General features: G+C 70.8%; 107 protein-coding genes and 1 tRNA gene (2 of these 108 only partly in view). 73 read left to right on the top strand and 35 right to left on the bottom strand.

What is annotated here, in order from left to right; translation table 11 throughout:
- The 4 genes in view from fbaA to HNR67_RS04630 are tightly spaced (at most 21 nt apart) and all read left to right on the top strand, a layout consistent with a single transcriptional unit that may run on beyond the window.
- Positions 1-251, top strand: partial view of a class II fructose-bisphosphate aldolase gene (fbaA, locus tag HNR67_RS04645; protein ID WP_185000882.1) — the 3' portion only. The gene continues 784 nt to the left of window position 1, outside the view; 251 of the gene's 1,035 nt are visible here — the last part of the coding sequence; its start codon lies beyond the left edge, outside the window; it ends in the stop codon at positions 249-251.
- Between the two features lie 5 nt (positions 252-256).
- On the top strand, positions 257-676 hold the full coding sequence (locus HNR67_RS04640; protein ID WP_185000881.1) for a DUF3151 domain-containing protein: 420 nt from the start codon (positions 257-259) through the stop codon (positions 674-676).
- 21 nt (positions 677-697) lie between these two features.
- The gene (locus HNR67_RS04635; protein ID WP_185000880.1) at positions 698-1,294 is read left to right on the top strand and encodes an SRPBCC family protein; all 597 of its coding nucleotides are present in this window, start codon (positions 698-700) and stop codon (positions 1,292-1,294) included.
- A gap of 4 nt (positions 1,295-1,298) precedes the next feature.
- Entirely contained in the window at positions 1,299-2,372 is a 1,074-nt protein-coding gene (locus HNR67_RS04630; RefSeq protein ID WP_312986425.1) for an FUSC family protein, read from the top strand.
- A gap of 14 nt (positions 2,373-2,386) precedes the next feature.
- Here HNR67_RS04630 and HNR67_RS04625 read toward each other — a convergent pair whose 3' ends face one another.
- From HNR67_RS04625 to HNR67_RS04615, 3 genes are all read right to left on the bottom strand, one after another.
- Complete coding sequence (locus tag HNR67_RS04625; RefSeq protein WP_185000879.1) at positions 2,387-2,638, bottom strand: hypothetical protein; 252 nt, start codon at positions 2,636-2,638, stop codon at positions 2,387-2,389.
- A gap of 99 nt (positions 2,639-2,737) precedes the next feature.
- Complete coding sequence (locus HNR67_RS04620) at positions 2,738-3,376, bottom strand: HNH endonuclease family protein (RefSeq protein ID WP_185000878.1); 639 nt, start codon at positions 3,374-3,376, stop codon at positions 2,738-2,740.
- Between the two features lie 115 nt (positions 3,377-3,491).
- A complete protein-coding gene (locus HNR67_RS04615; RefSeq protein WP_312986423.1) occupies positions 3,492-4,058 on the bottom strand; it encodes a hypothetical protein in 567 nt (188 codons plus the stop codon).
- A gap of 183 nt (positions 4,059-4,241) precedes the next feature.
- Here HNR67_RS04615 and HNR67_RS04610 point away from each other — a divergent pair, with 183 nt between their 5' ends.
- From HNR67_RS04610 to HNR67_RS04590, 6 genes are all read left to right on the top strand, one after another.
- The gene (locus HNR67_RS04610) at positions 4,242-5,531 is read left to right on the top strand and encodes an adenylosuccinate synthase (protein WP_185000876.1); all 1,290 of its coding nucleotides are present in this window, start codon (positions 4,242-4,244) and stop codon (positions 5,529-5,531) included.
- 76 nt (positions 5,532-5,607) lie between these two features.
- A complete protein-coding gene (locus tag HNR67_RS46605; RefSeq protein WP_407645171.1) occupies positions 5,608-5,688 on the top strand; it encodes a putative leader peptide in 81 nt (26 codons plus the stop codon).
- A gap of 86 nt (positions 5,689-5,774) precedes the next feature.
- The gene (locus HNR67_RS04605) at positions 5,775-6,554 is read left to right on the top strand and encodes an ABC transporter permease (protein ID WP_185000875.1); all 780 of its coding nucleotides are present in this window, start codon (positions 5,775-5,777) and stop codon (positions 6,552-6,554) included.
- The gene (locus HNR67_RS04600; protein ID WP_185000874.1) at positions 6,524-7,225 is read left to right on the top strand and encodes an ABC transporter ATP-binding protein; all 702 of its coding nucleotides are present in this window, start codon (positions 6,524-6,526) and stop codon (positions 7,223-7,225) included. Before HNR67_RS04605 ends, HNR67_RS04600 begins: the two co-directional genes overlap by 31 nt.
- A complete protein-coding gene (locus HNR67_RS04595) occupies positions 7,209-8,210 on the top strand; it encodes an ABC transporter substrate-binding protein (protein WP_185000873.1) in 1,002 nt (333 codons plus the stop codon). The genes HNR67_RS04600 and HNR67_RS04595 overlap by 17 nt, the downstream gene beginning before the upstream one ends.
- Before the next feature lie 10 nt (positions 8,211-8,220).
- Complete coding sequence (locus HNR67_RS04590) at positions 8,221-9,324, top strand: LLM class flavin-dependent oxidoreductase (protein WP_185000872.1); 1,104 nt, start codon at positions 8,221-8,223, stop codon at positions 9,322-9,324.
- 73 nt (positions 9,325-9,397) lie between these two features.
- Here HNR67_RS04590 and HNR67_RS04585 read toward each other — a convergent pair whose 3' ends face one another.
- The gene (locus HNR67_RS04585) at positions 9,398-10,537 is read right to left on the bottom strand and encodes a glycerophosphodiester phosphodiesterase (RefSeq protein WP_185000871.1); all 1,140 of its coding nucleotides are present in this window, start codon (positions 10,535-10,537) and stop codon (positions 9,398-9,400) included.
- A gap of 164 nt (positions 10,538-10,701) precedes the next feature.
- Here HNR67_RS04585 and HNR67_RS04580 point away from each other — a divergent pair, with 164 nt between their 5' ends.
- Together HNR67_RS04580 and HNR67_RS04575 are read left to right on the top strand one after the other, a co-directional pair.
- Positions 10,702-12,681, top strand: coding sequence for a TRAP transporter permease (locus HNR67_RS04580; RefSeq protein ID WP_312986421.1), 1,980 nt, complete (start codon positions 10,702-10,704; stop codon positions 12,679-12,681).
- 11 nt (positions 12,682-12,692) lie between these two features.
- Positions 12,693-13,682: a TAXI family TRAP transporter solute-binding subunit gene (locus HNR67_RS04575; RefSeq protein WP_185000870.1), complete on the top strand. Its 990-nt coding sequence runs from the start codon at positions 12,693-12,695 to the stop codon at positions 13,680-13,682.
- Here HNR67_RS04575 and HNR67_RS04570 read toward each other — a convergent pair.
- Both HNR67_RS04570 and HNR67_RS04565 read right to left on the bottom strand, forming a co-directional pair.
- A complete protein-coding gene (locus HNR67_RS04570) occupies positions 13,679-14,518 on the bottom strand; it encodes a MaoC family dehydratase (protein WP_185010131.1) in 840 nt (279 codons plus the stop codon). The genes HNR67_RS04575 and HNR67_RS04570 overlap by 4 nt on opposite strands.
- Before the next feature lie 10 nt (positions 14,519-14,528).
- Positions 14,529-15,875 carry a 3-oxoacyl-ACP reductase gene (locus HNR67_RS04565; RefSeq protein WP_185000869.1) on the bottom strand — a complete coding sequence of 449 codons (1,347 nt, stop codon included), beginning with the start codon at positions 15,873-15,875 and terminating at the stop codon, positions 14,529-14,531.
- Positions 15,876-15,962: 87 nt separating this feature from the next.
- Between HNR67_RS04565 and HNR67_RS04560 the strand changes: the two genes are divergently transcribed.
- A complete protein-coding gene (locus tag HNR67_RS04560) occupies positions 15,963-17,243 on the top strand; it encodes an acetyl-CoA C-acetyltransferase (protein WP_185000868.1) in 1,281 nt (426 codons plus the stop codon).
- Here HNR67_RS04560 and HNR67_RS04555 read toward each other — a convergent pair.
- Both HNR67_RS04555 and HNR67_RS04550 read right to left on the bottom strand, forming a co-directional pair.
- A complete protein-coding gene (locus tag HNR67_RS04555) occupies positions 17,240-17,854 on the bottom strand; it encodes an SIMPL domain-containing protein (protein ID WP_185000867.1) in 615 nt (204 codons plus the stop codon). The two genes, HNR67_RS04560 and HNR67_RS04555, sit on opposite strands and share 4 nt — an antisense overlap.
- An 85-nt stretch (positions 17,855-17,939) precedes the next feature.
- Positions 17,940-19,718: an APC family permease gene (locus HNR67_RS04550; RefSeq protein WP_312986420.1), complete on the bottom strand. Its 1,779-nt coding sequence runs from the start codon at positions 19,716-19,718 to the stop codon at positions 17,940-17,942.
- Positions 19,719-19,869: 151 nt separating this feature from the next.
- On the opposite strand from HNR67_RS04550, the gene HNR67_RS04545 reads away from it, so the two are divergent.
- Positions 19,870-21,063 carry an ATP-binding protein gene (locus HNR67_RS04545; protein ID WP_185000865.1) on the top strand — a complete coding sequence of 398 codons (1,194 nt, stop codon included), beginning with the start codon at positions 19,870-19,872 and terminating at the stop codon, positions 21,061-21,063.
- A gap of 156 nt (positions 21,064-21,219) precedes the next feature.
- Positions 21,220-21,366, top strand: a complete 147-nt coding sequence (locus HNR67_RS04540; RefSeq protein ID WP_185000864.1) for a hypothetical protein — start codon at positions 21,220-21,222, stop codon at positions 21,364-21,366.
- A 266-nt stretch (positions 21,367-21,632) separates the two neighbouring features.
- Here the strand turns inward: HNR67_RS04540 and HNR67_RS04535 are convergent, their stop codons facing one another.
- Positions 21,633-22,379, bottom strand: a complete 747-nt coding sequence (locus HNR67_RS04535; RefSeq protein ID WP_221489770.1) for a class I SAM-dependent methyltransferase — start codon at positions 22,377-22,379, stop codon at positions 21,633-21,635.
- Between the two features lie 99 nt (positions 22,380-22,478).
- Here HNR67_RS04535 and HNR67_RS04530 point away from each other — a divergent pair, with 99 nt between their 5' ends.
- The 3 genes from HNR67_RS04530 (at position 22,479) to HNR67_RS04520 (ending at position 24,410) form a co-directional block, all read left to right on the top strand.
- Positions 22,479-23,051: a hypothetical protein gene (locus HNR67_RS04530; RefSeq protein ID WP_185000863.1), complete on the top strand. Its 573-nt coding sequence runs from the start codon at positions 22,479-22,481 to the stop codon at positions 23,049-23,051.
- Between the two features lie 163 nt (positions 23,052-23,214).
- Positions 23,215-23,595, top strand: coding sequence for a hypothetical protein (locus HNR67_RS04525; RefSeq protein WP_185000862.1), 381 nt, complete (start codon positions 23,215-23,217; stop codon positions 23,593-23,595).
- A gap of 206 nt (positions 23,596-23,801) precedes the next feature.
- Positions 23,802-24,410: a hypothetical protein gene (locus HNR67_RS04520; RefSeq protein WP_185000861.1), complete on the top strand. Its 609-nt coding sequence runs from the start codon at positions 23,802-23,804 to the stop codon at positions 24,408-24,410.
- Positions 24,411-24,838: 428 nt separating this feature from the next.
- Here the strand turns inward: HNR67_RS04520 and HNR67_RS04515 are convergent, their stop codons facing one another.
- Both HNR67_RS04515 and HNR67_RS04510 read right to left on the bottom strand, forming a co-directional pair.
- Positions 24,839-25,234: an NUDIX hydrolase gene (locus HNR67_RS04515; RefSeq protein WP_185000860.1), complete on the bottom strand. Its 396-nt coding sequence runs from the start codon at positions 25,232-25,234 to the stop codon at positions 24,839-24,841.
- A 9-nt stretch (positions 25,235-25,243) separates the two neighbouring features.
- Complete coding sequence (locus HNR67_RS04510; RefSeq protein ID WP_185000859.1) at positions 25,244-25,717, bottom strand: hypothetical protein; 474 nt, start codon at positions 25,715-25,717, stop codon at positions 25,244-25,246.
- On the opposite strand from HNR67_RS04510, the gene HNR67_RS04505 reads away from it, so the two are divergent.
- The 4 genes from HNR67_RS04505 to HNR67_RS04490 all read left to right on the top strand — a co-directional run bounded on the left by HNR67_RS04505 (position 25,716) and on the right by HNR67_RS04490 (position 32,030).
- Positions 25,716-27,644, top strand: a complete 1,929-nt coding sequence (locus tag HNR67_RS04505; RefSeq protein ID WP_185000858.1) for an NHL domain-containing thioredoxin family protein — start codon at positions 25,716-25,718, stop codon at positions 27,642-27,644. The two genes, HNR67_RS04510 and HNR67_RS04505, sit on opposite strands and share 2 nt — an antisense overlap.
- A gap of 107 nt (positions 27,645-27,751) precedes the next feature.
- Positions 27,752-28,072, top strand: a complete 321-nt coding sequence (locus HNR67_RS04500) for a GroES family chaperonin (RefSeq protein ID WP_185000857.1) — start codon at positions 27,752-27,754, stop codon at positions 28,070-28,072.
- Between the two features lie 71 nt (positions 28,073-28,143).
- Positions 28,144-31,173 (top strand): VanW family protein, encoded by a 3,030-nt coding sequence (locus HNR67_RS46110; protein WP_312986417.1) that lies wholly within the window; start codon positions 28,144-28,146, stop codon positions 31,171-31,173.
- A 50-nt stretch (positions 31,174-31,223) separates the two neighbouring features.
- On the top strand, positions 31,224-32,030 hold the full coding sequence (locus HNR67_RS04490) for a DUF1206 domain-containing protein (RefSeq protein WP_185000856.1): 807 nt from the start codon (positions 31,224-31,226) through the stop codon (positions 32,028-32,030).
- A 67-nt stretch (positions 32,031-32,097) separates the two neighbouring features.
- On the opposite strand, the gene HNR67_RS04485 is transcribed toward HNR67_RS04490, so the two are convergent.
- A complete protein-coding gene (locus HNR67_RS04485; protein ID WP_185000855.1) occupies positions 32,098-33,933 on the bottom strand; it encodes an acyl-CoA dehydrogenase in 1,836 nt (611 codons plus the stop codon).
- Positions 33,934-34,080: 147 nt separating this feature from the next.
- A complete protein-coding gene (locus HNR67_RS04480; RefSeq protein ID WP_185000854.1) occupies positions 34,081-34,713 on the bottom strand; it encodes a LysE family translocator in 633 nt (210 codons plus the stop codon).
- A 206-nt stretch (positions 34,714-34,919) separates the two neighbouring features.
- On the opposite strand from HNR67_RS04480, the gene HNR67_RS04475 reads away from it, so the two are divergent.
- The 3 genes from HNR67_RS04475 to HNR67_RS44090 all read left to right on the top strand — a co-directional run bounded on the left by HNR67_RS04475 (position 34,920) and on the right by HNR67_RS44090 (position 37,179).
- Entirely contained in the window at positions 34,920-36,443 is a 1,524-nt protein-coding gene (locus tag HNR67_RS04475) for a sodium:solute symporter family protein (protein WP_185000853.1), read from the top strand.
- A gap of 125 nt (positions 36,444-36,568) precedes the next feature.
- Positions 36,569-36,766, top strand: a complete 198-nt coding sequence (locus tag HNR67_RS04470; protein WP_185000852.1) for a DUF433 domain-containing protein — start codon at positions 36,569-36,571, stop codon at positions 36,764-36,766.
- Positions 36,767-36,978: 212 nt separating this feature from the next.
- On the top strand, positions 36,979-37,179 hold the full coding sequence (locus HNR67_RS44090) for a DUF433 domain-containing protein (RefSeq protein ID WP_185000851.1): 201 nt from the start codon (positions 36,979-36,981) through the stop codon (positions 37,177-37,179).
- 68 nt (positions 37,180-37,247) lie between these two features.
- Here HNR67_RS44090 and HNR67_RS04460 read toward each other — a convergent pair.
- A tRNA-Gly gene (locus HNR67_RS04460) sits at positions 37,248-37,318 on the bottom strand.
- Between the two features lie 73 nt (positions 37,319-37,391).
- On the opposite strand from HNR67_RS04460, the gene dcd reads away from it, so the two are divergent.
- Positions 37,392-37,973, top strand: coding sequence for a dCTP deaminase (gene dcd, locus HNR67_RS04455; protein ID WP_185000850.1), 582 nt, complete (start codon positions 37,392-37,394; stop codon positions 37,971-37,973).
- Between the two features lie 75 nt (positions 37,974-38,048).
- Positions 38,049-43,868 carry a DUF7507 domain-containing protein gene (locus HNR67_RS04450; protein ID WP_185000849.1) on the top strand — a complete coding sequence of 1,940 codons (5,820 nt, stop codon included), beginning with the start codon at positions 38,049-38,051 and terminating at the stop codon, positions 43,866-43,868.
- Position 43,869: 1 nt separating this feature from the next.
- Here HNR67_RS04450 and HNR67_RS04445 read toward each other — a convergent pair whose 3' ends face one another.
- On the bottom strand, positions 43,870-44,865 hold the full coding sequence (locus tag HNR67_RS04445) for a cation diffusion facilitator family transporter (protein WP_185000848.1): 996 nt from the start codon (positions 44,863-44,865) through the stop codon (positions 43,870-43,872).
- A 148-nt stretch (positions 44,866-45,013) separates the two neighbouring features.
- Between HNR67_RS04445 and HNR67_RS04440 the strand changes: the two genes are divergently transcribed.
- Positions 45,014-46,099 (top strand): SdrD B-like domain-containing protein, encoded by a 1,086-nt coding sequence (locus HNR67_RS04440; protein ID WP_185000847.1) that lies wholly within the window; start codon positions 45,014-45,016, stop codon positions 46,097-46,099.
- A 1-nt stretch (position 46,100) separates the two neighbouring features.
- On the opposite strand, the gene HNR67_RS04435 is transcribed toward HNR67_RS04440, so the two are convergent.
- The 7 genes from HNR67_RS04435 to HNR67_RS04405 form a co-directional block, all read right to left on the bottom strand.
- Complete coding sequence (locus tag HNR67_RS04435) at positions 46,101-46,646, bottom strand: Uma2 family endonuclease (protein WP_246492456.1); 546 nt, start codon at positions 46,644-46,646, stop codon at positions 46,101-46,103.
- Between the two features lie 86 nt (positions 46,647-46,732).
- On the bottom strand, positions 46,733-48,958 hold the full coding sequence (locus HNR67_RS04430; RefSeq protein ID WP_185000845.1) for a (Fe-S)-binding protein: 2,226 nt from the start codon (positions 48,956-48,958) through the stop codon (positions 46,733-46,735).
- Between the two features lie 113 nt (positions 48,959-49,071).
- On the bottom strand, positions 49,072-49,806 hold the full coding sequence (locus HNR67_RS04425) for an ESX secretion-associated protein EspG (protein WP_246492863.1): 735 nt from the start codon (positions 49,804-49,806) through the stop codon (positions 49,072-49,074).
- Between the two features lie 102 nt (positions 49,807-49,908).
- Complete coding sequence (locus tag HNR67_RS04420) at positions 49,909-51,894, bottom strand: chymotrypsin family serine protease (RefSeq protein WP_185000843.1); 1,986 nt, start codon at positions 51,892-51,894, stop codon at positions 49,909-49,911.
- Between the two features lie 183 nt (positions 51,895-52,077).
- Entirely contained in the window at positions 52,078-54,177 is a 2,100-nt protein-coding gene (locus HNR67_RS04415) for a S1 family peptidase (RefSeq protein WP_185000842.1), read from the bottom strand.
- A 121-nt stretch (positions 54,178-54,298) separates the two neighbouring features.
- Positions 54,299-56,470, bottom strand: coding sequence for a putative bifunctional diguanylate cyclase/phosphodiesterase (locus HNR67_RS04410; RefSeq protein ID WP_185000841.1), 2,172 nt, complete (start codon positions 56,468-56,470; stop codon positions 54,299-54,301).
- Positions 56,471-56,477: 7 nt separating this feature from the next.
- Positions 56,478-57,293 (bottom strand): SAM-dependent methyltransferase, encoded by an 816-nt coding sequence (locus HNR67_RS04405; protein ID WP_312986413.1) that lies wholly within the window; start codon positions 57,291-57,293, stop codon positions 56,478-56,480.
- Positions 57,294-57,455: 162 nt separating this feature from the next.
- Here HNR67_RS04405 and HNR67_RS04400 point away from each other — a divergent pair, with 162 nt between their 5' ends.
- The 7 genes from HNR67_RS04400 to metG all read left to right on the top strand — a co-directional run bounded on the left by HNR67_RS04400 (position 57,456) and on the right by metG (position 66,112).
- Entirely contained in the window at positions 57,456-58,772 is a 1,317-nt protein-coding gene (locus tag HNR67_RS04400) for a cytochrome P450 (RefSeq protein WP_185000839.1), read from the top strand.
- A gap of 35 nt (positions 58,773-58,807) precedes the next feature.
- The gene (locus tag HNR67_RS04395; protein WP_312986410.1) at positions 58,808-59,857 is read left to right on the top strand and encodes an alpha/beta hydrolase; all 1,050 of its coding nucleotides are present in this window, start codon (positions 58,808-58,810) and stop codon (positions 59,855-59,857) included.
- A gap of 370 nt (positions 59,858-60,227) precedes the next feature.
- A complete protein-coding gene (dnaK, locus tag HNR67_RS04390) occupies positions 60,228-62,081 on the top strand; it encodes a molecular chaperone DnaK (protein WP_185000837.1) in 1,854 nt (617 codons plus the stop codon).
- Positions 62,082-62,107: 26 nt separating this feature from the next.
- Positions 62,108-62,743 carry a nucleotide exchange factor GrpE gene (gene grpE / locus HNR67_RS04385; protein WP_185000836.1) on the top strand — a complete coding sequence of 212 codons (636 nt, stop codon included), beginning with the start codon at positions 62,108-62,110 and terminating at the stop codon, positions 62,741-62,743.
- A 32-nt stretch (positions 62,744-62,775) separates the two neighbouring features.
- Positions 62,776-63,963: a molecular chaperone DnaJ gene (gene dnaJ, locus HNR67_RS04380; protein ID WP_185000835.1), complete on the top strand. Its 1,188-nt coding sequence runs from the start codon at positions 62,776-62,778 to the stop codon at positions 63,961-63,963.
- Entirely contained in the window at positions 63,960-64,412 is a 453-nt protein-coding gene (locus HNR67_RS04375) for a heat shock protein transcriptional repressor HspR (protein WP_185000834.1), read from the top strand. The genes dnaJ and HNR67_RS04375 overlap by 4 nt, the downstream gene beginning before the upstream one ends.
- A gap of 182 nt (positions 64,413-64,594) precedes the next feature.
- The gene (metG, locus tag HNR67_RS04370) at positions 64,595-66,112 is read left to right on the top strand and encodes a methionine--tRNA ligase (RefSeq protein WP_185000833.1); all 1,518 of its coding nucleotides are present in this window, start codon (positions 64,595-64,597) and stop codon (positions 66,110-66,112) included.
- Between the two features lie 60 nt (positions 66,113-66,172).
- Here metG and HNR67_RS04365 read toward each other — a convergent pair whose 3' ends face one another.
- Positions 66,173-67,276 carry an FAD-binding oxidoreductase gene (locus HNR67_RS04365; RefSeq protein WP_185010125.1) on the bottom strand — a complete coding sequence of 368 codons (1,104 nt, stop codon included), beginning with the start codon at positions 67,274-67,276 and terminating at the stop codon, positions 66,173-66,175.
- Between the two features lie 575 nt (positions 67,277-67,851).
- Here HNR67_RS04365 and HNR67_RS04360 point away from each other — a divergent pair.
- From HNR67_RS04360 to HNR67_RS04345, 4 genes are all read left to right on the top strand, one after another.
- Positions 67,852-68,547 carry a pyridoxamine 5'-phosphate oxidase family protein gene (locus HNR67_RS04360; RefSeq protein ID WP_221489769.1) on the top strand — a complete coding sequence of 232 codons (696 nt, stop codon included), beginning with the start codon at positions 67,852-67,854 and terminating at the stop codon, positions 68,545-68,547.
- A gap of 56 nt (positions 68,548-68,603) precedes the next feature.
- Positions 68,604-69,050: a MarR family winged helix-turn-helix transcriptional regulator gene (locus HNR67_RS04355; protein WP_312986408.1), complete on the top strand. Its 447-nt coding sequence runs from the start codon at positions 68,604-68,606 to the stop codon at positions 69,048-69,050.
- Between the two features lie 110 nt (positions 69,051-69,160).
- Complete coding sequence (locus HNR67_RS04350) at positions 69,161-69,631, top strand: MarR family winged helix-turn-helix transcriptional regulator (RefSeq protein WP_185000832.1); 471 nt, start codon at positions 69,161-69,163, stop codon at positions 69,629-69,631.
- 38 nt (positions 69,632-69,669) lie between these two features.
- A complete protein-coding gene (locus HNR67_RS04345) occupies positions 69,670-71,268 on the top strand; it encodes an MDR family MFS transporter (RefSeq protein WP_185010119.1) in 1,599 nt (532 codons plus the stop codon).
- A gap of 60 nt (positions 71,269-71,328) precedes the next feature.
- Here HNR67_RS04345 and HNR67_RS04340 read toward each other — a convergent pair whose 3' ends face one another.
- The gene (locus HNR67_RS04340; protein WP_185000831.1) at positions 71,329-71,925 is read right to left on the bottom strand and encodes a histidine phosphatase family protein; all 597 of its coding nucleotides are present in this window, start codon (positions 71,923-71,925) and stop codon (positions 71,329-71,331) included.
- A 115-nt stretch (positions 71,926-72,040) separates the two neighbouring features.
- Between HNR67_RS04340 and clpB the strand changes: the two genes are divergently transcribed.
- A complete protein-coding gene (clpB, locus tag HNR67_RS04335; RefSeq protein WP_185000830.1) occupies positions 72,041-74,623 on the top strand; it encodes an ATP-dependent chaperone ClpB in 2,583 nt (860 codons plus the stop codon).
- A gap of 133 nt (positions 74,624-74,756) precedes the next feature.
- Positions 74,757-75,458, top strand: a complete 702-nt coding sequence (locus HNR67_RS04330; RefSeq protein WP_185000829.1) for a type III secretion system chaperone family protein — start codon at positions 74,757-74,759, stop codon at positions 75,456-75,458.
- 1 nt (position 75,459) lies between these two features.
- On the opposite strand, the gene HNR67_RS04325 is transcribed toward HNR67_RS04330, so the two are convergent.
- The 4 genes from HNR67_RS04325 to HNR67_RS04310 form a co-directional block, all read right to left on the bottom strand.
- On the bottom strand, positions 75,460-75,999 hold the full coding sequence (locus HNR67_RS04325) for a hypothetical protein (protein ID WP_185000828.1): 540 nt from the start codon (positions 75,997-75,999) through the stop codon (positions 75,460-75,462).
- Positions 75,996-76,436 carry a hypothetical protein gene (locus HNR67_RS04320; RefSeq protein ID WP_185000827.1) on the bottom strand — a complete coding sequence of 147 codons (441 nt, stop codon included), beginning with the start codon at positions 76,434-76,436 and terminating at the stop codon, positions 75,996-75,998. Before HNR67_RS04320 ends, HNR67_RS04325 begins: the two co-directional genes overlap by 4 nt.
- Positions 76,437-76,561: 125 nt before the next feature.
- The gene (locus HNR67_RS04315) at positions 76,562-77,083 is read right to left on the bottom strand and encodes a hypothetical protein (protein ID WP_185000826.1); all 522 of its coding nucleotides are present in this window, start codon (positions 77,081-77,083) and stop codon (positions 76,562-76,564) included.
- Positions 77,084-77,200: 117 nt separating this feature from the next.
- The gene (locus tag HNR67_RS04310) at positions 77,201-77,734 is read right to left on the bottom strand and encodes a hypothetical protein (RefSeq protein WP_185000825.1); all 534 of its coding nucleotides are present in this window, start codon (positions 77,732-77,734) and stop codon (positions 77,201-77,203) included.
- Between the two features lie 105 nt (positions 77,735-77,839).
- Here HNR67_RS04310 and HNR67_RS04305 point away from each other — a divergent pair, with 105 nt between their 5' ends.
- From HNR67_RS04305 to HNR67_RS04260, 10 genes are all read left to right on the top strand, one after another.
- On the top strand, positions 77,840-78,619 hold the full coding sequence (locus HNR67_RS04305; RefSeq protein ID WP_185000824.1) for an SDR family NAD(P)-dependent oxidoreductase: 780 nt from the start codon (positions 77,840-77,842) through the stop codon (positions 78,617-78,619).
- 6 nt (positions 78,620-78,625) lie between these two features.
- Entirely contained in the window at positions 78,626-79,291 is a 666-nt protein-coding gene (locus tag HNR67_RS04300; protein WP_185000823.1) for a hypothetical protein, read from the top strand.
- Positions 79,288-79,851 (top strand): orotate phosphoribosyltransferase, encoded by a 564-nt coding sequence (pyrE, locus tag HNR67_RS04295; RefSeq protein ID WP_312986404.1) that lies wholly within the window; start codon positions 79,288-79,290, stop codon positions 79,849-79,851. Before HNR67_RS04300 ends, pyrE begins: the two co-directional genes overlap by 4 nt.
- A gap of 5 nt (positions 79,852-79,856) precedes the next feature.
- Positions 79,857-80,507, top strand: a complete 651-nt coding sequence (locus HNR67_RS04290) for a TrmH family RNA methyltransferase (RefSeq protein WP_185000822.1) — start codon at positions 79,857-79,859, stop codon at positions 80,505-80,507.
- A 63-nt stretch (positions 80,508-80,570) separates the two neighbouring features.
- Positions 80,571-81,725: a glycoside hydrolase family 76 protein gene (locus HNR67_RS04285; protein ID WP_185000821.1), complete on the top strand. Its 1,155-nt coding sequence runs from the start codon at positions 80,571-80,573 to the stop codon at positions 81,723-81,725.
- Between the two features lie 11 nt (positions 81,726-81,736).
- Positions 81,737-82,984: a phosphoribosylamine--glycine ligase gene (gene purD, locus HNR67_RS04280; protein WP_185000820.1), complete on the top strand. Its 1,248-nt coding sequence runs from the start codon at positions 81,737-81,739 to the stop codon at positions 82,982-82,984.
- A gap of 18 nt (positions 82,985-83,002) precedes the next feature.
- Positions 83,003-83,305 (top strand): hypothetical protein, encoded by a 303-nt coding sequence (locus HNR67_RS04275; RefSeq protein ID WP_185000819.1) that lies wholly within the window; start codon positions 83,003-83,005, stop codon positions 83,303-83,305.
- On the top strand, positions 83,302-84,414 hold the full coding sequence (locus tag HNR67_RS04270; protein ID WP_185000818.1) for a WXG100 family type VII secretion target: 1,113 nt from the start codon (positions 83,302-83,304) through the stop codon (positions 84,412-84,414). Before HNR67_RS04275 ends, HNR67_RS04270 begins: the two co-directional genes overlap by 4 nt.
- Before the next feature lie 20 nt (positions 84,415-84,434).
- Positions 84,435-85,610 carry a pyridoxal phosphate-dependent aminotransferase gene (locus tag HNR67_RS04265; RefSeq protein WP_185000817.1) on the top strand — a complete coding sequence of 392 codons (1,176 nt, stop codon included), beginning with the start codon at positions 84,435-84,437 and terminating at the stop codon, positions 85,608-85,610.
- Positions 85,611-85,711: 101 nt separating this feature from the next.
- Positions 85,712-86,134 (top strand): hypothetical protein, encoded by a 423-nt coding sequence (locus HNR67_RS04260; RefSeq protein WP_185000816.1) that lies wholly within the window; start codon positions 85,712-85,714, stop codon positions 86,132-86,134.
- On the opposite strand, the gene HNR67_RS04255 is transcribed toward HNR67_RS04260, so the two are convergent.
- Positions 86,135-86,653 (bottom strand): MarR family winged helix-turn-helix transcriptional regulator, encoded by a 519-nt coding sequence (locus tag HNR67_RS04255; RefSeq protein ID WP_221489768.1) that lies wholly within the window; start codon positions 86,651-86,653, stop codon positions 86,135-86,137. It abuts the gene before it with no gap.
- A gap of 92 nt (positions 86,654-86,745) precedes the next feature.
- Here HNR67_RS04255 and HNR67_RS04250 point away from each other — a divergent pair, with 92 nt between their 5' ends.
- Complete coding sequence (locus HNR67_RS04250) at positions 86,746-86,901, top strand: hypothetical protein (protein ID WP_185011800.1); 156 nt, start codon at positions 86,746-86,748, stop codon at positions 86,899-86,901.
- Here the strand turns inward: HNR67_RS04250 and HNR67_RS04245 are convergent.
- Both HNR67_RS04245 and HNR67_RS04240 read right to left on the bottom strand, forming a co-directional pair.
- Positions 86,873-87,484, bottom strand: coding sequence for an HAD family hydrolase (locus HNR67_RS04245; protein WP_185000815.1), 612 nt, complete (start codon positions 87,482-87,484; stop codon positions 86,873-86,875). The two genes, HNR67_RS04250 and HNR67_RS04245, sit on opposite strands and share 29 nt — an antisense overlap.
- A gap of 13 nt (positions 87,485-87,497) precedes the next feature.
- Positions 87,498-88,544, bottom strand: coding sequence for a threonine aldolase family protein (locus tag HNR67_RS04240; RefSeq protein WP_312986401.1), 1,047 nt, complete (start codon positions 88,542-88,544; stop codon positions 87,498-87,500).
- A 162-nt stretch (positions 88,545-88,706) separates the two neighbouring features.
- Between HNR67_RS04240 and HNR67_RS04235 the strand changes: the two genes are divergently transcribed.
- From HNR67_RS04235 to HNR67_RS04190, 10 genes are all read left to right on the top strand, one after another.
- Positions 88,707-89,225, top strand: coding sequence for a SigE family RNA polymerase sigma factor (locus HNR67_RS04235; RefSeq protein ID WP_185000813.1), 519 nt, complete (start codon positions 88,707-88,709; stop codon positions 89,223-89,225).
- Positions 89,226-89,257: 32 nt separating this feature from the next.
- A complete protein-coding gene (locus HNR67_RS04230; protein ID WP_185000812.1) occupies positions 89,258-90,016 on the top strand; it encodes a hypothetical protein in 759 nt (252 codons plus the stop codon).
- A gap of 26 nt (positions 90,017-90,042) precedes the next feature.
- Entirely contained in the window at positions 90,043-90,660 is a 618-nt protein-coding gene (locus HNR67_RS04225; protein ID WP_185000811.1) for a TetR/AcrR family transcriptional regulator, read from the top strand.
- A 66-nt stretch (positions 90,661-90,726) separates the two neighbouring features.
- Positions 90,727-91,269: a SigE family RNA polymerase sigma factor gene (locus tag HNR67_RS04220; RefSeq protein ID WP_185000810.1), complete on the top strand. Its 543-nt coding sequence runs from the start codon at positions 90,727-90,729 to the stop codon at positions 91,267-91,269.
- Positions 91,269-92,111: a hypothetical protein gene (locus HNR67_RS04215; protein WP_185000809.1), complete on the top strand. Its 843-nt coding sequence runs from the start codon at positions 91,269-91,271 to the stop codon at positions 92,109-92,111. The genes HNR67_RS04220 and HNR67_RS04215 overlap by 1 nt, the downstream gene beginning before the upstream one ends.
- A gap of 136 nt (positions 92,112-92,247) precedes the next feature.
- Positions 92,248-93,681 (top strand): adenylosuccinate lyase, encoded by a 1,434-nt coding sequence (gene purB, locus HNR67_RS04210; protein ID WP_185000808.1) that lies wholly within the window; start codon positions 92,248-92,250, stop codon positions 93,679-93,681.
- 139 nt (positions 93,682-93,820) lie between these two features.
- Complete coding sequence (locus HNR67_RS43400) at positions 93,821-94,402, top strand: TetR/AcrR family transcriptional regulator (RefSeq protein ID WP_221489766.1); 582 nt, start codon at positions 93,821-93,823, stop codon at positions 94,400-94,402.
- 160 nt (positions 94,403-94,562) lie between these two features.
- Positions 94,563-95,456 (top strand): phosphoribosylaminoimidazolesuccinocarboxamide synthase, encoded by an 894-nt coding sequence (locus tag HNR67_RS04200; RefSeq protein ID WP_185000807.1) that lies wholly within the window; start codon positions 94,563-94,565, stop codon positions 95,454-95,456.
- A 67-nt stretch (positions 95,457-95,523) separates the two neighbouring features.
- Entirely contained in the window at positions 95,524-96,279 is a 756-nt protein-coding gene (locus tag HNR67_RS04195; RefSeq protein WP_185000806.1) for a DUF2334 domain-containing protein, read from the top strand.
- 102 nt (positions 96,280-96,381) lie between these two features.
- Positions 96,382-97,506, top strand: a complete 1,125-nt coding sequence (locus HNR67_RS04190; RefSeq protein WP_185000805.1) for a trypsin-like serine peptidase — start codon at positions 96,382-96,384, stop codon at positions 97,504-97,506.
- 63 nt (positions 97,507-97,569) lie between these two features.
- Here HNR67_RS04190 and HNR67_RS04185 read toward each other — a convergent pair whose 3' ends face one another.
- Positions 97,570-98,565: an NAD-dependent epimerase/dehydratase family protein gene (locus tag HNR67_RS04185; RefSeq protein WP_185000804.1), complete on the bottom strand. Its 996-nt coding sequence runs from the start codon at positions 98,563-98,565 to the stop codon at positions 97,570-97,572.
- 155 nt (positions 98,566-98,720) lie between these two features.
- Between HNR67_RS04185 and purS the strand changes: the two genes are divergently transcribed.
- From purS to purL, 3 genes are read left to right on the top strand one after another with little or no spacing between them, the layout of a single operon-like run.
- Positions 98,721-98,960, top strand: coding sequence for a phosphoribosylformylglycinamidine synthase subunit PurS (gene purS / locus HNR67_RS04180; RefSeq protein ID WP_185000803.1), 240 nt, complete (start codon positions 98,721-98,723; stop codon positions 98,958-98,960).
- Entirely contained in the window at positions 98,957-99,634 is a 678-nt protein-coding gene (purQ, locus tag HNR67_RS04175; protein ID WP_185000802.1) for a phosphoribosylformylglycinamidine synthase subunit PurQ, read from the top strand. Before purS ends, purQ begins: the two co-directional genes overlap by 4 nt.
- On the top strand, positions 99,631-101,922 hold the full coding sequence (gene purL, locus HNR67_RS04170) for a phosphoribosylformylglycinamidine synthase subunit PurL (protein ID WP_185000801.1): 2,292 nt from the start codon (positions 99,631-99,633) through the stop codon (positions 101,920-101,922). The genes purQ and purL overlap by 4 nt, the downstream gene beginning before the upstream one ends.
- Positions 101,923-101,974: 52 nt before the next feature.
- Here the strand turns inward: purL and HNR67_RS04165 are convergent, their stop codons facing one another.
- Both HNR67_RS04165 and HNR67_RS04160 read right to left on the bottom strand, forming a co-directional pair.
- The gene (locus HNR67_RS04165) at positions 101,975-102,172 is read right to left on the bottom strand and encodes a hypothetical protein (protein ID WP_185000800.1); all 198 of its coding nucleotides are present in this window, start codon (positions 102,170-102,172) and stop codon (positions 101,975-101,977) included.
- An 84-nt stretch (positions 102,173-102,256) separates the two neighbouring features.
- Positions 102,257-103,180, bottom strand: coding sequence for a pentapeptide repeat-containing protein (locus HNR67_RS04160; RefSeq protein WP_185000799.1), 924 nt, complete (start codon positions 103,178-103,180; stop codon positions 102,257-102,259).
- 92 nt (positions 103,181-103,272) lie between these two features.
- Between HNR67_RS04160 and HNR67_RS04155 the strand changes: the two genes are divergently transcribed.
- From HNR67_RS04155 to HNR67_RS04125, 7 genes are all read left to right on the top strand, one after another.
- Positions 103,273-104,079 carry an SAM-dependent methyltransferase gene (locus HNR67_RS04155; RefSeq protein ID WP_185000798.1) on the top strand — a complete coding sequence of 269 codons (807 nt, stop codon included), beginning with the start codon at positions 103,273-103,275 and terminating at the stop codon, positions 104,077-104,079.
- A 14-nt stretch (positions 104,080-104,093) separates the two neighbouring features.
- Positions 104,094-104,903, top strand: coding sequence for an SAM-dependent methyltransferase (locus HNR67_RS04150; RefSeq protein ID WP_185000797.1), 810 nt, complete (start codon positions 104,094-104,096; stop codon positions 104,901-104,903).
- 492 nt (positions 104,904-105,395) lie between these two features.
- Positions 105,396-107,513, top strand: coding sequence for a putative bifunctional diguanylate cyclase/phosphodiesterase (locus HNR67_RS04145; protein ID WP_312986397.1), 2,118 nt, complete (start codon positions 105,396-105,398; stop codon positions 107,511-107,513).
- A 92-nt stretch (positions 107,514-107,605) separates the two neighbouring features.
- Positions 107,606-108,031, top strand: coding sequence for a hypothetical protein (locus HNR67_RS04140; protein WP_185000795.1), 426 nt, complete (start codon positions 107,606-107,608; stop codon positions 108,029-108,031).
- Positions 108,028-108,594, top strand: coding sequence for a DUF3558 family protein (locus HNR67_RS04135; protein WP_185000794.1), 567 nt, complete (start codon positions 108,028-108,030; stop codon positions 108,592-108,594). Before HNR67_RS04140 ends, HNR67_RS04135 begins: the two co-directional genes overlap by 4 nt.
- Before the next feature lie 12 nt (positions 108,595-108,606).
- Entirely contained in the window at positions 108,607-110,046 is a 1,440-nt protein-coding gene (locus HNR67_RS04130; RefSeq protein WP_185000793.1) for a PPE domain-containing protein, read from the top strand.
- A 5-nt stretch (positions 110,047-110,051) separates the two neighbouring features.
- Positions 110,052-110,825, top strand: a complete 774-nt coding sequence (locus HNR67_RS04125) for an ESX secretion-associated protein EspG (protein WP_185000792.1) — start codon at positions 110,052-110,054, stop codon at positions 110,823-110,825.
- Between the two features lies 1 nt (position 110,826).
- Here the strand turns inward: HNR67_RS04125 and HNR67_RS04120 are convergent, their stop codons facing one another.
- Positions 110,827-111,702, bottom strand: coding sequence for a LysR family transcriptional regulator (locus HNR67_RS04120; RefSeq protein ID WP_221489764.1), 876 nt, complete (start codon positions 111,700-111,702; stop codon positions 110,827-110,829).
- 209 nt (positions 111,703-111,911) lie between these two features.
- On the opposite strand from HNR67_RS04120, the gene HNR67_RS04115 reads away from it, so the two are divergent.
- Positions 111,912-114,438: the 5' portion of a helix-turn-helix transcriptional regulator gene (locus tag HNR67_RS04115; protein ID WP_312986394.1), read on the top strand. The gene runs 134 nt beyond the window's last position; only the first 2,527 of its 2,661 coding nucleotides appear in the window; the start codon lies at positions 111,912-111,914; its stop codon lies beyond the right edge, outside the window.

The following is a 114,438-nucleotide window of genomic DNA, read 5'->3' as shown; positions in this document are numbered from 1 at the left end:
TCCACCAGGCGGTGACCTTCGGTGTGATCAAGATGAACATCGACACCGACACCCAGTACGCCTTCACCCGGCCGATCGCGGCGCACATGTTCAGCAACTACGACGGGGTGCTCAAGATCGACGGCGAGGTCGGCAACAAGAAGGTCTACGACCCGCGCAGCTACCTCAAGGCAGCTGAGCAGGGCATGGCCGCGCGCATCGCGCACGCCTGCGAGAACCTGAAGTCCGCCGGCCGCATGATCGCGGGCTGACCGCCATGACCCAGTTCGGCAACCTCTTCGGCGGCCCGCCCGACACCCTGCTGCCGGAGCGGCCCGGTCCGCAGTCGGCATTGGACTCGGGCAAGGACCCCTCCGAGGTGGCGCGGGAGTTCCCGGACTTCAGCGCTGCCTGGGCCGCACTGGCCGAGCGGGCGCTGGCCGCCGGTGACCCGGTCACCGGCTACGCCTACGCCCGCACCGGCTACCACCGCGGTCTCGACCAGCTCCGCCGTGCGGGCTGGAAGGGCCACGGCCCGGTGCCGTGGTCGCACGCGCCCAACCAGGGCTTCCTGCGGGCGCTGGCCGCACTGGCCAGGTCCGCGGGCGAGATCGGCGAGACCGAGGAGCACGAGCGGTGCGCCACCTTCCTCGCCGACTCCGACCCGGCCGCGCCCGCCGCGACCGGCCTCGCCTGAACTGAACTGACGGAGCGACCCGTGCCCGGCAACGACTACGCATTCCACACCCGCTGGTCGGTGCCGGGCCGGGTGGCCGAGGTCGCCGACGTGCTCTTCGACCCGGAGGACCTGGTCCGCTGGTGGCCGTCGGTGTACATGGACGTCCGCCGCGCCGCCGAGGGCGACGAGCGCGGCATCGGCTCCGCCTTCGACCTCTACACCAAGGGCTGGCTGCCCTACACGCTGCGCTGGCGGATGCGGGTGGTCAGCCACGACCAGGCGACCACCTCCACCTTCACCGCCGAGGGCGACCTCGACGGTGAGGGCGTGTGGCGGCTGCGCCAGCAGGGCGACCGGGTCGAGGTCGACTTCGACTGGCGGGTCCGCGCGGACAAACCGCTGTTACGGCTGGGCTCGCCGGTGTTCAAGCCGGTGTTCTCGGCCAACCACAACTGGGCCATGGCCAAGGGCCTGCGCAGCCTGGAACTCGAACTGGCCCGCCGGGCCGCGGCCAGCGCGGCCGAACGGGAGGCGGTGCCGCCCCCGCCGGGCCGCTCGGCGAGCACCCCGCTGCTGGCCGGACTCGCCGCCGCCGCGCTCCTGGCGTTCGCGGTCCTGCGCAGGAGGCAGACTTAGCCGCGTGCACCGGGTACGCGAGGAGCTGAGCCGTCGACTGCTGCGGTTGCGGCGCACCGCGTTGCCGATCCTGCACAGCGCGATCAGCGCCGGGATCGCCTGGCTGATCGCGGCGGATCTCATCGGGCACGCCCGCCCGTTCTTCGCCCCGATCGCCGCGGTGATCTGCCTCGGCGTCTCCCTCGGCCAGCGGCTGCGGCGGGTGGCCGAGCTGGTGGCCGGGGTGAGTATCGGCATCGGCGTCGGCGACCTGCTGATCCTGCAGATCGGGTCCGGCACCTGGCAGATCATGCTGGTGGTGGCGCTGGCGCTGATCACGGCGGTGCTGCTGGACAGCGGCACGGTCATCGCCATGCAGGCCGGATCCTCGGCGGTGCTGGTCGCCACGTTGCTGCCACCGGGTGATTCCGGCGGTCTGGACCGGATGGTCGACGCGCTGATCGGCGGCCTGGTCGCGCTCGCCGTGGCCGCCCTGCTGCCTGCCAACCCGCTGACCGTGGCGCATCGCCAGGGCAAGGTGCTGCTCGGTGAGCTGGCCGCCGCGTTGCGCGCGGTGGCCGAGGCGGTGACCGGGCGGGATCCGGGCCAGGCGGCCGCGGCGCTGAGCCGGGCGCGCAAGACCACCAAGGCGTTCGAGGACTTCCGCACCGCGCTGGACACCGGCGCGGAGATCGCCCGGATCGCGCCGATCCGCTGGCGCCGCCGGGCCGACCTGGAGAACTACCTGGCCGCCGCGGTCCCGCTGGACCACGCCATGCGCAACACCAGGGTGCTCATCCGGCGCGCGCTGGCCGCGTTGCGGGACGGTGAGCCCGCGCCTGCCGAGCTGCCAGTGGTGCTGACCAAGCTCGCCGACGCGGTCGACCTGCTGCGGGCCGAGCTGGCCGCCGGTGACGAGCCCCTCGCGGCCCGCCAGCTGGCCCTGGAGGCGGCGAAACAGGCCAGCGTGGCCCTCATCGGCGAAGGCGGGTTCTCGGTGCGTGTGGTGGTCGCTCAGCTGCGTTCGCTGGCGGTCGACCTGCTCCAGGCCACCGGGGTCAGCCGGGACGACGCGATCGCGGCGCTGCCGCCACTCTGAGATCAGCCGCCGCTCTAACCGATCGGGCGATTCAACACCGCGGCCAGCGTGCGGTGCAGCGGCTCGTGGTCCTTGGCGTCGTGCAGGTGGGTGCTGCCGCCGGTGAGCCGGTACCACTCCTCGGCACCCTCGTAGGTGACCAGCGTCGTCACCTCGCCGGCCGGATCGCAGCGGGTCAGCAGCTCGAGATCACCGGTGATCACGCCGACGTCGTCGGTCATCACACCACCGGGTCCGGCCTTGAACAGGGTTCGCAGTTCCTCCACGACACACCCTCCCTGGGGTCGCTCCTCGCGGCAACGTAGCGCCAAGTACGGCACTCGGCCATCCGCGAGGAGCGGGGTACCCAGGGCAGCACGGGTGAATCAGCAGCCGTTGAGCATGCCGCTGAGCGCGCCCTTCTCCGCCGAGGTCACGGTCAGCCCCCAGGCGTGCTTGGCGCCGGTCCACATCCGGGCGTAGGTGCAGTGATACGAGCCCAGCGGCGGCTTCCACAGGTCGGGGGTCTTGTCGCCCTTGGCCTGGTTGACGTTGTCGGTGACCGCGATGAGCTGGGAGTTGGTCAGGTCGTTGGCGAACCGCTGGCGCTTGGCCGTGTCCCAGTTCGCCGCGCCGGCGCGCCAGGCCGCGGCCAGCGGCACGATGTGGTCGATGTCCACATCACTGGCCGCGGTCCAGGTCGCGCCGTCGTACGGGCTGTACCAGGAGCCCGAGGTGGCCGCGCAGCTCGCGTTGACCTGCACGTTGCGGCCGTCCCGCTTGAGCACGGTCTCCCGGGTGTTGCAGGCGCCCGAGATGGTGATCCAGTGCGGGAACTTCTCCCGCGAGTAGCCGGTCATCGAACCGGCAGGGGCCACGGTCAGGCCGTTGAGCCAGGTCCGGGCGGTGCTCGCGCTGGGGATGTTCGGCGGTTCCGCGCCGGCAGGGGCGGACAGACCGAGCGAGATCGCCGCGGTGATCAGCAGGGTGGTGAGCAGGGCCCTGATGGGGCGTGCGCCGTTCACTCCAACCTCCAGGTGGTGGGGGTGATCACGTCTACGACATGACCGTCACCCACTGGAGTGACTTACGCAACACGAAAAGGTGACAGCGGGATGGCTCCCCGCTGTCGGCCCGATGTCAGCCCGCGCGCACCAGCCGCAGGTCAGCGGTATGGCGGTACCAGGTCCACTTCTCCATCAGGCGGGCATGGGGGACGCCATCCCTGAGCACCGTGGCCGGCTCGCAGGCCAGCTGCAGTGCGCGACCGGGCTGCACGATCGTGCGTCGCCCGAACAGGCCCCGCCGACGCACCCGCACCAGCAGCCCCTCGCCACCCGCCGGATCAGGGCGCACCGTCAGCCGGGTGGCCGTGCCCTTGAGCACGTGCACGTCGTCGCAGTAGGCCGAGCCCTTCACCGGACTGATCTCGCCGTGCCCGAGCAGCACCCCGCCCACGTCGTCGCGCAGCAGCGGCACGCCAACCGGACCATCGCCCACAGCGACCCGCCAGGCCGCGTCCAACTCGGTCGGCAGACCCCACAATCGGGCGATCCGGCTACTCGGATCGGTCGGCAGGTAGCCCAGCGTGACCTCGCCGAGCCGGTCCTGACGCAGCACCCGCAGCACCACCGCGGCGAGATCCGCGTCACTCCCGTGCACCAGCAGCCGAGCACCGTCCAGCTCGGCCAAAAGGGGATCTACCACGTCTTTTGCCGGTAAAGCCGGTCCCGAACGCAGTGAGATACCCTCACGTTCGGTCAACGTTTGCAACTCTGCGTCGACGTCGTCGTTTCCGCAGGACAGGGCTAGTACACGCACGTTCCGCTCCTGGTTTAACCTCAACCACCGGCATCAGCCTGTCAGAAGCCGGACCTCGGGGAGTTTCCAATGCCTGCCATCGTCCTGATCGGCGCCCAGTGGGGCGATGAAGGCAAGGGCAAGGCCACCGACCTGCTCGGTGAGCGCGTCCAGTGGGTTGTCCGATACCAGGGCGGCAACAACGCGGGTCACACCGTGGTGCTGCCCGACGGCCAGGACTTCGCCCTGCACCTCATCCCCTCGGGCATCCTCACCCCCGGTGTCACCAACGTCATCGGCAACGGTGTCGTGGTCGACCCCGGTGTGCTGCTGGAGGAGCTGTCCGGGCTGGAGGACCGCAAGGTCGACACCTCCGGCCTGTTGATCTCCGCGGACGCGCACCTGATCATGCCGTACCACGTGGCCATCGACCGGGTTACCGAGCGCTACCTGGGCAAGGCCAAGATCGGCACCACCGGCCGCGGCATCGGCCCCGCCTACCAGGACAAGCTGGCCCGCGTCGGCGTCCGGGTGCAGGACCTGCTCGATGAGAAGATCCTGCGGCAGAAGGTCGAAGCCGCGCTGGACTTCAAGAACCAGGTGCTGGTCAAGGTCTACAACCGCCGCGGCCTGGACGCGAACCAGGTGGTGGACAGCGTGCTGGAGCACGGCGCCAAGTTCGCCCACCGCATCGCCGACACCCGCCTGCTGCTCAACCAGGCCCTGGAACGCGGCGAGACGGTGCTGCTGGAGGGCTCGCAGGGCACCCTGCTCGACGTCGACCACGGCACCTACCCGTTCGTGACCTCCTCGAACCCGACCTCCGGCGGCGCCGCGGTCGGTTCGGGCATCGGCCCCACCCGGATCACCACGGTGATCGGCATCCTCAAGGCCTACACCACCCGGGTCGGCTCGGGTCCGTTCCCGACCGAGCTGCACGACGAGATGGGCGAGCGGCTGCGCAAGACCGGCGGCGAGTTCGGTGTGACCACCGGCCGCTCCCGCCGCACCGGCTGGTTCGACGCGGTGATCGCCCGCTACGCCGCCAGGGTCAACGGCATCACCGACTACTTCCTCACCAAGCTGGACGTGCTCTCCGGGCACGACACCATCCCGGTCTGCGTGGCCTACGAGGTCGACGGCCAGCGGGTGGAGGAGATGCCGATGACCCAGACCGACGTGCACCACGCCAAGCCGGTCTACGAGGAGCTGCCCGGCTGGTTCGAGGACATCAGCCACTGCCGCAGCTTCGAGGAGCTGCCTGCCAACGCACGGTCCTATGTGGAGCGTCTGGAGGAACTCTCCGGCGCCCGCATGTCGGCCATCGGCGTCGGCCCCGGCCGCGACCAGACCATCGTGCGGCACGAGATGACCCCCTGAGCAAACGATCCCGGACACTGGGAGCCTGACCGCCCGCCGTTGACATGATCACGGCTGGGCGGTCAGGCTCTTTTTCATGACCCAGCGCACGGAGCTTGTTGCGCGGCTGCACGTCGACCTGCGACGGCACGCCAGCGCCCTCTGTTGTCCGCGCTGAGCTTTTCCCTTCTGCTCTGACTTCGTGACGGCCTTCGCCGTCCGCTTTCGCCTGCCCTTGTTCTCCCCGCGTCCGGGAGCCCCTTCATGTCTGTGTCCACTGTGGACAAAAAACGGCCACGCCGTTGGCTGAGCCCGGTGGCGATCGTCCTGCTCTGGCAGCTGGCCAGCACCACCGGCCTGCTGCCACCGGACAAACTCGCCGCCCCGCTGACCGTGCTGAGTTCCGCGGTCGAACTCGTGCTCAGCGGCGAGCTGCTGACCGCGTTCGCGGTGTCCCTGCAACGGGTTGTGCTCGGCTTCGCCATCGGATTGTTCGCCGGACTGGGCCTCGGCCTGCTCGCCGGGGTGTCCCGGTGGGGGGACGCGCTGGTGGACCCACCGGTGCAGATGCTGCGCACGCTGCCCTTCCTCGGGTTGATCCCGTTGCTGATCCTGTGGTTCGGCATCGGCGAGGCACCCAAGATCGCGCTGGTCGCGCTCGGCGTGACCTTCCCGATCTACCTGAACACGCACGCCGGGATCCGCGGTGTGGACCGGCGGCTGATCGAGGCCACCACGGTGCTCGGCTACACCGGCTGGGAGCGGATCCAGCACGTGGTGCTGCCCTCGGCGCTGCCGCAGACCATGGTCGGGCTGCGCCAGGGGCTCAGCGTGGCCTGGCTGTCGCTGGTGATCGGCGAGCAGGTCAACGCCGAGGCCGGCCTCGGCTACCTGATCAACAACGCCAGGGAGTTCCTGCGCACCGACGTGATCGTGGTCGGGCTGCTGGTCTACGCGTTGCTCGGCCTTGGCACCGACGCGCTGGTGCGGGCACTGGAGAGGAGGGCACTGGCATGGCGGCACAGCGTGACCACGGTGCACTGACCGTTCGCGGGCTGCGGAAGGTCTTCGGCGAACGGGTGGTGCTGGACGATCTCGACCTGGACATCGCGCCGGGGGAGTTCGTGGGACTGTTGGGGCGCAGCGGTTCCGGCAAGTCCACCCTGCTGCGGGTGCTGGCCGGGCTGGACACCGGCTACACCGGCGAGGCTGGCGTGCCGGGCACGGTGTCGGTGGCCTTCCAGGAACCGAGGTTGCTGCCCTGGCGCAAGGTCGGGCAGAACGTCTCGCTCGGGCTGCGCCGTCCGGACGCGACCACGGTGGCCGCCAAGGCACTGGCCGAGGTCGGGCTCACCGGGCACGCCGACGCCTGGCCGCTGACCCTCTCCGGCGGTGAGGCGCAACGGGTCTCGCTGGCACGCGCGCTGGTCCGGGAGCCGGACCTGCTGCTGCTGGACGAGCCCTTCGGCGCGCTGGACGCGCTGACCCGGCTGGCCATGCACCGCCTGGTGCGGGAGTTGTGGCTGGCGCACCGGCCCTCGGTGCTGCTGGTCACCCACGACATCGACGAGGCACTGCGTCTTGCCGACCGGATCCTGGTGCTCGCCGACGGACGCATCATCGCCGAGCACCGGACCGAGGGCGCCGACCTCGCACACCTGCGCGAGCTGGTGCTCGCCGACCTGGGAGTGATCGATCATGAACTGGCGCGATGACTGGCTGACCCTGTTGCGGGACAAGCGAACCCGGCTGGCCGGGGTGATCGTCTCGGCCCTGCTGCTCTCGGGGTGCGCGCCGGGTGCGGCGGAGTCCGGCGAGCTGGTGCTCAAGGTCGGCGACCAGAAGGGCAACTCGCAGTCGCTGCTGAGCGCGGCCGGGCTGCTCAAGGACCTGCCGTACAAGATCGAGTGGTCCACCTTCACCAGCGGTCCGCCACTGCTGGAGGCGGCCTCGGCCGCGGCCATCGACCTCGGCGGGGTCGGCAACACACCGCCGATCTTCGCCGCGGCGGCCAACGCGAAGATCACCGTGGTGGCCGCGGCCCAGGGCGATGCCAGCAGTGATGCCATCCTGGTGCCGGAGGGCTCGCCGCTGACCGACGCGGGTTCGTTGCGCGGCAAGCAGATCGCGGTGGCCAAGGGCAGTTCCGCGCACGGTTCGCTGCTGCTGGTGCTGCAACGCGCCGGACTCCAGCTCAGCGATGTGAAGCCGGTGTTCCTGGCCCCGGCCGAGGCATACGCGGCCTTCACCCAGAAGCGGGTGGACGCCTGGGCGGTCTGGGATCCCTACACCTCGCAGGCGTTGCTGGAGGCCAAGGCGCGGGTGCTGGTGGACGGCGCGGGCGTGGCCAACGGCTACAGCTTCCAGGTGGCCAGCCGGGCCGCGCTCACCGACAGCCGCAAGACCGGCGCGATCAAGGACTACCTGTCCCGGTTGGCCAAGGCACAGCGCTGGTCGGACGCGCACCGGCCGGAACGGGCCAAGACCTGGGCCGAGGAGACCGGGCTGTCGCTGCCGGTGGCCACCGCCGCGGTGGACCGAGGGGTCGACCTGTACGTGCCGCTGGACGCCGGGGTGATCAAGTCCGAGCAGGAGCTGGCGGATGCCTTCACCGCGGCGAAGGTGTTGCCCGGCAAGGTGAACTTCGCCGAGTTCGTGGACACCCGGTTCGACGCCGACACCCAGACCGCGCTGAAGTGAGAGGACCGGCATGAGCGTCGCACTGCACTGGTTCCTGCCCACCGCGGGCGATGGCCGCACCGTGCTGGACCGCTTCCACAACTCCACCGACGGCGGCGCGCCGGCGCACCGGCCGCCCGACATCGACTACCTTGCCCAGATCGCGCACGCCGCGGAGAAGCTCGGCTTCACCGGCGTGCTCACCCCGACCGGCACATGGTGTGAGGACGCCTGGCTGACCACGGCCGCGCTGATCAGGGAGACCCGCAGGCTCAAGTTCCTGGTCGCCTTCCGGCCAGGCGTGCTCTCCCCGACCCTGGCCGCGCAGATGGCCGCGACCTACCAGCGCATCTCCGGCGGTCGGTTGCTGCTCAACGTGGTCACCGGCGGGGACACCGTGGAGCAGCGCCGTTTCGGCGACTGGCAGGACCACGACCAGCGTTACGCCCGCACGGATGAGTTCCTGGCGCTGGTGCGCGCGATCTGGGACGGCAAGCCGGTGGATCACGAGGGTTCCTTCTACCGCACCGAGGGCGCCACCCTGCTGGCCCCGCCGGACCCGCTGCCGACGGTGTACTTCGGCGGGTCCTCCGAGGCCGCGCTGCCGGTGGCGGCCAAGCGCGCGGACGTCTACCTGACCTGGGGCGAGCCCCCGGCTGCGGTGGCCGAGAAGATCGGCCGGGTGCGCGAACTGGCTGCGGCGCAAGGCCGGGAGCTGCGGTTCGGCATCCGGTTGCACACCATCACCAGGGACTCGGCCAAGGACGCCTGGGCCGAGGCCCAGCGGCTGCTCGACGCACTCGACCCGGCGGCGGTGGCCAAGTCGCAGCAGGCGCTGGCCGCCAGTCAGTCGGTCGGGCAGCAGCGGATGGTGGCCCTGCACAACGGAAACCGGGACGGCCTGGAGGTCGCGCCCAACCTGTGGGCCGGGATCGGCCTGGTCCGCGGTGGCGCGGGCACCGCGCTGGTGGGCAGCCACCGCGAGGTCGCCGACCGGATCGAGGAGTACCACGCGCTGGGCGTGTCCGAGTTCATCCTGTCCGGCTACCCGCATCTGGAGGAGGCCTACTGGTTCGGCGAAGGGGTCCGCCCCGAACTCGCCGCCCGTGGCCTGCTCGGTCAAGAGTGGGACTGAGCCGGGGGTGAGGAAAAAGCAGCGGCGCCGCTCGGCCTGGTGAACCGAGCGGCGCCGCTGTTGCCTTGTCAGCTCAGCGCTTGAACGTGCTGCGCGCCTCGATCGCGGTGTCCGGGTTGTCGGCGAACACGCCGTCCACCCCGGCCTTGAAGTACGCCTCGTACTCGGCGAAGGCGTTGCCGTGCACCGAGGGCGCCCCTGGCAGCCGCATGTTCGGCGGCAGGAAGTTGTTCTCGCTGCGGAAGGTGTACGGGTGCACCTTCAGGCCGACCTTGTGCGCCTCCGGCACCAGCTGGGTCGGCGAGGTCAGGTTCCCGTCCGCGCCACGCGGGATCACCATTTCCTTGTACGGCCCGATGCCAGCGGCGTACCCGGAGATCTCCTTGAGCCCCTTGGGGGTCACCAGGTCGGCGTAGGTGCGCTTGTCGCCGGAGACCACGAAGTCATACGGCGCGCCCGCGGAGTCCAGCAGCTGGATCAGCGGCACCCGCAGCTCGCGGCTGAGCGCCTTGAGGTTGCCCACCTCGAAGGACTGCACGAACACCTTGGCGGAGCGGTGGTTGAGCCCGTTCTTGTTCAGCGTGCGCACCAGCGCCGGCTCCAGCGGGAGCTTGATGGTGCGGAAGTAGGTGGGGTGCTTGGTCTCCGGGTACACCCCGATGTCCCGCCGCAGCTCCAGCGACAGCCGGGCGCGCAGGTCCAGCACCTCCTGGAAGGTGGGCACCTGGAACCGGCCGTCGTAGATCACGTTGTTCGGCCGGAACTGCGGGATGCGCTCCTTGGCCCGCAGCGTCTTCAGCTCGGCCAGGGTGAAGTCCTCGGTGAACCAACCGGTCAGGCTGGTGCCGTCGATCACCTTGGTCGCCTTGCGCCCGGCGAACTCCGGGTGCGCGGCCACGTCGGTGGTGCCGCTGATCTCGTTCTCGTGCCGGGCCACCAGCACGCCGTCCTTGGTCGAGACCAGGTCCGGCTCGATGTAGTCAGCGCCCATCCGAGCGGCCAGCTCGTAGGAGGCCAGGGTGTGCTCCGGACGGTAGCCCGAAGCCCCGCGGTGGCCCACCACCAGCAACTTCTCCGGCTTCTTGCCGAATGACAGGTCGATGTTCACCTCCAGGGCGGTGGCAGGGGCGGCTGCCAGGGTGCTGCTGCCCAGCACGGCGAGCGCCATGGCGGCGACGCTGACGAGCCGAAGTGCCCGTAACGGATGAGACATCGTGCTGACCTCCTCGTTCAGTAAGGGCCACCTTCACCCGGGATGGCGTCGTGCGGGCCACCGTAGGGCCAACCCCGGTGAACCGCGTGGTGAACGCCAGGTATTTCAGCCCATGGCAACTTGTGTCTTCAATTGTGACCTCCGGCACAGGTAGCGTCCCTGGCGTGACCGCGGTCGAGGAGCTGGTGGCCGAAGGGGACGAGGAACGTCCGGCCCGGCGGCTGAGCAGGCGATGGGACCTCGGGATCGCGGTGGTGACCTTCGCCATCGCGCTGCTGGTGCTGCGCCAGGTGTTCTTCCCGTTCAGCGCGGGCAGCCAGTACTACCTGATCGTCTTCCTCGGGCTGACCCTGCCGCTGGTCTTCCTGGTCTACCGCCCTGCGCTGAAAAGACGAACCGGCGCCGACGACCCGCATCCGGTCGACTGGCTGCTGGCCGCGTTGTCCCTGGCCACCGGGCTCTATCCGGTGGTCACCGGCTTCAACGGCTTCCTGGACCGGCAGGGCTCACTGTCCACGATGGACGTCATCGCGGGCGCGGTGCTGCTGGTGCTGATCCTGGAGGCCACCCGGCGCACCACCGGCCTGGTGCTGCCCGCGGTCTGCCTGCTCTTCCTCGCGCACGCCTACTACGGCGGGTTCCTGCCGCCTGGCTGGCTGATCGCGCACTCCGGCATCGACTTCGACCAGATCGTCAACGCCCTCTACAACGACGCCAGCGGCTTCTACGGCACCCCGCTGGACGTGGCCGCCACCTACATCGTGCTGTTCACCATCTACGGCGCGATGCTGGACGTCTCCGGCGCGGGCAAGTTCTTCGTCGACATCAGCTTCGCCAGCTTCAAGAACTCGCCGACCGCGCCCGGCCGCACCACCGCGCTCTCCGGCTTCCTGCTCGGCACCGTCTCCGGCTCGGGCACCGCGACCACGGTCAGCCTGGGCGCGGTCACCTGGCCGATCCTGCGCAAGGCCGGTTACCCCAAGGAGAACGCGGGCGGACTGCTGGCCGCCTCCGGCATCGGCGCGATCCTGTCCCCGCCCACGCTGGGCGCGGCCGCGTTCATCATCGCCGAGTACCTGCGGGTGCCCTACCTGGACGTGTTGCTGTGGGCCTGTCTGCCCACGGTGCTCTACTACCTGGGCATCGTGCTCGCGGTGGAGGCCGACGCCCGCCGCTTCGGCGCCAAGGCGGTCGAGGTGGACACGCCAAGCCCCTGGCGGCTGCTGCTCACCGGCGGCTACCACTTCGCCTCGCTGGGCATCATCGTGCTGTTCCTGGCCCTGGGTATCCCGGCCTTCTCCGCGGTGGTCTACGCCACCGGACTGGCCGCGCTGTTCGCGCTCGCCCAGCGCGTTCTGTCCAAACAGGACGGTTGGTCGCGGAGCTGGGCGCTGGACATGTTCACCGCGCTGTCCACCGGGGTGCGCAGCGCGCTGCCGGTGATCGCGGTCTGCGCGGCGGCCGGGGTGATCACCTCCACCATCACCAAGACCGGCCTCGGCCAGGAACTCTCCTCCGGACTGGTCTCCGCGGCCCGGTTCCTCACCGGCAACCCCACCCTGGTGCTGCTGCTGACCGTGCTGTTCGCCGCGATCGCGGTCAGCATCCTCGGCCTGGCGGTGCCGGTGACCGCGTCCTTCATCATCGCCTGGGTGGTGCTCGGCCCGGCCCTGGCCGAACTCGGCGTCTCCGATCCGGCGCGGGCGATGTTCCTGTTCTACTACGCGGTGCTCTCCGAGGTGACCCCGCCGACCGCGCTGGCCTCGGTGGCCGCGGCCGCGATCACCGGCGGCTCGGTGATGCGCACCATGTGGCAGACCTGGAAGTACACCCTGCCCGCCTTCCTGGTGCCGATCGCCTTCGTGCTGACCGAACACGGCACCGCCTTGCTGTTGCAGCGGTCCTGGGTCGAGGTGCTGTGGGTGTTCGGGGTGTCCGTGCTCGGTGTGGCCGCCCTGGCGATCAGCACCGGCGGCTGGCTGTTCGGCCCGGCGCGCTGGCCGGAACGCACGCTGTGCGTGCTGGCCGCGCTGCTCCTGCTCTACCTGCAGCCGTGGACGATCACCGCGGGTCTCGTGGTGTTCGCGGCGGCGGTGGTGCTGCATGTCGTGACGCGCAAACGCGAACCCGTGGGGACAACATGAGGGAAGCACCGATGCGATTGACCAGAGTTCTCGCCGCCGTCGCCGCGCTGAGCCTGCTCGCCGCGGGCTGTGGCGGCAAACAGCGGGACACCTCGGCCACCAACGCCAATGCCGCGCCGTGCGAGGCGAGCGAAGGCCGGGTCACCCTGGCCACCGGCAACGCGGGCGGCGTGTACTACGTGCTCGGCGGCGGCCTGGCCCAGGTGATCAGCGGCAACAGCAAGCTCAAGGCCACCGCCGCGGAGACCGGGGCCTCGGTGCAGAACATCCAGCAACTCGTCGCCGGTGACTACGACATCGCCTTCTCCCTCGCCGACACCGCGGCGGACGCGGTGGCCGGTCGGGACTCCTTCAACGGCAAGCCGCAGAAGGTGCAGGCGCTGACCCGGATCCACCTCAACTACGTGCACGTGCTGGTGCGCGCGGACGCCGGCATCAACTCGATCACCGACATGCGCGGCAAGCGGATCTCCACCGGTTCACCGCGCTCGGGCACCGAGGTGATCGCGAACCGGCTGCTGCAGGCGGCCGGACTGAACCCGGACAGCGATGTGCAGGCCCAGCGGCTGGACCTGACCAAGACCGTGGACGGTATGAAGGACGGCACCATCGACGGCCTGGTCTGGGTCGGCGGCCTGCCCACCGCGCAGATCACCGATCTGACCACCACGTTGAAGGACCGGGCGAAGTTCGTCGACGTGACCGGGCTGCTTGGCAAGCTCAAGCAGATCAACCCGGTCTACGACCAGGCGAAGATCCCGGCGGCCACCTACCGCACCCCGGCCGAGGTGCCCACCGTGGTGATCCCGAACGTGCTGCTGGTGCGCGAGGACTTCCCGGCAGGCAACGCCTGCGCGATCACCAAGCTGATCTATGACAAGAAGGACGACCTGGCCAAGGTGCACCCGGCGGCCAAGGACATCGACGTGCACAAGGCGACCGTGATCGACCCGATCCCGATGCACCCCGGCGCGTCGAAGGCCCTGGAGTCCTTGCGTTAACTGATGGTTCCGGCCAGATGCGGGCGGCCGTCCCCGGCCGCCCGCAGGTCGAACTCCCAGCCGTCGCCGATCCGCTCGGTGCGGAAGGCGACCTTGCCCGGCAACAGGATCGGCAGCTTGAAGCTCACCTCGGCGGTGTAGGCATCGGGCAGCCGTCCCTCGAACGCGGCCAGGCAGCGGGCCTTGCTCCACATGCCGTGCGCGATGTGCCGGGGGAAGCCGAACAGCTTGGCGCTCAACGGGTACAGGTGGATCGGGTTGCTGTCACCGGAGACCTTGGCGTAGCGCCGACCGATGTCCTTGGGCACCCGCCACAGCGCGGCGGCCTCGGGCAGCTCCGGCGTTTCCGGCCGGGATTCCTTGGCACCACTGGACTTCTCCCGCCGCAGGTAGGTGCTGACCTCGCGCCAGAGGACCTCTTCACCCACCGCGGCCTCGCTGACCACCTCGAACTGGCGGCCCCGGTCGTGGTCACCCAGGTTCTGCGCCCACACCCGCAGGTCCAGCGGTTCCCCGGCCCGCACCGGACGCAGCTGGTGGATCCGGTTGCCGATGTGCACCAGCCCGACCAGCGGGAACGGGAAGCCGGGCGCGGTCATCAGCTTGATCGCCATCGGGAAGGTGAGGATGTGCGGATAGGTCACCGGCAGCGTGTCGGTGACCCCGAACCCGCACACCCGGCTGTACTGGGCCAGCTGCGTCCGGTCCACCTCGACCGCGCGGCGCAGGTAGCCGGTGCCCGGCAACTCCTTGCCAGAGCGGGTGAATCCGGTCAGCACGGCCTTGGGGTAGAGCAGCCCGAGACCGGGCGCGCCGTCGAGTTCCTGAACCTCCACTGTGGACATATCAGGCTCCGAGCAGGCTCTGGCCGCAGACCCGCACCACGTTCCCGGTCACCCCGCCCGCACCCGGACTGGCGAACCACGCGATGGTCTCGGCGACGTCGATCGGCAGTCCGCCCTGCGCCAGGCTGTTCATCCGGCGACCGGCTTCCCTGGTGAACAACGGGATCGCGGAGGTAAGCCGGGTCTCGATGAACCCTGGCGCGACCGCGTTGACCGTGATGCCCCGCTCGCGCAGCGCGGGGGCCAGCGCCTGCACCACGCCGATCACGCCCGCCTTGGAGGTGGAGTAGTTGGTCTGGCCGAAGTTGCCCGCGACCCCGCTGATCGAGGACAGCCCGATCAGCCGTCCGCCGTCGTGGATCACGTTGTCCCGCAACAGGACCTCGTTGATCCGCTCCTGCGCGGAGAGGTTGACGTCGATCGCGGAGTCCCAGCGCGCGTCGTCCATCCGGCCCAGCGTCTTGTCCCTGGTGATGCCCGCGTTGTGCACCACGACGTCCACCCCGCCGTGCCGCTCGCTCAGGTGCGCGGCCAGGATCGCGGGCGCCTCGGCGCTGGTGATGTCGAGCTGCACGGTGGTGCCGCCGACCCGGTTGGCCACCTTGGACAGGTCCTCGCCCGCGGCCGGGATGTCCAGGCAGACCACGTGCGCGCCGTCCCTGGCCAGCACCTCGGCGATGGCCTCGCCGATCCCGCGCGCGGCCCCGGTGACCAGTGCGACCTTGCCCGCGAGGGGCCTGTCCCAGTCGGCGGGTTCGACCACCGGCGCGGTCCCGATCCGGACCACCTGCCCGGAGACGTAGGCGGAGCGGGCGGAGAGGAAGAACCGCAGCGTGGCGGCCAGGTTGGCCTCGGCGCCGGGTGCCACGTAGACCAGCTGGGCGGTCCCGCCGCGCTGGACCTCCTTGCCGACCGCGCGGGTGAAGCCCTCCAGCGCGCGCTGCGCCACCGACTGCCGCGGCGAGTCGAGAAGCTCGGGGGGAGTGCCCAGCACGATCACCCGGCCGTTGCCGCCGAGTTGGCGGATCACCGGGTGGAAGAAGCGGTACAGCTCGTGCAGGTCCTCGCTGCGCTCGATGCCGGTGGCGTCGAAGACCAGCGCGCCGTAGCGGTGTTCAGGGTCGGCCTCGGCCGCGCTGGTCAGCACGGTGGCCTCGACCGCCTTGAGCAGGTCCAGCACCGCCTCGCCGAGCCGTCCCTTGGGCGCCGAGCCGAACAGCACCGGCCCGTCCACCACCGGCTGCCCCGGCTGATGGCGGCGCAGCCTGGCGGGATTGGGCAGGCCGAGCCGTTTGACCAGCGTGCGGCCCACCGCGGAGCGCGCCAGCTTCTGGTACCGATCGGTCATGTGACACTCCCTACTCGCCAGTAAGACTACTCGTCAGTAGGTTATCCTCGCTAGGCTAGCAGCCAGAGATCCCGGCGAGGAGGCGCGATGTCCGCGAGCACGCGACGAGTGGCGGTCCTGGGTGGCAACCGGATCCCCTTCGCCCGTTCCAACGGCCCCTACGCCAGGGCATCCAACCAGGACATGCTCACCGCCGCGCTGGACGGCCTGGTCAGCCGGTTCGGCCTGCAGGGCGAACGGCTGGGCGAGGTGGTCGCGGGCGCGGTGCTCAAGCACAGCCGGGACTTCAACCTGACCAGGGAGACCGTGCTGGGCAGCAGGCTCGCCCCGGAAACCCCCGCCTACGACGTGCAACAGGCCTGCGGCACCGGCCTGGAGGCGGCCATCCTGGTGGCCAACAAGATCGCGCTCGGCCAGATCGAGGTCGGCGTGGCCGGTGGCGTGGACACCACCAGCGACGCCCCGATCGGCGTCAACGAGGACTTCCGCCAGGTGCTGCTCGACCTCAACCGGGCCAAGAGCCTCGGCAAGCGGCTGCGCCTGCTGACCAGGCTGCGGCCGACGCACATCGTCCCGGACATCCCGCGCAACGGCGAACCCCGCACCGGCCTGTCCATGGGCGACCACGCGGCGATCACCGCCGCGGAGTGGGAGATCAGCCGTGAGGCGCAGGACGAGCTGACCGTGGCCAGCCACCAGAACCTGGCCCGCGCCTACGACACCGGCTTCTTCGACGACCTGGTCACGCCGTACCTGGGCCTGGAACGCGACCAGAACCTGCGCGCCGACTCCAGCCTGGAGAAGCTGGCCAAGCTCAAGCCGGTCTTCGGCAAGGGCGAGGGCGCCACCATGACCGCGGCCAACTCCACCCCGCTCTCCGACGGCGCCAGCGCGGTGCTGCTGGCCAGCGAGGAGTGGGCGACCGCGCACCGGCTGACCCCGCTGGCCTACCTCACCCAGTGCGAGACCGCCGCGGTCGATTTCGTGCACGGCGGCGAGGGCCTGCTGATGGCCCCGGCCTACGCGGTCCCCCGGATGCTCGCCCGAGCAGGCCTCACCCTGCAGGACTTCGACTACTACGAGATCCACGAGGCATTCGCCTCCCAGGTCCTGGCCACCCTCAAAGCCTGGACCGACCCCGCCTTCTGCAAGGAGAAACTCGGCCTGGACGCCCCGCTCGGCGAGATCGACCGCGCCAAGCTCAACGTCAACGGCAGCTCACTGGCCGCGGGCCACCCCTTCGCCGCCACCGGCGGCCGGATCGTGGCCACCCTGGCCAAACTGCTGGCCCGCAGGGGATCCGGCCGGGGCCTGATCTCCATCTGCGCAGCAGGCGGCCAGGGCGTCACCGCGATCCTGGAGCGCTAGTCCAGCAGCGACCAGGTGGTGGTGCAGCGCGCGCCGACCGTGATCGCCTGCGGTTCCAGGTTCAGCGCCTGCACCGCCGGGCTCACCTCCGCGGCCATCGCGTAACCGCCTGCCCTGGCCATCGGCGCGTAGTGGGCGTCCTCGCCGTCGCTGATCCGCAGCAGCGGTCCGAGCCGCACTCCGAGCGCGCTGGCATAGCCCTCCGCGCGCCGCCGGGCGTCGGCGACCGCGAGCACCTGGGCTTCCCGCGCGGCCTCGGCCTGCTCGCTCAACTCCCAGTCCGGGCCGTTCAGCGCGGCCGGTTCGGCCGCGACCAGTGCCGCGACCACCCGCTCCAGCGTGGCCCGATCGGCCACCCGCAGCTGGTAGTGCTGTTCCGCGTTGGCGCCGATCTGGCGGTCGCCCTGCCAGTTCGGCTGCACGGACAGCCGCCGCGAGCGAACCTCGACGCCGTCCTGTTCCAGCAGTGGTTCGACCCCGGCCACCCGCTGCCCGAGCAGCGTGACCGCCTCGGTCCGATCGCCCGCGCTCGCGGTGAAACTCACCCACAGCTGGGCGCGGTCCGCGGTTCGCTCGACTTCTCCGGTCCCCTTCGTCACAACTTCAGCCACGCCACCCACCCAACTCGCCCTGGGCTCGCCCCGCAATGATTCCGGCGTATACATATATCTAGCTTGAACCCTAGAAAGTGCTAGATCAGGGCAGCCGGTAGTGCATCCGGCACACCGCGGCCTGGCTGCGGCCGCGCACCGCCCGCGCGATGCCGCCGCCCTGACCGTTGAGCAGCAACCGGATCCACCCGCTGCGCGGCCGCAGTTCGCCGATCAGCACCACCACCTGCTTCTCCGGCATGCCGCGCACGTAGGCCGCGATGGTGGCGCCGAGTCCGCCGCGGGTCCGCTCCAGCAGCACCAGCGGCACGTCCGGATGCCACGCGGTCCACACCGCGCCCAGCTCGCGCTGGCACTCCGCCGGTTGCCCGCCACCTGCCACGTGCACCGCGATCACCTTGTGCCCCAAGGATAACGCGGTGCTCAGGCAGTGCGAGGTGAGCACCGACAGCCCGGCCACCGGCACCACCACCAGCGCCGCCTCCGGCCGGGGCAGCTCGGGCAGCGAACCCAGGCCGAGCTGCCGCCCGAGCACCGCGTAGGCCCGGTGCACCCGGCGCAGCCCGAACACCAGCAGCGGCAGCACCAGCACCACCAGCCAGGCGCCTTCGGTGAACTTCACGATCGTCACCACCACCGCGGCCACCGTGCTCAGCACCGCGCCAACCAGGTTGAGCCACAGCCGCCTGCCGCGTTCGCCGCGGGTCAGCCAGTGCCGCACCATCCCGGTCTGGCACAGCGCGAACCCGACGAAGACACCGATGGTGAACATCGGCACCAGCACGTCGAGCTGTCCGCCGGAACCGATGATCAGCGCCGCGGCCAGCGCGGCCAGCACCAGCACGCCGATCCGGTGCACCAGGCGGTCCGCGCGCAGCCCGAAGGCGTGCGGCAGGTAGTGATCGGCGGCCAGCCGGGCAGCGAGCACCGGCAGGCCGCCGAAGGAGGTGTTGGCCGAGAGCGCGAGCAGCACCACCGTGGTGAACTGCACCACCAGGTAGATCGCGCCGTCCCCGACCGCGCCCTGCACCAGCAGCGACAGCACCGTGCGGCCCTCGACCGGGCGCAGGTCGAACAGCTCGACCAGGGCGGCCAGGCCCAGCAGCATCACCCCGAGCAGCAGGCCGAGCAGGGTCTGCGCGCGGGCGGCGCGTTGCGGGCGCGGGGCGCGGAAGGACGGGGTGGCGTTGGCGATCGCCTCGATCCCGGTCAGCGAGGCGCAGCCGTTGGCGAAGGCGGACAGCACCAGCAGCACGCCGACGGCCGCGGTGGTCTGGGTGGGCGCGGGATCGGGCAACGGGTTCAGCGGTGCGCCGCGCAGCAGCCCGATGCCGATCACCACCAGCACCGCGAGCACGAACAACGCGGTCGGCGCGGCGAAGGCGCGGGCGCTGGTGGCCACCCCGCGCAGGTTCACCAGGGTGACCAGCACCAGCACGGCAAGGCACAGCTCGGTGGTCCAGGGCAGCAGGGCGGGCACGGCCGAGGTCAGCGCGGCCACCCCGGCCGCGGTGGCCACCGCCGCGTTGAGCACGTAGTCCACGATCAGTGCGGCCGCCGCGACCAGTCCGGCCCGTTCACCCAGGTTGCGCCGGGCCACCGTGTACGCGCCGCCGCCGTCCGGGTAGGCGTGCACCACCTGCCGGTACGCGGCCACCAGCACCACCAGCAGCAGCACGATCGCGATGGTCACCGGCAGGGTCCAGCCGATGCCGGCCGCCCCGGCCGCGGCCAGCGCCAGCACGATGGCCTGCGGGCCGTAGGAGACCGAGGCGAGCGCGTCCAGGCCGAGGGCGGCCACGCCGGTGGTGGCGGTCAGCCGGTGCCGGTTCTCACCGGCCTCGGTCCGAGTCAGGGTCAGCACACGCCGCACTGTGCGGTCCTGGCACGACCGCGCCCGGCCTCCTTGACGCGATCCTGAGCCCGCCCACAGCGATCTTGACGCCGCCGACACGCGGGCCGGTCTTTCTGCCGCAGTATCGGAGTGGACCTAGAAACGCCGATACGGTCCGATCGTGGACCCGGTGCGCAATCCCTTCGCCCCAGGGGCAGGCCAGCGGCCGCCCGAGCTTGCCGGCCGGGACCGGGAGGTCGCCGCGTTCGAGGTGGTGCTGGAGCGCATCGCCAGGGGCCGCCCGGAACGCAGCCTGGTGCTCACCGGACTGCGCGGGGTTGGCAAGACCGTGCTGCTCGGCGAACTGCGCTCGATGGCCATCCGGCGGGGCTGGGGTGCGGGCAAGATCGAGGCCCGCCCGGACTCCGGGCTGCGCAGGCCGCTCTCGGCCGCCCTGCACCGGGCCGTGCGCGAGCTGGCCGTCCGGCACCGCGCGCCGGACCGGGTGGAGCAGGTGCTGGGCGTGCTCAAGGCGTTCGCGCTGCGGTCCACCCCGGAGGGCGCCAAGCTGCGGGACCGCTGGCAGCCCGGCATCGACGTGCCGGCGGCCAGCGGCCGGGCCGACTCCGGCGATATCGAGATCGACCTGGTGGAGCTGTTCACCGACGTGGCCGAGCTGGCCGCGGACGTGGGCACCGGGGTCGCGCTGCTCATCGACGAGATGCAGGACGTGCCGCCGGAGGACGTCTCGGCGCTGTGCGCGGCCTGCCACGAGCTGTCCCAGTCCGGCGCGCCGCTGGTGGTGGTCGGCGCCGGGCTGCCGCACCTGCCCGCGGTGCTCTCGGCCGGCAAGTCCTACTCCGAGCGGTTGTTCCGCTACGTCAAGATCGACCGGCTGGACCGGGCCGAGCACGACCGCGCGGTGACCGCGCCGATCGAACGTGAGGAAGCGGCCATCGCCCCGGCGGCGCTGGCGGCGTTGTTCGAGGCCAGCGGCGGCTACCCGTACTTCGTGCAGGCATACGCCAAGGCCGCCTGGGACGCCGCGCCAGGGGATCCGATCACCGCCGAGGACGTCGCGGTGGCCGAGCCGGAGGCCGCGGGCGAGCTGGCGGTGGGCTTCTTCGGCTCCCGCTACGAGCGGGCCACCCCGGCCGAACGGGAGTACCTGCACGGGATGGCGGTGCTCAGCGAGGGCCGGGACGAGCCGGTCGGCACCGCCGACCTGGCGCGACACCTGGGCCGCAAGCCCTCCTCGCTGTCCCCGGCGCGGGACGCCCTCATCAAGAAAGGCCTGGTCTACTCGGCCGAACGCGGCCGGATCGCCTTCACCGTGCCGCATTTCGGCCGGTTCCTGCTGACCGCTGGTGACTAGGTGAACACCGGACGAATCGCCGGTTACTTCCCGGTCGGTGCCGATGAATCATCGGCCTGTGGCCCGTCTCACCGGATAATCGGGTGCAATCGGGGTTTGGGTGGTGCATACTTGAGGCACAGACAACGAGATGCTTACTAAGGGGATGCAACTCAGATGAACCTCGTCGCGAAGATCCGGTCCCGCCGTGCACAGGCCCGCACCCGGCGAGCCGTGAACCGCGCGATCGACGCCGCCGCCACTCCGGCCATGCGGCACGAACTGATGGCCATTGCCGCCGCCCAGGTGACCTCCCTCCGCTGAGCCCGGTCCGGCGCGGACGCCCTACCTCGATTGGGCGAGCCCTCCCGTCGCCGTGACCCCACGGGGGAAGACGCACGGCCCCGACTTGCCTCCCGCCGGTCGGGGTCGTGCTGTTTCACCTGCACAATCACGCATCGCTGAAGTGACCCACGTCACTTACCCAATCGGGTGTAACGCCTTTGGGGGGCGTAGCGATGTTCTAGATGACCCCGCGGTGCTGTCGGACCCCCGACCTGGCAGCACCGCGGGGTTTCCCATATCTCGGGTCAGTGCAGAACCAGCAGGTCAAGCCGGTCGATGATCGGACCGCTGGCGCCGGCCGCCACTGCCGCCCGTAGCCGGTCCAGGCCCGCGGCATATTCCTCGGCGCGCAGCCCCCGCAGCAAAGTGTCACCGTTCTGCTGAATCCGGCCGAGCACTGTCCCCAGATCGGGTGCACTTGTCTGGGCGACCGACTCCAGGCTGACCTGCTCGAACCCGGCCACCCCGAGGTCCGCGCGGACCTCCGTCACGGTCGGGAAGCCCGCCAGCGCCCTGATGCCCTCCGGGAAGTACCGGAGCACGTTCAACTCCAGCGGCCGCTCCCGGAAGATCCCCCGGATCAGCACCGGCGCGCCCGGCCGCAGCACCCGGCGCAGCTCGTGCCCGGCGGCCACCCGGTCCGGCACGTGGTGGATCACCGTGGAGAGCCAGGCCCCGTCCAGCGAGCCGTCCTCGGCCGGGATGTGCGCCGCGTCTCCCGGCCGCACCGTCACCAGCGGGTGCGCCGGGATGTGCGCGCGCATGGCCTCGGCGGGTTCGATCGCGAGCACCCGCACGCCGAACCAGTCGGCCAGCGCGGTGGTGAACAGCCCGGTGCCCGCGCCCAGGTCGAGCACGCACGCGCCCGCGGCCGGGGCGAGGTGCCGCTCGATGGCCGCCCGCCAGTGCGTCAGCCCGGCCCTCGGGATCTCCCTGGCCTGCCGGTACGCGGCCGCGGTCGCGGTGTCGTAGGTGTTGAGTTCGCCGGTCACAGATCCTCCCCGGGATTTTCTCGTCAACAGGCAACCAACTAGTGCGCTAACAACGTGTAGGAGTCACCAGTCACGGCAAGACAGTCGGGGAGACTCGCCATGCAGACCAGGACCGCCCTCGCCACCCTCGCCCTCGCCGCGGGCGCGGCATTGCTCGCCGCACCGGCCGCCATGGCCCAGCCTGGCACCAACGCCTACACCGTGGACTTCGAAGGCGGGAAGACCGCCTTCGGCGCAGGCAGCACCTTCCATCTGCCGGCCAGGGTGATGATCGGCACCGACTGCGCGCCGGACAAGGCGAGCAAGGTCAAGATCAGTGGGATGGGCGAGATCCAGCTCAACGGCGGCAGCGCCGGGGTGGCGATGGGCGAGTTCACCATCCCCAAGGGGGTCAAGGGCGGCAAGCACACCATGACCTTCAGCTGCGGCCCGGTCGCCTACCGCGGCGAGTTCACCATCCAGGCCCCGCCGCCCGCGACCTCCCGTCCCCGGCCCAGCGCCAGTACCAGCGCGGCGGTGCCGACCAAGCCGAAGGGCGCCCCGGAGACCGGTGGCGGCGCCACCGCGGACTCCGGCCTCGGCGGGGTGCTCGCCGGTGGCGGCGCACTGCTGGCCGGTGCCGCACTCGGCGGCTGGGCGCTGCGCCGTCGCCGGGGTGGCGCGCAGAGCTGAAAGCGCTTGTATCGCAATACCTTCAGACGTCCGGCGGGGCCGCCGGTTGCCCGGAAAATCCAGCGAGTCTCGCCGGGTTTCGCCGACAACCGACGGCCCCGCCCGCACGTCCAGTGAAGCGAACACGGCGCGGGGGCGCTGTGTCACCACTGGGAGGAAAAGCATGAGGAGCAAGACCGCTTTCGCCGCGCTCGCCATCGCCATGGGGACCGCGGTGCTCGCCGCGCCACTGGCCAGCGCGGGCACGGTGCAGGTCATCGAGATCAACGCGGATCAGACGGTGAGCTACAGCGGTATCCCCGGCGACCGGCAGGGGGTGCTGGCAGGCAACGACATCGCCATCGTGGTGGACGACCGTCTCTGCCCCCGGCTCGAGTCGCCGTGGGTGGAGTCCGCGTTGTTCCCGGCCACCCCGCTGGCCAAGCCGGCAGAGGTGCTCTACGCCACCGTCCCGATGGCCGAGACCGAGCCCGGCCAGTACCAGGTGACCGTGGGCTGCACCCCCACGCACCGGGTGCAGGTGAACGTGCGGGTGCTCGAATGAACTAGCTGACCGTCCACAGGGGAGTCCGGTTTCCGGGCTCCCCTTCTTCTTGTCCGCCAACAGTGTTCGACGTCTGAGAGCACCTCGGGGTTGCCTCGGAAATTCGGCAATATTGGCCGATTTTCCCGGCAACCGGCACCGCCGCCCGGACGTGTAGGAGACGAACACGGCGCAGCAGCGCGGTGCTGAGAACTGGGGAGAACACCATGAACGCCAAGACCGCGATCGCCGCCGTCACCTTCGCCGCGGGCGCGCTCGTGCTGACCGCGCCGCTGGCTTCCGCCGGTCAGTTCCAGACCATCGACATCAGCCCGAGCCTGTCCGTCACCTACCTGGAGACCGGCGGCCGCAACGGGGTCCAGGCGGAGAAGGAGCTGACCATCCGGGTGGACCCCAAGACCTGCCCGAAGGTCGAGAAGCCGGTCGTCGAGTCGCCGCTGTTCGGGACCGACGAGCTGATCGAGCACGACGGCAGGCTGTCCACCCGGGTGTTGCTTGGCAAGGCCAAGCCGGGCGAGCACCAGCTGACCATCGTGTGCCACAAGGGATACCGCGCGCACGTGAAGTTCCAGGTGCTCGCGCCCAAGCCGCCGGTCACCTCCGTCAAGCCCACCACCAGCCCGGCAAAGCCCAAGCCCACCACCACGACCAGCACCGCGGCCGTCCCGGTCAAGCCCAAGGGCGCCCCGGAGACCGGCGGCGGCGCCACCGCCGAGGACAACACCGTGGGCTACCTCGTCGGCGGCTCGGTGCTCGCCGCGGGCCTCGGCCTCGGCGGCTTCGCCCTGAGCCGCCGCCGCGCCGGCCAGAACTGAGCAGCCACGCCATGAGCGCGAGCGGGGAAGGCCGTCCGGCCGTGGGGGTACGGGCGAGCTTCCCGTTGGCGGAAAAGGAAAAAGAACCGCGGCCGCGCGCCGGTGTGGAGTAGCCGGCGCGCGACCGCGGCGACCTGTCCGCCCATGGACAGGCCACCCGAGACCCGAACAGCGCTGCCCCTGCGCCGCGGGGTCCCCAGGGACGGTCCACACCGGTTCCGCACTCGCCGGGAACCACCCGGTCCGGCACCGCCCGAACCGACTGACCCCGTCCCACCGAGCACCCCGGCACCGCCCGGACCCCGCCCCACCAGCGCCACCCAGCACCAGCGGATCAAGAGCCCGACCGGCCCATCCGTCCCTGTTCGTCCCTTGCTTCAGACTCGAAGACGAGCAAATCCCAGCCCCGGTTCAACGTGTGACCGGCGTCACAATCTCCGTGGGTCTGCGAACCAGTGCGCCACCGACCGCCGATACCCCTCGGGCATGACCAGCCCCGCCACCTGATCCGCCGCGAAGAAGCCGACTTCCCGGTGCTCGGCGGACAGTGTCGGCGCCACGTCGTCGGCCGGATGACAGCCGTAGGTCACCACGAACACCTCCCGCCCGACCTGCTCGATCAGGTACAGCCAGGAGTCCAGGATCGGCCCGACGGTCACCGCGCACCCGGTCTCCTCCCATATCTCCCTGGCCAGGCACAACTCCGGCGTCTCCCCGGCCTCGATCCGCCCCCCTGGCAATTCCCACTCCCCCCGGTCGTTGCGCAACAACAACACCCGCCCCGCCCGGACCAACACACCCTTGATCGACACCGGATAGCCCACCGCGTCCCCCTAGTCCGGCGGCGCGAGCCGGACCACCCGGTCCAGCCGAACGTCATAACCGATCATCGGCAGCTCCCGATGCCCCTCGAAGGTCATCACCACCGACTTGCCCAACGCCCGCCCGATGTCGCGATAGAACCCGCACAACACATCCAACGGCCCCTGCCCCTGCAACTCCTCCAGGTGCACGTCGAAGTCCACGGTTTCCGCCCGGTAGAACCGGAAGATCGCCACCATCGCCGGCGCAGGCAAGACGTGCAACTCCGCGTCCAGCACCGTCCCACCGGCGAAGATCTCCGCCGCGGCGGGCAGTTCGGCCTCGCCCACCTCCGGCACGTACCGGTGCTGCCAGCCGCGCGCCCGCACCAGGTCGAACACCGTCTGCCAGTCCGCCACGGTCGTTCCGGTGACCTCGACGTCCGGCAGTATCCCGTTGTCGGGGTCGAACAGGTCCGCGACCTCGTCCCAGCGCAACTCGCTCATGCGGTCATGCTGCCGTCTCACCTGGTGGGCCGGGGAACACCGCTGGTCAGTCGCTGTGTTGACTACGGATGTGACCACTGCGAAACGTCGTGCCCGTGTCCGTGCCCCCGAGCTGACCGGACGTGGCTGGCTGAACACCGGCGGCAAGGACATCCGGCTCGCGGACTTGCGCGGGAAGATCACCCTGCTCGACTTCTGGACCTTCTGCTGCATCAACTGCCTGCACGTACTGGACGAGCTGCGGCCGCTGGAGGCGGAGTTCGCCGATGTGCTGGTCACCGTCGGGGTGCACTCGCCGAAGTTCGCGCATGAGGCGGATCCGGTGGCGCTGGCCGCGGCGGTGGAGCGGTACGAGGTGCACCACCCGGTGCTGGACGATCCGGAACTGGTGACCTGGCAGGCATACGCGGTCAAGGCGTGGCCGACGCTGGTGCTGGTGGATCCCGAGGGTTACGTGGTGCACGTGGCCGCGGGGGAGGGGCATGTCGAGGCGTTGCGGCGGGTGCTGACCGAGCTGGTCGCCGAGCACACCGCCAAGGGCACGTTGCACCGTGGGGACGGGTTGTACGTGCCGCCGGAGGCCGCGGCGACCGAACTCCGGTTCCCCGCCAAGGCGATCGTCACGCCGGGGCAGACCCTGCTGGTGGCGGATTCGGCCCGGCATTCGCTGGCCGAGCTGGCCGCGGGTGGGGAGACCCTGTTGCGGCGCATTGGTTCCGGGGTCCGTGGGCGGGCTGATGGGGCGGCCGGGGTGGCCAGTTTCTCTGAGCCTGCCGGGCTTTCGCTGTTGCCGGCAGAGGTCGCGGAGCGGGTCGGGTACGACGTCGTGGTGGCGGACACGGTGAACCACCTGTTGCGCGGGGTGCGGCTCAGTGATGGGTTCGTGTCCACTGTGGCCGGTACCGGTGAGCAGTGGCGGGACGGCGAGACCGATGGCGTGGCAACGGAAATCGACCTCACCAGTCCGTGGGACGTGGCCTGGTGGGAGCCTGCTGGCGGAGTGGTGATCGCGTTGGCGGGGAACCACACGATCGGGTTGTTCGATCCGGTGGCGGACACGGTGTCGCGGTTCGCGGGGACCACGGTGGAGGGGTTGCGGGACGGGGACGCGGCGGAGGCGTTCTTCGCGCAGACCTCGGGACTGGCGGTCGATCCGGCCCGGGAACGGTTGTGGCTGGCCGATTCCGAGACCTCGGCGTTGCGGTACCTGGCCTACGACAACGGCGTGCTCACCGTGCGCACCGTGATCGGCACCGGGCTCTTCGACTTCGGGCACCGGGACGGTCCGGCCGGGCAGGCGCTGTTGCAGCATCCGCTCGGGGTGGCCGTGCTGCCCGACGGCAGCATCGCGGTGGCCGACACCTACAACGGCGCGCTGCGCCGCTACGACCCGGAATCCGGCCAGGTGAGCACGCTCGCCGGCGAGCTGGCCGAGCCCTCCGGCGCGGTGGTGCTCGACGGCGAGGTGGTCGTGGTCGCCTCCGCCGCGCACCGGCTGGAGCGGCCGGTGCCGCCAGGGGTGGCGGCGAAGCTGGTCTCCGGTGCGGCACAACAGGTTCGGCGGCCGCCGAGTGAGCTGGCCGCGGGGCCGGTGGAGCTGGCGGTGGTGTTCGTGCCGCCGCCGGGGCAGAAGCTGGACGAGCGCTACGGGCCGTCCACCCGGCTGGAGGTCACCGCCTCGCCGCCGGAGCTGCTGCTCGAGGGCGCCGGGGTCGGCACGGATCTGGTGCGGCGACTGGTGATCGCCCCGGACGTGCCATCGGGTGTACTCCACGTGGTCGCCCAGGCAGCAAGCTGTGACGAGGGAGTCGAGCACCCCGCCTGCCGTCTGAGCAGGCAGGACTGGGGAGTCCCTGTCCAGATCCGGACGGCTGCGCCCGTACGGCTCGCGCTTGTTATGGGCGGAATGGACGAATCCGGGGTGTGATCTGCCGCACGCTGTTGGGCAGGCTGCCTGCTCAACAGCGTGCTCCGGGGTATAGGGCAGACAGAGCCGCCCCACGTCTGCCTCGGCAGGGCAAGTAAACTCCGAAGGTGCCCGATGCCAAGCTCCAGATCCAGATGCTGCACGACCGCGTGATGGTGCGGATCGCGCAGGAGGGCGGCGAGCGACGCAGCAGCGGCGGGATCGTGATCCCGGCCACTGCCCAGGTGGCCAAACGGCTGGCATGGGGCGAGGTTTTCGGGGTCGGGAATCACGTACGTACTGTCAAGGTGGGTGACAGGGTGCTCTTCAACCCCGAGGAGCAGTTCGAGGTCGAGGTACAGGGCCAGGCTTACCTGGTGATGCGCGAGCGCGATCTGCACGCCGTCGCCAGCGAGCAAGCCGAGCACGGCACGGGTTTGTACCTGTGATCCGCGCCCTCGACGTGACAGCCGGGTAGCTAGCCAGGCGCGTGCTCGCGCCCACGTCAGAAGGGGACACGGTGCCGGAGGAAGAGCAGCGGCCCGGCCCGCGGTCAGAGCAGACGACGGTGTTGTCCGCCCCGCAGCCGGTAGAGCAGCCCACGGCCGAGGACGGGACGCCCGCCAACGGGCTCGACCCGCACACCCAACGACTTCCCGCGCGCCCCGAGGTCGAGGCGGCGGTGGCGGACGCCGCGGCCGTGCAGGCCTCGGTGACCGTGCAGGCATCGGCCGGCGACCCGGCTGAGCCGGTCCGGAACGGGGCCGCGCCGCAGGACGAGCTGGCCAGGCTCGCGGGACTGTCCGCGTCGGCCGCCTCGAACGGGTCGTCCCCGCAGCACGACCCGGCGGACCGCGCCGAGGAGCCGGTCACCCGCACCGAGCGTTCGCCGCTGGACGAGCTGGCCGGTCGCACCGCGCCCGCTCCGCAGCACACCGCCCCGGAGACTCCCGCGGCCGAGACCGAATCGGCCAAGGACAGCCCGGAGCAGGGCAAGAGCACGCCGCCGCCGAACCCTCCGGTCCAGCCCGAGCCGCTGACCAGGGGCTTGTTCGCGCCGATCCGGCCTGCCGAGCCGTACCAGGCACCGCAGCCCGGCACCCCGGCCCGCGGCTTCACCGCGCCCGGCCAGGGCCCCGCGCCGCGTGGCTTCGAGGGTCAGCGTCCCGGCACCCCGCCGCAGGGCGGCCAGGGGCCGGGCACGCCGCCGCCGGGATTCCAGGCACCGGGGTTCCCGGCGCCGGGAGCGCAACCGCGGGACCTCGCGAACCAGGCTCCGGGCACGCCGCCCGGCGGTCTCGCGAACCAGGCCCCCGGCACCCCGCCCGGTGGCTTCGCCAGCCTGTCGCCGGGCACGCCGCCCCGCGGGTTCCAGAACCAGGCCCCCGGCACGCCGCCACGGGGTTTCGCCGACCAGACCCAGCACCTCCCGCCGCGCGGCCAGGACGGCCAGGGCGCCCCGCAGGGCCCCGGCACGCCGCCACGGGGCCAGCTCCGGCCGCAGACCCCGCCGCGGGGCATGGAGCAGTTGCAGGCGCGATCCGTCGACGGGCCGACCCAGGCCATCCCGGCCAGGGCCTTCGAGCAGGTGACCCGGCAGGTCGAGCAGCCCACCCAGGCGCTGCCGCAGCGTCCGCGCCCGATCGAACAGGCCACCCAGTCCATCCCGCGGCCGCTCGGGGCCGGGCGGCAGCCCGATCCGGACGCCGACACCATCCAGATCCCCAAGATCGAGGCCACCTCCTACCTGCCCGCGCCGGCACGGGAGGCGGACGCGACCGTGGTGGCCGCGCTGCCGCCGACGCCGCCGGGCGGACCCACGGACGGGTTCGACGAGGGTGGCGCGGACGAGCGGCGCAGCAGGCGCAAGCGCCGGACGATCATGGGTGTGGCCGCCGCGTTCGGCGTCTTCGGCCTGCTCTACGGGGTTGACCTGCTGCTGACCCAGGGCAACGTGCCGCGTGGGGTGGCCGTCGCCGGGGTGGACGTCGGCGGGCTGGACCGGGCAGCGGCTGAGGCCAAGCTGCGGCAGCAGATCGAGCCGCGGCTGACCAAGCCGGTGACCGTGCGGGCCGGTGACGTCGAAGCGGGCGTCAACCCGCAGGAGGCCGGACTGACCCTGGATTGGCCGGCCACCCTGGACCAGGCAGGCGCGCAGCCGCTGAACCCGTTGACCCGCCTCACCTCCTTCTTCGGCACCAGGGACGTCGGCGTGGTCACCCGCGCGGACGGGCCCAAGCTCACCACGGCCATGGAGGGCCTGCGCGGCAAGACCGACCGGGACCCGGTCGAGGGCACCGTGCGCTTCCAGAACGCCAAGCCGGTCGCGGTGGACCCGAAGTCCGGGCAGAAGCTGGACGTGGAGAAGGCCAGCGCGGCGATGGTCGCGGACTGGGCCGACGGCAAGGTCGTCGAGCTGCCGGTCAGCGCCAGCCAGGTGAAGAGTTCGCCCGAATCGGTGCGCAAGGCGCTGGAGGAGATCGCCAAGCCCGCGGTCTCCGGACCCGTTGTGGTGCAGGGCGAGGGCAAGAACGCCAACGTGCCGCCTGCCGCGATCGCCAACGCGCTCAAGTTCGAGGTGGACGAGGGCGGCAACCTGATCCCCAAGCTGGACAACGGCAAGGTGGTCGAGAACGCCAAGCCGCAGCTGGCCTCCACCGAGAAGCCGGGCAAGGACGCCACCTTCGCCCTCGAGGGCGGCAAGCCGGTGGTCAAGGAGTCCGCGGACGGCCGGGGCGTGGACTGGGAGAAGACCCTGGTCGGCCTGCCCGAGGTGTTGCGCCGCACGGACAACCGCACCATCAAGGCCGAGTACGGCGACCAGCCAGCCAAGCTGACCACCGACCAGGCCAACCAGCTCGGCGTCAAGGAACTGGTCAGCCGGTTCGAGACCAAGGGCTTCGCGGCCGACTCCGGGCAGAACATCCGGCGGGCCGCCGAGCAGATCAACGGCGCGGTGGTCAAGCCGGGTGAGACCTTCAGCCTCAACGGCCGCACCGGTCCGCGCACCGCGGCCACCGGCTACGTCGAGGCCGGCATCCTGGAGCACGGCCTGCCCGGCCGCGGTGTCGGCGGTGGCGTGTCCCAGATGGCCACCACGATCTACAACGCCGCCTACTACGCGGGCATGGTCGATGTGGAGCACAAGGAGCACAGCAACTACATCAGCCGCTACCCGGCGGGCCGGGAGGCCACGGTCTTCCAGGGCCCCAGCGGGCAGAGCCTGATCGACGTGAAGTTCCGCAACGACAGCAAGACCGGCATCTACATCCAGACCATCTGGACCTCCAACTCGATCACGGTGCAGCTCTGGGGCACCAAGACCTACGAGGTGCAGGGCCAGGACGGCCAGCGCAGCAACGTCACCTCGCCTGCCACCCGGCACGTCACCGACAAGCCGGACTGCAAGCCCAACCCCGGCCTGGACGGGTTCACGATCACCGACACCCGGACGATCAAGGACATCGCCACCGGCAAGACCCGCACCGAGCGGCGCACGGTGACCTACAAGGCGCAGGACAAGATCGTCTGTGGGCCGCCGACGCCCTGACTGGGCCGTTCGGCCCGTTTTGACTTCCTCCGCGTGGACACCCCAAGCACATGGTGTCCACGCGGAGTGCGCAACAGGGCAGGCAGTGGGTCGTGCTGCTGGGCCGGATCGGCGCGGTGTGCTTCGGCATCGTGCACCTGCTGGTGGCCTGGCTGGCCATCCAGATCGCCTTCGGGGACAGCGTCGGTGAGGCGGACCAGAAGGGCGCGCTGGCCGCGCTGGCCGAGCAGCCGCTCGGTGGCGTGCTGCTGACCGTGCTGGCCGCCGGACTCGCCTTCTTCGCCATCTGGCAGCTGCTCACCGCGGTCGGCGGCTACCGCTGGCTTTCCGGCAGAAGGCAGCTCACCAAAAGGATTTCCGCCGCCGCGCACGGGTTCGCCGCAGCCGTGCTGACCGTGGTCGCGGTGCAGTTGATCAGTGGATCCGGTGCCACCCAAGGAGATCAGAGCCAGCAGGAGATCACCGGCTGGCTGATGTCCTTGCCGTACGGGCAATTCCTGGTCGGACTGCTCGCGCTGATCGTGCTCGGCGTCGGGGTGGCCGCCGCGGTCAAGGGCATCCGCAAGACCTTCACCGACGAGCTGGAACTGGGCAAGCTGCCCGAGGGCACCCAGCGGCTCACCGTGCGGCTGGGCCAGGCCGGTTTCGTGGCCAAGGGCGCGGCCTACGGCGTGGTCGGCGTGCTGATCGGACTGGCCGCGGTCAACCACGACCCGAAGCAGGCCGGCGGACTCGACGCGGCGCTGCGCACCCTGGCCGAGGCCCAGTACGGCCCCTACCTGCTCACCATGGTCGGCCTTGGCGTGGCCGCCTTCGGCGTCTACTGCTTCGCCGAGGCCCGCTGCCACCGCGCCTGAGGCCGGACATGCGGCGGGGCCGCGAGGGAGATCCCGTCGCGGCCCCGACAGCGTCAGGTGGCTGGACTCAGAACGCGGCCACGTCCAGGTCCATCAGCCCGTTGTCCGTGGTCTCCACGATCTTGCGGCGGGCGGTCAGCTCGGGCAGCACGCTCTTGGCGAAGAACGAGGCCGCGGCCAGCTTGCCCTGGTAGAACGCCTGGTCCTTGTCCGAGGCCGCGCCACCGTCCAGCGCGGTGATGGCGATCTCGGCCTGGCGCAGCAGCTGCCAGCCGACCAGCAGGTCGCCCGCGCTCATCAAGAGCCGGACCGTGTTCTGGCCGACCTTGTAGGTGTTGCGCGGGTCCTCCTGCGCGGTGGTCAGGAAGCCGATCATCGCGCCCAGCATGCCCTGCACGTCCTCCAGGGCGGTCTTGAGCAGCGCGCGCTCCTCCTTCAGCCTGCCGTTGCCGACCTCGGACTCCAGCGTCTTCTGGATCTCGCTCGCGATGAAGCCGAGCGCCTGGCCCTTGTCCCGCACGATCTTGCGGAAGAAGAAGTCCAGGGACTGGATCGCCGTGGTGCCCTCGTACAGGGTGTCGATCTTGGCGTCCCGGATGTACTGCTCGATCGGGTAGTCCTGCAGGAAGCCGGAACCACCAAGGGTCTGCAGGGACAGCGCGAGCAGCTCGTAGGCGCGCTCGGAGCCGACGCCCTTGACGATGGGCAGCAGCAGGTCGTTGACCCGCTCGGCCAGCTCGGTGTTCTCCTTGGCGATGATCGAGTCCTGGAAGGTGGCGGTGTAGAGGTACACCGCGCGCAGGCCCTCGGTGTAGGCCTTCTGCAGCATCAGGATCCGCCGCACGTCCGGGTGGTTGGTGATGGCCACCCTGGGCGCGGTCTTGTCCAGCATCTGGGTCAGGTCGGCCGACTGCACGCGCTCCTTGGCGTAGTCGCGCGCGTTCAGGTAGCCGGTGGACAGGGTGGCGATCGCCTTGGTGCCGACCATCATCCGGGCGTACTCGATCACCTGGAACATCTGCGCGATGCCGTCGTGCACCTCGCCGAGCAGCCAGCCCTTTGCCGGGAGGTCGTGCTGGCCGAAGGTCAGCTCACAGGTGGTGGAGGCCTTCAGGCCCATCTTGTGCTCGACGTTGGTGACGTAGGCGCCGTTGCGCTCGCCCAGTTCGCCGGTCTGGGTGTCGAAGTGGAACTTGGGCACCAGGAACAGGCTCAGGCCCTTGGTGCCTGCCTTGGCCTCGATGCCGGGGCCCTCGGGGCGGGCCAGCACCAGGTGCATGATGTTGTCGCTGAGGTCGTGCTCGGCGGAGGTGATGAACCGCTTCACGCCGTCCAGGTGCCAGCTGCCGTCCTCCTGCAGCACGGCCTTGGTGCGGCCGGCGCCGACGTCGGAACCGGCGTCCGGCTCGGTGAGCACCATGGTCGCCGTCCAGCCCTTGTCCAGCATGATCTGGGCCCAGCGCTGCTGTTCCTCGGTGCCGTTGCGGTGCACGATGGTGGAGAAGCTCGGACCGGTCAGGTACATGAACACGGCCGGGTTCGCGCCAAGGATCAGCTCGGCGGCGGCCCACTGCACGGTGCGCGGCAGGCCGTAGCCGCCCTGCTCCTCCGGCAGGTAGAGCTTGCCCCAGTCGCCGTCCTGCAGGGCCGCGTAGGAGGACCGCAGCGACTCGGGCAGCTTCACCGAGTGCGTCTTGGGGTCGAAGACCGGCGGGTTGCGGTCGGCGTCGGCGAAGGACTCGGCCAGCGGGCCGGTCGCCAGGTTGTTCAGCTCACCGAGAATCCCGCGCGCGGTGTCCTCATCCGCCTGCTCGAAGGGCGCCTTGCCCAGGCGGTCCTGGATCTTGAAGACCTCGAACAGGTTGAACTCGAGGTCGCGCAGGTTGCTCTTGTAGTGGCCCATCTCGTCGCTCCCGTGTTGTGCGGGGTGCTGGCCTTCCGGGCCGGTCCCCTACTGGCCGGTAACAACAGGGTATTACCTGTGAGTAACCCTCGGCAAGGCGGGACTGGTCACCCTTCTGGCGGTAGTGTCGATTGTGACCCGGCTCACTCAGAGTGTGGCACGGGTCAGGGTGGCCATCCGTACTCCCATGCCGACCAGGATCAAGCCGCTGATCTGGTCCAACCGCGCTCGCACCGTCGGCCTGGACAGCACCCGGCGGACCGCGCCCACGGCCAGCACCACCAGCACGTACCAGCCCGCGCTGATCGCCATCTGCACCACGGTCAGCACCGCGGTGCCGGAGAGCACCGAGCCGTCCGGCGGCAGGAACTGGGGCAGCAGCGCGAGGTAGAGCGCGGCGGCCTTGGGGTTGCTCAGGTTGGCCAGCAGCCCGGCCCGGTAGGCCGACCACAGGCCCCGCGGGCGCTCCCCGGCGGCCAGGTCCTCCGGCGGCTGCTCCTGGTGCCTGCGTGAGCGCAGCAGGGTCTGCACGCCCAGCCAGCACAGGTAGAGCGCGCCTGCCACCTTGAGTGCCACGAAGGCCACCTCGGAGGTGCGCACCAGCGCGGTCAGCCCCAGCGCGGAGGCCGCGGCCCAGAACACCAGCCCGCTGGTGTTGCCCGCGATGGTCGCCAGGCCGGTGGTGCGCCCGGCGCGCAGCGCCTGATTGACGATGACCGCCAGTGACGGCCCGGGAGAGACCACCACCGCGATGCAGGTGAGTACGAAAGGCCAGGTCACGAGGTCCACCATGACAGTGTCACCGCAAGCGACCGAGTGGGCGAGATCCGCGGCGCTTTATCACATTCATGTTCACATATCTGACTGTTCGTCACAGATGTGACTCGGTTCATGGGAAATCGTTCCGTAACCCAAGGGTTACCTCGTAAGACGGAGCACAACTTAGGGACCGCCAGCCCGTGGCGGGTACTGATGCTGGAGGTGTCATGGGCACCCTCGACTGGGTTGTGGTCGCTGGGTATTTCTTCGTCATGGTGGCGATCGGCTGGTGGTCGCGCGGCCGGATCGCCAACGTCGTCGACTTCTTCACCGCAGGCGGCAAGATGCCGTGGTGGCTTTCCGGCATCAGTCACCACATGTCCGGCTACAGCGCCGTCATGTTCGTGGCCTTCGCCAGCGAGGCATACCGGCTGGGCCTGACCGTCTACGTCTGGTGGGCGCTGACCATCGGCATCGGTATCGGCATCGGGGCGTTCCTGTTCGCCGCGCGCTGGAACCGGCTGCGCTCCAAGCACGGGGTGGCCTCGCCGCTGGAGTACCTGGCCCGGCGCTACAACGTGCCAGCCCAGCAGCTCATGGCCTGGTCCGGCTCGCTGCTCAAGGTGGTCGACATCGCGGCCAAGTGGTCCGCGGTGGCCATCCTGCTGCGCGGTTTCGCCGGGGTGCCGATCGCCTGGGGCATCCTGATCGTCGGCGTGGTCACGATGATCTACTCGGTGCTCGGCGGCCTGTGGGCGGACGCGCTCACCGACTTCGGCCAGTTCATCATCCAGGGCGCCGCGGGCATCGTGATGTTCGTGGCGGTGGCCGCGCACTTCGGTGGCATCCAGTTCATGTGGGAGATCTGGGACAAGCTCCCGGCCGCCAACAGCGAGCCGCTGCGCGAGCCCTACACCGCGACCTTCTTCATGGCGCTGTTCGTGATCAAGACGCTGGAGTACAACGGCGGCATGTGGAACCTGGCGCAGCGCTACATGGCCGCGCCCTCCGGCCGCGAGGCGAAGCGCTCGGCGATCCTGTCCAGCGTGCTGTGGCTGGTGTGGCCGCTGGTCCTGTTCTTCCCGATGTGGGCCGCGCCGCTGATCGTGCCGGACCTGGCCGCCAGGGCGGGCGATGCCTACATCGAGCTGGGCAAGGTGATGCTGCCCGCGGGCATGATCGGTCTGGTGCTGGCCGGGTTCTTCTCGCACACCATGGCGATGGTCTCCTCGGACGCCAACGTGATCACCGCGGTGATCACCAGGGACATCCTGCCCAGGATCTGGAAGGGCGCCAAACGGATGACCGGCGCCGCCCAGCTCAAACTGGCCAGGGCGACCACGTTCAGCTTCATCGGGCTGAGCATGTTGATGGCGGTGTCCCTGGATACCACCGACGGCGTGCTCAAGGTCGTGGTCGACCTGGTGGCCGCCACCATGGGCCCGATCGCGGTGCCGCTGATGCTGGGCATGCTGCCCTGGTTCCGCCGGATGGGCCCGAGTTCCGCGATCTCCTCCACCCTTGGCGGACTCGGGGTGTGGGCGGTGCTCTACATCTCGCAGCAGATGGGCACCACGGTGGCCAAGGAGGCACTGGTCGCCTACCCGCTGCTGACCTCGGTGGTGCTGTTCCTGGTGGTCGGCCTGGTCAAGCCGGAGCGCACCACGGACCGTGACGAACTGATCGACTCGCTGAACTCCGACGAGGCCGACAAGCCCACCGGACCGGAGACGGTCGCGGCCAAGGCCTGATTGGTTTCGGGTTTCCGGGGCGTCCTGATCCGCCGGTTGGCGGATCAGGACCGCCCCAGTGGGCAGAGAATTTTCGCTACCATGTGCAGTCGACATCAATCCGGTCGAAGGCGCAGGATATTTTCATGTCTTTTCTCAAGGTCTCACAGGACCCCGCTGTGCTCCGCGGGGTTCCCGTCGTCACCGGCACCAAGATCGCGGTCGCCACGGTGGTTGCCCTGGTCTGCGAGGGTCTGACCGCAGCGGAGATCGTGCTGAAGCACCCGGACCTGGAGATCGGCGACGTGGACTTCTGCCTTGAATATCTGCGCGGCGGAGCGTAGTCAAACACGCGGCAACCGCATTTCTCCCCTGGCTGGGACCGTAATTCGGATCGGGCAAACCGGGTGGCCCAAGACCATTTTTCCGGACCGAAAATGTGGTCTTCGCCATATCCGGTAAGCCCGGTCACACTGTGTGAGCGCGATCTTCGCGAGCCACGAAACCCGCCGCCCGGGTCATTGACGACCCCGGACCTCGGAAGCAGACTGACGCGGTGGCTCTAGAGCAGATCTCCCATGACCCGGGGGTAGCGCACGGCGTCCCGTTCGTCACCGGCACCAACGTGCCCGTCGCGGTGGTCAACGCCCTGCTGAGCGAGGGACTCTCGCCGACCGAGATCGTCGCCCGACACCCCAGCATCACCGTGGACGACGTCGACGCCTGCGCCGAGTACTCCCGCAACGGCGGCCGCTGACCCCCGCGAACCCAAGCCAGACAAGCGACAAGGCCCGGATCTCGCCGAGATCCGGGCCTTCGTGTCGGAGCGGGTGACGGGAATCGAACCCGCCTCTACAGCTTGGGAAGCTGTCGTTCTACCAATGAACTACACCCGCTTGATCGTGCGCCGTCGAGCATACAGGGACTCGCCCCAGCTGTGTCCAGCCGGGCCGGGTTACGCTGGGGCACGTGCTCCTCAGTGACAGCGACCTGCGCAAGGAGGTCGAGGCCGGTCGGCTCAACCTCGATCCGTTCGACGCCGACCTGGTCCAGCCCTCCAGCATCGACGTCCGGCTCGACCGGTTCTTCCGGGTGTTCGACAACACCAAGTACACCCACATCGATCCGTCGTTGCAGCAGGACGAGCTGACCTCGCTGGTGGAGAAGGAGGACGACGAGGCCTTCGTGCTGCACCCCGGTGAGTTCGTGCTCGGTTCCACCTTCGAGCGGGTCGGGCTGCCGGATGACCTCGCCGGGCGGCTGGAGGGCAAGTCCTCGCTCGGACGGCTCGGGCTGCTGACCCACTCCACCGCGGGGTTCATCGACCCCGGCTTCACCGGGCACATCACGCTGGAGCTGTCCAACGTGGCCAATCTGCCGATCACGCTGTGGCCGGGGATGAAGATCGGCCAGCTGTGCCTGTTCCGGCTCAGCTCGCCAGCGGAGAACCCCTACGGCTCGGCCGCGGTCGGCTCCCGCTACCAGGGGCAGCGTGGGCCGACGCCCTCGCGGGCCTACCTGAACTTCCACCGGGCCACCACCAAGAGGTAACTCGTTCCCCACATCGGTGGAACGTCCAGCGTGCTCCGGTGGTGAGATCAACGGCGCGGCCCCAGTGTGCCCGGTATGCGGTTGCTCCGGGTCCTGCTCGCCCTGCTCCTCGCCCTCGGCGCACTGCTGGCCGGTGCCTCCGCGCAGGCGGGCGTGGTCAAGGCGTTCACGCTGAACTACGACCAGGTGGTCTACGGCGACTTCCTGGAGGTCGGCAACGGCTCGTTGCGCTGCCCGACCACGGCGGACCGGGCCCCGCAGTACTCCACCGCGTCCCCGGCCAACTGCGCCACGGTGGCAGGCGGCAGCACCGTCCCCGGCTCGACCGGCAACTACAACGACGACTACTTCATGCTGCAGGCCGACGTGGACGCCGACGCGGACACGTTCAACTCCTCCCGGGCCACCCTGCGCATCCCGCCCGGCGCCACGATCGACTTCGCCCGGCTGAACTGGGCGGGCAACACCGGCACCTATGTCGGGCAGACCGGCCTGATGTGCCAGGACCGCGGGCGGGTCGCGGCCACCGTGCCCAGTGGCGCGGCGGCCAGTCCTGAGCAGCAGAAGGTGCGCTTCGCGGTGGGCGCGGAGGCCACCGACATCGCCCCCGTCGCGGTCACCAGGGATCCGGCCCGGACCTACACCGGCGGCCAGTACTACTCCGCCTACGCCGATGTGACCAGCGCGTTCGCCGGCGTCACCACCGGGTCCGACCTGAGCATCACCACCGGCAACGTGTGGGGTGTCAACGGGTTCGGCTGCATGGCCGGCTGGTCGCTGGTGGTGGTCTACAAGTACGCCGAGCGGGATCCGGTCAACGCGCCAAGCAAGCGCGAGGTGTTCGTCTACGACGGCCACGTGCGGCAGAACAGCACCGACCCGGCCACCACGGTGACCGTCACCGGCTTCCGCTCCGCCGCCGCGACCACCCGGATCGGCGTCACCGCCTACGAGGGTGACCGGAACATCCCCAGGGACGAGTTCAAGGTCAACAACACCTCGATCCCGGAACCGGGCACCGGCAACACCGACAACTTCTTCGTCTCGCTGGCCGACGGGCGGTCCAGCCCCGACTCGGTGAACAACTGGAGCGTGGACGCCAAGTCCTTCAGCACCACCGCGATCCGCTCCGGGGCGACCAGCGCCGAGTTGTCCTTCGTGACCAACGGCGACTCCTACCTGGCGCAGAACCTGGTGTTCTCCGTCGCCGTGCCCGAACTGCAGATCGAGAAGGCCGCCGACCCGTCCGTGGTGCACGCGGGCGAGCAGGTCACCTTCACCATCAAGGTGACCAATCCCAGTGGCGCACCGGCCAGCGGGGTCCGGGTCAGCGATCCTGCCTTCCCCGCCTGCGACCGGGAGATCGGCGCGCTGGCCGCGGGCCGGTCCACCACCTACACCTGCACCGGGACCGCGCCGGCCGCTGACGTCACCAACACGGCCAACGTCAGCGGCACCAGCAGCCTCGGCGATCCACTGGAGGGCAGTGCGAGCGCCAAGGTGGACGTGATCCACCCGGCGATCACGGTGGCCAAGGACGCGGACAAGCCCGCCTACCGCGCGGGCGACACCGTCACCTTCACCATCAAGGTCACCAACTCCGGCGACGTGCCGCTGACCCGGCTCCAGGTCGCCGACGCCAAGGTCCCCGACTGCGCGCGCAACCTCGCCGGGGTGCTCGCCGTCGGGGCCAGCCGCACCTTCACCTGCACCACCGCCGCGCCGGTGGCCGACGGCGTGAACACGGCCACCGCCAGCGGTTTCGACTCGCTCGGGCTCAAGGTGCAGGCCAGTGACGACGCCCCGGTGCCGATCGTGCGGCCCGGCATCGAGCTGACCAAGTCCGCCGACCCTGGCACCATCCGGGCCGGGGACCAGACCACGTTCACCATCACCGTGCGCAACACCGGCGACTCCCCGCTGGACCCGGTGCGGATCGCCGACGACCGCACCCCGGAGTGCGCGCGCACGCTGTCCGGAGCGCTGCCAGCGGGCGGCAGCCAGACCTACACCTGCACCGCGCGGCTGAGTGAGACCACCACCAACACCGCGACCGCGACCGGGCGGGACAGGTCAGGGCAGGACGTCACGGCGAGCGCACAGGCCACCGTCAAGGTGCTCAAACCCGCGGTGGACATCGAGAAGACCGCCTCGCCGGAGACCGCCAGGGTCGGGGACACCGTCACCTTCACCATCAAGGTGACCAACACCGGGGACAGCGATCTGACCCGGGTCACCGTGGCCGATCCGGCGTTGCCGTTGTGCGCCAAGGAGTTCGAGCGGCTCGCGGCCGGGGCGAGCGAGACCTACACGTGCAGCACCACGGTCAGCGCGGACCTGGTGAACACCGCGACCGTCACCGGCACCCCGCCGGTCGGGCCGCCGGTGACCGACACCGACGACGCGCGGGTGGACGTGATCAACCCGGCGATCGAGGTCACCAAGACCGCCGAGCCCGGCGTCGTCCGGGTTGGCGACCAGGTCACCTTCACCGTGCTGGTGCGCAACACCGGCGACGTGCCGCTGACCAACGTGGTGCTGGCCGACCAGGACGCACCCGGCTGCGGCGGCACCATCGCGCAGCTGGCCGTGGGCGCGCAGCAGCGGTTCAGCTGCGTGGTGACCGCGCCGCAGGAGGACTTCGCCAACACCGCCACCGCCACCGGTACGCCGCCGGTGGGTCCGCCGGTGTCCGATGTGGACACCGCGCGGGTGGACGTGCAGCACCCGGCGGTGCGGATCACCAAGGACGCCGAACCCGGCCGGGTGCGGGCCGGTGAGCAGGTCACCTTCACCATCAAGGTCACCAACTCCGGCGACGTGGACCTGACCGACGTGCGGGTGGCCGATCCGCTGACCCCGGCCTGTGACCGGGTGTTCGCCAGCCTGGCCAGCGGCGCGAGCCAGACCTACACCTGCGTGCTGACCGCCACCCAGGACCTCACCAACGTGGCCACCGTGACCGGCACGCCACCGGTCGGCCCGCCGGTCACCGCCACCGACGATGCCGTGGTGGACGTGGTGAACCCGCGGCTGGACATCGAGAAGTCCGCCGAGCCCGGCACCGTCCGGGTCGGCGACCAGGTGAGCTTCACGATCAAGGTCACCAACTCCGGCGACGCGCCGCTGACCTCGGTCACGGTGGCCGACCCGGCTGTCCCGGCCTGCGCCCGCACCCTGCCGGACCTGGCGCCGGGGGCGAGCCAGAGCTACACCTGCATGTGGACCGCGGGCAGTGCGGACCTGGTCAACACCGCCACGGTCAGCGGGAACGACCCGACCGGCCGCCCGGTGACCGCCACCGACGACGCGCGGGTGGACGTGATCCATCCGGCGATCGAGGTCACCAAGACCGCGGACAAGAAGACCGTGCGCGAGGGTGATCAGGTCACCTTCACCGTGGTGGTGCGCAATACCGGGGACGTGCCGCTGACCAACGTGGTGGTCAGCGATCCGGTCGCGCCGGGCTGCGGCGCCACCATCGCGGAACTGCCGGTCGGCGGCGAGCGGGAGATCACCTGCACGGTGACCGCGCCCGCGCAGGAGTTCACCAACACCGCGACCGCCACCGGCACGCCGCCGGTCGGGCCGCCGGTCAGCGATGACGGCAAGGTGGTCGTCTCGGTGCTGCACCCCGGCATCAACATCGCCAAGGACGTGCGTGGCGGGCCGTTCCGGGAAGGCGACACCGTCACCTTCGGCATCACCGTGACCAACACCGGCGACGCGCCGCTGACCGCGGTCTCGGTCACCGACCAGGTGGCCCCGGACTGCGCGCGCACGCTGCCCGACCTCGCGCCGGGCGCCAGTCAGACCTACACCTGCACGATGACCGCGCCGGCCAACGACATCCAGAACACCGCGAGCACCACCGGCACCCCGCCGACCGGGCCACCGGTGTCCGATGTGGACGGTGCAGAGGTCGATGTGGTGCACCCTGGCGTCGAACTGGACAAGAGCGCCGCGCCGGAGACCGTGCGGGCCGGGGACACCGTCACCTTCACCATCCGGGTGCGCAACACCGGGGACACCGAACTGACCGCGGTCACCGTGACCGACCAGGCCGTGCCCGGCTGCGCCCGCGTCATCGACAAGCTCGCCGCCGGGGAGACCCAGACCTACACGTGCACCTGGACCGCGGGGCAGGAAGACCTGGTCAACACGGCCGCGGTGACCGGGACGCCGCCGGTGGGTCCGCCGGTCACGGACACCGGCGACGCGCGGGTGGACGTGATCCACCCGGCCCTGGACGTCAGCAAGACCGCGAACAAGAAGACCGTGCGCGAAGGTGATCAGGTCACCTTCACCGTGATCGTGCGCAACACCGGCGATGTGCCGCTGACCAACGTGGTGGTCAGCGACCCCGCCGCACCCGGCTGCGGCGGCACCATCGCGCAGCTGGCCGTGGGTGCGGAGCAGCGGATCACCTGCGTGATCACCGCGCCTGGCAACGACTTCGCCAATACCGCGACCGGCACCGGCACCCCGCCGGTGGGGCCGCCGGTGCGGGATGAGGACACCGTGCGGGTGGACGTGCAGCACCCGGGCATCAGCATCACCAAGGACGTGGAGGGCGGGCCGTTCCGGGCCGGGGACTCGGTGACCTTCCGGATCAAGGTCAGCAACACCGGCGACGTGCCGCTGACCGGCGTCACGGTGACCGACCAGCTCGCGCCGGAATGCCGCCGTAGCTTCCCGGAACTGGCCGTCGGGGCGGCCGAGACCTACCCGTGCACGATGGTCGCGCCCGCGGACGATGTGGTGAACACGGCCACTGCCAACGGAAAACCGCCGACCGGACCTGATGTGTCCGATGTGGACGATGCCCCGGTTGACGTGCTGCACCCGGGGGTGGACATCGACAAGTCGGTCAGCCCGGCCACCGCCCGGCCCGGCGACCAGGTGACCTACACGATCGTCATCCGCAACACCGGCGATGTGCCGCTCACCGAGGTCCGGGTCACCGACGACAGGCAGGCGAGCTGCGGATTCACCCTGCCGCTGCTGCCGGTCGGCGGGACCGAGACCCGGACCTGCGTGATCACCGCGGCCCAGGACGTCACCAACACCGCGACGGTGACCGGGACCGACCCGACCGGCCGCCCGGTGACCGACACCGACAACGCGGTGCTGGACGTGATCGGCCCCGGTATCGAGGTGACCAAGACCGGCCCGGCCAAACCACTGCTGAGCGGCCAGGAGGCCACCTTCACCGTGGTGGTGCGCAATACCGGCGACGTGCCGCTGACCAACGTGGTGCTCGCCGATCCGGTCGCGCCCGGCTGCTCGGTGGCCGTCGGGAACCTGGCGCCCGGGGAGTCGAGCAAGCCGGTGACCTGCGTGGTGACCATGCGGGACAACGACATCGCCAACACCGTGACCGCCACCGGCACCGACCCCACCGGGCGTCCGGTGACCGACACCGACCAGGCCACCGCGAAGGTCGGCAAGCCCGGCATCGACCTGACCAAGACCGCCGACCAGGACGAGGCCGCGCCCGGCCGCACGGTGACGTTCAAGCTGACCGTGCGCAACACCGGCACCGTCGACCTGATCGGCGTCACCGTGGCCGACCCGAGCCTGCCCGGCTGCGACCGCCGGATCGACCGGCTGCCGGTCAACGACAGCCGGACCTGGACCTGCACCACCGCCGCACCCGGCGGCGGCACCCTGGTCAACACCGCCACCGCGACCGGTCAGCCGGACACCGAACGGCCGGGGAACCCGGTCACCGACACCGATTCCGCCTCGGTGCGGGTGCCCGGCGGGCCGGTCCCGCCGCGGCCGCCGCTGGCCCAGACCGGCGCCGCGCCCACGGTGTTCCTGTGGGCGGGGCTGGCCCTGGTGGTGCTCGGCGTGGTGCTGGTCGCCGGAACCCGGCGTCGCCGGAGCTGAGTCAGCGCTCGGGCCGGGGGAACAGCTCGCCGTAGCGGGCGAGCACCCTGGCCCGCAGCTCAGGATCGGCCCGCGGGACCGGCTCCAGGAAGACCTCGTCCAGCTCGGCGAACTCGGCGCGCAGCTCGGCCGAGATGCGCACGCAGGCGCGTTCCAGGTCGGCCGCGCCCAGGTTGTCGTCGAAGTCCAGCCGGGCGCACAGCAGCACCCGGTCGGTGCCGGTGACCATGCTCAGGATGTCCACCACCACCTCCACCTCGGGCTGCGCCTCGATCCGCCGGTAGGCCGCGCGCACCAGCACCGGATCGGCCTGGCGGCCGATGAGCAGGCCGAGGTTGGTGCGGCCCAGCAGGTAGGCCACCCCGGCCAGCAGCACGCCGATGGCCAGCGAGGCCACCGCGTCCCAGACCGCGGAGCCGGTGAGCTGGTGCAGCAGCACGCCGAGGAAGGCCAGCACCAGGCCGATCAGCGCGGCGGTGTCCTCGAAGAACACCGTCTTCACCGTGGGATCGTCGGAATGCCGCAGGTAGGCCGGGATCGGGCGGCCCTCGGCCTTGGCCTCCCGCCGGACCTGGCGGGAGGCCTGCACGAAGGAGACCGACTCCAGCAGGAAGGCCAGGCCCAGCACCAGGTAGGCCACCCACGGCCGGGTCTGCGCGTCATCACCGCTGATCAGCGTGTGCACGCCCTCCACAACCGCGAACACCGCGCCCGAAGCGAAGATCGCCACCGCGGCCATCAGCGACCAGAAGAAGCGCTCCTTGCCGTAGCCGAACGGGTGGCGGGCGTCGGCCGGTTTGCCGGAGCGGCGCAGCGCGGTCAGCAGCAGGCCCTCGGTGAAGGTGTCCGCGACCGAGTGCCCGGCCTCGGCCAGCAGCGCGGCCGAGCCGGTGAGCACCCCGGCGACCGCCTTCATGATGCCGATCAGGAAGTTGACGATCAGTGCCAGCACCACGGTGAGCGTGCTCTCGCCGCCCGGTTCGCTCTCCTGCGCCATGCGCACATCGTGCTCTCCAGAGCGCTTTCCGGCACACCGGGCACGCGGTGCCGCCGGAGGGGTGAATCCGCGGTGTCGTGGACAACCAACGGGCAACATCGCACGTGTGTTGGATGTCAACGAACTTCGAGGTCGATTGGGAGTCCAGATGAACCTGCGGCGCACTGCCGTGGTCCTGGCCGGTGTGAGTCTGCTGTCCCTGACCGGAATGCCCGCCCAAGCCGAGGACATCGCCCCGACCGGCGTGGTCACCGGCAGAGTCTGGTTCGACCGGAACGCCGACGGCGCGGCCCAGCCCGGCGAACCCGGCGCGGGGGAGGCCGAGGTGAGCTTCTACGACGTGCTGCGGCAGCGCCCGGCCGGCAAGGCGGCCACCGACGAGGACGGCCGGTACCGCTCACCCGCACTGCGGTTCGGGCTGTACAAGATCAGCCACCACCGGTCCGAGTACGCGGCCACCACCAGCCCGGTCCGCTTCGCGCTGGTCTCCGCCGAGGGCATCCGCCCGGCCGACTTCGGCATCCGCGGCGCCACCGTCACCGGCCTCATCTGGCAGGACACCGACCGGGACGGCCGCCGTGACCAGGGCGAACCAGCGCTGCCCGAGGTGCAGGTCTCCTCGGTCAAGCCGATCACCCGGTACGCGGTCTCCGGTCCGGACGGCCGCTACCGCCTGGAGGACCTGCCCGCAGGCCGCTTCCAGCTCAAGGCCAGCTCGGTGGCGGGCCCAGCCCAGCTCACCCTGACCCGCCCCGGCCGGGACAACGCCTTCACCTGGGGCAGCTACACCACCCGTGAACTGCGGGTCCGCCCCGGCGAGACGGTGCGCGGGGTGGACGCGGGCTACGCCGAGTCCCGCTACGACGGCGCCCTGGCCATCAGCACCGACCGCGACCCGCAGACGGTGGCGGTCGGCGAACCGCTCAAGATCACCGTGCACCTGGCCAACCGCGGCGACACCGGCCAGCGGGTGGCGGTCTCGCTGTACCCACCGGCCGGCGTGCGGATCTCCGGGGTCAGCGGCGACTGGACGGTGGTCTCCACCGGCCCGACCGTGCTGGCCAACTCGGTGCACGCGATCGAACCCGGCGCCAGGGAATGCGCGCTCACGCTGACCGTGGTGCTGGAGCGCCCGCTGACCGAGCCGTTGCAGTTCCGGCAACGCCCCGAGGTCGGCGGCGACCGCGACCCCGGCAACGACGACGGCTACCTGTGGGTGGGCCGCAGGCCCTAGCTCAGTAGTCGAGCAGCTCGGCCGGGTCGAAGGACATCGGGAACGGCAGGTCCGTCTCGAACTTCTGCCCGGCCAGCGCGCTGGCGTACGGCCGGTAGCCCTTGCCACCCAGCTTGAGCAGGTTGACCGAGGCCCGCTCCTGCTCGTGGTCGACCTGGACCTCCAGGAAGTACGGGATGCCCACGGCCGCGCACAGGGCGGGCTTGTCGATGCGATCCCGGCGGCGGCTGCTGGGCGAGACCACCTCGCCGACCAGCGTGACCAGGCCGGGATCCACCCAGAGGGCGCCTTCCGGTGAGCTGTTGAGCACCGTGAGATCCGGCTGGATCCACCGCTTGGGCTCGAAGAGCAGGTTGACCGTGCCATACACCCGGAACGGGGTCTGCTTGGCCGCCAGCTTCGCAAGGAAGATCAACTGACCTTCCGCATAAGAATTCTGCGAAGCCTCATATGGGCTCATGATCAGCTTACCGTCCAGGCACTCGTACTTGGCCGCCGGAACGTGCGGCAATGGCAGGTAGTGTTCGGCCAGCTGCGTGTCCCACATCCCGTTGAACTCAACGAGTGGGTCAAAAGGCTGTCCAACCAGTTCGGCAACCATCCGCCAGCACCTCCTGCGGCAAGCGTACTGCCTTACCCCGCGCTGGGCTGCTCCGCGTTCTCCGGCTCGGCCGCCGTCGGCACGCTCCGCTTCACCGCGCTGAGCAGCAGCTGGGACACGTCCACCACCTCGACCGCCGCCGCCTGACCCTCGCTCTGGCGCTGGGTGACGCCGTCGGTGAGCATCACGCGGCAGAACGGGCAGCCGGTGGCGATCTTGGTGGGGGCGGTGCCAAGGGCCTCGTCCACGCGGTCGACGTTGATCCGCTTGCCGATCCGCTCCTCCATCCACATCCGGGCGCCGCCGGCGCCACAGCACATGGAGCGGTCGCCGTGCCTTGGCATCTCGCGCAGGGCCGCGCCGGTGGCGCCGATCAGCTCGCGCGGCGGGGTGTAGACCTTGTTGTGCCTGCCCAGGTAGCAGGGGTCGTGGTAGGTGACGTCCTCGGCCAGCGGGGCGACCGGGACCAGGCGGCGTTCCCGGACCAGGCGGTTGAGCAGCTGGGTGTGGTGCACGACCTCGAACTCGCCGCCCAGCTGCGGGTACTCGTTGGCCAGCGAGTTGAAGCAGTGCGCGCAGGTGGCCACGATCTTGCGCTTGCCCTTGGGCCTGCCCTCGAACACCGAGTTCAGCACCTCGACGTTCTGCTGGGCCAGCATCTGGAACAGGAACTCGTTGCCGGCGCGCCGGGCCGGGTCACCGGTGCAGGTCTCCTCGGGGCCGAGCACGGTGTACTTGACCTCGGCCAGGTGCAGCAGTTCGGCCACCGCGCGGGTGGTCTTCTTCGCCCGGTCCTCGAACGCGCCCGCGCAGCCGACCCAGAACAGGTACTCGGTGTCGCCCAGTTCGCCGTCGAAGACCGGCACCTCGAAGTCCAGGCCCTCGGTCCAGGCCAGCCGGTCCTTGGCGTTCTGGCCCCAGGGGTTGCCCTTGTTCTCCAGGTTCTTGAACATCCCGCCCAGCTCGCTCGGGAAGTTCGACTCGATCAGCACCTGGTACCTGCGCATGTCCACGATGTGGTCCACGTGCTCGATGTCCACCGGGCACTGCTCGACGCAGGCGCCGCAGGTGGTGCAGGACCACAGCACCTCGGGGTCGATCACGCCCAGCTCGTCCGGGCCGCCGATCAGCGGGCGCTCGGACTCGGCCAGCGCCAGCACATCGATCTTGGCCAGCCTGGCCTCGGCGTCGTCGCCGGTGATGCCGACCTCGTCGCCGCCCATGTCCTTGCGGCCGCCGGCCAGCAGGTACGGGGCCTTGGCGTAGGCGTGGTCGCGCAGCGCCGTGATCACCAGCTTGGGCGAGAGCGGCTTGCCGGTGTTCCAGGCCGGGCACTGGGACTGGCAGCGCCCGCACTCGGTGCAGGTGGTGAAGTCCAGCCAGCCCTTCCAGGAGAAGTCCTCGACCTTGCCGGCGCCGAAGACGTCCTTCTCCGGGTCGGCCTCCTCGAAGTCCAGCGGCTTGCCGCCGCTCATCATCGGCTTGGCCGCGCCCAGCGCCACGCCGCCGTCGGCCTCGCGCTTGAAGTAGATGTTGAAGAAGGCGGTGAACCGGTGCCAGGCCACGCCCATGTTCAGGTTGCGCGAGATGGTGATCGCCCAGGCGGCCGAGATGAAGATCTTCAGCACCGCGAAGATGGAGACCATGATCGCCGCGCTGGGCAGGATGGCGCCGAGGCCGTGCGAGATCGGGGTGGCCCAGACCGGGTAGTGGAACAGCCCGCTGGAGGCCTTGAACGCGCGGATGGCGAAGATGCAGACACCGACGCTGAGGATGACGCCCTCGACGAAGTAGGCCTGCCAGAAGTTGGAGCCCTGGAACCGGGACTGGCGGTCCGCGCGGCGCGGGTGGTTGCGCTGGCGGATGCCGATCAGCACCAGGATGCCGATCACCGTGGTCAGGCCGATCAGCTCGACGAACAGGCCCCAGATCGGCCAGCCGCCGATGATGGGCAGCTCGAAGGAGGGGTCGAAGACCTCGCCGTGCGCCTCGACCAGGGTCAGCACCAGCGAGCCGAAGCCGACCATGACGAACCAGTGCGCCGCGCCGACCACGCCCCACTTGAGCATCCTGGTGTGCCCGAGGATCTCGGTGAGCATGGTCTTCAGGCGGCCGAACAGCGGCCCGTTGCGGGTCGGGTCGGGTTGGCCCAGCCGCACGGTGCGCACCATCTGGACCACGGCCCTGGAGAGCAGGACGACCCAGGCGAGGGTGGCGGCCAGAGAAATCAGGCCCAACACGATATGCACAGCACCCATGCTCGGCAGTCCTCCCAGGTGATAGCGGCGTCGGTATCCTGCCCCGCCCGGGAGACTACGCCATATTACTCACCAGTAACCACCTGGCGTGTCCGGTGTCGCACCGGTTGGCGTCAGTTGACCGAGATCAGCAGTTCGGACAGATTCTCGACCAAGCGCTCGGTGTCCGCCGGGGCGACCGTCGTGTATTGACCGATCGCGCGCACCGAGTAGCGGCCCTCGATGTTGTCCACCACGGAAACCACGTGCTCAGCGCGGTTGCGCTCGCCCCAGTGGTCCCAGCCGGTGGCACCGAACTGGCCGCCGCGCAGTCGTTCCGCGCTGACCGTCTGGGCCAGCGCGCGAGCCGGTCCGGCCGGCATGCCGCCCAGCTCCAGCTGGTGTGCGAAGGCGTCGTAGGACTTGCCGGCGCGGGCCGCGGCGTACTGCAGCAGATCGTTGGGCACGGTGATCGAGTCGCCGTGGCCGGGCGGGTGCTCCGGCAGCAGCTCCACCGCGGCCTCCGGCATGGTGGTGGGGCCGATCTCGGAGATCCGGATCTGGTTGTCCATCACACTGCCGCAGGCCACGAACTCGCCGCTGCCGGTGACCATGGCCCGCAGCGAGCGTTCCCGGTCCAGGTTGAAGCGCAGGTCGATGGCGGTGCGCGGGCGGGCGAACTGGTGCAGCAGATCCGTGTACCAGGAGTTGAGCTGACCGGGCCAGCCCAGGCCCTTGTCGGCCAGGCCCACCCAGGCCGACCTGCGGATCTGCTCGGCCTCCTCGTCGGAGGCCGGATCGGGTACGACGTCGAGCACCAGCGGCCGGGCCCCCGGTGCGAGGTCTTCCCAGCTCACGAAGAACTCCATAGGCGTGAGCACGACCGCCGCCATGGCCTTCCTTCCCTGTCTCCCACCAGGTTCAGGAGGCCAACGGTACCCCCGAACAGGCGGCATCGGCCGGACAACGCGCTAATCCGCGTCGGCCCGCCGCCGGAGCCTGCGCAGCCCGAGCGCCAGGCCGAGCACCAGCAGCCCGCCGCCGAGCGTCACCGCCACCGCCACCGGGTGCCCGCCGCCCTTGAGTTCGGCGGCCAGTCCGGGGTTCGCGCCGGTCTCCAGCACGTCCTGACTGGGCGCGCTCACGCCGCCGACCAGGTAGCGCACGCTCGCCTCCGCCGAGTCCACCCTGGTCACCGTCTGCCGCGCGGTGATCGAGCGCGCGCCTGGCTTGAGGTCGGCGCCGGGCCGCAGCCGCCACTGGCCGTCCGCGCCGACCGTGGTCGACCCGGCGGGCACCCCGTCCACCGACACGGTCACCAGCGCCTTGGGCTTGCCGGTGCCCGCGATCTGCGGCCGGGGCAGGTCGCCGCGATCGCCCTGACCGGGCGCGGTGATCACCGGGGGCGGCGGCATCACGGTGAAGTTGCCGACCGTCTCCGGGGACTCCTGCCCGTCCACGCTCTGCCGCAGCGCCACCTGGTGCCCGCCGAGGCACAGCTTCTCCGGCAGCGTCAGCTTCCAGCGGCCCTCGCTGTCGGCGGTGATCTGCACCGGTGGCTTGGCGTCCAGCCGCACGCTCACCCGCGCGCCGGGCCGGGCGGTGCCGTGCACCTCCGGCAGCGCCTCGGTGCCCCGGCTGCCGTCCAGCGGGCCCAGCAGGGTGGGCGCGCGCAGCCGCGGCTCGTCCGGGTCCAGGTAGGCGACCAGCTTGTCCTGGTTGGCATCGCGCGGCCGGGTCCGGTCCGGGGCCAGCTCGTCCACATCACGCACGCCGTCGGCGTCCGCGTCGCCCTCGGTGGTCAGCAGCCGCAGCTCGCCGCCGAAGCTGGGCAGCACATCCGTGGTCAGCGATTCGCCGAGGGCCAGCGTGGTCAGCCCGCCGGGTCCGGGCGCGGGCCGGCAGCGACCGGCCGGTGAGCCCAGGTGTGCGGCCGAGGTCCAGCCCAGTGCCGCGCCACCGGCCAGCAGTGCGCCGCCGCCGTCCACGCACAGTCCGTGCACCTCGAAGCCGCGCAAGGCCATCGCGCCGGACTCGCCGAGCCGCCACACCGAGCGCGGCGCGAACACCGTGCCGCAGGAGTAACCGGCCCGGCCCGCCGCGCACACCTGGGCGCCGGGGATGGCCGCGGCGATCGACTCGACCCGTTGCGCGCCACCGGGTCCGGCCACCTCGGGCAGCGGGGTGGCGTGCTGGTCGGCGATCCGGATCGAGGCCAGGTCGTCGCCGGGGCCGTCGCCGTCCAGCGAGGCCAGGGTGAACCTGTCCACCGAGCCCAGCGGCGCGCAGTGGGCCGGGCCGAGGGAGACCGCGCGACCGAGGCGGTCCAGCGCGTTGAGGCCGTAGCCGCAGCCTTGGGCACGCACCGCCGGCGGCTGCGGCGGCAGGTCGGTGTGCTCGACCCGGAGCGAGACACCGGGGCGGGGCAAGGAGTTCGCGAGTCGGCGGCCGGTCGCGGAGTCGGCCAGCAGCAGGCGCAGGTTCCCGGCCCGCACGTCCGGGGTGATGCCGTAGACCGCGGCCCGTTCGGCCGGTGGCAGCGCGGCCGACCAGCGGGCCACCGCGTCCACCGCCTGGTCAAGGGCCTCGGCGTTGACCGGCCGCACCTGCGCACCGGCCCCGGCGATCCGGACCCGGTCCGCGGCGGCCTCGTCGGTGACCGCGACCCGCAGCCGCCGGTTGCCGGACTCGAACCAGGCCCCGCCGAAGGCCGAACCCAGTTCGGCGCGCAGCCGGTCGGCGGCGGCAGCGGCCTGCCGGGCCGCGCGGCCGTTGGCCAGGTAGGTCACCGGGTCCAGGCCGAGATCGCGGCGCAGCGCCTGTTTCAGCTGTGGCGGCAACGCCTCGGCGTGCGCGGCGAGCAGCGCCTGCTCACCGGGCTGCTGCGCGGCCTGCGCAGGCATCGCGCCCAGCACGAGCAGGCAGGCGGCTCCGAACAACCCAAGCGCCCTGCGCATCCCGCACCTTCTTCGCCACCACCACAACCCGCCCGTGAGAACGGGGGCAGGCAAACGCTAGCCGCCCGAAGGGGCAGTTCCGCCGGTCGCTGCCGGGTTCGTTACGAAGGTCGCGGTATGGCAAAGAAACGGGCGGCCGTCCCGAAGGACGACCGCCCGTTCCGCGGTACTCACTCAGTCACATCAGGACTGCACGCCAGCCTTGCGGCGGCGGAAGAACACCAGCAGCGCGATGCCGCCGGCGACCGCGACGGCGCCACCGATCAGCATCGGCACCACGCCGTCCACACCGGTCTTGGCCAGACCGCCGTTACCGCCACCGTTGCCGGCGGGGCTGGTGGTCGGCGGGGCCGCGCCACCCTTGGTCAGCTCGTAGGCCACGGTGTCCGCGTCCGAGTCCACCTTGTCGATGGTCTGCTTGGCGGAGATGGTGTGCTTGCCCTTGGCCAGGTCCGCGGCCGGGGTGACGGTCCACTTGCCGTCGGCGCCCACGGTGGCCTCGCCCAGCTTGGTCTCGCCGGAGGTCACCGTGACGGTGGCCTTGGCGGTGCCGGTGCCGGAGATGACCGGACGGGCGTTCTCGCTCTTGACGCCTTCCTTGGGCTCGGTGATGACCGGAGCCGCCGGGACGACGGTGAACTTCGACTTGACCTCGCGCGAGGTCAGCTCGCCGACCTTCTGCTTCAGGCTGATCTCGTGGTCGCCGTAGGCCAGTTCCGCGCCCGTGGTCTGCGTCCACTTGCCGCTCGCGTCGGCCTTGATCTCCGTGGTCTGGCCCTTGTAGGACAGGGAGACCGCGGCGTTGGGCTTGGCGGTGCCGGTGAGCACCGGCTTGCGCTCGGTGATCCGGGACTTGTCGGCCGGGCTGGTCAGCTTCGGCGCGGACAGGTTCGGCTCGTCGGCGTCGCGGTAGGCGGCGACCCCGTTGTTGTTGGTGTCCTTGATCTTGGTGATGTCGGCGTTCAGCTCGTCGATGTCGAGCACGCCGTCCTCGTCCACGTCACCGTTGCTGGTCAGCACGGTGAGCTGGGCGTCGCCCTTGTGGTCGGGCAGGATGTCCCGGCCGACGAACTCGGCGTAGGAGCGGTCCTTCGGCTGGCCGGCGGTGGGGCACTTGTCGCCGGGGTTGGCGGCGCCGCCGGAGGTGATGCCCAGGGCCTTGGAGCCCAGGACCACGGCGCCGCCGGAGTCACCGGGGATGCTGCAGGCGTCGTGCTGGAACAGCGAGAGCAGGTGGTTGCTGATCCGCACCTGCACGTCGACGTTGACCACGTTGCCGCACTGCCAGCCGGTGGTGCGGCCGGACTTGCAGATCTCCTGGCCCTGGATCGGGTCGGTGACGCCGTCCAGCTTCAGGCCGCTGCCGTTGTAGCGGTTGACCTCGGGCAGCAGCTTGTTGCCGCCGTTGGTCACCTTGATGGTGGCCGAGTCGTCGCCGTCGGGGGCGTTGTCGAACCGGACGTTCTCGCCGAGACCGATGGCCTCGCCGACCGGGTTGCCCGCGCCCTTGATCTCGACGTTGACCTTGCGGCCGTCGAAGCCGTCGAAGCAGTGACCGGCGGTGATGATCTGGCCGCGGCCGAGCTTGTCCACGGCGTTGAAGCCGAGGGAGCAGAGCCGGAGGCTGCTGCCCGCGCCGGAGACGGTGTAGCCGTCGCCACCGCGGAGGTCCTTCTCGGCCTGCAGCTCTTCCTGCTTGTGCCCGACCTCGACCTCGACGTTGACCTTGGGCAGCTCGGCGGCCAGGGCCTTGCCCGCCTCCGAGCTGGACAGGGTCACGCCAAGCTTGCCGTCCTTGGTGTCCACCGCGACGGCCTGGAACGCGGCCTTCTTCTCGGCGGGCAGGGCCTTGACCCAGTTGGTGATGGTGGTCGCGGCGCGGTCGAGGGCGCCCTCGGAGACCCCGCGCTGGTGCACCTCGCCACCGGCGGCCCGCACCTTGGCGGCCACGGCGGCGTCAGTGACCGCGACGTGCAGTTTCTTGCTGTTCTTGTCGAACCACGCGCCGCCGAACTTCTCGCCCAGCTCCTTGCGCAGTCGCGTACCCGCCAGCGCGGCCTTGTCCGCGGCCCGAGCGGTCGCCACGTACTCCTTGGCGTCCTTGCCGAGGTCGCGACGGATCGCTTCCTTCAGCTCGGCCGGCATGGACTGCACGACCGCGTCGGCGGTGACCTCGGTCGGCTGCGCGGACACGATGCCCGTGCCCAGCGCGGTGCCCAGCACCAGCACACCCGCCACCGAAACCGCGGCGCCCACCCTCCGGCGGAGGCTTGCCTTACTCATCGAGCTCCTTCCCCAGACCCCACCATGACCCGATTGGGTTACCTCGGAGGGGTGACGCAGGGAAGCTAGCTGTAGTTCCGTCTACTTGGGACCGAGTTTGTGAAAAAAGGTGCGAACTTCGTTACGAAGATTTGACCCGCCAGGCCGGGCTGCCGAAGGCCGCCGCCAGCTCGTCTGGCCTGCACGGCAGTCCGAAATGATCACCGACAGCAAGATCGGCTTCGGCTGCCAGCCAGAATTCTGCCTGCTCAGCGGTTGACACACCGTCCGCGATCACTTCGGTGGCACCGGCCCGGTGCGCCAGTCCGGGCAGCGCGCGCAGCGAGTCGGCCACCGCCGGACCCGCCGAGCCCGCCCGGCCGAGAAGTTCACGGTTGAGCCGGACCGAGTTCACCGGAAGTTCGGTCAGCGTGGACAGGTCGCCCGCACCCAGCCCGAAGTCGCTGAGCACGGTGCGCACGCCCAGGTCGGCCAGCGTGCGCAGGTTGTCCCTGGCCTCGCCCCGGTCCGCGGTCAGCACCGGCGCGGGCAGCTCGACCAGCAGCTTGGTCGCCGGGAACGCGGTCTCCTTGAGCACGCCGACCACCCTGGTGACCAGGTCCGCGTCCGCGGCCTGGTGCGGGGTCAGGCTCAGCGCGAGCGACAGGTCCCGGCCCAGCCGCTGCCGCCACCAGCCGGTCTGCCGGCACCCGGTGCGCAGCAGCCACTCGCCGAGGTTGGCCATCAGCCCGGTCGACTCGGCCAGCTCCCGGCAGCGCTGGTCCGGCAGTGGCCCGAGTTCGGGGTGCTCCCAGCACAGCAACGCCTCCACCCCGTGCACCCGGCCGTCGGCCAGCCGCACCAGCGGCCGGTACCTCGGCTCCACCGCGCCGTTCTCGAACGCGCCCGGCATCGAGGCGGCCAGCGCGTCCCGCTCCCGGTCCAGCCGGTCCTGCTCGGGGTGCAGCTGCTCCCACTGCCCAGGTCCGTTGCCGCGGGCCCGGCGCAAGGCCAGATGCGCGCCGCGCAGCAGCTCGGCAGGCGTGCTCTCCGGCGGCGGCTGGTGCACCACGCCGATGCTGACCGAGGCGGCCAGCCCGTGCCCGTCCACGTAGGTCGGTTCGGCCAGCTCGCACCGGATCATGTGCACCATGGCCACCGGCGGCGGGGTGCTGGAACAGTTCTCCACCAGCACCGCGAACTCGGACCCGTCGATCCGCGCCACCATGGCCTTCTCCCCGGCCACCACCGCCTTGAGCCGCTGGGCGACCATCACCAGCAGGTGCTCGCCCGCGTGTTCGCCGAGCCCGTCGCGGACCACCGCGAAGGCGTCCAGGCCGAGGTGGAACAGGGTCACGCCGTAGCGCGGATCCGCTTGGCGCAGCACGGATTCCAGGTGGGTGCCGAAGTACTGGCGGTTGGGCAGCCCGGTCAGCACGTCGTGCAGCGCCTGCCTGCTCAGCTCGCTCTGCAGCAGCCGCAGTTCGGTGCCGTCCTCCACCACGGTGACGAACTGGCTGGGCGCCTCGTCCTCGCCGCGCAGTAAAGAGGCGGTCAGCGTGACCACCGCGTGGTCGCCGTCGGTCAGCAACAGCTTCTGGGACTGCTTGATCCGCTGGATCCGGCCGCTGAGCAGGGCCGCGTAGTCCTCGCGCAGCGCGGGCGCGTGCTCGGGCGGGATCAGCTCGAACAGGTTGCGGCCGGTCAGCTCGGCCGGGGTGTGCCCGAGGATGGCGCCGACCGAACCGTTCACCCGCAGCAGCGTGCCGTCCAGGTCGGTGATCAGGATGCCGCTGGCCGAGCAGGTGGCGACCTCCTCGAACCTGGCCTCGGCCGCGCGCAGGTTCCACTTGGCATCGCGCACCGCCTTGAGCAGCGAGAGCTTCATGCTCTCCTGCTGTTCCAGGGTGGCCCGCTGCGCGGCGGCGAGGAAACCGGCGGCCAGCGCGCCGAGCGTGCCCACCACGCGTTCGGCCGATTTGCCGCCGCGGAACTCCGGCAGTGCCAGCAGACCCTTGCCCAGGATGTCCATGGTCGCCGCGAGCGACTGCTGGCTCGCGCAGTTCAGCTCGACCAGCCGGGCCCCGGCCGCCCCGGCCGCCCCGGCCGTGCCTGGCTCGGCCCGCTCGCGGTGCACCGCCTCGCACAGGGTGTCCAGCAGTCCGGCCAGCTCGTCCTCGAACTCGGTGTGCACCAGTGGCACGTAGTCGGTCTCGGCCAGCACGTAAGCCCATTTGCGCGCCAGGGTGCGGCGTTTGCGCCGCGAGTCCTCCGGCGGCGGCGCCTGGCTTGCCCGCAGGCTGAGATCGGCCATGGGTGGCTCAGGTCTTCCTGGCCACGCCGGCGTAGGTGTAGTCGTTGCTCGACGGGTCGGCGATGGCGCCAGGGCCGTCGGCCCGCCAGTCGGCACAGCCGACCAGCCCCGGCTCGACCAGCTCGAAGTCGCCGATCAGGGCCAGGATCTCCTCGTAGGTGCGCGGGGTGACCTGGTCCGCGCTGCGGGAGATCCGGATCGCGTCGCCGAGGTCTTCCAGGTCCTGCTTCTGCTCGTCGTGGGTGGCGTGGGTGAGCGCGAGGTAGCTGCCGGGCGCGAGCAGATCGCGGTAATCACCCATCAGCTCGACTGGCTTGGACTCCTCCGGCAGCCAGTGCAGCACCAGCATGAACAGCAGGCCGACCGGCTCGTCGAAGTCGATCAGCTGCCGGACCGCCGCGCTGCCGATGACCCGCTCGAAGTCGCGCATGTCCGCGTGCACCACCCCGGTGCCGGGCGTCTGCTCCAGCATCAGCTCGCTGTGCGCGACCGCGACCGGATCGCGGTCCAGGTAGACCACCCGGCAGGCCGGGTCGATCCGCTGCGCGATCTCGTGCACGTTGCCGACGGTCGGGATGCCGGAGCCGATGTCCAGGAACTGCCGGATGCCCTGGGCCATCTGGTACCGGACCGCCCTGGCCATGAAGGCGCGGTTGAGCCTGGCCACCCGGCGCAGGCCGGGCGCGATGCGCTTGAGTGTCTCGGCGGTGTCGCGGTCCACGGCGAAGTTGTGGCTACCGCCGAGTACGTAGTCATAGACCCTGGCAATGCTCGGCGTCGTTATGTCGACGCCGGGCGGGATCCAGTCCTGCGTCCGCGTCACGGACAAACACCTCGATTCGTAGCGGTGCCCAGCATAGCGAGATTTCTCCGCCGAGTTGGTGATCGACCAATGGGATGACACCCCACTCGGACGGGTACTGTCGCCTGCGGCCGAATGGGCCCTAGTGTGGCCACTTCCCCTTTCCCGGCGCAAGGAGTGCGAATGCCCGTCCGGGTGGCACCCGGTCAGTGGCCGTTACTCGGGCACACACCGGCCTTGCTGCGCAGAAAATTCCGATTCACCGCCGGACTCCGCGAGCACGGCGACGTTGTCAAGCTCTATCTGGGACCACTCCAGGCTTATTTCATCACAAGTCCTGAACTGGTCCATCGCGTACTGGTAACGGACGGCGTGAGTTTCGGCAAAGGCGCCATGTTCGACAAGTTCCGCCCTTACATGGGTAACGGGCTGGCGATGTCGGACGGCGCGTTCCACCGGCGGCAGCGCAGGCTCATGCTGCCCGCCTTCCGCCAGGGGCGGATCGAGCACTACGCCGGGAACATGGTGCGCGCCGCCACCGAGCTGACCGGCTCCTGGCGGCCGGGCGAGGTCCGGCTGGTGGACGAGGACATGCAGGGCCTGGCGGTCACCATCGTCGGCGCCGCGCTGTTCGCCACCGAACTGGGCGGCAGCGCGATCGAGGAGTCCCGCCGGTCCATCCCGGTGATCGTCAAACAGGGCATCATCCGGGCGCTCTCACCAGGCTTCGTCGAGCGCCTGCCCATCCCGGGCAACCGGGCCTTCGACGCCGCGATCAGCCGGATGCGCGAGGTGGTCACCAGGGTGATCACCGGCTGGGACGGCGTCGACCACGGTGATCTGCTGTCCCTGCTGCTACTGGCCAGGGACGCCGACACCGGCGAGGGCATGACGGAGCAGCAGGTCTTCGACGAGGTCATCACGCTGCTCACGGCAGGCATCGAGACCAGCGCGCTGGCGCTGGGCTGGATCTTCCACGAACTGGGCCGCAACCCCGAGGTCGAGGCGAAGCTGCACGCCGAACTGGACGAGGTGCTGGGCGGTCGTCCGGTCACCTTCGCCGACCTGCCCCGGCTGGAGTACACCCGGCGGGTGGCCACCGAGGGCCTGCGGATGTACTCGCTGTGGCTGCTGATGCGGCGGGCCAACCGCGAGGTCGACCTCGGCGGACTGCGGCTGCGGCCGGGTGACGAGATCATCGTCAGCCCGTACACCATGCATTTCGACGAGCGATCCTTCCCTGATCCTGATCGTTTCGACCCGGACCGGTGGTCGCCCGAACGGACGGCCGCGGTGCCGGATGGCTCGTTCATCCCGTTCGGCGCCGGTATCCGGCAGTGCATCGGAAACTCTTTCGCGCTGACCGAGCTGCTGACGGCGATCGCCACGGTCGCCGCGCAATGGCGGCTCGTTCCGGTGCCGGATCGGCCCGTGCGGGTGAAGTTCACCAACGCGCCGTACCCGAGCGCACTGCCGATGACGGCAGTTCCACGTCATTAGTTGCTTCGCAAATCATCCATTCGGAGGTTCTTCCCGTGCGTTTGTTCTGGCGCCGGATCGGTGCGGCCACCGCCGCCTGCCTGGGTTTGAGCACGCTGATCGCCCCCATCCCGGCCGGCGCCGCCGAGCCGGCCTGCCGGGACCTGTCCATCCCGGTCTCCCTGCTCGACCTGCCCCTGCTCAGCCTGGACCAGACCATGTACGGCCGGCTGTGCACCCCGGCGGGTGGCAGCAACACCGTGCAGGTGCTGATCCCCGGCGGCACCTACAACAGCTCCTACTGGGACATCGCGCACTCGCCGGAGACCCGCTCGTACCGGAAGGCGCAGAACAAGGCCGGGTTCGCCACGCTGGCGCTGGACCGGATCGGCAGTGGCCGCAGCTCCAAGCCGCTGAGTGCGCTGCTGACCGCCTTCACCCAGGCCAACGCGGTCAACCACGTGGTCAAGGCAATGCGCTCCGGTTCGCTCGGGCCGAGGTTCGGCAAGATCATCCTCGGCGGGCACTCACTGGGCTCGGCGATCTCGGTGATCGTGGCGGCCAAGCACCAGAACGTGGACGGCGTGCTGATCGCCGGTCAGCTGCACCGGCTGAACCTGACCGGCATCATCCCCACCCTGACCACGCTGACCCCGGTGCTGCTGGACCCCAAGCCGGCGTTCCGGCTGCTGGACCCGACCTTCCTGACCACCGCGGTCGGGCAGCGCTACACCGCCTTCCACCGCGGCGGCCCGCTGGTGGAGGCCGCGGTGGCCGAGGACGAGGCGAACAAGGACGGCCTGGCCGCCGGTGAGGCGGTGGACGGCATCCTGCTCGGCACCATCCTGCCGCTGAGCAAGCTGATCAAGGTGCCGGTGCTGCTCGCCATGGGCGGCAACGACCAGGTGTTCTGCGGTGGCCTGCTGGGCAGCGACTGCTCTTCCTCGGAGGCGCTCCGGCAGTTCGAGGCGCCCAACTTCGCCCCGGCGGCGAGGCTGCGCACGTTCGTGCTGCCCGACTACGGGCACTCCTTCAACTACGCGCCGAACGCCTCGGAGTTCTTCCAGGCCACCGCGAGGTGGGCTGAGGAGATGGTCGGTCGCTAGACCGGCTCGCTGGGGACGGCCTTCACCGCCCGGACGGCCGTCCCCAGCATCGCGCCCGCGGGCCCGCTCCAGCAGGTTCGCCCCGTACTCCCACCCGTGGCCGGTGCCGCTGCCCGTCCGTGCTGTCTTGTGCGTCCTTGTGCGTCATCCCCGACCCGCCTCCCGCTGTGGCCCGGGACACAGCCGAAAACGAGGCCGGAACAAAGCCGGGACGCCGTCCGTTGGAGCAGTCAGAAGCTTGAGTGTGGCGGACTCAACCTCGCATTTGACGAGGAGCGACGCTTACGCTCAGACTTGAGTCAGGATCACTCAAGGGTTGCCTCGAGTGATCCGCCTACGGACAGCGTGACCAGCAGTGGAGGGAAGATTCATGGCGCGAGCGGTCGGTATCGACCTGGGGACGACCAACTCCGTCGTCACCGTCCTCGAGGGCGGTGAGCCGACGGTTATCGCCAACTCGGAGGGCTCGAGGACGACGCCGTCCATCGTCGCCTTCGCCAAGAACGGCGAGGTCCTGGTGGGTCAGCCCGCCAAGAACCAGGCAGTGACGAACGTGGACCGGACCATCAGGTCGGTCAAGCGGCACGTCGGCACCAACTGGAAGACCGAGATCGACGGCAAGGCCTACACCTCGCAGGAGATCAGCGCCCGGGTGCTGATGAAGCTCAAGCGGGACGCCGAGGCCTACCTGGGCGAGGAGATCACCGACGCGGTGATCACCGTGCCCGCGTACTTCGAGGACGCGCAGCGGCAGGCCACCAAGGAGGCCGGGCAGATCGCCGGCCTGAACGTGCTCCGCATCGTCAACGAGCCCACCTCGGCCGCGCTGGCCTACGGGCTGGACAAGGGCGAGAAGGAACAGACCATCCTGGTCTTCGACCTCGGCGGCGGCACCTTCGACGTGTCCCTGCTGGAGCTGGGCGACGGTGTGGTCGAGGTCCGCGCCACCTCCGGTGACAACCACCTCGGCGGTGACGACTGGGACCAGCGCATCGTCGACTGGCTGGTGGAGAAGTTCAAGTCCAGCAACGGCATCGACCTGACCAAGGACAAGATGGCGTTGCAGCGGATCCGGGAGGCCGCGGAGAAGGCGAAGATCGAACTCTCCAGCACCTCCACCGCGAACATCAACCTGCCCTACATCACGGTGGACTCGGACAAGAACCCGCTGTTCCTGGACGAGTCGCTGACCCGCGCGGAGTTCCAGCGGATCACCTCCGACCTGCTGGACCGCTGCCGCGCGCCGTTCAACAACGTGATCAAGGACGCCGGCATCCCGGTCGGTTCCATCGACCACGTGGTGCTGGTCGGCGGTTCCACCCGGATGCCCGCGGTGGCCGAGCTGGTCAAGGAGCTGACCGGCGGTCGCGAGCCGAACAAGGGCGTGAACCCGGACGAGGTCGTCGCGGTCGGCGCGGCCCTGCAGGCCGGTGTGCTCAAGGGCGAGGTCAAGGACGTCCTGCTGCTCGATGTCACCCCGCTCTCCCTTGGTATCGAGACCAAGGGTGGCGTGATGACCAAGCTCATCGAGCGCAACACCACGATCCCGACCAAGCGCTCGGAGATCTTCACCACCGCGGACGACAACCAGCCGTCGGTGCAGATCCAGGTGTTCCAGGGTGAGCGCGAGATCGCCGCGTACAACAAGAAGCTCGGCATGTTCGAGCTGACCGGCCTGCCGCCCGCCCCGCGTGGCGTGCCGCAGATCGAGGTCACCTTCGACATCGACGCCAACGGCATCGTGCACGTCGGGGCCAAGGACCTTGCCACCGGCAAGGAACAGGGCATGCAGATCACCGGCGGATCCGCCCTCGGCAAGGACGAGATCGACCGGATGATGAAGGACGCCGAGGCGCACGCGGAGGAGGACAAGCAGCGCCGCGAGGAGGCCGAGGTCCGCAACCAGGCGGAGACCCTGGTCTACCAGACCGAGAAGTTCGTCAAGGACAACGACGAGAAGCTCCCGGCCGAGGTCAAGGAGAAGGTCAACGGCGCGCTCGCCGAGGCCAAGGAAGCGCTGAAGGGCACCGACATCCCGGCGATCAAGGCCGCGATGGAGAAGCTCTCCACCGAGTCCCAGGCCATGGGCGCGGCGATGTACCAGGGCAACGAGCAGGCCGCCCCCGGCGCGCCGGGCGCGGAAACCCCTGGCCAGGCCAAGGCCGATGACGTGGTCGACGCGGAGATCGTCGAGGACGACAACAAGGGTGGCACCAAGAAGTGACCGAACAGCAGCCAGAATCCGAGCGCGTGGTGGTCCGAGACCGCCGTCGCGTCGACCCGGAGACCGGCGAGGTTCGCTCCGCGGCGGCCAGCGAGGAGCTGGCCGCCGCGGAGGCGGTCGCTGAAGCCGCCGTCCCGGCGGCGCCGGTCGAGGTCGATGCCCTGGTGGAGCTGCAGAAGCAGCTCGAGGAACGCACCGCCGACCTGCAGCGCCTGCAGGCCGAGTACGCCAACTACCGCAAGCGGGTCGACCGCGACCGCGAGCTGGTGGTGGCCAACGCCAAGGCAGGCGTGGTCTCCGAACTGCTGCCGGTGCTCGATGACTTCGAGCGGGCCGAGCAGCACGGCGATCTGACCGGCGCCTTCAAGGCGGTGGCGGACAAGGTCGTCGCCACGCTGCAGAAGGCCGGCCTGGAGGCATTCGGCCAGCACGGCGAGGAGTTCGACCCCTCGGTGCACCAGGCCGTGCAGCACGACACCTCGCCCGAGGTGGCCGGGCCCACGGTCACCACGGTGCTGCGCCGCGGTTTCCGCTTCGGCGAGCGGGTGCTGCGCCCGGCCATGGTCGGGGTCACCGACCACGAGCCAGGCGCGGCCACGCCGGAGGCCACCGGGCGGCATGCCGCGCCGGAGGCCGGCGCCGGTGAACACACCCAGCAGTAGATGACAACCAGCGGGAAGGGAGGGGCGTCCGGATGAGCGCGAGGGACTGGATCGAGAAGGACTTCTACGCCGAGCTGGGTGTCCCTCCCGACGCGCCGGGTGAGGACATCAAGAAGGCGTACCGCAAGCTCGCCCGTGAGCTGCACCCGGACGCGAATCCGGGTGACGCCAAGGCGGAGGCCCGGTTCAAGTCCGTCTCCGAGGCCTACGGCGTGCTGTCGGACACCGACAAGCGCAAGCAGTACGACGAGGCCCGCAGGCTGTTCGGCTCCGGCGGGTTCCGGCCGGGCGGTGGCGGTTTCGGCGGCGGCTCCGGCTCCGGCGGGTTCGACTTCGGCGACCTCTTCGGCGGGGCGAGCAGCAGTGCCCAGGCCGGTGGTTCCGGCGGGATCGGCGACATCCTCGGCGGGCTGTTCGGCCGTCGTGGCGGCCAGGCCGCCGGGGCCAGCAGGGCCCAGCGCGGCAAGGACGTGGAGACCGAGGTCCGGATCGACTTCACCGAGGCCGTCCGGGGAGCCACCGTGTCGCTGCGCCTGTCCAGCCCGGCCACCTGTGGCACCTGCGGCGGCAACGGCGCCCGGCCGGGCACCGCGCCGCGCACCTGCACGACCTGTGCGGGCGCCGGGGTGGTCAGCCGCAGCCAGGGCGCCTTCGCCTTCAGCGAGCCCTGCCGGGACTGCCGTGGCTCCGGCCGGATCGTGGACGACCCGTGCGGGGAGTGCGGCGGCGACGGGGTCAGCACCCGCACCCGCTCGCTGACCGTGCGGATCCCGGCAGGCGTTGACGACGGCCAGCGCATCCGGCTGGCAGGCCAGGGCGAACCCGGCCGCAACGGCGCGCCGGCGGGCGATCTGTTCGTCCGGGTGCACGTGGCCCCGCACGAGTTGTTCGGCCGCAACGGCGACGACATCACCGTCACCATCCCGTGCACCTTCCCGGAACTGGTGCTTGGCACCACGTTGACCGTGCCCACGCTGGAGGGCAAGGTGTCGGTAAGGGTGCCGGCAGGCACCACGAGCGGCCGCACGCTCCGGGTGCGCGGCAAGGGCGTTGCCCGCAAGGACGGCACCTTCGGCGACCTGCTGGTCACCCTGCAGGTGGCGGTTCCGTCCACTGTGGACGAACAAGCCCGCGCCGCACTCGAGGCGTACGCGGCGGCGACCGCGGATTTCGACCCACGACCGGCGCTGACCGCACTGTTGGGACGGGATGAGCCATGAGCCAGTTCGGTGAGCAGGGCGGCGGGATCCCGTTCCCGCCAGGAGCATCCGAGGACAGCCCGGTGTTCGTGATCTCGGTCGCGGCCCAGCTGTCCGGACTGCACGCGCAAACCCTGCGCACCTACGACCGGCTAGGTCTGGTGTCCCCCGGCCGCACCGCGGGCGGGGGGCGCCGGTACTCCGCGCGGGACATCGCCTTACTCAAAGAGGTCCAGCGGCTCTCCCAGGAGGAGGGCGTCAACCTGGCCGGGGTCAAGCGGATCATCGAACTCGCCACCGAGGCCGAACGCCTCCGCGCCGAACTCGAGGACCTGCACCGCCAGCTGGCCGCCGCACACGCCGCAGCCGACCACGCGGCCGCCGCCGTGCACGCCTCCTACCGCCGTGACCTGGTCCCGCTCCGCCCGCAGCAGACCGCCCTGGTCGTGTGGAAGCCCCCGCAGCGGTAAATCCAGCGGGCCCCGGGTGTACCCTGCTCCCATGCTGAGGACGTGCGACAGCATGACCATGCGCGGCCGGATGATGATGTTCTCCGGCCTCCTCCGCATGTCCTGACCACTGCTGAGGAGGCCCCCCAACCGGCGGCCCCTCACCGGGCCGACACCATCCGTCCGGGGCCAGGAAGGTAGCGATGAGCCGCTACAACGTCATGACATCCATCCCGTATGTCAACGGCAAGCCGCACGTCGGCCACGCCCTGGAGCTGATCCAGGCCGATGTGCTGGCCCGGCACCGCAGGCAGCGCGGCGACGAGGTGCGCGCGCAGACCGGCACCGACGACAACGCGCTGAAGAACGTGCAGGCCGCCGAGGTCGAGGGCATCACCCCGGCCGACTACGTCGAGCGGGTGGCGCAGAACTTCCTCAAGCTCGGCGAGGCGCTCGAGCTGTCCTTCGACGACTTCATCAAGACCAGCTCCGACCCCAGGCACAAGCCGGGCGTGGACAAGCTGTGGGAGCTGTGCGCCAAGCAGGGCGACTTCTACCGCAAGAGCTACACCGGTCTGTACTGCGTTGGCTGCGAGCTGTTCTACGCCGAGGCCGAGCTGAACGAGGGCAAGTGCCCCGAGCACGGCACGGTGCCGGAGGAGATCGAGGAGAACAACTGGTTCTTCCGGCTCTCCCGGTACCAGGACCAGCTCATCGAGCTGATCTCCACCGACAAGCTGCGGGTCGAGCCGCCGCACCGCAAGCGCGAGGTGCTGGCCTTCATCGAGTCCGGCCTGGAGGACTTCAGCTGCTCGCGCAGCATGGCCAGGGCGCGCGGCTGGGGCATCCCGGTGCCGGGCGACCCCGAGCAGGTCGTCTACGTGTGGTTCGACGCGCTGGCCAACTACATCACCGCACCCGGCTTCGGCACCGACGAGGCGGGCTACCGGCACTGGTGGTCCGCGGACGTCGAGCAGGTGCACGTGATCGGCAAGGGCATCATCCGCTTCCACGCGGTGTACTGGCCGGCCATGCTGCTCTCCGGCGGGCTGCCGCTGCCCTCGACGATCTTCGTGCACGAGTACCTGACCGCGGGTGGCCAGAAGATCAGCAAGTCGCTGGGCAACGCCGAGGACCCGGCCGACATCGTGGCCGCCTACGGCAGTGACGCGATGCGCTGGTGGATGCTGCGTGACGTGGCCAGGGCCGGGGACACCGACTACACCGCCGAGCGGCTGGTCACCAGGGCGAATGAGGACCTGGCCAACAACATGGGCAACCTGGTCAACCGCGCGGTGTCCATGGTGCGCAAGTACCGCGACGGCGTGATCCCGCCGGTGGCGCAGGACAACCCGGCCGCGGCCGCGCTGCGGGCCGCCCGCGCCGAGGCCGGGCCGGCCATTGACGAGGCACTGGCCAACTTCGACTTCCGGCGCGCGGTCGAGTCGATCAGCCGGATCGGCGATGAGGCCAACCGCTTCGTCGAGGCCACCACGCCGTGGGCGCTGGCCAAGGCGGAGAAGAAGGACGACGCCCCGCCAGCCGCACTGGACGCGGTGCTGGCCGAGCTGGTGGCCACCGTCGGCGAACTGGCGGAGCACCTGGTGCCGTTCCTGCCCGCGGCCGCCGCGCGGATCGCGCAGCAGGTCGGCGACGGCGGCGACACCGTGGCCGAGCCCAAGCCGGTCTTCCCGCGCCTGGAACTGGCTGCCGCCGAGTAGCTCAACGCCGGATGATCCTGGCGCCGGTGCCGCCCCAGCAGTGGGCGGCACCGTCCGGCATCAGTCCAGCGTGAACGGGTCGTACCGGATCCGGTCCAGCGGCGTGCCGGCCACCAGCATCCGGGACACGGTGGCCCTGATCATCGCCGGGGAGCCGCACACCAGCACGTCCCGGTCGTTCCAGGCGCCGTAGCGGGTGACCACATCGGCCAGGGTGCCGTGTTCCACGCCGCGGGCGCCGGGGTCGGATTCCAGCACCGGCACCACGGTCAGCCACGGGTTGCCCATGGCCAGCCGCTGCACGGTGTCCAGGTCGTACAGGTCGCCGCGGGCCCGGCCGCCGTAGAACAGGTGCACCTTCGGGTTCTCCCCGTAGGCGGCCATCTCGTCCAGCATCGCCCGCATCGGCGCGATGCCGGTGCCGCCGGCGACCATCAGGATGTCCCGCTTGCTGGTGCGGTCGATGCCCATCCGGCCCATCGGCGGGCCGACCCGCCAGGTGTCGCCGATCTGGGTGTGGCCCACCACGGACCGGCTCACCCAGCCGTTGGTCACCGCGCGGACGTGGAACTCCATCACGCCGTCAGGGCTGGGCGCGTTGGCCGGGGAGAAGTAGCGCCAGAGCCGGGGGCGCTGCGGGGTCTCCACACTCAGGTACTGCCCGGCGCGGTAGGGCACCGGGTGGTCGGGCTTGAGCCGGACCACGGCCAGGTCCCAGCTCAGCCGCTGGTGCTCGATCACGCTGGCGGTCCAGAACGCCGGGTTGTCGTCGGAGGCCGCCGACTCGAGCATGGTCTGGGCCATGATCGTGTAGGCCTCGGCCCAGGCGCGCTCCACCGGGGGCGTCCAGGCGTCGCCGGCGAACCGCTTGATCGCGGCGAGCAGCGCGGTGCCCACCGCCTCGTAGTGCACCGAGACCACACCGAACTTGCGGTGGTCGCGGCCGAGCTGCTTGAGGAAGGGCACCAGATCGTCTGGGCGGTCCACCATCTGCACGACGTGGACGAGGGCGCGCAGCAAACGGCTGCGCTGCACCTCCATATTGGCCGGGAAAAGCTCACGAGTGGTCGGTGCGAGGCTGAAGAGCATCCCGTAGAAGAACTGGGCGACTTCCTCGGCACGCGGCTCGATCACCGCGAAGCTCTCGCGGATCAGGCGCACCATCGCGGTGACCCCTGGCGGCGGTTCCCGGTGCGGGGGCTGGGTCGGGTTGAGCACGGCGTTCGCGGTCATAGTCCGGGCGCAGTCTTCTCCACGTTGTTCGGCACGCCCATCCGACGCACCGATGGTGACCAGCATCCCCCGACAGAGTTGGACATTAACCCCTCCCTCGGGTCATCGGAGCCTTGATGCCACGTTCGAGTGCAATTTGCTTACTGCGTGTGTACATGTGCTCCGCACAACGGGCGACCGTTGGCAGTGCGATGTGCGTGACCACACCATCTCGTGACACGGTGGGCACCGTGATGCCCGACACTCCGGTCCCGACCGGCACTGCCGATCCTGACTTGTTGCTACTGGAGCTGTCCGATTCACCGGCCCGTGTCACCGAGGTGGCGGCGGTCGTACCCGGTGATCACACACGGCAGCAGGCCGTCACGTCCAGTGTGCCAGTCGAGGAATCTGCGGATTCCGCTCGCAGCGCGACGAGCGGTAACGACACTTCAGCCGCGCGTACCCGCCAACTGGATGCCCCCACCCGGGTCATCGCCCGGCCCGCCCAGCAACTGGGCCTCGGCATGGACGCCACCAGGCGGATCGAACTGCCCCCGCGGAGCCTGTCCGGCCCGGCCGATCCACTGCCGCCCGCCCCCGCCGGCCTGCCCGGATCCCGCGGCGAGCACCTGTTGCAGCGGGCCTTCGGCACCGAGTCCAGGGCGGCCCGGTTCTACTCGGATCAGGTGCTGGATCACCTCAATCCGGTGATGACCGAGTTCGTCGGGCGGATGGAGATGCTGTTTGTCGCCACTGCCGATGGTCACGGAGAGTGTGATTCTTCCCTCCGGGCTGGGCCGCGTGGGTTTATCCAGGTGCTGGACGACAAGCACGTCGCTTACCCGGAGTACCGGGGCAACGGGGTGCTGGCCAGTCTCGGCAACATCAGTGAGAACCCGCACGTCGGCCTGATGATGATCGACTTCGTGGATGACGTGATCGGTCTGCACGTCAACGGCCGGGCCCGGATCGTCGATGACGCCGACCTGCGTGCCGAGCATCCGCGGCTGCCCGCGGACTTCGAGCGCGGCCGCACCCCGGAACGCTGGGTGGTGGTCGAGGTCGAGGAGGCCTACGTGCACTGCCGCAAGCACATCCCGCGGATGGTGCCGGTGCTGCGGGACCGGGACTGGGGCACCGACGACGTCAAGCGCAAGGGCGGCGACTACTTCGAGGCCAAGGCGATGCCGAAGCCGTGGCGGGACTCAACCGGGTCTTGACCTGCACTGGGTACGGTATGTCTGGTTCTGGGGCAGACCGTATTTAGGGGAGCAAAGTGGATAGCGACGACCCGGTGCGCCAGAAGGCCGCCGAGGCGGTGGAGCGTGAGCTGGCTCTGCTGATGCGCCGGGCCAGGAGCATGTCGATGTCCCTGGCCGCCCGGATCCACCCCGAGCTGGACTCCGCGGCCTACGCGTTGCTGCTGCTGATCGACGACCGGGAGTCGGTGCGCGCCACTGACCTGGTCGAACAGCTCGGCCTGGACAAGTCCACGCTGAGCAGGCAGATCGCCCAGCTGCACCGGCTGGAGCTGGTGGAGCGGGTGGCCGACCCCTACGACGGCCGGGCCAGGCTGGTGCAACTGACCGCTTCCGGCCGTCAGCGGCTGTCCGAGGTGCGGACCGAACGGCGCGGGAAACTGCGCGAGCACTTCCGCACCTGGAGCACCGGCGACCTCGAATCGCTGTCGGGTCTGCTCGGCAGGCTCAACCAGGATCTCTGACCCACTCCACGAAGGTGTGATCGAGACCTCAGCGGCTACCGACCGTAAAAAGGTTGCTATCTGCAACTAACGAGATATAGTTGCGTCAGGCAACCATGGGGGTGGTCAACGTGGACCCACGACCCGATTCCGTCTTCGAACTGCTCCGGCAGGTGAAGAACCTGGTCCAGATCCGGCACGCGGTCGCGCACCGGGTCTGGCGGGACGAGCGCGAGCTGCACCTCGCCGCGGTCGGCCTGCTCGCCGAGCTGGTGGTCAACGGACCGCGCCGCTCCGGCGAGATCGCCCAGGACCGCGCGGTCGATCCCTCCGTGGTGAGCAGGCAGGTGGCCCAGCTGCAACGCGCCGGTCTGGTGGAACGCCGGATCTCGCCGGCGGACGGGCGGGCCATGTTGCTCAGCGCGACCCCGGCCGGGATCACGCTGATCGAGCAGTGGAAACAGGAGCAGATCGAGTGGATGCGGAGCGCGCTGTCGGACTGGACGGACGAGGATCTCGCCCAAGCGAGCCGACTGATCGAACGGCTGACCTGCGACCTGCGTGGCGGACTGAGTCCGAAGCGGGTGGCGGCCACCGGGTGAGCCCGCCCGAACCCAGGGACCCCGAGGCGCTGGCGCCGATGTCGCACCGGGAGATCCTGCGGGCGCTGACCGGCCTGCTGCTCTCCCTGCTGGTGGCCATCCTCAGCTCCACCATCGTGGCCAACGCGCTGCCCACCATCCTCAAGGACCTGCACGGCAGCCAGGGGCAGTACACCTGGGTGGTCACCGCGACCCTGCTGGCCGCCACCGCGACCACCCCGATCTGGGGCAAACTCGCCGACCTGTTCAGCAAGAAGCTGCTCTACCAGGTGGCCATCGGACTCTTCGCCCTCGGCTCGATCCTGGCCGGGATCGCCAGCTCCATGCCCGAGCTGATCGCCTACCGCGCGGTGCAGGGCCTGGGCGTGGGCGGCCTGCAGGCGCTGGCCCAGGTGGTCATCGCGGCCATGGTCAGCCCGCGCGAACGCGGCCGCTACGCCGGCTACACCGGGGCGGTGATCGCGGTGGCCACGGTCAGCGGACCGCTGGTCGGCGGCTTCATCGTGGACACCCCGTGGCTGGGCTGGCGGTACTGCTTCTTCCTGGTCGTGCCGCTGGCGCTGGCCGCGATGGCGGTCATCCACAAGACGCTGCACCTGCCCGTGCTGCGCCGCAAGGTCCGGATCGACTGGCTGGGCGCCACCCTGATCATCGGCGGGGTCAGCCTGCTGATGCTGTGGGTCTCCTTCGCCGGCAAGGACTTCGGCTGGATCTCCCCGGCCAGCGGGCTCTACCTGCTGGGCGCGGTGCTCGCGCTCGGACTCGCGGTGCTGGTGGAGACCAAGGCCGCCGAGCCGGTGGTGCCGCCGCGGCTGTTCCGGGACCGCACCGTGTTGCTGTCCGTGCTGGCCAGCCTCGGCATCGGCACCGCGATGTTCGGCGCATCGGTGTTCATCGGCCAGTACTTCCAGCAGGCCCGCGGCTTCAGCCCGACCGTGGCCGGACTGCTCGGCATGCCGCTGGCCCTGGGCTACGTGCTCACCTCGACCTGGTCCGGCCGCCGGATCACCAAGACCGGCCGGTGGAAGATCTACCTGGTCACCGGCGCGGTCGCGCTCTTCGCCGGCCTGGCCCTGCTGGCCACCATCACGCACACCAGCCCGGTCTGGCTGCTCGCCTGCTACCTGTTGATCGTCGGCATCGGGATGGGCCTGACCATGCAGAACCTGGTGCTCGCGGTGCAGAACGCGGTGCCGGCCACCGACCTCGGCGCGGCCAGCTCCTCGGTGATGTTCTTCCGCTCGCTCGGCGGCGCGGCCGGGGTCTCGGTGCTGGGCGCGGTGCTGGCCGGGCGGGTCGGCACGCTGGTCGGGCACGGTGAGCCGGTGCGGGACGCCCAGGGCGATGCCAGCGGCCTGGTCTTCCTGATCGCCGCCGGACTCGCGCTGGTCGCCCTGGTCGCGATCGCGCTGATCAAGGAAGTCCCGCTGCGCAACAACACGCCAGGCTCCACAGGTGAACACACAGCCCCGGTGAAACCTGTGGACAACCCTGGGAAACCTGTGGACAACCGCTCAACGCCGGTGGACAGGCTGTTGACGCCCGCGCGGCCCATCAGTGCAGCTGGGGGCAGGTTTGCCCAGGTTGTGGAGGGCTGTCGGCGGACGGTGGACAAGGCTGTGGACAACCCTGTGTAAAACCGCTCTGAGCTGGGGATGAGCCACCTGTGGACAAATAACCCGCCGTTTTCCCGCTGTTCACACCCGCAGCTCGGCCGGGAACTCGGTGCCGCGGAGTTCCGGCGGCAGATGGCCGACGTCGTTGTAGACCACCACGACGCTCGGCCGCTCCGGCCGGTAGAGGATCACGGTGAGCCCGCAGTTGTAGTCGGCCAGGTTCAGCCAGGCGTGGCTGGGCGCGCCCAGGGCCGCGGCCACGAAGTGCCGGATCAGGTTCCCGTGCGTGACGACCAGCTCCCGCCGGTCCGCCGCCGAGGTCCCGGCGTAGCGGGCCAGCGCCGCCGCTGCCTGCCCCGGCCCCTCATCCGCCAGCACCTGGGGCGACAACCCGGTGAAGAACCCGGCCTGGGCCGGGGTCAGGTACTGGTGGCCAGGGATGCTCGGCACGCACTCCCGTAGCAGGTCGGACGGGTAGCGCGGGACGTCATGGAGAACCTCCGCGAGCACCTTGACCGTCTGCACCGCCCTGGTCGCGGTGCTGTGGTGCACCGCGGCGAAGGACACCTCCGCCAGCCGGGCCGCGGTGAGCCTGGCCTGCCTGCGGCCAAGCTCGGTGAGCGAGTCGTCCTCGGCCGCCTCGCCGTGCCGGAGGAGGTACAGCAGTCGGTTCGCCATATCTTGTGGGACGTGTGGCCCGGATCTCGGTTGCCGAATGTGGAGTTGAGCGGAACACGCTCAACTTTTCTGACGTTATCCCTGTGACTGGACGAACGTGCCGATGAGGTGAGGGATGGACGCTTTCAACCCGACCACGAAGACCCAGCAGGCGATCACGTCGGCGGTGCAGGCCGCCGGGGTGGCCGGAAATCCCGATGTCGGGCCGGTGCACCTGCTGGGCGCGCTGCTGGCGCAGGCCGACGGCCTCGCGGCGCCGCTGCTGGCCGCGGTTGGCGCCGATGTGGCCAGGATCCGGCCCGAACTGGACCGGCTGGCCCAGCAGCTCCCGTCCGCCACCGGCGCGACGGTCTCCGCCCCGCAGTTCTCCAGGGAGAGCCTGCGGGTGCTCACCCACGCCCAGCAGCTGGCCACCGAGATGAACGACGAGTTCGTCTCCACCGAGCACCTGCTGGTCGGCCTGGCCGCCGAGGGCGGCAAGGTGGCCGACCTGCTGCGCCGCCACGGCGCGAGCGCCGAGGCGTTGCGCGAGGCATTCGACAAGGTGCGTGGTTCGGCCAGGGTGACCAGCGCCGACCCGGAGAGCACCTACCAGGCGCTGGAGAAGTACGGCGTCGACCTGACCGAGCGGGCCCGCAAGGGCGAGCTGGACCCGGTGGTCGGCCGGGACGCGGAGATCCGCCGGGTGGTGCAGGTGCTGTCCCGGCGCACCAAGAACAACCCGGTGCTCATCGGCGAACCCGGCGTTGGCAAGACCGCGATCGTGGAGGGCCTCGCCCAGCGGATCGTGGCCGGCGACGTGCCGGAGTCCTTGCGCGGCAAGCGGGTGGTCTCCCTCGACCTGGGCGCGATGGTGGCCGGGGCCAAGTTCCGCGGTGAGTTCGAGGAGCGGCTCAAGGCCGTGCTGAAGGAGATCACCGAGTCCGCGGGCCGGGTGGTCACCTTCATCGACGAGCTGCACACCATCGTCGGCGCCGGCGCCACCGGCGAGGGCGCGATGGACGCGGGCAACATGATCAAGCCGATGCTGGCCCGCGGCGAGCTGCGGCTGGTCGGCGCGACCACGCTGGATGAGTACCGCAAGCACATCGAGAAGGACCCCGCGCTGGAGCGGCGGTTCCAGCAGGTGCTGGTCGGCGAGCCCAGCGTGGCGGACGCGATCGGCATCCTGCGCGGGCTCAAGGAGCGCTACGAGGTCCACCACGGCGTGCGGATCACCGACGGCGCGCTGGTGGCCGCGGCCACCCTGTCCGACCGCTACATCACCGCGCGCTTCCTGCCGGACAAGGCCATCGACCTGGTCGACGAGGCCGCCTCCCGGCTGCGGATGGAGATCGACTCCCGGCCGGTGGAGCTGGACGAGGTCGAGCGGGCGGTGCGGCGGCTGGAGATCGAGGAGATGGCGCTGTCCAAAGAGGACGACGCCGGGTCAAGGCACCGGCTGGCCACGCTGCGCGCCGAACTGGCCGACCGGCGCGAGCAGCTGGCCGAGCTGACCGTGCGCTGGAAGGGCGAGAAGGGCGCGATCGACCGCATCCGGGAGCTGAAGGAACAGCTGGAGCAGCTGCGCGGGGAGTCAGAGCGGGCCGAGCGGGACAGTGATCTGGGCCGGGCAGCCGAACTGCGTTACGGCCGGATCCCGGCGCTGGAGAAGGAACTGGAGGCGGCCACCGCGGTCACCGAGGACAAGCAGGCCATGCTCAAGGAGGAGGTCACCGCGGACGACGTCGCCGACGTGGTCTCCGCCTGGACCGGCATCCCGGCCGGTCGGCTGCTGGAGGGCGAGACCGCCAAGCTGCTGCGGATGGAAGAGGCCATCGGGGCCAGGGTGGTCGGTCAGGCCGAGGCGGTCCGGGTGGTCTCCGACGCGGTGCGCCGGGCCAGGGCCGGGGTCGCCGACCCGGACCGGCCGACCGGGTCGTTCCTGTTCCTCGGCCCCACCGGCGTCGGCAAGACCGAGCTGGCCAAGGCATTGGCCGAGTTCCTCTTCGACGACGAGCGGGCCATGATCCGCATCGACATGAGCGAGTACGGCGACAAGCACACCGTGGCCCGCCTGGTCGGCGCGCCGCCCGGCTACGTCGGCTACGACCAGGGCGGTCAGCTCACCGAGGCGGTCCGGCGGCGGCCGTACAGCGTGGTGCTGCTCGATGAGGTGGAGAAGGCGCACCCGGACGTCTTCGACGTGCTGCTCCAGGTGCTCGACGACGGCAGGCTCACCGACGGCCAGGGCCGCACGGTGGACTTCCGCAACACCATCCTGGTGCTCACCTCCAACCTCGGCTCGCAGGTGATCGCGGACGCCACCATGTCCGAGCTGGCCCGCAAGGACGCGGTGCTCGCGGTGGTGCAGCGGCACTTCAAGCCGGAGTTCCTCAACCGGCTGGACGACGTGGTGGTCTTCCACGCGCTGGCCACCGAGGAACTGACCTCCATTGTGGACATCCAGGTGCGCAGGCTGGCCCGGCGACTCGCCGAACGGCGACTGGTTCTGGAAGTCACCGAATCGGCGAAGGGCTGGCTGGCGCTGCAGGGCTTCGACCCGGTCTACGGGGCGCGGCCATTGCGGCGGCTGGTGTCCTCGGCGATCGGCGATCAACTCGCCCGCAAGCTGCTGGCCGGGGAGATCACCGACGGGGACAAGGTCATGGTCGATGTCCGGGACGACAATTCCGGCCTGGATGTTGCCAAGGCATAAGGCAGGAATCGGCGTGGCCCACTCCGCCAGACGGGTGGGCTACGCCGTTCCGGGTCCGACTTCAGGGCCAATTGGTGCCTACTGGACCGAATGTGATCTCGGCTATGACGGCTCGCACCGCTAGGCTGCGACTGTGGGCATACCTGCGTGGATCTGGTTCTCGGTGGCCGTACTGGCGGCCATCGCCGGCGCGGTCTTGCTGGGCACGGACCGGGCGCAACGCACAGCGCGCAATCGGGAGCGCCGGCGCTGGGCCGCCCTGCGCGGCTGGCGGTTCACCGATGAGGACCAGGTGCTGCTCACCCAGTGGAAGCACGGCGGGCTCGCCTACTCCAAGCAGGGTGTCGCGGTCGACGTGGTGACCGGCTCGATGTTCACCGCCGACGGCCGCCGCCTGGTGCAGGTGCTCGACCACCAGCAGTCGAACAAGGTGACCATGGTGATCGCCGCGGTCCGGATGCGCCGCACCGTGCCGACCATCCTGGAGCTGTGGGAGCCCAGCGTCCCGTTCGCCCGCGAACGCGAGGCCGAGCTGGACCTGTACGGCCCGGTGGGCAACCGCTACGGCTTCACCACCGACATGGCCATCGTGCACCCGCTGATCACGCCGGACTTCGTCGACACCATCGACGAGATCGGCGACGACATCATGGTGGTCTGGCTGGAAGGCTCCTGGGTGCTGGCCGCCGCCCCGCCGAACGCCGACCCGGCCCGGCTGGAGCGGCTGCTCAGCGATCTGGGCGAGGTGGCCGACTTCGTCGACCCGTTCGACGTGGACGCCGCCGACGACACCGCGGCGCCCTCAGCCGACGGCACCCAGCACACCCCGCACTGACTCAGACCTCGCCCTCGTAGGTGAAGGTGTTCCCGCTGCCGAAGGGGAGCCCCTTCAGTTGGAGCACGCCTGGCCGGTCAGGCAGCACCAGCCCCTGGTCCACCCGCACCGTGCTGCCTGCGGGCATCGGCTTGCCCTCGATGAGTAGCTTGAGCAACTCTGAGCCGGGCAGGTTGCGGGTCGTGACCACTTCGGCCGAGTCGTGCGCGGCGAATGAGCCGATGAAGGTCGGATCAAGGAAGCGCTGCGGCGCGGGGCTGGTGTTGATCACGGTCACGGTGAACACCAGTGCACGCATTCCGGGACGCGGGGCGTCCTCGGCCAGCTCGGCGGGCGGGATCGGCCGGGGCTCGGAGATCGTCAGCCGGTAGCCCGCTGGCACGATCACCTCGGTGCCGAAGGCGGTGCCGGGCGGGTTGCCGAAGCGGACCACCGTGCTGGTGGGCGGTGCGGGCGCCGGTGGTTCGGGCGGCGCCGGGGTGCAGGCGGCCAGGGCGAGCACGGCCAGGGCGAGCGGCAGTGCGCCGCGCCGGGCGCTCATACCTCTCCCTCGAAGTAGACCTGGGTGCGCCCGGCCAGGTCGCGCAGGTCCAGCCGGAGCAGACCCGGTTTCGCGCCAAGGCCGAAGGCGATCCGGAGCTTGGCCAGCTTGCCGGGCGGCAGGTCCGGCACGCCGATCGTGGTGTCGTGCGCGACCAGCGCGCTCAGCTTGACGACCTCCTGGTTGCCGTTCTCGGTGAAGGAGCCGAAGCCGCTGAGGTGGAGTTCGGTGAGGGTTTTGTTGGAGTTGTTGGTGACGGTCACGGCGAGCAGCACGCCGCGGGCGTGCTTGCGGTCATCCTCGTCGAGGACCTGGTCCAGCTTGTACGGCTCCGGCTTGGCGAACTCGATCTTCACCTTGCCCGGGGTCTCCACCGCCTCGCCGAACTTGCCGGTCAGCGGTGCCGCCGAGGTGGGCACCGGCCGCCCGCTCGTCATCCCGGGGACGGGGACCGGCACCGGGATGAACGTGCAGCCCGCCGAACCGAGTAAGAGCGTGCCGGTTACAACGATGGAAATTGCGCGCAAGTTGATCTCCCCCAGAGATGCGCTCGAGTTGCCGGTCAGACCTCGCCGGCGAAGGTGACGTCCTGGTACTTCGTGCCCTGCTCGGGCGAGGCCGCGACCAGCAGGGTGCCCGCCTGGTCGCTGACGGAGAAGCCGATCTGCCAGTGCACGCTGCGACCCGCGGGCAGTTCCGGCGCGTCCGGGCTGATGCCGATCTTGCCGACCTTGTCCACCAGCGGCTCGGCGTCCACGATCCGGCCGGTGCCGCGTTCGGAGAAGGTGCCGTCCAGCTTGGTCATCGGCAGCCGCAGCGGCGCGCTGCCGCCGTTGCTGACGGTCATGGTGAGCTGCACGCCGCGGCGGCCGGGGCCGATCAGCGGCGAACTCAGCGTGGTGGGCCGGGAGAACTCCACGGACACGCCGTCGGCCCAGCTGTAGCGCTGCCCGAACTGCGCGGTGCGCGGCACGCTCGCGGTGTACTGCCCGCTCGCGCCGTGCTGCTCCGGCAGTGCCGGCAGGCAGCCGGTGGCGCCCAGCGTCAGCCCGCAGACAGCGGTGGCGAATGCCGCACGCTTCATGGTGTGTCCCCCTCGATCAACAATGATCGCCCCCCAACTGTCATTGTCCCGCTGATCAACTTCCTGGTCACCATATTCGGCCCCAATGGGCAGACCTCCCCGCCGGGGCTTGACGGCTCAGGCGGTGCCTTCGAAGACCGCCCTCGGCTGCGCCCCGACCAGGTCAGGGGAGATCTCCACCCGCAGTGGGCCGGGCTGTTCGGGCAGGCCGAAGGCGACCGTGCCCTGGAAGGTCTGGCCCGGCGCCAGGTCGGGGGTGTCCAGGCCGATGCCGACGTTGGCCGCCCGGTCGCGGATGCTGGGCGCCTTGGCCGCCTCCGGATCGGGCACCCCGGTGCGGCGAGCGGAGAAGACCATGATCGCCGGTTTGACCGGCCGGTCGGTGCGGTTGACCAGGGTGACCGCGAAGGACATCACCCGGCCGATATTCGGGTACAGCCCGCGGGCCTGCTCGGACAGGGTGTGCGGGGTGGCCGGGCCGAGGGTGATCTCCAGGCCGCTCGGCCAGGCGAACCGGCCGCCGAAGCTCGGCAGCGGCGGGGTGGTCGAGGTGGACTGGGTGGTCGGTGTCGGCGGCGCTGGCAGGGTCAGCCCGCACCCGCCCAGGAAGCCGATCGAGACGATCACCAGCGCCGTGATGGTCGTTCGCATGCACGTCCCCCCGAGTGCTTGATCACCTACACGGGTGACTTCGTCCCGTTATATCCACTTCGTTACCAGTTCTCTACGCCGAGCGCAGCCCGGTAGGTTGCAGTTATGCCGATCGCGCTTGTAACTGGGCCCACCGCAGGTATCGGCGCTGCCTTCGCCCGACGCCTGGCCGCCGAGGGGCACGACCTGGTGCTGGTCGCGCGCAATGCCACCCGGCTGGGTGAACTCGCCGATCAGCTCTCCGCGCGGCACGGGATCAAGGCCGAGGTGCTGGTCGCCGACCTGGCCGACCCGGCGCAGCGCGAAGCGGTGGAGACCCGGCTGCGGGACACCGCCGCGCCGATCGACCTGCTGGTCAACAACGCCGGACTGGGCACCGGCAAGGACTTCCTGGACAACACGCCCGAGGAACTGCTGCACCAGCACGAGGTCAACGTGACCAGCGTGCTGCGGCTGACCCACGCGGTGCTGCCCGGCATGCGCGAGCGCGGCAGCGGCGCGGTGATCAACGTGTCCAGCGTGGCCGGGTTCTTCCCCGGTCGCGGCTCCACCTACAGCGCGGGCAAGAGTTACGTGACCCTGCTGTCGGAGGGCCTGGCGATGAGCCTGGCGGGCACCGGGGTCAAGGTCATGTCGCTGTGTCCGGGCTTCGTGCGCACCGAGTTCCACCAGCGGGCGCAGATCGACATGTCCGGCACGCCGAACTTCTTCTGGCTCGACGCGGACCGCCTGGTGCACGACAGCCTGGCCGACCTGCGGGCCGGCAAGATCGTCTCGGTGCCGAGCATCCAGTACAAGGCGCTGGTCGCGATCACCAAGTTCCTGCCGCGCACCCTGCTCCGCCGGATGGCCTCCCGCGTCGGCGGGGGCCGCGGCCGCACCTGATCCGCGATGGCCTTCCTGGTGGTGCTGGTCCTGGTCCTGGTGGCCGCGGTGGTGATCGGGGTGCCGGTCCTGCTGGTGTGGGCGCATCGCCGGGAGCAGGCGCGGCAGGCCGAGCTGACCGTGGCCGCGGCCCAGCTCGGCTGGCAGCACGGCTGGAGTCCGCCCAAGGTGCTGCGGGACCGGTTCACCGTGCGCAACTCGCCGTTCGGGCCTGGACTGCCCAGCGGTGAGTCGATCACCGGCACGCACCGCGGGCTGCCGCTGGTGGCCTTCCGCGCCCAGGTCAGCCAGCAGGTGCACGACGCCCAGTCCACCATCGACTTCGTGGTGCTCGCCCTGCCGCTGCGGGCTCCGGCTCCCGAGCTGACCCTGGTCCAGCGGCGGGCCGGGCAGGGGCTGCTGCGGCTGTTCGGCACCCGGCGTCAGCCCACCGGCGATCCCGCCTTCGACGCGGCCTTCTTCGTCGAGTGCCAGGTCCCCGAGTTCGTGCCGCACCTGCTCAACCCGCGGCTGCGGCACTGGCTGCTGCACCACCCGCACGCCCGTGAGGTCAGCCTGCGCTGGGGGCCGGGTGATCTGGTGGTGTGGTGGCCGGGGCGCTTCGAGCTGCCCGCGGTGCGGTGGCTCGCCGAGTACGCCGGCGAGCTGATGTGCTTAGCTGACCCTTCGTGACCTCCCAGATCAACCCTCAGGCCAAGGCCGAGCTGGCCGCTCTCGTGCGTGAACTGGCCGTGGTGCACGGCAAGGTGACGCTGTCCTCCGGCAAGGAGGCCGACTACTACGTCGACCTGCGCCGGGCCACCCTGCACCACGCGGCCTCGCCGCTGATCGGCCGCCTGCTCGCCCAGCTCACCGCGGACTGGGACTACGCGGCCGTCGGCGGGCTCACCCTGGGCGCCGACCCGGTGGCCACCGCGATGATGCACGCCAGCGCCGCTGATCCCGAGCTGCGCACGGTGGACTCCTTCGTGGTGCGCAAGGCGCAGAAGGCGCACGGCATGCAGCGCTCGGTCGAGGGCCCGGACGTGGTCGGCAAGCGGGTGCTCGCGGTGGAGGACACCTCCACCACCGGCGGCAGCGTGCTGACCGCGGTGACCACCCTGCGCGAGGTCGGCGCCGAGGTCATCGGCGTGGCCACCGTGGTGGACCGGGGCACCGGCGCGCGGGAGGCGATCGAGGCCGAGGGGCTGCCCTACCGCTACCTGCTCGACCTGGCAGACCTGGGGCTCTGACCACGGTGTTCGTCGACGAACCGGGTCCCACCGAATGGGGCGCCGAGCAGGTCGGGGTGGGTCCGTGGGCGGGGCCGATCCCTGACGATCCGCACCTGGACCCCGACCTGCTCGCCGAGGGCGACCGCCGCAACGTGGTGGACGCCTACCGGTACTGGCGGCGGGAGGCGATCGTGGCCGACCTGGACACCCGGCGGCACGGCTTCCACGTGGCCATCGAGAACTTCCAGCACGACCACAACATCGGCACCGTGGTGCGCACCGCCAACGCCTTCGCCGCCCGCGCGGTGCACATCGTCGGGCGCAAACGATGGAACCGGCGCGGGGCCATGGTCACCGACCGGTACCAGCACGTGCGCCACCACGAGGACATCGCCGCACTGGCCGCGCACGCCCGCGAGCAGGGCCTGGTGGTGGTCGGGGTGGACAACACCCCCGGCGCGGCCCGGCTGGAGACGGTGACCCTGCCAAGGAACTGCGTGCTGCTGTTCGGCCAGGAGGGACCGGGGCTGACCCCGGCGGCGGCCGAGGCGGCCGAGCTGACCGTGTCGATCGCCCAGTTCGGCTCCACCCGCTCGATCAACGCGGGAGTGGCCGCGGGCATCGTCATGCACGCCTGGGTGCGGGCGCACGCTGATCTGGACACGGCCTGGTGAGATTCCCGGTGCGTCGGGTCGCGGTTGCGCCGATCCGTCCCCGGCGGCCCGGACCATGGGCGGATGAGTGGCAGGCGGATCGGCCGGGGCGATGACCGGCCCGAGCTGTGGGCGGCGCGTGCGGCGGTGGCCGAACGCGCGGTCTGCGCCCGCCAGCTGCGCCGCTGCCTGCTGACCGGCCGCCTGCGCGAACTCGACGTCTGGCCTGCCGGCCGGCTGCGGCCGCCGCACCGCTCGCCGTGGCGGGCCACCCTGCTGGACTGCGCGGTGGACGCCTGGCTGCGCGCGCCGACCGCCGACCGGCAGGCCCGGCTGACCGGCCTGGTCCGCGGGCTGCGCGCGCGTCCCAAACAGCTGGGCAACGCTGAACTGGCCGCGCTCGCGCTGGCCCTGCACCGCGCGCACAGCAGGGCCGCCGCACCCGTCCGGCCCGCGCTGGCCAGGCTGGCCCTGCGCAGGCTGCGGGAGAGCTGGAGCGATCACGCCGGTGGCGGGCTGTGGTCGGACGAACCGGCCGGGCGCAAGGGCGCGATCGCCAACGGCGCGGCCGCGCTGCTGTTCGCCCAGCTGGCCACCGAGGGCGGGGAAAAGGCCGACCTGCACCGCGCCAGGTCCACAGTGGACTGGATGTTGCAGCACCTGCTCGACGACGGCCTGGTGGTCACCGGCCTGAGCGTGGCCCCGGACGGCGGGCCCGGCGCGCTGGACCGGGCGATCTCGTTGACCGGCAACGCCTATGTGCTCGGCGCCTGCGCCCGGCTGGCGGTCAGCACCGGCGAACGCGGCTGGCCGGAGGTCACCGCGGGGCTGGTCGGCGCGGTGGCGGAGAAGCTGGCCGACGCCGACGACGTGCTGCGTGGCCGGGAACCCGGTCCGGCGCTGGGCATCCTGTCCCGCAACCTGGCCTCGGCCGCACTGGCCCTGCGCGATGACCCGGCGGCGAACCTGGCCGCGCGGGTGGTCTTCGCCTCGGCCGAGGCGGCCTGGCGCAACCGGGCGGTGGCCAGGGGCGGCCCGCTGTTCGGTCCGGAGTGGACGGTGCCGGCCATCTCACCCACTGAACGCCCGGTCGCCGGGGAGGCCCCCGCGCCGGGGCCGCGGGCCGAGCGGGAGCTGTCCGTGCAGCTCGCGGGCTGGCTGGCGCTGGAGTCGGCGGCCCTGCTGGAGCGGGCGGGCTTCGACGACCGCGGCTCCGCCCGCCGCCCCCGCACCCTCTAAACTGCCGCTCCGTGCGCGTCCTGGTTATTGGCTCCGGTGCCCGAGAGCACGCCCTGCTGCTTGGTCTGTCCCGTGATCCCGGGGTGACCGCCCTGGCCTGCGCCCCCGGCAACGCGGGTACCGCCTCGGTCGCGGAGAACTACGGCGTGGAGGCGACCAGCCCGGCCGCGGTGACCGCGCTGGCCGCGGAGTGGAAGGCCGACCTGGTCGTGGTCGGCCCGGAGGCCCCGCTGGTGGCCGGGGTGGCCGACGCGGTGCGCGCCTCGGGCGTGCCCTGCTTCGGGCCGTCCAAGGAGGCCGCCCGGATCGAGGGTTCCAAGGCCTTCGCCAAGGAGGTCATGGCCGCAGCGGGTGTGCCGACCGCGCACAGCGAGATCGTGGACAACCCGGCCCGGCTGGACGCCGCGCTGGCCCGGTTCGGCCCGACCTGGGTGGTCAAGGACGACGGGCTGGCCGCCGGCAAGGGCGTGGTGGTCACCAGGGACCTGGACGCGGCCCGCGCGCACGCGATGCGGCTGCTCGACGGCGGCCACCCGGTGCTGCTGGAGTCCTTCCTGGACGGTCCCGAGGTGTCGCTGTTCTGCCTCACCGACGGCCGGACCGTGCGCGCGCTGCTGCCCGCGCAGGACTTCAAGCGGGTCGGCGACAACGACAGCGGCCCGAACACCGGCGGCATGGGCGCCTACGCCCCGCTGCCCTGGGCCGCCCCCGACCTGGTCGAGACCATCGTGACCACGGTGGCCCAGCCGGTGGTGGACGAGCTGGCCAAGCGCGGCACCCCGTTCCAGGGCGTGCTCTACGCGGGCCTCGCGGTCACCTCCGAGGGCCCGTCGGTGATCGAGTTCAACTGCCGGTTCGGCGACCCGGAGACCCAGGCCGTGCTGGCCCTGCTGCGCACCCCGCTGGCGGGTCTGCTGCTCGCGGTGGCCGAGGGCAGGCTGGATGAGCAGGCCGAGCTGGACTGGGCCGAGGGCGCCGCGGTCACCGTGGTGGTCGCGGCCGAGGGCTACCCGAGCCTGCCGCGCACCGGCGACGTGATCACCGGCGCGGACGCCGAGGGCGTGCTGCACGCGGGCACCCGGCGCCGGGACGACGGCGCGGTGGTCTCCGCGGGCGGCCGGGTGCTGTCGGTGGTCGGCACCGGGGACGACCTGGACGCCGCGCGCGCCGAGGCGTACCGGCGGGTGGCCGGGGTGCACCTCACCGGTTCACACCACCGAACGGACATTGCGCTGAAGGCAGCCCAGGCAGCCCGCTGACGTCCTACCCTCCCCAGTGTGGGGATGGTCAGGTTCAACCGGGAGGCGCTGGAGGGCTGCCGCACCACGGTGGCAGGCCAGGCCGGTCAGTTCGGCGCAGTCGGGGACGGCTTCCCCAAGGCGGCGAGCAACGCGGCCATGTTCGGCAAACTCGCCGACTCCGGCGCGTTCGCCCAGGCCATGGACGCCCTCGACAGGTCGATGAACGAGGACTTCAACGCGGCCGAGGTGCTGCTCGGCAAGATCGAGCGGGCCTTGGACGCGGTGCAGCGCACGGTGGAGGACACCGAGCGCGCCAACGCCGACGGGGTGCGCCGGTGAGCGCCAGGGACGCGGTCGCAGGCCTGCCCGGCGGCCAGGCCCTCGCGGACATCTGCGACAAGGTCAACGGCGATCCGGAGGCCATCCGCGCGGTCGCCACCCGGTGGACCGAGGCCGCCGGCAAGGCTGGCGAGTGCGCTGGCGCGGTGCGCAAGTCGGTGAGCGGGCTGGACGCCGCCTGGCAGGGCAGCTCCGCGGACGGCTTCGTCGGCTACATGGGCAAGTTCGACACCGCCGCCACCGCCGCGCGGACCACCCTCACCCAGGCCGCGGGCGATCTCCGGGCCGCCGCGGACGCGCTGGCCGGGGCCGAGCAGTCGGTGAACACCATCTGCGAGAACCTGCTCAGCCGGGTGCGCGCGTTCCGGCAGCAGAACCGGAACCAGCCGGAGGAGGACGTGCGCCCGGCGATCGAGGGCTTCGTCAAGGAGGCCGTCGCCGACGCCCAGCCCAAGGTCACCGAGGCCGAATCAGCCCTGCGCGGCGCACTGGGCGCGCTGCGCGGCCGGTCGGCCGAACCCAAGTTCGCCAAGCTCGACGCCCCCGACGGCCAGCCCTTCGCGCCCGCGCCGGGCAAGAAGGTCGAATGGCAGCCCAGCCCCGAGCCGAAGAAGGAGGAACGCCCGGCCGAACGCCCGCGAGAGAGCGGCGGCGGATCCGGCTCCAGCGGCGGTGGTGGCGGCGGCACCGGCGGAGGCGGCGGCCTGGGGCCCAGCGGCGGCCCACCGCCCGGCGGCGGACCCGCGCCCCAGGGCCAGGTGGCCGAGTGGATCAACCAGGCCGTCGAGATCCTCAAGGCCCAGGGCTACCCGGTGGACAAGATGAACCCCAACGACATCTGGATGATCATCCAGAAGGAGTCCGGCGGCAACCCGCAGGCGATCAACAACTGGGACTCCAACGCGGCCAAGGGCACCCCGTCCAAGGGGCTGATGCAGACCATCGACCCGACCTTCAACCGCTGGTCCCTGCCAGGCCACAAGGACATCTGGAACCCGGTGGACAACATCATCGCCGGGATCCGGTACTCGGTGGAGCGCTACGGCTCGGTGTCCAACGTGCCGGGTGTGGTGGGAGTCAAGACCGGATCGGGTTACCGCGGCTACTAGGTGCTGTTTAGGCTGCGGCCATGGCCCAGCCGACCTCGCTGTTCTCCGTCGCAGCCCGCGCCGACATCCCGCCGTTCCACGTCATGGACGTGGTCTCCGCGGCGGCCAAGCGGCAACGGGAACGCGGTGACGTGCTCTCCCTCGCCGCCGGTCAGCCGTCCAGCCCCGCGCCCGCCCCGGTGCGCGCGGCCGCGGCCGAGGCGCTGGCCAAGCAGACCCTGGGCTACACCGAGCAGCTCGGCATCCTGGAGCTGCGCAGTGCCATCGCCGGGCACTACGGGCGCAGCTACGACCTGGACGTCAGCCCGGAGGACGTGGTGGTCACCACCGGGTCCTCCGGCGGGTTCCTGCTGGCCTTCCTGGCCGCCTTCGATCCAGGTGACCGGGTCGCGCTGACCAGGCCCGGGTACCCGGCCTACCGCAACATCCTGCGGGCGCTGGGCTGTGAGGTGGTCGAGCTGCCGTGTGAGCACGAGACCAGGTTCCAGCCCACCGTCGAGCTGCTGGAATCGCTGGAGCAGCCGATCAAGGGGCTGATCGTGGCCAGTCCGGCCAACCCCACCGGCACCGGGCTGGACCCGGCCGAGCTGGCCCGGATCGCGCAGTGGTGCGCGGCCAACGGGGTGCGGCTGGTCAGCGACGAGATCTACCACGGCATCAGCTACGGCCAGCCGCTCGGCTGCGCCTGGCAGACCTCGCGGGAAGCCATCGTGGCCAACAGCTTCTCCAAGTACTTCGCGATGACCGGCTGGCGGCTGGGCTGGCTGCTGCTGCCTGCCGGACTGCGCCGCGCGGTGGACTGCCTGACCGGCAACTTCACCCTGTGCCCGCCCGCGCTGTCCCAGTACGCCGCGGTGGCCGCCTTCACCCAGGAGTCCTACGCCGAGGCGGACGCGCACGTGCTGCGCTACCGCACCAACCGGGACCTGCTGCTGTCCGGCCTGGCCGGACTGGGCATCGACCGGGTGGCCCCGGCCGACGGCGCCTTCTACGTCTACGCCGACATCGGCCACCTCACCGAGGACTCGATGGGCTTCTGCCGGAAGTTGCTGGCCGACACCGGGGTCGCGGTGGTGCCGGGCATCGACTTCGACCCGGTGCACGGCAACCGGTTCGTCCGGCTCTCCTTCGCCTCGGCCACCGCGACCATCACCGAGGCCGTGCAGCGCATCGGGAACTGGCTGCCCACGCTGTGACCCTGGACATAGCCGATACCCGACCAACGGGGCGGCAGCCGCGGAAAACCCGCGCCTAGCGTCGGGGCGTCCTTCCCTCACCGTCCAGAAAGGACGAACGGATGCGCGCCTCGACCTTCCTCCGCCGCCTGGCCGCCACCGCCGTGGTCACCGTGGTCGCCGGCCTCGGCCTGTCCGCCCCGGCCAGCGCCGAGCCCGTGATGACGTTGTCCGTGTCAGGGTCGAGCCTGACCAAGCAGCTCTCCGGAGACGAACTGTCCGTCGCCCAGCAGGGCCTGCGGCACCAGTTCACCAAGGAGGAGACCAAGTTCCTCTACGACGCGGCCAAGACCGGCGGTGAAACCCTGGTCTCACTGGGCTGCAGCGTGATCGTGCCCGCCCCGGCCAACGCGCTGTGCGGGCCGGTGGCCAAGTTCGTGGTGACCCTGGTCGCCTCGCCGTTCAACCCCAACGGGCGCTGTCTCGCGCTGTGGGCCGACCTGCAGGAGTTCCCGCCGATCGGGGCCAAGTACAACGACTGCTGATCAGCCGGATTCGGTGCCGGTGCCGCGCACACCCGCCGACGGCCAGCCGCAACCGCCCTCGCGGTCCGAGCGCAGTTTGACCGACAGGTGCGACATGACATCGCCCAGCGCGTCGATCTGCCCCGGGGTGAGCTGGTCGATCAGCGCGGCCCGCACCGTCTCCACATGACTGGGCGCGAAGCTCTCCAAAGCCGCGAAGCCCTCTGGTGTGAGCACCGCGAAGTACCCGCGGGCGTCATCCGGCACCGCCTCCCGGCGCACCCAGCCGCGCTGCTGCAACCGGTCGATGACGTGGGTGAGCCGCGGCCTGGCGGCCACCACCTGCGCCGCCAGGTCCGCCAGCCTGATCCGCCGCTGCGGGGTCGCGGACAACCGCACCAGCACCTCGTACTCGAAGTGCGTGATGCCGTGGTCCCGGCGCAGCTGCTGGGCCACCCGTTCCTCCACCAGGCGGCTGGCGTCCAGGAAGTGGACCCAGGCACGCATCTGGGCTTCGCTCAGCCAGCGTGGTTCGCTCACCTGGCCATTATTCCCAAAAGGCCGGATGGAACTCCGTCGGCCGCTCGATCGTTCATCGACCGAGAGGTTCGCGAGGGGAGAGCGTTATGTTGATGATCATCGGGATCCTGCTGGTCGGCTGGATCGCCCTGTCCGTGATCGGGTTCCTGATCAAGGGACTGTTCTGGCTGGCCATCGTGGGTGGCGTGATCTTCGTCGGGGCCACCGCGGTGGCCTGGGTCAAGAAGCAGAACCGCCAGATCCACTGAGTTTCCCGGCCAGGTAGGCGCGGGCGTCCGCCGCCCCTGCCCACAGCCTGGCGTCCAGTCCAGCGGCCAGCGCGCCGTCGATGTTGACCTGGCGGTCGTCGAAGAACACGCACTGCTCCGGCCGGGCGTCCAGCCTGCGCACCAGCTCGGCCCAGATCTCGGGGTCGGGCTTGGCGTAGTGCAGGTCGCCGGAGAAGATCAGGGTGCGGAACTTGGCCGACCAGTCCCGCTGCTCCACCGCACGCCCGAAGGCGGCAGGCGCGTTGGACAGCAGCGCCAGCGGCACCCCGCTCGCGTGCAGCTCGTCGAGCAACGCCTCCGCCTCCGGCTCGAAGACCAGCCAGCCCTCGCCGTCGGCCTTGGTCAGCGCGACCACGGTCTCCTCGTCCACCGGCACGCCCAGCCGCTCGCCCACCGCCCGCCAGTACTGCGCGTCCGGGCAACCGCGGTCATATGCCTCCCGCTCGGCCCAGTAGGCGGGCTCGAACTCCGCCACGGACACGCCGAGTTGCTGGGCCAGCGCGGGCAGCGCCGCGGTCTTGCGGCTGAGCACCTCGCCGTAGTCGAAAACCACCCAGTACATGTGTTCCCTTCCCCTATCGCGCCGCGGTCTGGTTGCGGAGCACGTCTTCCTTCTCGATCCGGCGCAGGACCTCCACGATCCCGGCCCGGTCCACATCCCGGTGCGTGACGAACCGGACCTGCCCGGCCATCGGCGTGGCCAGCACACCCGCGCCGGCCAGCCGCTGCAACGCCAGGTCCAGGTCCGGCACCCCGGCCAGCAGGATGTTGGTCTGCGGCCGCTGGACCAGCCAGCCCTGCTCGGCCAGCCCGTCGGCCAGCAGCCGGGCGTTGGCGTGGTCCTCGGCCAGCTCGCCCACCCGCTCCAGCGCGACCAGCCCGGCCGCGGCCAGCACCCCGCCCTGGCGCACCCCGCCGCCGAGCATCTTGCGCACCCGCCGTGCCTCCTCGACGAACTCCGCCGACCCGGCCAGCACCGAACCCACCGGCGCGCCAAGGCCCTTGCTCAGGCAGGACTGCACCGAGTCCGCGCCAACGGTCAGTGCCGCCGGTGGCACCTCAAGGGCCACCGCGGCGTTCCAGATCCGGGCCCCGTCCAGGTGCACCCGCAGGCCGGTCGCCCGCGCGGTGGCCACCAGCCGGGTGTGCTCCTCGATCGGCACCACCGCGCCACCGGCCGCGTTGTGCGTGTTCTCCAGGCACAGCAGCGAGGTGCGCAGCGAGTAGTACGGACCGGCGGTGCCCGCCGCCGCGCGCACGGTCTCCGGCGACATCCGGCCGGGTCCCAGCTCGCAGGGCAGTTCGGTCGGCATGCCGCCGGCCAGCCAGGCCGGCGCGCCCAGCTCGTTCTGCAGCACGTGCGCGTCCTTGGCCGCCAGGAAGCGGTCGCCGCGGCGGAGGTGGATCATCAACGCGATGATGTTGCCCATGGTGCCGCTGGGCACCCACAGCGCGGCGGCCATGCCGAGCCGGTCGGCGGCGCGTTCCTCGAGCGCGCGCATCGTCGGGTCGCGGTCCAGGACGTCGTCACCGACCTCGGCGGCGGCCATGGCCGCGCGCATCCGGTCATCGGGCTTGGTGACGGTGTCCGACCGCAGGTCAATCGGAGCCGAGTAGGTCACGATACGATCACACCACACTCGCCGCCGCGGATCGAGCGGCGAATGCCCAGCTCGCGGGCTCGGACACGCGGGGGGTGACGTGGATCTCCTGCCCGGCTCGTGCAACCGTTGTGCGCAGTTGTTTCGTCCAGTAGGTGCAAGCAGACGAGCGGAGAGTTCCGCGTGGACCATCACGAGGAGCAGGAGTTCGCCGAGTACTTCCTCGCCAGGCGCGATGCGGTGCGACGGACGGCCTACCTGCTCTGCGGCGACTGGCACCGGGCGGATGACCTGGCCCAGACCGCGTTCGTCGCGTTGCACCGGCGCTGGCGCAAGGTCAGGGACAAGGGTGCCCTGGATGCCTATGTCAGACGCACGCTGGTGCGCGCGTCGATCGACGAGTCCCGGCGGCCGTGGCGGCGCGAACGCGTCGTGGACGAGCTGCCGGAGACCCCGGTGAGCACACCGGAGGTCGGTGACTCGGTGGCCACCAGGTCGGCTCTGCTCGACGGCTTGCGGCGGGTCCCGCCGCGTCAGCGCGCGGTGCTCGTGTTGCGGTTCCTGGAAGGTCTGGACGTCTCGGCCGCGGCCAAGGCGCTCGGGTGTTCGGAGGGGACCGTGAAAAGTCAGACCGCCCGCGGGCTCGATGCCCTGCGGGAGGCGCTGGGTGACGCACTGGACGATCTGAGGTCCGCCACATGAGCGGGATCATCGGGTCGAGGAGGTGGATGTAGGTGGACGAGCACAAACTCGCGGACGCCCTCCGCGATGCCGTGCGCGAGGTGCCACCGCCGTCCTTCAACGAGCAGGACGTGGTCATCGCCTCGCACCGGGCGAGCGCGCGGCAACGGAGGCTGATCCTGTCCGGATCGACCTTCGGCGCGGCGCTGCTGCTCGGCGGCACGCTGGTGGTGACCAACCTGCTCGGACCGGAGCCGACCGCGGCGAACACGGCGTCCTCGGGTGAGGCCACGGCGGAGGGCGGCGTGCTGCGCGGCCCCGGCGGTGATGCCTCCACCGCGGACCCGGGCAACTCCGGCGCCCCCGGCGCCGGCAGGCCCACCTCCAAGTCCTCGCCTGATGTTTCCAAGCAGGGGGAAACATCAGCGAGCGCCGGCCCCTCGGCCGGCGGCACCGAAGGGTGCGGGATGGCGGACCGGAAGCTCGCAGCTGCCCTCGCCGCCGAGCTTCCGGCCGTCGCCTCCCGCAACCCCGAGCAGGGCCCGCCCGAGCTGTGCACCACGCCGGGAGCACGGGCGGTCACGCTGAAGCTCCCGGACGGCGAGCTGTCCGTGGTGCTGGTGCCCGGCATGGGCGCGATGAGCCGCCAGGGCCAGGCCTTCGGCGAACCCGGCAGCACGCAGGGCTACACCGCGATCACGCGCAACGGCGGGCCGCTGACCGTGCAGAGCAAACCGGCCAAGGGCAAGCCCACCGCGCCCTATGCCGCTGATCTGGAACGGTTGGCCAAGGCGCTCTCCGAGGTGTTCTGAGCCCGCTTCTGGCACGATCGCGGGTTATGTCCGAGATCCCCGGCAGACATCCCGCGAGCACGCCCAAGGGCGAGCGCAGGCGGCACGCGCTGATCGAGGCGGCCGCCGCGCTGCTCGCCGAGGGGGGTTTCGACGCGATCCGGCATCGCGCGGTGGCCGAGCGGGCCGAACTGCCGCTGGCCTCCACCACCTACTACTTCAGCTCGCTGGACGATCTGGTGGCGGCCGCCATCGAGCACAGCTCCCGGGCCGAGCTGCTCTTCGGCCGGACCTGCCTGGACGAGCTGGCCGACCGGGACGGTCCGGTGTGCGCGGATGACCTGGTCGAGCTGATGCTGGACCTGCTGCTCGGCCGCGCCTCCAGGGACGGCGGCCTGGAGCCGGTGCTGCTGCGCTACGAACGCCTGGTCGGCAGCGCCCGGCGGCCCTTCCTCACCGAGCTGATGCGCGGCCTCGGCGAGGAGCTGATGGCCCTGCTCACCGAGCTGTTCGCGCATTCGGGCACCCCGGTGAGCCGGGAGCGGCTGAACGAGCTGGTCGCGCTGGTGGACGGCGCGGTGGTGAACGCGCTGATCGAGAGCAACCCCGACCCCAGGGACGGCGCCCGCCGGATGTTGCGGGCAAACCTGCCCGGCCGCGGCTGAAACCGTGCAACCTGTTCCCGGCCCGCTCCGTGAGTAAAGGCGGATCTGGGTGATGGGAGGCGCTGGATGCGAGCCGAGGATGACGCGAGCTATCGGGAGTTCGCCAGAGCGAAAGCCATGTCGCTACGGCGGCTGGCCTATCTGTTGTGCGCGGACTGGCACCTCGCGGAGGATTTGACGCAGACAGCGTTGATCAAAATGTACCGGGCCTGGCCCAAGGTGCACCGGAAGAACACCGTCGACAACTACGCGCGGCAGGTCCTGCTCCGCTGCTGGCTGGACGAACGAAGGAAACCCTGGCGCACCGTCGAGAACCGCGACGGCCAGGTGCCCGACCAGCCCGGCACCGATCTTGATCCCGCACTGGCCGGCTCGGCCACGGGGACACGGGACCTTTTGCTGCGCGCGCTCACCGAGATCCCACCGCGGCAGCGCGCCGCCGTGGTCCTCCGCTACTGGGCAGACCTGTCCATCACGGATGCCGCGATCACGTTGCGCTGCTCGGAAGGGACCGTCAAGAGCCAGGCCGCGCGGGGGCTGGACGCCCTGCGCGCGGTCGTCGAGCGGCTGGGCGTCGAGTACGTGCCAGTCGCCGGGAGGAGCGTGTGATGCGAGAGAACCAGTTGATCGACGACCTGCGTGGACTCGGCGGGGCGGAGCCGCCGCTGGGCTTCGACCCGGACCGGGTGGCCGACACCGCGGCCAAACTGCACAAGCGACGGCGGGCCCTGATCGGGGTCAGCCTCGGCGTCACCGTGGCGGTGGCCGCGACCGCCTTCTCGGTGAGCCTGCTGCTGCCGGGCGAGGCGGACGGCATCTCGGTCGCGGCGCCGACGCCGACGCCCTGGCCCACCGTGACCAAGAGCGTGTTGCCCCAGGTGCCCGACCCACAGGTGGACCTCAGCAGGCAGAAGGAGCGGCTGGAGCGCGAGCTGCCGGGGATCATCAAAAAGGTCAAGCCGGACGTGCAGATGACGGCCACCACGTTCGACCAGTACGGCGGGCCGAACAAGTGGGACTACCTCGCGAACACCGTGAAGTTCACTGCTCCGGATGGGCAACAGAGCTTCAACCTGCACATCTACGGCAAGGACGCCGTGATCATGCAACAGCTCCAGCTCCGTGAGCAGTGCGCGGTGGTGGTCGACGCGCAGGGAAAGCCGCAGGACGACCTCGCGGTGAAGGAGCGTCGCCGCTGTGACCGGATCCCGCAGCCAGACGGCAGCACCGTGGTGGTCAAGGCGGGGGGCGTCGTTGAGATGAGCATGGCCATCAGCGCCCCCGGCCAGAAGCCAGCGAAGCCGGTGCAGCGGGGCCTGAATGTCTATCACTTCCGCATCGACGGCACGGTGGTGCAGTTGTTCGAGAACCCGGTGGACAAGCACACCGAGGCGCTCACCGACGAGCAGCTGATCCGGTTGGTGGCCAATCCGGGGCTGAACCTGAACTAGCCGGGAACCAACCGCTCGTTGCGGACATCTCACAGTGGCCGACGCTGATCTTCAGCGTCGGCCACGTGGCGGTCGACACTGGGGGTGCCGACCGCCACGTGCTCATATACGCGCTGGTCAACTAGGCTATCCAGACGTGACCTCGACCAAGCCGCGCATTCCCAACGTCCTGGCCTCCCGGTACGCCTCGCTCGAGCTGGCCCGCCTGTGGTCGCCCGAGCACAAGGTGGTCCTGGAACGGCAGCTCTGGCTGGCCGTGCTGCGGGCCCAGGTGGATCTCGGCATCGAGGTGCCTGCCGGTGCCCTTGCCGACTACGAGCGGGTGCTGGAGCAGGTCGACCTGGCCTCCATCGCCGAGCGGGAGCGGGTCACCCGGCACGATGTGAAGGCCCGGATCGAGGAGTTCAACGCCCTCGCCGGGCACGAGCACGTGCACAAGGGCATGACCTCGCGGGACCTCACCGAGAACGTGGAGCAGCTGCAGATCCGGCTGAGCCTGGAGCACGTGCGGGACCGGGTGGTCGCGGTGCTGGCCCGCCTCGGTGCGCTGTCGGCGGAGAACGCCGAGCTGGTGATGGCCGGGCGTTCGCACAACGTGGCCGCGCAGGCCACCACGCTGGGCAAGCGGTTCGCCACCGCGGCCGATGAGCTGCTGACCGGGTTCGGCAGGCTGGAGGACCTGCTCGCGCGCTATCCGCTGCGTGGCATCAAGGGCCCGGTGGGCACCGCGCAGGACATGCTGGACCTGCTGGACGGGGACGCCGACCGGCTCGCCCGGCTGGAGACCGCGGTCGCCGGGCACCTCGGGTTCGGCCAGGTGCTGACCAGTGTCGGCCAGGTCTACCCGCGTTCGCTGGACTTCGAGGTGGTCACCGCGCTGGTGCAGCTGGCGGCAGGGCCGTCCAGCCTGGCCAAGACGATCCGGCTGATGGCAGGGCACGAGCTGGTCACCGAGGGCTTCAAGCCCGGTCAGGTGGGCTCCTCGGCCATGCCGCACAAGATGAACACCCGCTCCTGCGAGCGGGTCAACGGCTTCGCGGTGATCCTGCGCGGGCATGCCAGCATGGTCGGCGAGCTGGCCGGGGACCAGTGGAACGAGGGCGACGTGTCCTGTTCGGTGGTGCGCCGGGTCGCGTTGCCGGATGCCTTCTTCGCCTTCGACGGGCTGCTGGAGACCTTCCTGACCGTGCTGGACGAGTTCGGCGCCTTCCCCGCGGTGATCGGCCGCGAACTCGACCGCTACCTGCCCTTCCTGGCCACCACCAAGGTGCTGATGGCCGCGGTGCGGGCCGGGGTGGGCCGGGAGACCGCGCACGAGGCGATCAAGGAGAACGCGGTCGCCACCGCGCTGGAGCTGCGTGAAGGTTTGGAACGAAACGATCTGCTGGACCGGCTGGCCGCCGATGACCGGCTGCCGCTGGACCGGGCCGCGCTCGACGCGCTGCTCGCCGACCGGCTGCCGTTCACCGGTGCGGCGGCCGCGCAGGTCAGCGCGGTGGTGACGCTGATCGAGGCGGTGGTGGCGCGCTACCCGGAGGCGGCCAAGTACAGCCCCGGCGCCATCCTCTGAGTCCGGTTTCGACCGGCAGAACTGCCGCCCCGGTACTTCGGAACCCTCTAAGTACCGGGGCATTAGGCACATTCGCCCCTGAGAATGACTCGCGAGACAACACGTCGGGGTCACTGGGGAGTGAACTTTGGTCGCACGGATGGAGGGGAAGGCCCGAAACCGCACCGCGCTACTGGAAGCAGCCAGGGAAGTCATCGTCGAGGAAGGGCATCGCGGGGCCTCCCTTGGCGTGATCGCGGGCCGGGCCGGCCTCACCACCGGCGCCATTTACTCGATTTTCGGCAGCAAGCGCGACCTGTTGATTGCGGTCATCGAGGACATTCACCGACGTGTCATTGCCGACCTGCAACAGCTCAGCGATCCACGACTTTCGCTGGAACAGGTGATCGCGGTCTACGTGGCCGGGCGGTTGCGCGCGGCCGATGCCAAGGACGCCGCGCCGTTGCTGGCCTTCGAGACCGAGCTGTCCGGGCTGGCGCAGAGCGATCCGGTGGTCAGCACCCGGTTACGGGAGATCTCGGTGCGCTCGGACCGCCAGTTCGCCGAATCGCTGACCGGCCGCCGGGACGAGCGCGGCCTGGTGGTGGACGAGCGGCGGGCCGGTTACCTGGCACTGGGCGTGCGCGCGCTGGTGCTGGGCTTCGAGCAGCGGCGGCTGCGTGGCGAGGCGGTGCCGGAAGCGATGGTGCTGGACCTGGCGATCGCGATGGTCCGGCAATAAAAAGGATCGCCCAGCCCCCGAGCTGGGCGATCCCGAGTCCGCCGAACTGTCCCCGAGAAGGTGGCGGAAAACTGTTACCGAGATGATGCCACGGTCTGTCGGTTCTTGACACCTGTGGTGCGACGCAGGTCACGTGCGGTGCATTGCCTAGGGTGAGGCCGTGACCTCCCTCGCCGACTACCCGCTGATCGCCGCGGGCAAGGTTCGTGAGCTGTACTCCGTCGACGACGAGCACCTGCTGTTCGTCGCCTCCGACCGGATCTCGGCCTTCGACTTCGTGCTGCCCAACGGCATCCCGGACAAGGGGCGCGTGCTCACCGCGATGAGCGTGTTCTGGTTCGAGCTGCTCGCCGACGTGGTGCCCAACCACGTGGTGGCCTGGGACGATCCGCGCATCCCCGCCGAGGTCCGCGGCCGCGCGCTGCTGGTCCGGCGGCTGGCGATGGCGCCGGTGGAATGCGTGGCCCGTGGCTACCTGACCGGCTCCGGGCTGGCCGACTACCGGCGCACCGGCGCGGTGTGCGGGGTCGAGTTGCCTGCCGGTCTGGTCGAGTCCGACCGGCTGCCGGAGCCGATCTTCACCCCGGCCACCAAGGCCGAGATCGGCGCGCACGACGAGAACGTCTCCTTCGCCGCCGTGGTCGACACGGTGGGCGCCGAGCAGGCCGAGCAGCTGCGCGAGCTGACCCTGGCGGTCTACGGCCGGGCGGCCGAGCACGCGGAGAGCCGGGGCCTGATCCTGGCCGACACCAAGTTCGAGTTCGGCGTGGACAAGGCCGGGCAGCTGGTGCTGGCCGATGAGGTGCTAACCCCGGACTCCTCCCGGTTCTGGCCGGCCGACGGGTACACCCCCGGCCAGGTCCAGCCCTCCTTCGACAAGCAGTACGTGCGGGACTGGCTGACCTCGCCGGCCTCCGGCTGGGACCGGGCCTCGGACACCCCGCCGCCTCCGCTCTCGGCCGAGGTGGTGGCCGCGACCAGGGCCCGCTACGTCGAGGCGTACGAGCGGATCACCGGCCGCTCGCTGGCCGACTGGCCGTCCCCGGAGGCTTAAGCAGAGTTGCGCCTGCGCGCAACCTCAGCGGCAGGTCGTGGTCACGCGGCCATGGCGCAATAGGGTCATGCGCCCCAGACTGCTCGTCTCGCTCTCGGGCATCGGCCGAGCGACCCTGGCCGATTGCGCCGCGTTCGCCGCCGCGCTGGACCGGCGCGGCCTGCCGCTGTCCCTGCTGCTGACCCCCAAACCCAACAGCGAGCGCCCCACCAGGGACTCGCCGGTGCTGGACTGGATCAGGGCCCGGGAGCAGGCCGGGGACGCCCTGGTGCTGCACGGTTTCGACCACGTGGCCCAGCCCAGCGGGGCCCGGCTGCCACTGCCGAGGCTGGCCCCGGCGGCCAGCTGGGCAGGTGGCCGGATCTGGCGGCGGGCCGAGTTCGCCGACCTGCCGGCGCACGAGGCCGGGCTGCGGCTGCTGGCCGCCACCGCGGTGCTGGACCGTCTGGAACTGCGCACCAGGTGCTTCGCGCCGCCGAGCTGGCTGGCCTCCGCCGGCACGGTGCAGGCGTTGCGGCGCAGGGGGTTCGAGGTCTGCGCGGACGCCGCGGGCGTGCACGACCTGCGCACCGGGGTGCTGCACCGGGGCCGGGTGCACGAGGTCGGCCGGGGCGAGCTGTGGGCGCGGGCGGCGTTGCGCGGTGGGCGGCGTGGCGGACTGGTCCGGATCGCGGTGGACGCGGCCGAGCTGTCCCGGCCGCAACCGGCCCGCGCGGTGCTCGGCGCGATCAGCGGCGCGCTGGCGCTGGGCGCGTTCGGTGGGACATATGCAGACCCCGGTCTGGGCCGTATCGCCGAACGTCGTGGGCTGAACGCCGGATAATTACGGCGCTTGAACGAGTGACGGCGCCAATCACCGCACCGGACGATCGAGATCGTCCCCTCCCAACCCTGCGGTGAGGTGCGTATGAACAGAATTACGAAATTGTTCCTGGTTGCCGCCATGGCCATCCCGGCGGCGGGCTCGTTCGGATTTTCCGCCCCGGCCCCGGCAGCCGCGGCGAGTGTGCCCCAGGACGAGAAGGTCGGCGCCGAGGAAAACGTGGCGCACACAATTGCCGGTGGCGAGGGCGCGCTGACCCTGCGGCGCGCGGAATCCGGCTACGTCAAGGCACACGTCACCGGCCTGAAACTGCGATCCGGTGATGTGCTGCGCATTTCCGACCCCAGCGGCCGGGAGAGCTACACCTACACCGGCGTTGACGACCTGGACGCCAGCCCGGACGCGACCGGGTTCTGGGCCATGTCGGTCACCGGCGAGGCCGCGGTGCTGACCCTGTCCGGCAAGGACGGCGGCCCGGCCTCGCCCGATTCCACCGCCACCGTGGACAAGCTGACCCGCGGCTTCACCCCGGCGGAGTTCAAGGCGGTGCAGGACAAGCAGACCCGCAGCATCTGCGGCACCAACAACTACCAGGACGTGGCCTGCTACCAGACCTCGAACCCGACCGAGTTCGCCCGCACCAAGCCGGTGGCCAAGCTGCTGCGCAACGGCTCCTCGCTGTGCACCGCCTGGCGGGTCGGGCCCAACAACCGGTCCCTGACCAACAACCACTGCTTCACCAGCACCGCGGGCATCGAGATGTGGTTCAACTACCAGTGCCCGACCTGCAACGGCACCACCAGCACGCCGACCAAGGTGCTGGCCGCCAAGGTGCTCAGCACCGACGCGGGTCTGGACTACACCCTGTTCGAGGTCAACAACTTCGCCGCGATCTCCGGCTTCGGCTTCCTGGAGCTGGACGTCCGGGTGCCCGCGGTCGGTGAGCGGATGTACGTGATCGGTCACCCGGCCGGCAAGCTGAAGAAGCTCTCGCTCAAGGACGACCAGAGCCCGAGCGGCAACTGCCAGGTCCGCGCGGTGCGGGTGAACGGCAGCAGCCCGCAGAGCGACATCTCCTACATGTGCGACACCGAGGGCGGCTCCTCCGGTTCGCCGGTGCTCTCCGGCAACACGCACAAGGTGATCGGCCTGCACCACTTCGGCGGCTGCCCGAACCAGGGCGTGCGCATCGACCTGGTGGCGCAGAAGATCGGCAACCTGCTCTGAGGCTCCGACTGTGCTGAGACACGGCCCGCCCGGTCGACCCCCATCGGCCGGGCGGGCCCGCGCTCAGAGCTGTGCCAGCACCTCGGCCTCCTCGGCCGCGCTCAGCCCGGCCTTGCGCACCCGGTCCAGCCCCAGCTCGCGTTCCCAGGCCAGGGTGTCCAGCGCGGTCTCCGCGACCGGCCGGATGGTCAGGCCCGCGTCCAGTGCGGGCTGGGCCTGGTGCGAGGCCATGCCCTGGTAGTTCGCGGGCAGCCACAGCGGCAGCGAGCGCGGTCCGCCCCATGGCGCCACCTTCAGCTCCGTCAGCCTGGCCTCGTCGGCCAGCGCGGGCTCGATCGGCGTGCCCACCGCCGCCCGGATCTCGCCGAGGAACTCCGGCAGCGAGGACGGGGTGCTGATCGCGTCGAAGGTGCCGCCCAGGCGCGCCTCGGCGGCCAGCACGATCCAGGCGGCGAAGTCACGGGCGTCGATGTGCTGGAACGGCAGGCCGGGCACATCCGGCAGCAGCACCCGGCCGCCGCGGGCGAACCGGGCAGGCCAGTACCCGAACCGGTCGGAAAGATCGCCCGGTCCGGTGATCAGCCCTGGCCGCGGGATGAACGCGTCCTCGCCGAAGACCTCGCGCACCGCGTTCTCGCTGGCCACCTTGATCCGGCCGTAGCGCTCGCCCACCTCGGCGGTGGGCAGCCCGGCCGCGTCGTCGATGAGTGGTTCGACCAGTTTCCCGTCCGTGCCCTGGCCGTGCGTCGCGTTGTCCGCGTACACGCTGATGGTGGAGACGAACGTCCAGTGCGCGGTGGTCTTGGCCAGCTTCTCCAGCGCGTCCCGCACCCACGGGAAGGAGATCCTCGCCACGTCCACCACCGCGTCGAAGCGCTCCCCGGCCAGTGCCGACAACCCCTCCGGCGCGCTCCGGTCGACCACCGCGGTGACCGCCCCGGCCGGCACTTGCCCAGAGACCCCGCGGACCGCGCAGACCACTTCATGCCCACGTCGCAACGCTTCTTCGGCGACGGCCTTCGAAAGGAAGATCGTCCCGCCCAGTACCAGAATCCGCATGCCCACACCCTGCTGGACCAACGCGCGGCCCGCGACCGATCTCGCGCAGAGCGAACGCCGGGTGAGAGCGGTAACGCATCGAGCGCGCGGAGTGAACAAGCAGGTCAGGTAGGCTCCTCTCGTCCCGCTTCCCGGCAAAATCCAGGAGCATTCGCGTGGCCCGAGTCGTCGTCGACGTCATGCCCAAGCAGGAGATCCTCGATCCGCAAGGACAGGCGGTGGCGAATGCGCTGCCCCGTCTCGGATTTGATGGCATCGCCTCCGTCCGCCAAGGCAAGCATTTTGAGCTGGAGGTCGACGACAACGTCGACGACGAAGCTCTCGCGAAGATCGCCGAGACCTTCCTCGCCAATCCGGTGATCGAGGACTGGACCGTCCGCCGGATCGAGTCATGAGCCCCCGGATCGGGGTCATCACCTTTCCCGGCACCCTCGACGACGTCGACGCCCTGCGCGCCGTGCGTTACGCCGAGGCCGAAGCCGTTCCGCTGTGGCACGCCGACGCGGACCTGCGCGGGGTGGACGCGGTGGTCGTACCCGGCGGGTTCTCCTACGGGGACTACCTGCGCGCTGGTGCGATCGCCCGGTTCGCCCCGGTGATGGGCGAGGTCGTCACGGCCGCGGCCAAGGGTCTGCCGGTGCTGGGGATCTGCAACGGTTTCCAGATCCTGTGCGAGGCCGGGCTGCTGCCCGGCGCGCTGGTCCGCAACGCCGGACTGCACTTCGTCTGCCGGGACCAGTGGCTGCGGGTGGAGAACAACACCACCGCGTGGACCTCCCGGTACGAGCAGGGCGCCGAGATCCTGGTGCCGCTGAAGTCCGGCGAGGGCCGCTATGTCGCTGACAAGTCCACTGTGGACGAACTCGAGGGCGAAGGCCGGGTGGTGTTCCGCTACGTCGGCGGCAACCCCAACGGCGCGCTCGACGACATCGCGGGCATCACCAGCGCCAACGGCCGGATCGTCGGCCTGATGCCGCACCCCGAGCACGCGATCGAGGCCCTCACCGGCCCGACCGACGACGGTCTCGGCCTGTTCCTGTCCGTTCTCGACTCGCTGGTGGCGGCGTGACAACGACTGAACAGCAAGTGGACACCGTCGAGCACGCGGCGGCCACGCCAGATCTGGCGCAGCCCTACCGCGAACTCGGCCTCAAGGACGACGAGTACACCCGCATCCGGGAGATCCTCGGCCGCCGCCCCACCGACGCCGAACTGGCGATGTACTCGGTGATGTGGAGCGAGCACTGCTCGTACAAGTCCTCCAAGGTGCACCTGAGCTACTTCGGCAAGACCACCACGCCGGAGATGAAGCAGCACATGCTCGCCGGCATCGGTGAGAACGCCGGTGTGGTGGACATCGGCGACGGCTGGGCGGTGACCTTCAAGGCGGAGAGCCACAACCACCCGTCCTATGTGGAGCCGTACCAGGGCGCGGCCACCGGGGTCGGCGGCATCGTCCGGGACATCCTGGCCATGGGCGCCCGCCCGCTCGCGGTGATGGACCCGCTGCGCTTCGGCCCGGCCGACGCGCCGGACACCCGCCGGGTGCTGCCCGGGATCGTGGCCGGGGTCGGCGGCTACGGCAACTGCCTCGGCCTGCCCAACATCGGCGGCGAGGTCGTCTTCGACAAGACCTACGCGGGCAACCCGTTGGTCAACGCGCTGTGCGTGGGCGCCATGCGGGTCGAGGACCTGCACCTGGCGCACGCCTCCGGCACCGGCAACAAGATCATGCTCTTCGGCGCGCGCACCGGCCTTGACGGCATCGGCGGGGTGTCCGTGCTCGCCTCGGACAGCTTCTCCGGCGACGAGTCCGGGTCAGGGCGCAAGAAGCTGCCCAGCGTGCAGGTGGGCGACCCGTTCACCGAGAAGGTGCTCATCGAGTGCTGCCTGGAACTCTTCCGCGAGGGCATCGTGGTGGGCATCCAGGACCTCGGCGGCGCCGGGCTGTCCTGCGCCACCTCGGAGCTGGCCAGCGCCGGTGACGGCGGCATGCACGTGAACCTGGAGACGGTGCCGCTGCGGGCGACCGGGATGTCGCCTGCGGAGATCCTCTCCAGCGAGTCGCAGGAACGCATGTGCGCGGTGGTCGAGCCCAAGGACGTCGAGGCGTTCCTGCGGGTCTGCCGCAAGTGGGACGTGATCGCCACCGAGATCGGCGAGGTCACCGAGGGCGACCGGCTGGTGATCACCTGGAACGGCCAGACCGTGGTGGACGTGCCGCCGCGCACCGTGGCGCACGAGGGCCCGGTGTACCAGCGCCCGATCCAGCGCCCGGCCACCCAGGACGCGCTGATCGCGGACGTGCCGGACTCGCTGCCGCGACCCGGTTCGGCCGAGGAGTTGCGGGCGACCTTACTGAAGCTGATCGCCTCGCCGAACCTGTGCAGCCGCAAGTGGGTCACCGAGCAGTACGACCGCTACGTGCGCGGCAACACCGTGCTGGCCCAGCCCGCCGACTCCGGGATGATCCGGATCGACGAGGAAACCGGCCGCGGGGTCGCCATCTCCACCGACTGCAATGGCCGTTATGTGCAGCTGGATCCCTACACGGGCACCCAGCTCGCGCTGGCCGAGGCATACCGCAACGTGGCCGCCACCGGCGCCACCCCGTACGCGGTGACCAACTGCCTCAACTTCGGCTCGCCCGAGGACCCCGGTGTGATGTGGCAGTTCAGCGAGGCCGTGCGCGGCCTGGCCGACGGCTGCAAGCAGCTGGGCATCCCGGTCACCGGCGGCAACGTCTCCTTCTACAACCAGACCGGCTCGGTGGCGATCCTGCCCACCCCGGTGGTCGGCGTGCTCGGCGTGATCGACGACGTCAGCCGCCGCACCCCCACCGGCCTGGGCGCGGAGGACGGCGAGACCCTGCTGCTGCTGGGTGAGACCAAGGACGAGTTCGGCGGCTCGGAGTGGGCCAACCACGTCCACGGTCACCTGGGCGGCCAGCCGCCGACGGTGGACCTGGAGCGGGAGCGGGTGCTGGCCGAGGTGCTGGTGGCCGGTTCCAGGGACGGCATGCTCTCCGCCGCGCACGACCTCTCCGAGGGCGGTCTGATCCAGGCCGTGGTGGAGGCCGCGATCATCGGTGAGAGCGGCTGCCGGATCGTGCTGCCCGAGGGCGCGGACCCGTTCACCTTCCTGTTCTCCGAGTCCGCCGGGCGCGCGCTGGTCGCGGTGCCGCGCAGCGAGGAGCTGCGGTTCACCGAGATGTGCAAGGCGCGCGAGCTGCCCTGCACCCGGGTGGGCGTGGTGGACACCGAGTCCAAGGCGGTGCAGGTCCAGGGCCAGTTCACGGTGGGCCTGGACGAGCTGCGCACCGCCTGGGAGGGCACGCTGCACGCGCTGTTCGACTGAGTTCTTCGCACGCTGGGAAGGGGAGGGGCCGCCTGGTCCCTCCCCTTCTCGCTTACGGGCTGGTGGCTCGCCTGCGGCTGGTCGCGGTGAGCAGCAGGACCAGGCCGAGCAGGCCCAGGGACAGGCCGGTGAGCAGTTGCAGGTGCTCGGGGACCATGTGCATCAACAGCCAGCCCTCGCCACCGACCTGTTTGGCGATGAGCCCGCCGAAGCCCTGGATCATCGCGACGATCCCGAACACTTCGAGCATGGCCGCAGTCCTTCTTTCGTTCTCGTGGTCCACCCGACACGCACCGTTGTGACCCGACTGTAGTGAAAACCCACCCCTGATGGGTCATCCGCAGGGTTGGTCCGGGGTGCTGAAAGTCGCTTTCGCCGGGTCGGGGCGCTGCGCCCAGCTGACCCCGCCGAGGCCGCAGCGGCGGTGGAAACGGGCCCCGTCCCAGTTCAGCGGGCCCTTGAAGGTGGCCCTGGTGAGGTAGACGTTGCCGTGGAACTCAGCCCCGTCCAGGTGGGTGACCCGGTGCAGGGTGGCGTCCTGGATCCGCATCCCGCCGACCAGCCTGCCGCTGAGGTCCAGCCTGCTCAGCGTGGCGCCCATCAGGTCCAGGTTGTAGCGCGGGCCGTCGGCGCCGGTCTTGGGCAGCAGGTCCCGGATGAGCTGCTGCGCGCTGCGCCGCACCTCGCCCTCCCTGGAGTAGCGGGACTCGCCCTTCTTCTCATCCGGCATCTCGAACGGGCGGCGCAGGTAGGCGCAGTAGATGTCCAGCACGGTCTGGGCGTACTCGGGGCGGCTGCGCGCGATGCCTGCCAGCGCGTGCAGCGCGCCCACCCGCACCTGGTCCGCCTCGTGCCCGAGCAGCTCCACCGCCTTGGCGAAGCGCTCGTCGCTGACCCGCTCCCGGTCGTGCTCGGCCCGGCTGGTGTCCAGCCGCTGCCGCTGCTCCTCCACCTGCCGCCGCCGGTCGTTGAGCCAGAGCGCGTACAGCGCCACCACCGAACCCGCGCCCAGGCCGCCGGTCTTGAGCGCCTCGGTCAGCCCAGCCTTCGGATCCGCCACCAGCAAACCACCGCCGACCAGCAGCAACGCCCCCATCGCCAGCAGCACGGTGCCGGTGAGCACCACTGCCTGCCTGCGCCGCAGCATGCCGAAGCCGAGCACCCCCAGTGCCACCACGAACCCGCCGATACCCGGTCCCAGCAGCCACCACCCGTTGTCCACGGCGATGATCGTGCCGCCATTCGAGTGGTCGTTCAACGTCCGGCGGTAGTTCGCCAGGTAACCGGCACCGGTGAGTTTCGTCTGGTCGTATGCTCGCTGGTCACCCGAACCGGACAGGGGAGCGGACTGTGGAACGCCCGAACTGGGCGCCGGGCGAGCTTGACCTCACCGTGCCGAGCGCGGCCAGGGTCTATGACTACTACCTCGGCGGCTCGCACAACTTCGCGGTGGACCGGGCCCAGGCGCGGCAGGCGATCGAGCAGTGGCCACTGCTGCCGGCGGCCCTGCGCGCCAACCGGGCCTTCCTGCGCCGCGCGGTGAAGTTCTGCCTGACCCAGGGCATCCGGCAGTTCCTGGACATCGGCTCCGGCATCCCCACCGTCGGCAACGTGCACGAGATCGCCCAGGCCTTCGACCCCGCCTGCCGGATCGCCTACGTGGACGTGGACCCGATCGCGGTCGCGCACAGCAGGCTGATGCTCAGCGACAACCCGAACACCGCGGTCATCCAGGCCGACCTGCGCAAACCCGAGGACGTGCTGGACTCGCCCGAGGTGCGGGAGCTGCTCGACCTGTCCCAGCCGACCGCGGTGCTGTTCGTGGCGGTACTGCACTTCATCGCCGACGAGGAGGACCCGGCCGGCCTGGTCGGCCGCTACCTGGACGCGGTGCCCTCCGGCAGCTACCTGGTGCTCTCGCACGGCAGCAGCGAGGGCGCGCCGCAGCGGGCCGCCCAGCACGAGGACCTCTACCAGCGCACCGGCAGCCGGATCTTCATGCGCTCGCACCAGCGGGTGCTCACCTACTTCGGCGACTGCGAGCTGCTGCCGCCGGGACTGAGCCAGATGACCCAGTGGCGGCCGGAGCCCGACGACGAGTACTGGGGCTCGCCGGAGCAGCTCAGCGGGTTCACCGGCGTCGCCTACAAGGCCTGAACCGGGGAGGCGCGGTGCAACAGGAACACGGCTGGGTGCCACCGGGAATCGACCTCAGCAGGCCGAGCGCGGCCCGGGTCTATGACTACTACCTGGGCGGTTCGCACAACTTCGGGGTGGACCGGGAGCTGGCCAGGGTGGCCATCGAGGACTGGCCGGAGCTGCCCATGATCATGCAGGCGAACCGGGCCTTCCTGCGCCGGGCGGTGAAGTTCTGCGTACAAGCCGGGATACGCCAGTTTCTGGACATCGGGTCCGGAATACCGACCGTGGGCAATGTGCACGAGGTGGCCCAGGAACTCGACCCGGACTGCCGGGTGGTCTATGTCGATATTGACCCGGTTGCCGTAGCGCACAGCCGAATCATGCTCGCGGGTAACGATTTCTCCGAGATCGTCCAGGCCGACTTGCGACAACCCGAACGGGTGCTGGACGCGCCGCAGACCAAGGCCCTGCTGGATTTGTCCCAGCCGGTCGCGGTGCTGATGGTGGCGGTGCTGCACTTCGTGCCGGACGAGGCCGATCCGGCCGCACTGGTCCGCCACTACCTGGACGCGGTGGCGCCTGGCAGCTTCCTGGTGCTCTCGCACGCCTGCCTGGAGGGGGTCGGCGAGCAGGCCGAGTTCCACCAGAAGCTCTACCGCCGGGCGGGCAGTGCGCTGACCATGCGACCCGTTGACCAGGTCGCGGGCCTGTTCGGACCGGCGCGGCTGGTCGAGCCCGGACTGGTCCGGCTGCCGCTGTGGCGGCCCGACCCGGCAGCCCCGTACGAGGGGGATCCGGCAGTTTTCGCCGGCTTCGCCGCGGTCGGCCAGAAGGTCTAGACCATGTGGCCAGCGGAAACGACTGAGATGGGAATCATTCCCGGGTTTTCGGGCTTTCTGCGGGCCCGGGACACCGCTACCCTTCGTGGCGTCGAACCGATACGGAACTGCGCGGAAGGGTTGGCTCCAGCCACGCGTCAGGGGAACTTGACCCGTCTTTTCCGGCCGCGGTGGCGGAGTGTCGCCACTGGTCGCGTTATCGTAGAGTTATTACCCCCATCAGCGATGATCCCCGCAGGTGACGAGTGAGAGGATCAGGACGATGTGCCGACCCGCTCCCACTTCGCTGATCTTCGCGAGTGTGCGCCACGTCATGGAATTGCCGGTCAGCTTCGGATTTGTTGATGAGGGGCTCGTCTCGACGACCTTGACCACGGCAAACTGGACCCAGGAGGACAGCGGGCGACCCGGACAGTCTGGTTTGTGTGCCGCGGTCGGGCGATGGGTATGAGTGCGACGAACAGCGATTCTTTCCGCCCTGGAAGGCTGCTGGTGACTGACGGCGCCGACCGAACCCACCAGGCCTGTGCGCGATTCGCCCGAAGCTGGGTCCGCGCCATCGCCGGTACCAGCTATGTCTCCCTCGGCCTCGCCGAGACGGAGCAGCTGCTGCTCGCGCACACCGAGCGCCTGGTGCAGGCGCTGTTCGCGGATCCGTTCCGGGCCACCCCGGCGCGGGAGATCGGATTCCAGCTCGTCCAGGCCCATTTCACCGGAATCGAGACGCTGAGCCGCACCGTCGCCCTGCTGGGTGATGAGTTCCTCGGCGAGCTGCGGGTGGAGCCGGACGAGCGACTACAGGCCAGGATCGCCGCGTTGCAGGGCGCGCTGGCCGCGGGCTACGCCCAGGCGCTGCGCGAGCGGACCCTGGACGAGCAGGAGGCGATCCGCCAGGCGGTGCTGGACGCCAGGGACGCCGCCGAGCACGCCCGCCGGGCCAGCGAGGCCCGCTTCCGCGCGGTGTTCACCGAGGCCGCCATCGGCATCGGCATCCTGGACACCAACGGCCGCTTCCTGGACGCCAATGCCTCCCTGCAGCACATGCTGGACTACTCCCTCGAGGAGCTGTGCCAGCGCAAGGGCCACGACGTGCTCTACCCGCAGGACCGGGTCGACCTGCGGGACATGTGCGCCTCGGTGGCCTCCGGCGCCCGCGACCACGTCCGGCTGGACTCCCGGCTGACCAGGCGGGACGGCCAGGAGATCTGGACGCACATCACCGTCTCGCTGATCAGGGACGAGCAGGGCGCGCCGCGGTACGTGGTGGCGATGATCGAGGACGTCACCGACCGGCACCTGCTGCAGACCCGGCTGGTGCACCAGGCCCTGCACGACCCGCTGACCGGGCTGTCCAACCGGGCGCTGTTCCTGGACGAGCTGGCCACCGCCTTCGCCCGCAAGGAGCCGCAGGCCCGGATCGGCCTCTGCTACCTCGACCTCGACGGCTTCAAGGTGATCAACGACAGCCTCGGCCACGACATCGGCGACCAGCTGCTGGTCGCGGTGGCCCGGCGGCTGGACGACTGCGTCTCCGGCCCCGGCAGGCTGGTGGCCAGGATGGGCGGGGACGAGTTCGTCATCCTGCTCGACGGCACCACCGGCGACGACGAGGTCATCGCGGTCGCCGAACAGGTGCTGGACGCACTGGTCGAACCGATCAAGGTGGCCGGGCACGAGCTGTCCATCTCGGCCAGCATCGGCATCGTGGAGCGGCCGACCAGCGTGGCCTGCCCCGCCGACCTGATGCGCGACGCCGACATCACGCTGTACTGGGCCAAGGCCGACGGCAAGAGCCGCTGGGCGCTGTTCGACTCCGAGCGCAACGCCCGCGAGGTGGCCCGCTTCACCCTGTCCGCGACCATGCCGGCCGCGCTGGAGCGCGGCGAGTTCTACGTGGACTACCAGCCGCTGGTCCGGCTCACCGACACCGCCGTGGTCGGGGTGGAGGCGCTGGTCCGCTGGCAGCACCCGGAGTTCGGCAGGCTCGGCCCCGACCGGTTCATCGAACTGGCCGAGGAGACCGGCCTGATCGTCTCGCTCGGCCGCTGGGTGCTGGAACAGGCCTGCCGCCAGGCCCGCAGCTGGATCGACGAGTTCGGCGCCGCCGCCCCGTTCGTCAGCGTGAACCTGGCCGTCCGCCAGCTCCGCGACGCAGGCCTGGTCGGCGACGTGGCCCGGATCCTGGCCGAGTCCGGCCTGCCACCCGGCAAGCTCCAGCTCGAGCTGACCGAGAGCGCCATCATGGGCAACGCGGCCGAACCGCTCGACGCCCTGTGCGCGCTGTCGGACATGGGCGTGCGCATCGCCATCGACGACTTCGGCACCGGCTACTCCAACCTGGCCTACCTCCGCCACCTGCCCGTGCACGAACTCAAGATCGCGGGTTCGTTCGTGGAGGGCCTGCGCGCCGCCGCGGCGGGCGACGAGGTCGACCAGCAGATCGTGGCCACCCTGGTCTCCCTGGCACACGCCCTCGGCCTGACCGTCACCGCCGAAGGCGTGGAAACCACCACCCAGGCCGAACGCCTGCGCGCCATCGGCTGCGACTCCGGCCAGGGCTGGCTCTTCGCCAAGCCCGGACCCCCGGCCAGCATCGACGGCCTGCTCTAGACACTTCCCCCGCACACGGAACCACCCGTGGGTGTGCTGCGTCGTTGGTACGGTGGCCGCGGACGCGCACTGCGTGACGGAGGGGAAACACAGTGACCGACCCGAAGAGCGCCCAACCAGGCCCAGCCATGGCGATGTCCGCCCTGACCAGCCTGAACAAGTCGGTCGACGCGATGAACCAGCTCCGCGAGGACGTCCGCGCGGGCCGGGTCAAGCTCGACCCGGCAGCCGGCGCGCAGCTGAAGAAGGCCCTCACCGAGCAGGAAGCCCGCGCTGCCGGCTGGCGGGAGAGCGCGACCCAGCTCGAGCAGGCGTTGCCCCTGGGCGAGCACTGGGTGGGCCAGCTCATGGCGGACAAGATGAGCAAGCGGGCCAGCGGCACGCAGTTCTCTTTCTCCGAGCAGATCAAGCTGTACATCGACGAGCTGCAGAAGGCCCAGGTCGTGCTCGACGAGGCGATCAAGGCGACGACGGGCGCGGACTCCAGCAGCGCCACTGACCTCAGGAAGCAGAAGTGACTCAGAGCAAGATCGCTATTGGTGGCGTACTGCTGGCCGCCCTTGTGCTCGGCGGCTGCTCCGGTGGTCCCGTCGTGGGTACGCCGACCCCGGCGACCAGCAGTGGGACCAGCACGAGCGGCTCGACCGGTGATGGCCCGGGGGCCTCGCTGGCCGCGGTCAAGCCTTGTGAGTTGCTGACCAACCCCGAGGCCGCCTCGCTCGGCCTCAACGCTGGCAGGCCGGAGGATTTCGGCAAGAAGCGCCAGTGCCAGTTCCGCGATGTCTCGGTGCCGCAGCCGGTGACCGGCAACGTCACCATCGACCCGGTGTTCGGTTTCGACCAGCTGCGCACGCCGCCGGACACCGACGAGACCGGGATCCGCAAGCTCACCGTGGACGGCAGGCGGGTCAACTACTACCCAGCCAACGGCGGCACGCTGTGCACGGTGAACATCGAGGTCAACAAGACCGAGGTGGTGTTCGTGCAGACCACGCTGCGGCAGGCGAACACGCCAGGGCCGGTGTGCTCGATCACCGAGAAGATGGTCGGTTTCGTGCTGCCGAGAATGCCGAAGAAGTAGCAGGGGGATGCCATGACCCAGCCGCAGAACGGCGACTACCGCCAGGTCGAGTCCAAGGTGAACCCGGAGGAGCAGAAGACCTTCGGGCGGATGATGATGGGGACCGAGGACGACCGGGACGCGGTCGCCGCGCAGGAGCGGGAGCTGCGCGAGGGTCTGAAGATGGGCACCGACCGGGCACTCACCCAGACGGGGAACTGGGCCGGGGTCGAGCACCAGGCCTTGTACGACCAGGTCAACAACAACAACGACCCGGGCCGGGTCTACGAGGTCGGTCAGTTGTGGACCAAGCTCGGCAATGAGATGGCGAAGTCCTCTGAAGAGATGGACAAGCTGATCAAGGCCACCGAGCACGGCTGGAGTGGCCTTGGCGGTGACGCGGCTCGGGAGGCCACGCTCAAGCTGGCCAAGTGGGGTGGCGATGCCGCGCAGACCAGTCAGTACATGGGGAACCGGACCAACGACCTCGGGCTGATCGCCGAGGACAGCAAGAACCGGATGCCCGAGCCGGTCAAGTTCGACGAGAACCAGATGATGCGGGACGCGTTCAAGTCCGGTGGGCTGGTCGGGCTGGTCAAGTCCGCGGTGCAGGACATCCCGGCCAAGCGCCAGGAGGCGGACAACGCGCATCAGAACGCGATCCGGGTGATGCAGAACAACGAGGCGAGTTCGCGGCAGGTGGATGCCACCACGCCGGTGTTCTCGCCGCCGCCGGCCTTCGGTGGGATCCCCGGTGAGCCGTGGCCGCCCAAGCCGACGCCGCCATGGCCGCCGACCCCGCCGCCGAACTGGCCGCCGGATCCGCCGCGGGTGATCCAGCCGCCGCGGGTGGTGCCGCCGGTGCCGCCGCCGGTGATCACGCCGATTCCGGTGCCGGTGCGGCCGTTGCCGCCGCCGGTGCCACCGCCGCCGCCCAAGGGCAAGCCGCCGGTGCCGCCGAAGCCGCCGTTCCCGCCGCCCGTGGTGCTGCCGCCGGACAAGAACAAGTTGCCCGACAAGAACAAGCTGCCGGACCGGCCGTTGCCGCTGCCCAAGCCGGGTGATCCGACCAAGCCGTCCGGGCGGGTGCCGGTGCCGCCGCCGAACCTGCCGACCGGGACCGGGCCGGGTGGCAAACCGCCAGGTGGGATCGCGCCCGGAGGGATCCTTGGCGCGCTCACCGGGGGTGCCGGGGGCACGCCGGGCACCGGGACCGGGGCCGGCAAGACCAGTTTTGGGCCGGGTGGGGCCGCGGGTGCCGGGACCGGTGGACCGCCGGCCGGGCCGGGTGTGGCCGGTGCCGCCGGAGCCAGGGGTGGACCGGGTGCCGGGGGCATGGGCGGTGGGCCGATGGGTGCGGGCGCCGGGCGCAAGGAAGAGGACAAGGAGCACAAGCGGGCCGACTACCTCCAGGAGACCGAGGACGTGTGGGGTGACGGGCAGCGGGTGGCTCCTCCGGTGATCGGGGAGTGACCGGCGTGCTGACCACGCTCACCGCGGTGGAGCTGGACTTCGCCTGGCAGGAGCTGGGGCTGGAGCGGGCGCCGTACCCGCTCAAGCTGCGCAGTCACGGCGTGACCATGGAGGAGCGGTCCGCGCTGCGGCTGCGGGTCCTCGAAGGGCTGCGGCAGCGGCGGCTGGCCAGGGAACGCGGGCCGCGCTGGGAGCTGGATCCGGTGCTGGAGGACCAGCTCGGGCTGCTCGCCCGGCATTCGCTGGCGGTGGAGCTGATCCAGTACACCGACGCCCCGGTGCTCGCGGTCGCGGTGTCCCGCGGTGAGAGCGCGGTGCTGGCGGTGCAGACCGAGGACGAGTCGGTGCACCTGCGGGAGGTGCGGGACACCGGGCTGGCCGAGGCGATCGTGAGCGCGTTGCCGCCGGGGCAGTCCGGGCGGCAGGCGCCGGTGTCCGCGCCGCTGGCCGGGCTGCAACGGGCCAGCGGGCCGGAGAAGCTGGATCCGTTCGGGGACGGCGTCGATCAGCTGGTCGCCGCCGGGATGAGCCGCAGCGAGGCGTACACGCTGGACTACCTGAGCAGGCACCGGCACCAGGGCGGGCAGTTCTCGGTCAGCCTGGCCGAGCGCTACACCACGCACATGGAACGCGATCCCACCGTGGTGTCCTGGTTCGACAGCGAGGACGGGCGTTACCTGCTGGTCAGCGAGGGCGGGCGGCTGTCCATCAGCGCGGCGGACAACCAGCGGATCGCGCACCGGGTGCAGGAGCTGATCTCCGCGGCCCGCACCGGCTGAGCTACTCGGTGGCCTCCCGGCAGGCGCGCACGAAGGCGTTCACCGCGCCGCGCTGCTCGCCCAGCCGCCACAGCGCGGCCAGCCTGCCCGGCCGGATGCCGGGCACCGGGCGGAACACCACGTCCCCACCGGTGCTGGACTCGCTGGTGCTGCTGGCCACCAGTGCGATGCCGGTGCCCGCGGCCACCGCGGCGAAGACCTCGGCCAGGTTGTTGGCCACCGCGGCCACCGTGGCCGGGTTGTCCCGGCGGGCGTCGGCGGCCAGCCAGAACTCACGTTGCGGGCCGGCTGCCTCGGGCAGGGCCACGAACGGTTCGGTGAGCAGGTCGGTGAAGGCGACCTCGGTCTCCGCGGTCAGCGGGTGATCGGCCGGTAGCGCCACCCAGCGCGGTTCGGCCAGCAGCACCCGGTAGGCGTAGCGGTCCTGGTCGGCCACTGGCAGCCAGACCAGCGCCAGGTCGACCTGGCCGTCCCGCAGCCCGGCCGAGGAATCGTCCCAGTCACTGCGGTGCACGCCGATCCGCCAGCCCGGCAGCAGTTCGGCGAAGCGGGCCGAGATCCGCTCGAACAGGCCGGGAGCCAGGTTGCTGTGCACGCCGATCTGCAGCACCATCCGCTCCCCGGCGGCGGCCCGGCCGACCTCGCCGAGCGCGTCACCCCAGTCGGCGAGTAATCGCTGGGCCCTGGGCAGCAGGGCGACCCCGGCCGCGGTGAGCGCCACGCTGCGCCGGTCCCGGCGCAGCAACGCCGAGCGCAGACTGCGTTCCAGCAGCCGGATCTGTTTGCTCAGCGCGGGCTGGGAAACGTGCAGCCGCTCGGCGGCCGCGCTGAAGCTCAGTTCCTCGGCCACCGCGACGAAGTATCGAAGGTCCCGCATATGCACGTCCATAACTCCGCGCCATTAGAGCGGCTCCGATCGGTTGTGACTAGCCCGTTCGGCGATCGTTACCAGGTTCTTCCCTCACTTGGCGGAGTCGCGAATACCCAATGGGCGCAACGATTCTTGCGTCGGCAACTCGGCCGGTCGATCGCTCGATCGGCCGATGACTGTCCATTGTGGACATATGAGCGGCGAAGGAGCTGGTCGTGCCGGGGAGAGCGGAGATCCTGCGGTGCGCGGTGGCCGGGCTGACCGCCGGGCCGGTGCTGTTGCACGGCCCGGCGGGCTACGGCCGGACCACCATGCTGGCCGAGCTGGCTACCCGAACGGCCCAGCGGGGCCGGATCCTGCGTGCCGCGCCCGGACCGGCCGATGCCGCGGTGCCCTGGACCACCCTGGCCGACCTGCTCGACGAGTTGCCGCCGCAGCCATGGCAGCTGCTGGCCGAACCCCAGCGGTCCGCCCTGCGCCAGGCGGTGCGCCGGGACCACCCCGGCACGCTGGACCGGCTCGCGCTGCGGCTGGGATTCCTCGCCCTGTTGCGGGTCCTCGGCGCGGACGAGCCGGTGCTGCTGGTGCTCGACGACGTGCAGTGGGCGGATTCGGACAGCGTGGACCTGCTCGCCTTCGCCGCCCGCCGGACCGGCCAGGCGGCCCGGGTCGCCGCGGCCGAGCTGGTCGCGCCGGGGGACGCTCCGCTGGCCACCTGGCTGAGCCCGGCCACCGTGCTGGAACTGCCGCCGCTGACCCTGGCCGAGACCACGGATCTGTTGCGTGGACAAGGAGATCCGGTCGCCCTGCACCAGGCCGCCGATGGCCACCCCCGGCTCGTCCTGGAGCTGAGCCAGTCAGGCGGCGGGCTGACCGAGGTGGCGAAAACCCTGCTCCGCCAACGACTCGACCGGCTCGACCGGGCGGTGCTGCTGCGGATCGCGCTGGCCGGGCGGATAACGGTGAGCCTGCTGCACGCCTGCGGGCAGACCGAGCCGGAGTCGACTGTGGACACCGCGCTGCGCACCGGCGTGCTGGCGCGGGAAGTGGACGGCGCGCTGTCCTTCCGGCTGCCGCTGCTGGCCGATCTGGTTGTGGCGGAGGCGGATCCGGCGCAGCTGCGGCAGGCGCACGAGGAGCTGGCCGCGGTCAGCTCGGACCCGGTGGAGCAGGCCCGGCAGCTGGCCAGGGCCCGGCCCACCCCCGCCGAGGACCTGGCCCGCACCCTGGCCGCGGCCGCCGGATCGGCCCGGCAGCGCGGACTGCCCGCCGCCGCGGCCGAACTGGGTGCGCTGGCCGCCGACCGGACGCCGGTGGGTCAGCCAAGGGCCGCGGTGGCCCGGCGGCTGGCCGCGGCCACCGACGCGGTCACCGCCGGCGCGCACGAGTTGGCCCGAACCCTGGCCGCCGCGGTGCTGACCTGCCCGCACAGCACCCGGAAACAGCGGGTCACCGCCTGCCTGGCGCTGGTGGACGCGGCCCGGCACACCAGGGCCACCGCCGAACGGATCTTCCGCCGGGCGCTGGCCGAAGCCAGTGGCGAACCCGCGCTGGAGGCCCCGGTCCGGCTGCGGCACGCCGTGCACGCGGCCATCGGCGGCGATTTCACCGCGGCCGCGGCCGGACTGGCCAGGGCCGCGCAACTGGCGCACACCGCCGGTGACCAGCACACCGAGGTCAACGCCCGGTGTTCGCTGGCGCTGTGCCAGGTGGTGCTGGGGGATCCCGCCGCCGAGGACACCCTGGCCGCCGCGGTCGCGGTGCCGGTGACCGAACCGGTGGCCCTGCACGGCGGGGTGGGCTGGACCGCGGCCCGGCTGCACCTGTTCGCCGACCGGCTGCCCGCGGCGCGAACCGAGCTGGCGAACCTGTTCGAGCTGGCCGAGGAACGCGGCGAACTGGGTGAGCTGGTCGCGATGGGCTGGAGCGCCACCGAGGTGCTGCTGGCCGCCGGCCGGTGCGGGCAGGCCCGGCAGCGGGCCGTGGAAGCCTTGCGCCAGGCCGAATCCACCGGCACCGACCTCGGCCCGGCCCGCTACGCCGCCGCGCTGGCCGAGGCGGTCGGCGGTGATCCGGCCCGCGCCGCCGGGCTGGCCGCGGCCGGCCTGGCCACCGCCGAGGCCGACGGCGACCAGGCGTTCGTGCTGCGCAACCTGCACGCGCTCGGCCTGGCCGGACTGGCCGCCGGTGACCCGGCCGCGGCGCTGGAACCGTTGCGGCGCGCGGGTGGATTGGAGACCGAACTGGCCGTGGCCGATCCGGCGGTGTTCGGGCTGCGGGCCGATCTGGCCGAGGCGCTGGTGGTCACCGGCGCGCAGGCCGAGGCCACCGAGGTGCTCGCGGCCGCCGCCGAACAAGCGCAACGACTGGGCCGCCGGGGGGTGCTGGCGACCCTGGCACGGGCCGACGGCATCCGGTTGCTGCTGGCCCAGCAGACCGAACAGGCGGTGCGGGCCCTGGAATCCGCCTGCGCCGAACAGGCCGCGCTCGGCCAGCCGGTGCAGTACGGGCGCAGCCTGCTGTGGCTGGGCATCGCGGCCCGCCGCCGACGTCGCCGGGCGGCCGCGCGGGAGACCCTGCGGCTGGCGCACCGCACCTTCCTCGGCGCGGGCGCGACGCCGTGGGCGGCCAGGGCGCTGGCGGTGCTCGGCGAGGACCAGGAGCAGGCGGCCTGCGGCGCGCTGACCGGGCTGGAGCACCGGATCGCCCGGCTGGTCGCGGGTGGGGCCACCAACCGGGAGG

Source organism: Crossiella cryophila (assembly GCF_014204915.1).
Classification (GTDB): Bacteria; Actinomycetota; Actinomycetes; order Mycobacteriales; family Pseudonocardiaceae; genus Crossiella; species Crossiella cryophila.
The sequence above is the reverse complement of the archived record's forward strand: the minus strand, read 5'-3'. Positions and strand labels throughout refer to the sequence as shown.

What these genes read in the sequence shown, in the direction of transcription:
- HNR67_RS04575 (WP_185000870.1), top strand. Translation starts at nt 12,693, where the DNA reads ATGCGATTGACCAGAGTTCTCGCCGCCGTCGCCGCGCTGAGCCTGCTC.
- HNR67_RS04585 (WP_185000871.1), bottom strand. Translation starts at nt 10,537, where the DNA reads ATGTCTCATCCGTTACGGGCACTTCGGCTCGTCAGCGTCGCCGCCATG.
- HNR67_RS04450 (WP_185000849.1), top strand. Translation starts at nt 38,049, where the DNA reads ATGCGGTTGCTCCGGGTCCTGCTCGCCCTGCTCCTCGCCCTCGGCGCA.
- HNR67_RS04285 (WP_185000821.1), top strand. Translation starts at nt 80,571, where the DNA reads ATGAGTGGCAGGCGGATCGGCCGGGGCGATGACCGGCCCGAGCTGTGG.
- HNR67_RS04540 (WP_185000864.1), top strand. Translation starts at nt 21,220, where the DNA reads ATGAACCTCGTCGCGAAGATCCGGTCCCGCCGTGCACAGGCCCGCACC.
- HNR67_RS04425 (WP_246492863.1), bottom strand. Translation starts at nt 49,806, where the DNA reads ATGGAGTTCTTCGTGAGCTGGGAAGACCTCGCACCGGGGGCCCGGCCG.
- metG (WP_185000833.1), top strand. Translation starts at nt 64,595, where the DNA reads ATGAGCCGCTACAACGTCATGACATCCATCCCGTATGTCAACGGCAAG.
- HNR67_RS04250 (WP_185011800.1), top strand. Translation starts at nt 86,746, where the DNA reads ATGATCATCGGGATCCTGCTGGTCGGCTGGATCGCCCTGTCCGTGATC.
- HNR67_RS04565 (WP_185000869.1), bottom strand. Translation starts at nt 15,875, where the DNA reads ATGACCGATCGGTACCAGAAGCTGGCGCGCTCCGCGGTGGGCCGCACG.
- HNR67_RS04400 (WP_185000839.1), top strand. Translation starts at nt 57,456, where the DNA reads ATGCCCGTCCGGGTGGCACCCGGTCAGTGGCCGTTACTCGGGCACACA.
- HNR67_RS04185 (WP_185000804.1), bottom strand. Translation starts at nt 98,565, where the DNA reads ATGCGGATTCTGGTACTGGGCGGGACGATCTTCCTTTCGAAGGCCGTC.
- HNR67_RS04430 (WP_185000845.1), bottom strand. Translation starts at nt 48,958, where the DNA reads ATGGGTGCTGTGCATATCGTGTTGGGCCTGATTTCTCTGGCCGCCACC.
- HNR67_RS04220 (WP_185000810.1), top strand. Translation starts at nt 90,727, where the DNA reads ATGCGAGCCGAGGATGACGCGAGCTATCGGGAGTTCGCCAGAGCGAAA.
- dnaJ (WP_185000835.1), top strand. Translation starts at nt 62,776, where the DNA reads ATGAGCGCGAGGGACTGGATCGAGAAGGACTTCTACGCCGAGCTGGGT.
- HNR67_RS43400 (WP_221489766.1), top strand. Translation starts at nt 93,821, where the DNA reads ATGGAGGGGAAGGCCCGAAACCGCACCGCGCTACTGGAAGCAGCCAGG.
- HNR67_RS04470 (WP_185000852.1), top strand. Translation starts at nt 36,569, where the DNA reads ATGTCTTTTCTCAAGGTCTCACAGGACCCCGCTGTGCTCCGCGGGGTT.
- HNR67_RS04245 (WP_185000815.1), bottom strand. Translation starts at nt 87,484, where the DNA reads ATGTACTGGGTGGTTTTCGACTACGGCGAGGTGCTCAGCCGCAAGACC.
- HNR67_RS04305 (WP_185000824.1), top strand. Translation starts at nt 77,840, where the DNA reads ATGCCGATCGCGCTTGTAACTGGGCCCACCGCAGGTATCGGCGCTGCC.
- HNR67_RS04600 (WP_185000874.1), top strand. Translation starts at nt 6,524, where the DNA reads ATGGCGGCACAGCGTGACCACGGTGCACTGACCGTTCGCGGGCTGCGG.
- HNR67_RS04410 (WP_185000841.1), bottom strand. Translation starts at nt 56,470, where the DNA reads ATGGCCGATCTCAGCCTGCGGGCAAGCCAGGCGCCGCCGCCGGAGGAC.
- HNR67_RS04435 (WP_246492456.1), bottom strand. Translation starts at nt 46,646, where the DNA reads ATGTGGGACACGCAGCTGGCCGAACACTACCTGCCATTGCCGCACGTT.
- HNR67_RS04605 (WP_185000875.1), top strand. Translation starts at nt 5,775, where the DNA reads ATGTCTGTGTCCACTGTGGACAAAAAACGGCCACGCCGTTGGCTGAGC.
- HNR67_RS04610 (WP_185000876.1), top strand. Translation starts at nt 4,242, where the DNA reads ATGCCTGCCATCGTCCTGATCGGCGCCCAGTGGGGCGATGAAGGCAAG.
- HNR67_RS04375 (WP_185000834.1), top strand. Translation starts at nt 63,960, where the DNA reads ATGAGCCAGTTCGGTGAGCAGGGCGGCGGGATCCCGTTCCCGCCAGGA.
- HNR67_RS04590 (WP_185000872.1), top strand. Translation starts at nt 8,221, where the DNA reads ATGAGCGTCGCACTGCACTGGTTCCTGCCCACCGCGGGCGATGGCCGC.
- HNR67_RS04530 (WP_185000863.1), top strand. Translation starts at nt 22,479, where the DNA reads ATGCAGACCAGGACCGCCCTCGCCACCCTCGCCCTCGCCGCGGGCGCG.
- HNR67_RS04490 (WP_185000856.1), top strand. Translation starts at nt 31,224, where the DNA reads ATGGTGTCCACGCGGAGTGCGCAACAGGGCAGGCAGTGGGTCGTGCTG.
- HNR67_RS04300 (WP_185000823.1), top strand. Translation starts at nt 78,626, where the DNA reads ATGGCCTTCCTGGTGGTGCTGGTCCTGGTCCTGGTGGCCGCGGTGGTG.
- HNR67_RS04345 (WP_185010119.1), top strand. Translation starts at nt 69,670, where the DNA reads ATGTCGCACCGGGAGATCCTGCGGGCGCTGACCGGCCTGCTGCTCTCC.
- HNR67_RS04475 (WP_185000853.1), top strand. Translation starts at nt 34,920, where the DNA reads ATGGGCACCCTCGACTGGGTTGTGGTCGCTGGGTATTTCTTCGTCATG.
- HNR67_RS04445 (WP_185000848.1), bottom strand. Translation starts at nt 44,865, where the DNA reads ATGGCGCAGGAGAGCGAACCGGGCGGCGAGAGCACGCTCACCGTGGTG.
- HNR67_RS04195 (WP_185000806.1), top strand. Translation starts at nt 95,524, where the DNA reads ATGCGCCCCAGACTGCTCGTCTCGCTCTCGGGCATCGGCCGAGCGACC.
- purQ (WP_185000802.1), top strand. Translation starts at nt 98,957, where the DNA reads ATGAGCCCCCGGATCGGGGTCATCACCTTTCCCGGCACCCTCGACGAC.
- HNR67_RS04130 (WP_185000793.1), top strand. Translation starts at nt 108,607, where the DNA reads ATGACCCAGCCGCAGAACGGCGACTACCGCCAGGTCGAGTCCAAGGTG.
- HNR67_RS04420 (WP_185000843.1), bottom strand. Translation starts at nt 51,894, where the DNA reads ATGCGCAGGGCGCTTGGGTTGTTCGGAGCCGCCTGCCTGCTCGTGCTG.
- dnaK (WP_185000837.1), top strand. Translation starts at nt 60,228, where the DNA reads ATGGCGCGAGCGGTCGGTATCGACCTGGGGACGACCAACTCCGTCGTC.
- HNR67_RS04320 (WP_185000827.1), bottom strand. Translation starts at nt 76,436, where the DNA reads ATGACGAGCGGGCGGCCGGTGCCCACCTCGGCGGCACCGCTGACCGGC.
- HNR67_RS46605 (WP_407645171.1), top strand. Translation starts at nt 5,608, where the DNA reads ATGACCCAGCGCACGGAGCTTGTTGCGCGGCTGCACGTCGACCTGCGA.
- HNR67_RS04525 (WP_185000862.1), top strand. Translation starts at nt 23,215, where the DNA reads ATGAGGAGCAAGACCGCTTTCGCCGCGCTCGCCATCGCCATGGGGACC.
- HNR67_RS04440 (WP_185000847.1), top strand. Translation starts at nt 45,014, where the DNA reads ATGAACCTGCGGCGCACTGCCGTGGTCCTGGCCGGTGTGAGTCTGCTG.
- HNR67_RS04510 (WP_185000859.1), bottom strand. Translation starts at nt 25,717, where the DNA reads ATGAGCGAGTTGCGCTGGGACGAGGTCGCGGACCTGTTCGACCCCGAC.
- HNR67_RS04520 (WP_185000861.1), top strand. Translation starts at nt 23,802, where the DNA reads ATGAACGCCAAGACCGCGATCGCCGCCGTCACCTTCGCCGCGGGCGCG.
- HNR67_RS04360 (WP_221489769.1), top strand. Translation starts at nt 67,852, where the DNA reads ATGGACGCCACCAGGCGGATCGAACTGCCCCCGCGGAGCCTGTCCGGC.
- HNR67_RS04485 (WP_185000855.1), bottom strand. Translation starts at nt 33,933, where the DNA reads ATGGGCCACTACAAGAGCAACCTGCGCGACCTCGAGTTCAACCTGTTC.
- HNR67_RS04215 (WP_185000809.1), top strand. Translation starts at nt 91,269, where the DNA reads ATGCGAGAGAACCAGTTGATCGACGACCTGCGTGGACTCGGCGGGGCG.
- HNR67_RS04415 (WP_185000842.1), bottom strand. Translation starts at nt 54,177, where the DNA reads ATGAGTAAGGCAAGCCTCCGCCGGAGGGTGGGCGCCGCGGTTTCGGTG.
- clpB (WP_185000830.1), top strand. Translation starts at nt 72,041, where the DNA reads ATGGACGCTTTCAACCCGACCACGAAGACCCAGCAGGCGATCACGTCG.
- HNR67_RS04120 (WP_221489764.1), bottom strand. Translation starts at nt 111,702, where the DNA reads ATGCGGGACCTTCGATACTTCGTCGCGGTGGCCGAGGAACTGAGCTTC.
- HNR67_RS04365 (WP_185010125.1), bottom strand. Translation starts at nt 67,276, where the DNA reads ATGGTGCGCCTGATCCGCGAGAGCTTCGCGGTGATCGAGCCGCGTGCC.
- HNR67_RS04560 (WP_185000868.1), top strand. Translation starts at nt 15,963, where the DNA reads ATGTCCGCGAGCACGCGACGAGTGGCGGTCCTGGGTGGCAACCGGATC.
- HNR67_RS04340 (WP_185000831.1), bottom strand. Translation starts at nt 71,925, where the DNA reads ATGGCGAACCGACTGCTGTACCTCCTCCGGCACGGCGAGGCGGCCGAG.
- HNR67_RS04265 (WP_185000817.1), top strand. Translation starts at nt 84,435, where the DNA reads ATGGCCCAGCCGACCTCGCTGTTCTCCGTCGCAGCCCGCGCCGACATC.
- HNR67_RS04315 (WP_185000826.1), bottom strand. Translation starts at nt 77,083, where the DNA reads ATGAAGCGTGCGGCATTCGCCACCGCTGTCTGCGGGCTGACGCTGGGC.
- HNR67_RS04595 (WP_185000873.1), top strand. Translation starts at nt 7,209, where the DNA reads ATGAACTGGCGCGATGACTGGCTGACCCTGTTGCGGGACAAGCGAACC.
- HNR67_RS04505 (WP_185000858.1), top strand. Translation starts at nt 25,716, where the DNA reads ATGCGGTCATGCTGCCGTCTCACCTGGTGGGCCGGGGAACACCGCTGG.
- HNR67_RS04325 (WP_185000828.1), bottom strand. Translation starts at nt 75,999, where the DNA reads ATGAGCGCCCGGCGCGGCGCACTGCCGCTCGCCCTGGCCGTGCTCGCC.
- HNR67_RS04310 (WP_185000825.1), bottom strand. Translation starts at nt 77,734, where the DNA reads ATGCGAACGACCATCACGGCGCTGGTGATCGTCTCGATCGGCTTCCTG.
- HNR67_RS04165 (WP_185000800.1), bottom strand. Translation starts at nt 102,172, where the DNA reads ATGCTCGAAGTGTTCGGGATCGTCGCGATGATCCAGGGCTTCGGCGGG.
- HNR67_RS04225 (WP_185000811.1), top strand. Translation starts at nt 90,043, where the DNA reads ATGTCCGAGATCCCCGGCAGACATCCCGCGAGCACGCCCAAGGGCGAG.
- HNR67_RS04260 (WP_185000816.1), top strand. Translation starts at nt 85,712, where the DNA reads ATGCGCGCCTCGACCTTCCTCCGCCGCCTGGCCGCCACCGCCGTGGTC.
- HNR67_RS04640 (WP_185000881.1), top strand. Translation starts at nt 257, where the DNA reads ATGACCCAGTTCGGCAACCTCTTCGGCGGCCCGCCCGACACCCTGCTG.